The sequence below is a fragment of the Saccharomonospora sp. NPDC046836 genome (assembly GCF_040645195.1).
Lineage (GTDB): Bacteria > Actinomycetota > Actinomycetes > Mycobacteriales > Pseudonocardiaceae > Prauserella_A.
Genome location: NZ_JBEYXW010000021.1, coordinates 1 through 111,181, shown reverse-complemented (window position 1 = coordinate 111,181; position 111,181 = coordinate 1). Strand labels below are relative to the sequence as shown.

Sequence of the window (111,181 nt, the reverse complement as noted above, 5' to 3'; positions counted from 1 at the left end):
TGCGGGATGTTGCGCCTTGCCGTCGTCTCAGCGCGCTCGGCCGCGACCCGGATCGCTTCGTCGCCGCTTTCGGACATCGGACTCAGCGCTGGTCGGAGTACAGCCGGTAGACCATGTAGCCGCCGAACCAGGTCGTGGCAACGATGGCGAGGACCAGCAACGTCGTAAACAGAATCTCCACGCCGGAAGGATAGCCCCCGCCTGGCTGGTAGACGGGGCGCAGGGGGGAACGCCGTGAGCACGGTCACCGCGCCGAGTGGTTACGCGAAAAAGGCCCCCAAGGCCACCTTTTGCGAATACAGCGGCGCGCAGCGTCTCCGTCTGGGTGGTGGTGGGAGACGGGTGGGCGCGTTCAACGCAAGCAAGGTGGCCTTGGGGGCCAATTCGAACGGGGGGTCAGGCGACGGCGATGGTCACCTGGTGCAGACCTGGGCCCTCCGCGCTGACGGAGGCCTGGCCGTTGCCGCTGCGGTGCAGGGCACGCACGGTCCAGGTGCCCGGCGCCGCGTAGAACCGGAAGTCACCGTCCGGCGACGCCTGCACCTCGCCGGTGAACTCGCCGTCGGCGTTGAGCAGCCGCACGTAGGCGCCGCCCAGCGGGCCCTCGCCGCCCGTCACCTTGCCGGCCACCACGACCTGGCCGCCGGTGTCGGCGTCCGCCGCGATCGCGGTCTGCGCGGGGGCGCCACATCCGTCCGTCATCACTTGGCTCCCGTCTCAATCGGCACGCCTACCAGCGAGCCGTACTCCGTCCACGAACCGTCGTAGTTCTTCACGTCCTCGAGGCCGATCAGCTCGCGCAGTGCGAACCAGGTGTGGCTCGACCGCTCGCCGATACGGCAGTAGGCGATGGTCGGCTTCGAGGTGTCCAGACCGGCTTCGTTGTACAGCTCGGCCAGCTCGTCGGCGGACTTGAAGGTGCCGTCCTCGTTGGCCGCCTTGGACCACGGGACGTTCACCGCGCTCGGGATGTGCCCGGCACGCTGCGCGGACTCCTGCGGCAGGTGCGCCGGAGCCAGCAGCTTGCCGGAGAACTCGTCCGGCGAACGCACGTCGATCAGGTTCTTGGTGTCGATGGCCGCCACGACCTCGTCGCGGAAGGCGCGCACACTGAGGTCCTGCTCCTTGGCGGTGTAGCCGGTGTGCTCGCGCTTGGGCTCCTCGGTGGTCAGCTCGCGGCCGTCGAGCTCCCACTTCTTGCGGCCACCGTCGATCAGCTTGACCTTGTCGTGGCCGTAGAGCTTGAAGTACCAGTACGCGTACGCGGCGAACCAGTTGTTGTTGCCGCCGTAGAGGATCACCAGGTCGTCGTTGCCGACGCCCTTCGCGGAGAGCAGGGCCTCGAAGCCGGCCTTGTCGACGAAGTCACGGCGGACCGGGTCCTGCAGCTCGTTCTTCCAGTCGATCTTCACGGCGCCGCGGATGTGCCCGCCGTCGTACGCTGTCGTGTCCTCGTCGACCTCGGCGAACACCACGCCCGGCGTGTCCAGGTTGTCCTCTGCCCACTGTGTGGTGACCAGGACGTCTTCACGGCTCATTGAGCGGCACTCACTTTCTTGTACTCGTGGTTGGACGAAGAGGGTTGTCCTCAGGACGCTTGCTCGGCCTGCGGGCGCAACCGCTTGATGAGCAGGTACATCTCGCAGCCGAGGCAGAAGTTGAACGCTGCGTTCAAAAACGCCGCGAACAGTGCGAACGCCGTCGCGACGACGCCGATCGCGGTCGCGCCTGCGGCGTAGCCGATCGTGCCGATCAGCGCGAAGCCGAACCCGACAGCCTGGGCGAAGCGCAGCGGCGCCGCGTCCTCCCGCTCGCTGGTCGGCTTCAGTCGCGGCGCGACCAGGAGGCGGAACAGCACCGAGTAGGGAGCAGGCCGTAGCCCGATGAAGGCCCCGATGGCGAACACCACTGTCTGTGTCGCCAGCAGTGGCCACCAGCCGGTGAGCAGCACGACTGCGAGCACGATGGTCGTCACGATCGCTGCGAAGCGAGGGCCACGGGGATCCACCGCGGGGCCTGCGGACATGTCACCTCCTGGAACTGGCTGGAACGTCGGGCCACACTGCTCGGCACGACGAACACAGGCTGCTGCGCACGCGGCACAGGTCAACCGCGCGGCGCTGGGTCAGGAGGTGAATTGGCAGCCTGTCCACGCAGCCAGGCTACTCAACCTCCCTGACTGTGGGAACCACGTTCAGCAGGTGGGACGAGGTGGGGTTCGAGGACCGAGAGCAGGTCAGCGGCCTTGGGGACGCCGCTGACGCGCAGCAGCTCCTGCCCCGATGGGGTGAAGGCGACGGTCGTGGGTGTGCGCAGCACGCCGAGCGCCTGCGCCACGTGTGGCCGATCCGTCACGTCGAGGTCGACGTGCCGCAGCCCGGCCGTGGTCTCGGCGAGGTGGCTCAGCACCGCCCTGGCTTGCCGGCACGGTGTGCAGAACGTCGTGGAGATCTGCACCAGCGTCACGGCGGGGGCGCCGTCCAGCGCGGCGGCCACCGGCTCGGGCAGCGTCCGCGACCCGGCCACGGCCGGTTCGGTCGCCCTGATCCGCCCGTTCCGCCGGTGGAGCAGCGCGCCGGCGACCAGCCCGGCCACCAGCGTGCCCACGAGCACCCACAGACCTGTCACCGCGCCGTCCTCACGTCATGTCGTCTCGCCGGCCGACTACTCGGCGGACACCCCTGCGAAGTTCACGTTGCTCGCCTCGCCCTTGATGGTGATTGACCCCGGATCGACCCTGATCGCCGTCGGCGTCACGGTGAAGGGCAGGTTGCCCGCATTGATGTCCGCTTCGAAGTTCGGCAGCAGCGCCTGCTGCACCTGCTGGGGAACAACGGTGGTCTCCTGATCATTCCCGAACTGCAGGCGGCGTGGCGTGATGCGGATCGTGGTGCCGTCGAGCTGGATCATGGCGAACGCGAAGATCTGGACCTCCTGCCCCGCGATCTGCACACGGCCGGACAGCCGCACGCCAGCCGTGGAGTCCTCCTTCTCCTCCTGGGGCTTGCCGTCGGCGCCGTCGCCGTGCCGCACGTAGGCCTCCGACGAAGGGTCGATCCGCAGGTCCTGGATGTTGTTCAGCGGGCTGACCTTGGCGATGTCGCTGGCTTTGAGCGTGACCTGCCCTTCGAGGCGGCCGATGGTGATGTTGTCGACGTTCCCGGCGGTGAGGTCCGACAGCGGAGCGGTGACGTCGTGCAGCTCGGCGTTCACGGCGACGTCGGAGAGCGCGTCGCCAACCGGAACGCCCTGTGCCGAGACGCTGATGTGGCCGTAGTCGCCGCCCAGCGCCTGCGTGCTGAAGGGGAAGCCGTGGATGGTCACAGCCGGGTCCTCAGTGAGGCCCAGCTGCTCGCGAGCCTTCTGTGACACGGTGTGCTCGGCGAAGGCGGCAGCGGCGAAATCGGCGCCGACCAGCAGGCCGAGCAGGACGAGGAGTACGACCACGAGTCGCCGGGCCCGGCGGCCTTTTGATCTTTCGGGCGGCCGGGCTTGCTGCGTCACAGCACTCACATTCCATCCGATCTGTTTATGTTTAGTCTTTGTTACAGGCGTGTTCCGGTGCCTTTTCCTCACAGTCCGACCTCGTGTGATGCCGATTTCACGGCTAGGACACCGGCGTGTTCGCTCGCTATTCTGCTCGAAAGGCTGCCCGAGTTCTTTTCGAGGCGATCCCGAGACGTGAGGCGGTGGCGATGAGCCTGGACTTGCTGGTACTCACTGCGGAATCCGAAGCCACCTCGGTGCTGCCCGCACTCGATCTGTTGCCGCACACCGTACGCGTGCGTGCCCCGGAGGTCACCGCTCTGCTGGACGCGGGTCACCGGGACGTCATCCTGCTCGACGCGCGGACCGACCTGGCCTCCGCGAAGAGCCTGTGCCGCCTGCTCAAGGGCGCTGGTGACGAGGAAGCCGCGACGCCGGTGATCGCGGTGGTCGGTGAGGGCGGCCTGGTGGCCGTGAGCGCGGAATGGCGGACCGACGACATCCTGTTGCCGACGGCGGGCCCTGCCGAGGTCGATGCGCGGCTGCGGCTGGTCACGACCAAGGACGGCGGCACCACCCAGGTCGATGCCGAGCTGCGGGTCGGTGACCTGGTGATCGACGAGGCCACCTACACGGCGCGTCTGCGCAGGCGCACTCTCGAACTGACCTACAAGGAGTTCGAGCTGCTGAAATACCTCGCACAGCATGCCGGGCGGGTGTTCACCCGTGCGCAGCTGCTGCAGGAGGTGTGGGGTTATGACTTCTTCGGCGGCACCCGCACGGTGGATGTGCACGTCCGGCGGCTGCGCGCGAAGCTCGGCCCCGAGCACGAGCAGATGATCGGGACCGTGCGCAACGTCGGCTACAAGTTCGAGCGGCCGGCCAAGGGCAATGGCCCGGTCAAGGCAGGCATGCCGGTCGTGGCCGAGTCCTTCGAGCCGACGGAGCTGTCCACCCGGTGACGTAGGTTGGTCCCATGCTGGCATGGGACGACGACCTCGACAGCGCGCGCGGCACCGCGGTGCGTGGGCTGTTGCTCGCGGCGCGGAAGGCCGACGGCAGGCCGGAGATCGAAGCCGATGGGCCACTGCCCGCGGAGTTCGCCGGTGGCCGGTACCTACTGGCCTACGACGGCACGGAGCTGACCGGCCTCGCGCATCTGGCCGGTGACGCCTTCGGCAGGCAGGTCGCGGAGCTGATCGTCCACCCCGATGTGCGGGGCAAGGGCCACGGTGCGGCGCTGATCGCGGAGCTGACCAAGGCAGTGCCGGCCGACCTGCGGGTTTGGGCACACGGTGACCATCCGGCTGCCGCCCGGCTTGCCGAGCGCTTCGGCTTCACCCGTGCCAGGGAGCTGTTGGTCATGCATGTCGCGGTGGCGCGCGCGGACTGGCCGGAGCCGACGCCGCCGGAGGGGGTCACGCTGCGGACGTTCGTGCCCGGCCGGGACGAGCAGGCCGTCATCGACGTCAACGCGCGGGCCTTCGACTGGCACCCCGAGCAGAGTGCTTTCAGCGTCGCGCAGCTGCGGGAGGCCGAGACGCAGGACTGGTTCGACGCGGACGGCTTCTTCCTCGCCGAGAACGCGGCAGGGCAGGTCGTCGGCTTCCACTGGACGAAAGTGCACCCGGCGAACCCGGAGCGCTTCGGTGGGCGACCTGAGGAAGACACAGCGGCGCGAAGCGCCTCCGTGGCGGGTGGCGGTGGGCGACGGGTGGGCGAGGTCTATGTCGTGGGGGTGGACCCCGCCGCACAGGGCGGCGGGCTCGGCCGCACGCTGACCCTGGCCGGCCTTCGGTACCTGCGTGAGCGTGGCCTTGGCCAGGTGATCCTGTACGTCGAAGGGGACAACGCCCCGGCCATCGCGGTGTACCGCAGGCTCGGGTTCGACATCCATGAGGTCGACGTCCAGTACGCGCTGAACCCGTGAACGGTGCCCAATAGACCCCCAAGGCCACCAAGGTTTGCGTTGAACGCAACCAAGGTGGCCTTGGGGGACGATCTGTGAGACGTCAGCCGAAGCGGCCGGAGATGTAGTCCTCGGTGGCCTTCTTGCTCGGCGTGGAGAAGATCTTGGTGGTCTCGTCGATCTCCACCAGCTCACCTGGCTGGCCGATGCCACGCAGGTTGAAGAACCCGGTGACGTCGCTGACCCGAGCCGCCTGCTGCATGTTGTGGGTCACGATGACGATCGTGTAGTTGGCCTTCAGCTCCAGCATGAGGTCCTCGATCGCCTGCGTGGAGATCGGGTCGAGCGCGGAGCACGGCTCGTCCATGAGCAGCACGTCCGGCTGCACGGCGATGGCCCTGGCGATGCAGAGCCGCTGCTGCTGCCCGCCGGAAAGGCCGGAACCGGGCTTGCCGAGCCGGTCCTTGACCTCCTCCCACAGGTTGGCTGCCCGCAGCGACCGCTCCACGACCTGGTCCATCTCGGCCTTGCGCATGCGCTTGTTGTTCAGCTTGAGGCCGGCCGCCACGTTGTCGTAGATCGACATCGTGGGGAACGGGTTCGGCCGCTGGAACACCATGCCGATCTGCCTGCGGACGTTGACCGGGTCGACGCCGGGCCCGTACAGGTCGTCGTCGTCCATGAAGATCTCGCCCTCGACGCGGGCGTTGGGCACCAGCTCGTGCATCCGGTTGAGCGTGCGCAGGAACGTCGACTTGCCGCAGCCGGATGGACCGATGAGCGCGGTGACCGACCGGGGCTGGATCGTCATGGACACGCCCTGGACGGCGAGGAACTTGTCGTAGTAGATGTCGAGATCCTTGACCTCGATGCGCTTAGCCACAGTGTCTTCCTATCCAGGTGTCCCGCTCACCCGCGGGTCTTCGGTGCGAACAGTCGGGAGATGAGCCGTGCGACGAGGTTGAGCAGCATCACGATGATGATGAGCACCAGTGCCGCGGCCCATGCGCGGTCCAGGGCCGGCTGCGGCGGGAAGCCCGGATTCACGTACTGGTAGTACGAGAATACCGACAGCGTCGCCATGCGGCCGTCGAACGGATTGAAGTTGTCCCCTGAGGTGATCCCGACCGCGATGAGCAGTGGTGCGGTCTCGCCCATGACGCGGGCGATCGCCAGTGTCACGCCGGTGGCGATGCCGGCGAGCGCCGTGGGCAGCACGACCTTGAGGATGGTCCGCCACTTCGGCACGGCCAGCGCGTAGGCGGCCTCGCGCAGCTCGTTGGGCACGAGCTTGAGCATCTCCTCGGTCGAGCGCACCACCACCGGGATCATCAGCACGCTCAAGGCGATCGAGCCCATGATGCCCATTCGCACGCCGGGCCCGAAGAACAGCGCGAACAGCGCGAAGGCGAACAGACCGGCCACGATCGAGGGGATACCGGTCATCACGTCGACGAAGAACGTGATGGCCCTTGCGAGCTTGCCGCGACCGTACTCGACCAGGTAGATGGCGGTGAGCATGCCGACAGGCACCGAGATCAGCGCGGCGAAGCCGGTGATGATCAGCGTGCCGATGATGGCGTGGTAGACACCGCCGCCCTCGCCCGTGACCCCGCGCATGGAGTTGGTGAAGAACTCGGCGTCGAAGCGGACGAGACCCTTGGACAGCACTGTCACCATGACCGAGATCAGCGGCAGCAGTGCGAGCAGGAAGGCGCACGTGACCACGGCGGTGACCAACCGGTCGGTGGCCTTGCGCGAGCCCTCCACCACGCGGGACCACACGTAGATCACGGCTGTGTAGGTCAGGGCGCCGAGAACGGCGCAGGCGGCGGGGTTCCAGCCGGAGAGCCACAGCCCCAGCGCCGCCAGGACCACAACCGTCAGCGTGAGCGGCGCCGCGCCTCGCGGCAGCTGACCCGCCGTCAGCGACGGGCCCGAGATCGGTTCGTAGAGGTCCGGCTGCGGGCTGTGCGAAGTCGTCGGTGGCATCAGTTGGCTCCCGAGAATTCTTTGCGCCGGTTGATCACCGCACGGGCTGCCATGTTGACCAGCAGGGTGACGGCGAACAGCACGAGACCGGATGCGATGAGGGTGTTGACGGCGATCCCGGTCGACTCGGGGAACTGCAGTGCGATGTTCGCGGCGATCGTCGAGGGGTTGGCGCTGGCGATGAGGTTGAACGTGATGCCACCGGACACCGAGAGCACGATCGCGACGGCCATCGTCTCGCCGAGCGCGCGACCGAGCCCCAGCATCGACGCGCCGATGATGCTCGACCTGCCGAACGGCAGCGCCGCCATCCGGATCATCTCCCAGCGGGTCGCGCCGAGTGCCAGCGAGGCCTCCTCGTGCAGGCGCGGTGTCTGCCGGAACGCCTCGCGCACGACCGCGGTGATGATCGGCAGGATCATCACCGCGAGCACGATGACGGCCACCAGCATCGTGCGCCCTGTCGCCGAAGCGGGGCCGGCGAAGAACGGGATGAAGCCGAGGTTGTCCGCCAGCCACCTGGTCGGTTCGACGGTGAGCGGTGCCAGCTGGTTGAGACCCCAGAGTCCGTAGATGATGCTGGGCACGGCGGCGAGCAGGTCGATGAGGTAACCGAGCGCCTGCGCGACCCTGCGCGGCGCGTAGTAGTTGACGAACAGTGCGATCGCCACGGCCAGCGGCGTGGCGATCAGTAGCGCGAACACCGCCGAGATCAGGGTGCCGAAGAGCAGCGGCCAGATGTAGACGATCACGCCCCTGCCGCCGGGGACGTCCTCGGCGGGGGCGATGAGCGACGGCCACGCCTCCACGAGCAGGAACGCGGCGACTCCGGCCAGTACGGCGAGGATGAGCACGCCGGCTCCGGTGGCCGCGCCGGAGAAGATGCGGTCCCCAGGCCGTTGCGGCACTCGCTGGGTGCGCGGGCTCTGTGTGCGGGGGGGCACTTGAAATCCCTTCTAACGCGTATGTCCGGGTGGCCGCCTCAGGAGGGCGACCACCCGGACGCTAGAGCCGGATTCCGGCGCTCAGCGGGCCGCGGAGATGGCGTTGACCGCGGGCTGGATCTGCTGGCGCAGGGCGTCCGAGATCGGAGCCGATCCGGCGGCCTGGGCGGCGGCCTGCTGGCCTTCAGTGCTGATGATGTAGTTGAAGTAGGCCTTCACGAGGTTGGCCTTGTTGGCGTCCTGGTAGGTGGTGCAGGCGATGCCGTAGGACACCAGCACGATCGGGTAGGTGCCCTCCGCCGTCGTGTCGCGGGCGAGGTCGTAGGCGAAGGTGTACTGGCCACGCTCCTCGTGACGCTGCGAGACGTCGAGCACGGCCGCGGCCGCCTCGGGCGAGTAGGCGACGTACTTGTCACCGACGCCGACCTTGACGGTGCTCAGCTGGCGGGCCTGGCTGGCGTCGGCGTAGCCGATGGTGCCGTTGCCGTTGGTCACTGCCTGCACGACGCCGGAGGTGCCCTGCGCGGCCTCGCCGCCCGGCACCGCCCAGTCACCGCTGACCTCGTGCGGCCAGTCCGCGGCCGCCGTTGCCTTGAGGTACTCGACGAAGTTCTCGGTCGTGCCGGACTCGTCGGAGCGGTTCACCGGGGTGATCGGGGTGTTCGGCAGCTGGACGCCGGGGTTGTCCGCGGCGATCGCCGGGTCGTTCCACGTCTTGATCTGCTGGTTGAAGATCTTGGCGATCGTGGCCGGCTTGAGGTTCAGCTCGTTCACGCCGTCGAGCTTGAAGATGACCGCGATCGGCGAGACATAGACCGGGACCTCGACGAGATCGCCGCAACGCTGCTTGACCTTGGCGAGCTCTTCCTCGTCGAGGTAGGCGTCGGTGCCGCCGAAGTCCGAGCCACCGTTGATGAACTGCTCACGACCGCCACCCGAGCCGATGGGGTCGTAGTTCACCGTCGCGCCGGCGTTCTTGGCGATGAAGCCGTTCTGCCAAGCCTGCTGCGCGGCCTGCTGCGAGCTGGCGCCTGCGCCCGAGATGGTCCCGGAGAGGCCCTGGCCCTCCCCGCCGCTGGGCTGACCACTGTTGCCCGACTCGTTGGCCGAACCGCAGGCCACCAGACCGAAGGTGAGCGCGGCTGCCGCTGGGAGGGCGAGAGCGCGGCCCAGGGTGGTACGCTTCACAGTTAACCTCTTCCGAATGTCCGCGGTCGGCAGAAGCCGCCGCTGGGGGATGCTCACGTTTTCGGACGCTATGGGCGAGACATGACACCGCAGGGCAGCCCCGGTGAACGAAACATGAACGAAACCCAACGAAAAAACGACGTCACAGCGACATAACAGAGACGTAACTCTCCGTTGTCCGGGGGAGTGAGCGTTGCCGTACGGAACATGTCCCTGCGGTGATCGGAAGGTGTCGCGGCCGTTGGATCAGATGTCGCTGTTGTTGTAGCCCGGCATGCGCCCGGTGACGACGAACACGATGCGCCGTGCGACGGACACCGCGTGGTCGGCGTAGCGCTCGTAGAACCGGCCCAGCAGCGTGACGTCCACGGCCGCGGCCATGCCGTGCGGCCATTCCTTGTCCATGATCACACTGAAAAGGCTGCGGTGGATGTCGTCGACCTCGTCGTCGTCGGCCTCGATGCTGCGAGCGGCCTCGACGTCCTTGGTGCGGATGACCTCCTCGGCCTGGCGCGCCAGCCGGACGTCGACCTCGCCCATCCTGGCGAAGGCGGCTCGCACCGGCTCGGGCAGCACCGGGTCGGGGTGCCTGCGGCGGGCGGCCTTCGCGACGTGCAGGGCGAGATCACCCATGCGTTCCAGGCTCTCGGCCGCGTGCAGGGCGGCGACCACGATCCGCAGATCCGTCGCCACGGGTGCCTGCAGGGCGAGCAGTGCGTAGGCCTTCTCCTCGCAGTCGGCGCGTGCGTCGTCGATGTTGGCGTCGTTGCTGATCACCTGCTCGGCCAGCTTGAGATCCGAGTTCAGCAGTGCCTGGGTCGCCTGCTCCATGGCCTCGGCGACCTGACCGCACATGCTGGCCAGATGATCGGCAAGATTGTCCAGTTCGACATGGTAAGCCTCGCGCATGGCGCCGACTCTACGGTGCCGCACGCACACCTACCGAATTGCCCGATGAACCCCGGGTGAACCCCGGCTTACATATCGCTACGCGGGGGCGACGCGCTCGGGGTCGTCCGCGGCCTGCTGGGTGCCGGGGTCCGCGTGTTCCTCCGCGGATTCCTCGCCAGGCAGCGGTGCGTTGTCGATGAGGGCACGGAAGAGCTCCTCGGTGTCCTGCTCCAGCAGCACCTCGTTGCCGCGGTCGTTCGCGTCGCCGACCGTGGGGACGGTCATGAAGTTGACGTTGCCCGCGCTGAGCCCCTGCATGGACTGTGCCAATGTCAGCAGCTGGTCGACCCCGATGTTCTCGCCGAAGGTCGACTCGGCGAAGGCATTGACGAAGCCGCTGAGCTTGCCGACGTCGAGCAGCACGTCCTGGGACAGTGTCTTGTGCAGCAGTGCCGACAGAAACTGCTGCTGGCGCTGCATGCGCCCGTAGTCGGAGAACGTCGGGTCGCCGTACACCTTGCGGGCGCGCACGAAGTTCAGGGCCTGGTCACCGCGCAGCATGACGTCGCCGGTCTCGGCGACGATCATGCCGAGCTCCTGGTCGCGCATGGGCTCGTCGATGCGAACGGTGACCCCGTCCACCGCATCCACCATGCCTTTGAAGCCCTGGAAGTCGATGCCGACGAAGTGGTTGATCTTCATGCCGGTGAGTTCCTGGATCACCTTCGTGACGCAGCGTGGCCCACCGACGTTGAACGCGGAGTTCAGCTTGATCTGCTCGGCTGGCTCGACGTTCTCGCCGTACTCACCGGTCGCGGAGTCCCAGCGGGCGCATTCGGGGCGGGTGATCTCCAGGTCACGTGGGAAGGACACGACGACGGCGCGCTGCCGGTCCTTCGGGATGTGGGCGAGCATCACGGTGTCCGAGCGCGCGCCGGGGATCCCGTTTGGGTCCCCGACGTTGTCCTCAAGCTCGGCGCCCTCGCGGGTGTCGGAGCCGACGATGAGGAAGTTCTCGTCGCCGAGCTGCGCCGGTGCGTTGCGGATGGCGTCGGAGTTCTCGTCGAGCGCGGCGATCTCGGTGAACTGCGAGTTGAACCAGGTCTTGGCGCCCCATGCGATGCCGGTCGCGAGGAAGACGAGTACGGCGAGCGTGACCGCGGTGACGCGTGCGGCGAGCAGCGTGCGCTGGCTGCGGCGCACCTTCTTCTCTTGCAGCCGGGTCTGCGGGGCGGCCTTGTTCGCCTCGTCCGCTTCGTCGTCCTCGGCCGGGATGGCCGAGCCGCGCACGCCCACGACCGAGGTCGCGGCCGTGACGGCACGGTGCAGTTTGGTGCGCGTCTGCTCGAAGCGGGCCGCGAGCCGGTCGCGGCGTTGCCGCCGCTGCTGTTCCTCGGCCTCCAGCTCGTCGTGCGCGGCCCCGAAACGGGCGAGCGAATCGTCGATCTTGCGGCGGTACTTGGTGGCGTCGTCGACCGGTTCCAGCTGGTCGGTCATGGTCAGCCGGTCTTCCAGCGACCGCTCGGGTGGCTGCCGCAGTGGCCTGCGCGGACGCGGTGGTGCGGGCGGCCGTTTCGGGGCAGGCGGTGGCGTGCGCTCCGCCGGTACCTCGCCACTCAGGACCGATGCGACGTGCCTGGTGGGCGCGTCCACGGGCGGTGTGTCCGACCGGGGAGCGGCAGACCGCCGTGGCCCTGGCCTGCGTGCCTCGGGCCGGGGCGGCGTTTCGGGATGGGGCGGGGCTTCGGGTCGGGGTGTCTCGGGTCGGGGCGGAGCTTCGGGTCGAGGGGTTTCGCCGCGGGCGGGGGGTGGCGGTGGTGGTTGCCGCCTGGGCGGGGGTGCCGGTGGGCGCCGCTGTTGTGCCTGTCTGGGCGCCGGTGCGGCGGCCATCGGTTCCCGCCGTGGCCTCGGTGGCGGGGGCGCCGGCTTGGCGGGTGCCGGTGGCGCCGGCGCCGCGCCGTCGTCCCGAGGTGGGGCGCCTCTGCGCCGGACGGGCGGTGCCGCGGGTGGGGGTTCGACGGGCGGGGCGGGCCGCGGGGGAACAGCCCGCTCGGCGGTGCTGAACTGGGGATACTGGCCGGTGTGCTTGGCGACGACCTCGGAGACGCTTATCCCGCCCTGCGTGTCGAGTGAGCGACGGCGCTTGCGCTCCGCGGTCCTGCGGTTCAGCTGGGCACGTGCTCGCCACTCGTCGGCCTGTGAGGTGGAAACGGGAGCGTCGCGGTCGTCGGACACGCACTCTCCCTTCACGCTCGGCCTTTACCCGGACTTGCTCACGGATCTGTTTCTTGATCGTCCGCTGAGCAGTGTTCGTTATCGTACGGATATCCGCCGTTCGTGACGACACCAAGCCGTGACTTTTTTACGCAGAGTTGCCTTTGCTGCAGGTCAAGGTCACGGCCGAGGGAAGGCCCCCAGTGCCGTCACGGGCATGGCCCAGCCGCGTGCGCACGGAGAGTGGGAAGCAGGCGTAGGTCACCATTGTCCCGGAAGGCCACTATGTTGCGGCCGGCGCGCTTGGCCGCGTAGAGCAGGGAGTCGGCCTCGTCGAGTTGTTCACGCGGGTCAGCGGGGTGCTGCGGGTGCGGTGCGACCCCGACGCTGACCGTCACCGACAGCCCCGCCTGCACCCGTTCCCACGGGTATTCGGCGACCTTCGCGCGAGCACGTTCCGCAATCGAGACCGCCGTGCCCGCCGGGGCGTCCGGAATCACGAGCACGAATTCCTCACCGCCGTAACGTGCGCAGAACGCGCCCGGCGGAAGGCTTTGCTGCAAAAGGCCGACAACGCGTTGCAGCACCTGGTCGCCGACCTGATGACCGAAACGGTCGTTGATGTCCTTGAAGAGATCGAGGTCCACCAGCGCGACCGATGGCGATGGCAGGTCGGCGAGGCGGCGGTCGAGGTAGCGCCGGTTGTAGGTCGCCGTGAGCGAGTCGGTCAGGCTCTCCCGCCTCGCCTGGGCGCGCTCCCGGCGCAGCTGCTCCACTTCGAGACGGAACTGCTCGGGAATGTGGGGCCGGGTGCAGGCCGTAGCCGAACGGGCCAGTTCCAGTGCTGCCCGCAGATGCTCGTAGGCCCTGCGCCAGTCTCCCTGCGTCGCGAACTTGCCGGCGATGGACTCGTGGGCAGCGAGCAGCCCGCTGGGGTCGTGGGCCTGCTTCTGCGGGTGCGCCCCGTTCCCTGCCTCCACGTTTCCTCTCCTCGCCTGGACCCGCCCTGCATCGGTCGTTATCAGCAGAGGAGGGCCGGGAGCAGCCGTGGCTACGGCCACACAGTGAATATCGCTCGACCGGACTATGAGCGTGACTGTTCGGTTACGGAAAGGTCGCGGTCGAGGTGGAAGGTCTGGACGAAGGTGTCCAAAAGTGCGGGGTCGCCGGTGAGCCGGACGGCGCCGCTGGTCACGGCCTCCGCGGCGGTGAGCTCCCGTGTCAGCAGCCCCTTGATGGCCGGTCCGGTCTCGATGACGAGATCCGCTTCCGGCAGCTCGCCAGTGGTGGCGTCGAGCTTGCCGTCGTGGACGTGAGCCCCGGCGACGACGTCGCCAACGCGCAGCTCGTAGCGCAACTCGGCGCCGTCGGCGGCCCCGGCGTGGAAGGTCGAGCGCAGCGCCATCACGAGCGCATCAGGGGTGACGATGTCGTCCGGTCCCGGTTCGCCCATCGTCCGTGCGCCCCACCGGCCGAGTGCGAGCACGATGTCCTCGAGGTCTCTGCCGTACTCGGTCAGCTGGTACACGACTGAGCCGTCTGGGCGAGGTAGCACGCGGCGCTCGACCACGCCCTCGGTCTCCAGCTCCTTGAGTCGGGCCGACAGGACGTTGGTCGGAATGCGTGGCAGGCCGCGCCGGAGATCGGTGAAGCGTTTCGGCGACACGAACAGGTCCCGGATGATCAGCAGTGCCCACCGCTCGCCGATGAGGTCGGCTGCATGCGCGAGCCCGCAGAACTGCCCGTAGTGTCGCTTGCCCACGTTCGGAGATTCTAATGCGGACTTCGCTTGCTTTTAGCAATCGGGCAGGGTGGGCTGCATGACTGAAGCGCTCGAGCAGCACCGCGTCGAGCTGACGGGCTACTGCTACCGGATGCTGGGCTCGGGTTTCGAGGCCGAGGACGCCGTGCAGGAGGTGCTGGTCCGCGCGTGGCGGCAGTTCGATCGGTTCGACGCGGCCAGAGCGACACTGCGGACCTGGCTCTACTCGATCGCCACCAACGTCTGCCTCGACATGCTGCGCAGCACCCAGCGCCGCGCGACCGCGATGGACCTCGCGCCGCCCGCGCGCCCCGGTTCGCCACTGGGCGCACCACTGCCCGAGCACACCTGGGTCCAGCCGGTGCCGGACAGCCGGGTGCTGCCGGACGGCGGGGACCCAGCGGAACTGGCGGTGCTCCGCGAGAGCATCCGGCTGGCCTTCGTCGCGGCGCTGCAACACTTGCCACCGAAACAACGAGCCGTGCTGATCCTGCGGGACGTCCTGCGCTGGAAGGCGGACGAGGTCACCCAGTTGCTCGGCGGCACCACCGCCGCGGTCAACAGTGCACTGCAGCGGGCCAGAACGACCATGGCTGACCGTCGGGTAGACGCGGGTGGTCGGTTCGACCCGCTCGACGAGGGACAGCGGAGCCTGCTCGACCGCTACGTGACGGCATTCGAACGGCATGACGTCGACACGCTCATCGCGCTACTGCACGAGGACGCGACGATGTCCATGCCGCCGTTCGCCTGGTGGCTGCGCGGCCGTGCCGACATCGGCACGGTGCTGCGTGTCCCGGGGCAGCCGTGTGAGGGCGACCGCGTGCTGTTGACGGCCGCGAACGGCTGCCCCGCACTGGCCCAGTACCGCGATGGGGCCGCGTTCGCGCTGGTCGTTCTCGACCTGGCGGGCGAGCGCATTGCCCGCAGCACGACCTACCTCGAGGCGGCGCGCCTGTTCCCGTTTTTCGGTCTGCCGATGAGTTTTGCCGAGCCGCTCCGTACCAACCAGTGACACGCACCAACACTGGCAAGGATGGAGTGACATGGCTGGTTACGTCGAAGTCGATGGCGTGCGGACCTGGTACGACGAGTTCGGCGACGGTGCGCCGCTCGTCCTGCTGCACGGTGGGCTCAGCGAAGCCAGGGTGTTCACCGGCAACCTCGACACGCTGGCCAAGGAGTTCCGCGTCTACACGCCGGAACGGCGCGGACACGGTCACACCCCGGACGTCCCTGGGCCACTCACGGTTTCGGTGATGGCCGAGGACACGATCGCGTTCCTGGAGCAGGTGGTCGGTGGGCCCGCTCGGTTGGCCGGCTACAGCGCGGGTGCGGCGGTGGCGCTCGCGGTCGCGCTGCGGCGACCGGATCTCGTCGAGCGGCTCGTGCTCATCAGCGGCGCCTTCCACGCCGAGGGAATGCTTTTCACACCCACCGCGGGCGGCACGCTGCCGCCGGAGGTCGTGCAGGCCTATGCGGAGGTGTCGCCGGACGGCGTCGAGCACCTGCCCGTGGTGGTCGACCGGGTGGTGGAGGGATTCGCCGCGGAGCCTGGACACGACTACGCCGCTCTGGCCGGCGTCGGCTGCCGGACGCTGGTGCTGGCCGGCGACGACGACCTGGTGACACCCGAGCACACGCTGGCGTTGTATCGCGGCATCCCGGACGCCGAACTCGCCGTGCTGCCCGGCACGTCGCACCTGCTGTTGCTGGAGAAGCCGCAGCTGTGCGCGGCGATCGTCGGTGAGTTCCTCACCGGCGATGCGATACCGACGATGATGCCGATCCGGCGTGGCGGGCCGTCAGCCGCCTGAGTGCATCACGTCCGCACCCTCCGGCACGCACGGGTCGTCGGGGTCGTCGAGCCAGCCGTGCGGCAGGGTCACCTTGCCGGGCGAGCCCTGGCGGCCCCGCGGCCCGAGCGCGTCGTCCGGGAAGGGGGCGTCGTGATCCAACCGGGCGATGAGGTCGTCCAGTTCGGACAGTGACGACACCATCGCGAACGCGCGGCGCAGCTCCGAGCCGACAGGGAAGCCCATGAAGTACCACGCCATGTGCTTGCGCAGGTCCCGCATGGCCTTGCTGGCGCCGTCGTGCTCGATGAGCAGTTCGGCATGCCTGCGCAACACGCGGGCCACCTCGCCCAGTGCCGGGCCGTGCGGAACCGGGTGCCCCTGGAAGGCGGCTTCGAGCTCGCCGAACAGCCACGGCCTGCCGAGGCAGCCGCGGCCGACCACGACGCCGTCGCAACCGGTCTCGGCGACCATGCGCAGCGCGTCGTCCGCGCTGAAGATGTCGCCGTTGCCGAGTACCGGGATGGTCGTCACGGCTTCCTTGAGGCGGGCGATGTGCGACCAGTCGGCCTGCCCGGAGTAGCGCTGGGCGGCGGTGCGGGCGTGCAGGGAGACCGCGGCAGCGCCTTCGGCCTCGGCGATCCGGCCCGCGTCGAGGTAGGTGTGGTGCTCGTCGTCGATGCCGACGCGGAACTTGACCGTGACCGGCACCCCGGCGGGCGCGGCGGCCTCGACGGAGGCTCGCACGATGTTGCCGAACAGCGTCCGCTTGTACGGCAGTGCCGCGCCGCCGCCCTTGCGGGTCACCTTGGCGACGGGGCAGCCGAAGTTCATGTCGACGTGGTCGGCGAGGTTCTCGCCGACGATGATCTCGACCGCTTTGCGCATGGTTTCCGGGTCGACGCCGTAGAGCTGCATTGACCGCGGTTTCTCGTCGGCGCCGAAGGTCATCATGTGCATGGTGCCGGGGTGGCGTTCGACGACGGCGCGGGCAGTGATCATCTCGCAGACGTAGATGCCGGCGCCGTACTCCTGGCAGAGCTGGCGGAAGGCGACATTGGTGATGCCGGCCATCGGGGCGAGCACGACGGGCGGATCGACCTCGTAGGGGCCGATCTTCAGCGTTGGCTTGCTCAGTGTGGCGGTCACGCACTCCATTGTCTGGCATCGAGCGAGACGACGGTTCGGCCGGTCTCCGCTGCATGGGCCGCGATGATCAGATCGTGGGCGCTGCGCCGCGTGCCGGTCCGGCGGGCGTGGGCGATGAGTTGTGCGTGGTAGGTGGCCGTCCTCGTGCCGTAGTCCAACACATCGATGTCCGCCAGGAGCAGGTCCAGCCTGCGCGATCGTGCAGCCGCTCGCTCTTGGGTGTCCGCCAGTTCGATACCCACCCGGAACTCTGCAACGGTCACGGCCGCCACGGCGAGGTCGTCATCATCAAAGATGGTCCTGTCGATCTTGCCGCGCTCGTAGGCGATCAGCACTCCTGTGTCGAGGATCAGGCTTCGGCCCATGGGTCCCTCATGTCATCGGAAATCAGTGACAGCGCGTCGGCAATATCCGACTCGTAGTCCTCATCGAACGGCGGCACGTCGGTGTTCTCCAAGGCGAGCCGCAGGTCCCGGCCCGTTCGTTTCGGCGCGGGCGCAATGGTCGCGACGGTGCGTCCGTGTCGCATGATGGTGATGGTCTCACCGTGTTCGGCGCGGTCGAGCACGGCGGAGAAGTTCCGCGAAGCCTCGGCGGCGGTCATGGTGGTCATAGATTCAGAATATCTGAATCACGATAAAAGTGCTGCTGCCCTTGCCGTCGCAGCTTCAGGGGTGTTGGCTGTGTTGGCTACGGGCGGCCGAAGTGCATGTCGACGCGGTCGGCGAGGTTCTCGCTGACGGTGTGGGGTTGTGGGCATTGCCCACTTACCCACAATCTCGTACTTCGCAGTCACATGCGGCATATGTGGCGCTCGCCGAACAACTCGGCGGCATATTGATCACCTGTGACGCGAAGCTGGCAGCAGCTTCGGGTGCACGGTGCACGTTCGATCTGATTGCCTGACTTGCGCCGGGAAACGGCTGTCAGGGTGACTTTGCCAGTTGGCTGACGCGCTGGAACGACACGCCGAGCACGTCGCCCGCCTCGCGCTCCGAAAGTCCCAGTGCAAGCAGCTCTTGTACCGCCGCACGATTTTCGGCCGCCGCCTCTGCCTGCTTGCGCTGGGCTTCCTCGCGGAGGGCTTCGGCGCGAGCCTGGTGATCCTTCACCGAATGCGGCAGCTGCAGCGTGACGCGCAGGTCGTACTCGTCGCTGCAAAGGCCGTCCATGATCTCGATGAGGTCGCTCGCCATTGCTGCGACGTCCTTGTAGCGGAGAGCTTGGGTGGACCGGTCGATCTCGCGGACTCGGACGAGCCAGAACCTTCCGTCCCGAGTGACGTCAGCGTGGTACGTCTTCACTTCTTCCTTGATGACTTCACGTCTCTTCACAGGGTGTGTCTAGGTCGGGCTAGAGGCAACTGTCAATTGCGGGCTAGACGGTTGCTTCGATGGGGTGAGGCGACACGCTCAGCTGCTGCCGTTCGCGGTGACCTGGCCGCACGCTGTCGCAGCGTCGATGGAGGCCGTGACGCTCGACTCGGTGAGCGGGTCGGCGACCTGGATCGTGCCGCCGCTCACCGCGAAGTGCACGGACTCGCCGCCGAGCCTATCGGTCCGGCGGCGAGAACGGGACAGTTCAGAACGCGACGTCGATACAGGCAAGGCGCGAGCCGGCGGCACCGGCTTCGCCGGGTGCGGTGGACGTGTGGTGTTCGTGGAGTACAACGGACGCCGGGCGCCGTTCGGCGAATGACCAATCCACATGCGACAGTGTGAAAGCGCTACCCGCCGGGCTGGTCGTGAAGTCGAGCCAGATCTCGTTGTCCGGGTTGGCATATGCGGGATCGGTGGACGGGCTCACCGGGTCCGGCGTGTACTGGAAATGCGGGCCTGCGTCCGCGCCGGTGGCGCCGCACGGTTTGGTGTGGACGTGTGCGCCGTAGTGCCGGTTCGGGAGCAGGCCCGCGACGGCGAGCTTCGTCATGGTGCCCACCCGCTGGTTCGACAGCGCGAAGACCGTGGCCCTGGCTCCGGTCGGCACCAGTTCCGGGTCGTAGGTGGTGGCGGTCCGGCCCGAGCCGTACTCGCCGAACGTGCCGTGCGCGAACGTGAACGGGCGGTGTGACTCGGCGGCCTGGCTCGTACCGGCGAGTGCGGTGGCAGCGGTGGCAGCGGTGGCGACGACCGTGGTGAGCAGGGCGGCGACATGTCGGGTTTTCATGCCCCCTCCTTAACCAGCGGTGGTGGCGGTCCGCAACCGGATCACACCGAAGAGTGATCTCAGGATGCGACATGCTCGGCTCGCGGCTGAATACGGCTCGTAACCTGAACCGGTGACAACAGCAGAGGGCGTGGCGGATCGGACGTGGCTGGTCGCGATCGCGGCCGCGTTGTGGGGAACGGACGGGCTGCTCCGGCTGCCGCTGGTGGAGGACCTGTCCGCCGGCACCATCGTGTTCTGGGAGCACCTGCTCGTTGTGATCGTGTTGCTGCCACTGTTGCCCGGGGCGCTCCGCGCGCTGCGCCGGTGCGGCCCGCGCGAGTGGCTTGCGGTCATCGTGATCGGCGGTGGTGCGTCGGCGCTGGCCACCGCTCTGTTCACGGCCGCCTTCCAGCTCGGTGATCCGGTCACGCCGCTGGTGCTGCAGAAGCTGCAGCCGCTGTTCGCGGTGCTCGCAGCCTGGGTGTTGCTAGGCGAGCGCGTACGCGGCGGCTACCTGCTCTTCGCCGTGCCCGCGTTGCTCGGTGCATGGTTGCTGGCGTTTCGCGATCCCCTGCACATCGAGGTCACGGCTGCGCGGGCCGCGCTGCTCGCCGTGGGTGCCGCCGCGCTCTGGGCCGCGGGCACCGTGCTGGGCCGGTTCGTCTCCGCCGAACTGAGCTGGCGCGAGGTGACGACGCTGCGGTTCTCGGTCGGACTTCCGGCTGCCGCGATTATCGTTGCTCTGCAGGGGAACACCTTTGCGGTGAGTCCGGAGAACACACTGGGCCTGGCGTTGCTGGCATTCGTGCCGGGGCTACTGGCGCTGAGCCTGTACTACGTGGGGCTGCGCGCGACCCCCGCCGCCCGCGCCACGCTCGCCGAGCTCGCCTTCCCCGCAACCGCCGCGGTGATTGGAGTGTCCTTTCTCGACACCACGCTGGCGCCGACGCAGTGGATCGGCCTCGCCGTGGTGATCGCGGCGGTGACCGCACTCGGCTGGCACGAGCGGGCCCGCCGCACACCGGTCGTCAGCAGCCCGGAACACCTGGAGGCCACGGGTTGAGCGAGCCCGATCGGGAAACCCGCCGCGAGCAGCTCGCCCGCAACGTCACCGAGCTGCTGGCCGAGCTGCGCATTGCGCAGGCTGGGGTACAGATCCTCTTCGGTTTCCTGCTCGCGGTGGCGTTCACCGAGTCCTTCCGCAGCGCCAGCGGTTTCGAGAAGGCGCTCTACCTCGTCACCGTGCTGTTCACCGCGGCGGCCTCCGCGCTCCTCACCGCCCCGGCCGTCTGGCATCGGGTGGTGTTCCGCATGGGCAGGCGCCCGGACATCCTGCGGGTGGGTAACCGCGTGGTCATCGCGGGCCTGGTGTGCCTTTCGATCGCGGTGACGCTCACCGTCGCGCTGATCGTGAAGGTCGTCTACGGGTCGGTATTGATGGTTGTGTTCGCCGTACTGGTCGGCGGGCTGTTCGCTGTGTTGTGGTTTGTCATCCCGCGCCGCCTTTGACGCGTGTTCGCACGGTGAGCCACCTGCGCAGCAGCTGTGTGCTGACCAGCGTGATCAGGAGGATGGCCAGTGTCAGTGGTTGCCGCAGCGTGTCCGTGCCGGCAGGCAGCGCGACCGCCGAGCCGGCGGCCCGCTGGGCGTTGAGCAGTGCCGTGTTCTGGCCGTCCGCTCCGAGGATGCCGAACCGGGGTACCCCGTCGACGTCGTACTGGAAGGCGATGCCATCCGGTGGCAGCCCCAGCTCGGGAACACCGATGGCCGGGTCGCCACCGAGTGAGTAGCCCGGCGGCAGCGGCGCGCTCGCGGGCGGGACGGTGCCCACCTCGCCGGGTGTCCCGGGGGCGGTGCTGGGCGCGCCGGGTGCGGCATCGTCCACTCCGGACGGCGGCTGTGCCGGACGTGGCGCGGGCGCGCTGGGCTGTGCGGGGGCAGGCGTCTCGCGGGGTCCAGCTGCTTGGACTGTCCTATTTGGAGGCTGCGGAGGTGTGCGGCTGCAAGGTGGGCACGATCCGGTCGCGGGTGTTCCGTGCGAGGGAGGACCTCGTCGCGGCACTGCGCACTCCGGTACCCGTCGGCCGTCGCGCTTAGCGGCCGGCGCGGGCAGCCGTCGACCCGCGCACGATCAGCTCCGGCTGGAACAGGTACTCGGCAGCCGGGAGATCGGCGCCGGCGATCTCGTCGAGCAGCGTCCGCACGGCAGCCGTGGCCATTGCCGACACCTGCTGGTGGATGGTGGTCAGTGGCGGATCGGTGAACGCGATGAGTGGCGAGTCGTCGTAGCCGACCACCGAGAAGTCGCGCGGTACGGACAGCCCGTGCTTGCGCGCGACCCTGATGGCGCCGAGCGCCATCAGGTCGCTACCGCACACCGCGGCGGTGCAGCCCTGCTCCAGCAGCAACCATGCCGCCGAATGCCCGCCCTCCACCGAGAACAGCGAGTGCACGATCAGTTTGCCGACGTCGTCGGCGCTGCCGAGCACCGGTGCCATGAGCTTGCGGAACTCCGCGGCCTTGCGCTGCGCGGGCACGAACCGCTGGGGCCCGACCGCGAGGCCGATGCGCTCGTGGCCGAGCTCGCGCAGGTGTGTGATCGCCAGTTGGACCGCCACGCTGTCGTCGTCGGAGAAGAACGGTGCCGCGACACCGGGCGCGTAGCCGTTGATGAACACGACCGGCAGCCTGCTGTCGATCAGCCGGGTGTAGCGGTCGTGTCGAGCGGTGGTGTCGGCGTGCGAGCCGGAGACGAACACGATCCCGGCGACGCCGCGCTCGGTGAGTGTCTCGATGAACTCGTCCTCACTCGCCCCGCCCGGTGTCTGTGTGCACAGCACCGAGGTGTACCCGCGCATTGCCAGCGTCTGATCGATGACCTGCGCGAACGCCGGGAAGATCGGGTTGTCCAGCTCCGGGATGATCAAGCCGATCAGCCCGGCACTGCGCTGCCGCGAACGCGCGGGTCGCTCGTAGCCCAGCTGGTCCATCGCGGCCAGCACGGCCTGCCGCGTGGCCGCAGCGACGCCCGGCTTGCCGTTCAGCACACGACTCACGGTCGCCTCACTGACCTTGGCCAGCTCCGCGATGTCGGCGAGCCGCACGGCATCGAACGCTTTATCGGGCATGTGTGTCGTCTCCGGTCCACCACGCGGCGCTGTTCGGCGGCAGTGTGACGGTCTGCTCGCTCTGCTCCAGCTCGGACTCCTCCGTACTCGTCAACAGTAACCGGCCGGGCCGCGACAGCCGGACTGGTGCGGAGCCGAAGTTCACGGTGCAGGTGAATCCCGGCTCGCGGCGAAACGCGAGCACGTCCGCGTCGCTGTCGAGCCAGGTCAGCTCCCCGTCGGGTAGCCCGCGCCGCAACCGCAGTGCCGCGGTGTACAGCGAGAGGGTCGAGCCGGGATCGTCCCGCTGCGCCTTGACCGTCAACGCCGCCCACTCCGTCGGCTGTGGCAGCCACGCCGACGACGGCCCGAAGCCGAACGGCGGCGTGGTGCCCGACCACGGGATCGGCACCCGGCAGCCGTCCCGCCCCCGCTCGGCGCGCCCGGAACGTTCCCACTTCGGGTCGGCGAGCACCTCCTCGGGCAGGTCCGTTACCTCCGGCAGGCCCAGTTCCTCACCCTGGTAGACGTAGACCGAGCCGGGGAGCGCCATAGTGAGCAGCGCGGCGGCGCGGGCTCGGCGCAACCCGGTCCGCCCGCCGCCGAAACGGGTCACGTGCCGTTCGATGTCGTGATTGGACAGTACCCAGGTGCTGGCCGCACCAACGCCGGCGACCGCGGCGAGCGAGTCGTCGATGACCGTGCGGAACTCCGTTGCCGACCACTTCGCTTGGGTGTAGTGGAAGTTGAAGGCCTGGTGCAGCTCGTCGGGTCGCAGATAGCGCGCGAGCCGGTCGGCGTCAGGCACCCAGGCCTCGGCGACTCCGATCCGCTCTCCGGGGTAGGAGTCCAGGATTTTGCGCCAGCGCCGATAGATCTCGTGCACGCCGTCCTGGTCGAAGAACGGCATCGCGGTGGTGGTGAGCAGGCCGCTCTGCCCGGTGCACCGGGCATCGGGCAGGCCGTCGGCCTTGACGAGCCCGTGCGCGACGTCGATGCGGATGCCGTCGACACCCCGGCCGAGCCAGAACCGCAGGATGTTCTCGAACTCGGCATGCACGTCCAGGTGCTCCCAGTTGAGGTCCGGCTGGGCGGCGTCGAACAGGTGCAGGTACCACTGGCCGTCGGGCAGCTGCGTCCAGGCGGGTCCGCCGAACATCGACTCCCAGTCGTTGGGCGGCCCGCCGTTGACACCGTCCCGGAAGTGGTAGCGGGCGCGGGCGGGTGAGCCGGGTTCCGCGGCCAGCGCCTCGGCGAACCACGGGTGCTGCGACGACGTGTGGTTGGGCACGAGGTCCACGATCACCCGAAGCCCGAGCCAGTGTGCGTCGGCGATCAGCCCCTCGGCGTCGGCGAGCCGGCCGAACAGCGGATCGACCATGCGATAGTCGGCGACGTCGTACCCGCCGTCGGCCATCGGCGAGGCGTAGAACGGCGTCAGCCACACCGCGTCCATACCGAGTTCGGCGATATGGCTCAGCCTTCTGCGAACCCCGGGCAGATCGCCGACGCCGTCGCCGTCGGAGTCGGCGAAGCTGCGCACGTAGATCTGGTAGATCGCGGCGTTGCGCCACCACTGCTGCCCCATGGAGATCCCTTCTGCAGAGTTGCTTCAGCTCTTGACGCCACCGGCCGTCAGGCCGGCGATCAGGTGCCGTTGGACGAGGAAGAAGACGACCGCGGCCGGCAGCATCACCAGCACCGAACTCGCGGTGAGCAGGCCCCACTCGGCCTTGAAGTCGCTGACGAACGTGGCCAACCCGACGGGCAGGGTGTAGTGGTCCTCGCTCTGCATGAACACCCCGGCGAAGGCGACCTCACCCCAGGCCGTGATGAACGAGTAGAACACGGTCACCGAGATGCCCGGCCTTGCCAGCGGAACGATCAACCGCCAGAAGGTGCCGAACGGGCTGAGGCCATCGATGCGCCCGGCCTCGTCGATCGACACCGGGATCGTGTCGAAGTAACCCTTGAGCATCCAGGCGCAGTACGGCACCGCGATCGTGCATTGCGCGAGGACGAGCCCGGCGTAGGAGTTCAGCAGGCCCAAACCGGAAAGCACGTTGTACAGCGGCACGATCAGCACCGCGGCCGGGAACATCTGGGTGATGAGGAACGTCCACATCAGCGGTCGTTGCCCTGGAAACCGCATCCGGGAAGCGGCGTAGCCCGCGGTGGCCGCGATCAGCACACCGAGCACGGTGGTGCAGGTCGCGACGATGAGCGAGTTGGCGAACCAGGTGAGGAACTGCGTGTCCCCGAGCACCTGCCCGTAGTTGCCGAGGCCAAGCGTGCCGAGCTCAGTCGGGCGTGCCCAGGTGTCCCTGTCGGTCTTCAGTGAAGTGAGTGCCACCCACGCGACCGGGAACACCGCGATCACGCTCGCAGCGATCAGCACCGTGTGCAGGCCGGTCGAGGCAAGCCTGCTGCGTGTCCCGCGTGCGCTCATCCCAGTACCTCGCTCGACTGCCGTTGCAACCAGCGGCGGTAGAAGAAGGCGAACATGACGAGCATCGATGCGATGAGCGCGCCGTAGGTCGCCGCGCCCGCGTAGTCGCGGATTCCCTGGAACGCCAGCTCGTAGGCCTCGGTGACGAGGATGTTCGTCGCCCCGCCCGGCCCGCCCCCGGTGAGCAGGGCGATCACCGGGAACTGGTTGAACGTCCAGATCGTGCCCAGCAGGATCACGGTGCCCGACACGGGACGCAGGCCTGGCAACGTGACGGCCCAAAACCGTTGCCAGGCTGTGGCACCGTCCACTTCGGCCGCTTCGTACAGTTCCTTCGGCACGGTCTGCAGGCCGCCGAGCAGGGCGACCATCATGAACGGCACACCGAGCCAGACGTTGACCATGATCACCGAGACCTTCGCGGCGAGCGGCTGGCCGAGCCAGTCCACACCGGCGATGCCGACCGCGTTCAGCACGGCGTTGAGCACACCGCCCTCGTCGTTGAGGATGAGCCGCCAGCCGAACGCGGCGACGAACGGGGGCACCGCCCACGGCAGGATGAGCAGCAGCCGGTACAGCGTGCGCATACGTAGCGCCCGGTTGAGCAGCAGGGCCAGTCCGAGGCCGATCGAATAGTGCAGCACGACGCAGATGACCGTCCACTGCACTGTCCACAGCAGACGTGGATAGAACGCGCCGTCGGCGCCGGAGAGTACATCGAGGTAGTTCCGGAACCCGACGAAGTCATACGTCGCCGGGATCTCGTTGACACCTATAGTGCGTCCGCTGGTGAACTCGGTGGCGTCGGTGAGTGACAGGTACACACCGTGCGCCAGTGGGTAGAGCACAAGGACCGACAGCACGAGCACGACCGGTGCCACCATCGCCCAGGCGTACCAGTACTTGCTGAGCAGGTCACGCATCCGCCGGCGGGGCGGCACCGGTGGCGGTGCCACGCCGGAGGGTGGCCGCAGCGTGGTGGTGGTCATGACTCGAACCCGGGAACGAAGCGCCTTGCCTTCTGCTGCGCATCGCGCAGACCGTCCGCAATGGATGCCTGGCCGCCGAGGATTCGTTCGTAGAAGGGCGTGACGAGGTTGTGCAGGTCCCCGGCGCCGGGCGCGCAGGGCCGGGGCAGCGCGGACGAGAGCGGTTCCCGGAAGGCTGCGATCACGGCGTTGCGCGCGACGTCGGGCCTGTCGTACGCGGACTTCCGGGTTGGCATGGTGTTGTTCTGTGTGGCCGCATACGCCTGGCTTTCCGTCGAGTTCATGAACTCGACGAACAGATACGAGGCGGCGAGGTTCGGCGAGCCGGCATAGACGACCAGGTTGTGCCCGCCGACCGGGCCGCCATGGCCCTCAGGGCCGGCGGGAACCGTTGCCACACCGAGGTTTCCGGGGTCGGCGAATGCGCGCCCGCTGAGCACATCCGGCACCGACCACGGGCCGTTGAGCATGATGCTGACCGTTCCGTTCTTGAAGCCGTTCAGCATGTTCGTATACTTGTTGGCGCTCGTGTCGGTGGCCCCGGTGCCGTCGGCCGTGAGCTGCTGCACCGTCTCGATCGCGGCGCTCACCTGTGGGCTGTCGATCGTGATCCGCTCGCTGTCCACGTCCACGAAATCGGCGCCTTCGCCGTAGATGAACGGCAACAGGAAGTAGGCGTCGGCATTGAGGAACACACCCGTGGTTCCCGGAACGGCCTGTTCGAGCTTCCGCGCGGCGGTCTCGAGATCTGCCCACGTCCTTGGTGGCTCGGTGATGCCCGCCTTGGCGAAGTGGTCCTTGTTGTAGAGGAGGGCGAGGGTGTCGGTGACCTCGGGAACGCCGTAGGTCCTGCCGTCGTAGACGTTGCTCTGCAAGGCCACCGGCAGGTAGTCGTCGGCGCCGGTCAGCGCAGGTGTGCCGTCGAGCGGTTGCAGGTAGCCGAGCGCGGCGAGGGTACTGGTCCAGCCCACTTCGGCGCGCATGACGTCGGGGGCGCCGTCACCGGCCTGCCCTGCGGTCCTGAACTTGTCGTCGGCACCGTCGAAGGGCACGTTGACGTAGTTGACGTCGATGTTCGGGTACTTCTGCTCGAAGCGGTCGACCAGTTCCCGGAACGCGGGCGCCTCGCTGGTCGCATCAGCGGTGTCCCACCAGGTGATGGTGCCGGAGACGGACTGCGGATTCGCCGCCGCCTTGCGGGCGGCGTCGCTCTGGTCACCGGCACTGTTGCCGCCGCAGGCGGCAACAGTGAGTGCGGTGAGGGCGGCCAGCGCCGCCAGCCTGCGTGAAGCTCTCATAGCTCTCCTCGTCGAGACCGGGTGCCGGAAGGTTAGCGAGGAGATGACACCGTTTGCAAGTTCTTGCAGAAACTTTCAGTCAGCTTTCAGGAGGTTATGCTCGGCGAACCAGTCGGCCACGGCGTCGGCCAGCTCGTCCACGCCGCGGCCGGTCACGTCGAGTTCCAGCAGAGGCAGCCGGCTGCGCCGCGCCGCGGCCCTGAGCTCGTCCTGCTCGTGCAGAAAGATGCCGAGGTCGTCGTACTGCGCGGGGTTGCCGGAGACACGCAGCCGTTGCTCGCGGGCGCGCGGGAAGGAATCCGCTTGTCGGCAGCACAACACGACCGCGAAACCCAGCGGGTGCAGTCGCTCCTCCAGCCAGTCGAAATCGAACCGGTGTCCGGAACGTGCCTGCTGGACCTGTGTGGACAGATGGAAGCGGTCGACGATCCAGGAGTAGTACCGGTGCAGCTCGAACAGTCGCACCCAGGTTCGGTACGCCTCCAGCACCGTCGGCTCGTACTCCGGCGGAAAGCTGATCAGGCTCGGCCCCCACGCCTCGTTCGTCAGCCCGCTCCACTCCGCCGACACCAGCGGCGAGTGGTACCGGTACTTACGCGGGCCGACGAACCGAGCGTGCTCGTTGAGGGCGAAGGCGAGGTCGGTCTTCTTGGTCAGCCGGGTGCCTTCGAAGATCACTTTGGGGCACAACGGCCGCAGCGCGGCGTTTGTGGACACCGCGCGATCATGGCAGCTAGCGCAATGCCGGCGTGCTCTCCGGTGGTGTGCGGTGTTCAGTGGCCTGCTCGTAGGCGTAGCCCATGCTCAGCAGCGCAGGCTCGGCGAACGGCTCGCCCAGCAGCTCCACGCCGACCGGAAGGCCGTCGGCGGTGAACCCGGCGGGAACGCTCAGCGCAGGGAAGCCGCTGTACCCCGCGAGCCTGCAGTTCAGATAGGACTGGGTCGTACCGATCACGGCTGGCGGTTCGCTGATCGTCGGGTAGACCAGTGCGTCGAGGTCGTGCTCTGCCATCAGCTCGGTGAGCTTCGCCTGCAGAATGTCGCGCTGGCGCAGCTTCTCGGTGTAGCTGGGGTTGGGCAGGGTGGGGCTGTCGACCCAGTTCCGCAACGTCGTGAGCACGCTCGGCGTGACCTGTCCCGACGTCGCGATGTCGGCGAGGGTGATCTCGCGGTACGGCGGCTCCAGCCGGGCGAGGTCGCGTGGCTTGCCGCGAGCCGCGTCGAGGTAGGCGTTGAGGTCACGCTCGAACTCGTCACGCACCCGGTTCGCTGCCGCGGCTGCGGCCATGATCTCCGGCTGCGGGCCGAGCTCGACGGACTCCGCGCCCAGCGCGGCCATGTCGTCGATGGCCGCGCGCACGAGTTCGTTCGTGTCCTGTGCGGCGTCTGTGGTTCCAAAGTAGTCGGTGAACACGCCGACTTTCTTGCCCTGCAAGGAATTATTCGTCATACCTGTGAGGTAACTGCGTGGGATGTTGCCCTTAGCTGCTGCGGTGACCGGGTCTTTGGGGTCGTAGCCGACGGTCGCGTCGAGGATCAGCGCGACATCACGTACCGAACCGGCAAGCGGGCCCGCGGTGTCCTGGGTGCTGGCGAGTGGGGCGACACCGTCCCGGCTGGACAGTCCCAGCGTCGGCCGCAACCCGACGAGATTGTTGTGCGCCGCGGGAATCCGGATCGACCCGCACGTGTCGCTGCCCATGCCCGCCGGCGCGAACGACGCGGCCACCGCGGCGCCGGTGCCACCACTCGACCCACCCGGAATTCGTTGCTGGTCATAGGGATTGCGGGTCTGCCCGCCGAGCGAGCTGATCGTGGTGATGTTCATGGCGAACTCATGCAGGTTCGTCTTGGCGAGAATGATCGCGCCCGCGTCGCGCAGCTTGCGGATCTGCGTCGCGTCGTCGCGCGGATACAGGTCGCGCAGGGCCACCGAGCCGCTGGTGGTTGGCATGCCCACCGTGTCGAAGTTGTCCTTCACGACGATGGGAATGCCGTGCAGCGGGCCGCGGGTGCGGCCGGACCTGCGCTCGGCGTCCAGCCGGGCGGCCTCGGCGCGGGCGTGCCGGTTGACCGTGATCACGGCATTGACGCCGGGCTGATCACCGTAGGCGTCCTCGTAGGCCTCGATCCGCTGCAGGTAGGAGTCGACCAGTTGCACCGAGGTGACCTTGCGCTGCGTGAGCAAGGTGTGCGCCTCGGCGACGCCGAGCCCGACCACGTCGACGGCGGTCGGTGCCGGACGCGCGGCGTGCGCCGGGGCGGTGAGCAGGGCGGCTGGCAAGGCCGCCGCAACGAGCAGCAGACCCAGGCGTCGACGTACCGACATTGGTGACCCCTTTCGTTTGGGCAACGAAAGGCTACGTTTGGTCTGTAACACCCGTATTTCCCTAGGTCAACTTCTGAGGTGGGGTCAGGCGACGGCGGCGGCGTTGTAGACGGATTGGATGGTCGAGCCGAAGTACGGGCCGTACATCGTGTTCGGATCGAACGTGTACTTGAAGCTGTTGACGGAGTTCAGCCTGCCGCCGTTGAGCCAGCCACCCCCGGAGGAGCCGCCGGTCATGTCGCACGTGATGCCCTGCGTGGTCGAACCGCCGATCGTGTCCGCCCGCGCGGTACTGGTGCAGGAGTACAGCGACTGACCATTGAACGGCGGCGCCGCCGGGTAACCGTAGGAGGTGTAGGTCAGCCCGCGCGCCAGGTTGAAGGCGATCGGGTAGGAGCCGACCACATCGGTGAGGCTCTGCCCGCTGGCGTTCTCGTTCATGACGGCGAACCCGACGTCGTAGTTGAAGTCGCCCGAGTTGGCCCACGCCGAGGAGGTGTAAAGCCGCTCGGCGGTCCAGGTGCCGTACGGCCGGGAACCGTTGTTGTACGCGGGAACGAACGCGAAGTTGGTCGCGAACGCGCCGGGCCCCTCGTTGAGGCAGTGTCCTGCCGTGGTCACCACGTCGCGGTTGGAGCTGGTCGTCGCCGTGCCGGAGCAGACGTAGTTCTGCCCGCCGAGCGTGAAGAACACCTTGCCCAGCTGCGGTCGCGGGTTCTCGGGGATCGCGCTGGCTCGCGCTTTCGGCGTGAGGAGGGTCTTCAGCTCCGTTGTGATCTCGGCCAGGAGCGCCTCGGCAGGCAGTGCCGAGGCCATCCGTGCCGGTGTCCAGTACTCCTCGATCCGATCTTGCTCGCTCGCCGTGGTCGCGGCACGCTGGCTGACCGCGACGCTGGTGGTATCCGCTGTGGGCGTCGCGACGGCGGGGCCGGCCAGTGCCACCGATCCGCCGACCAAGGCCAGACCCGCGATCAGGAACCGAATGAGAGGTCTCTTCATGGCGATCTCTCCTGATGGTGTGAAAATCACCGAGCAGGGTTGACGGTGATAGCGGCGAACGCTAAGTGGTCGCCGATCTCTCAGGGAGACTTGAAGTTTCCTCGCCAGTCGGTTATGGATTCACCGAATATTGGTCTAGATCACCCGCGAGGCGTACGACTATCGGCGGGGGCGAAGTCCCCACCCGGGACCCAAGCAGGTGGTTGAGACCAATAACGTGATCGCCGCGCTCCTCGCGGTCAGTCGGCTGAGGGCTCCTCGTCAGCGAGGTACGGGTGCAGGGCCGGCGAATCGGTCAGGTGCGGGTGTGGCCGGAACCAATCCATGACGTCGGTGTCCGGGTCCGCCGAGGCGTAGAGCGCCTCGTGGTCGCGGTTTTCGAAAGCGCGCTCGTCGAAGAGGCCGAACATGGCGGCCACCCTGTCCTCGTCGAGTACCTCGGCCAGGTCCAGCTCGATCTCCGCGCGCGACTTCGCGATGTGCAACGCCAGTGCTTCGGCCGTCGACAGCGGCGCCGTCCAGCCGGTCTGGGTGAGCCGGTGCCCGAGAATCACGGCGGCGACGAGGAACTGCTTGGCGAACAGTGCGGTGTAGCCATCGGCGTACTGCTGCGGCAGCTCGTCGAGCACCCACAGCGCGTCGACCTCGTCGGCGGTGGTGTCCTCGTCCTCCAGCAGCTGGATGTCACCGAACAGCTCGTCGGTGAGCATCTCGATGCCGTGCATGAGTGCACCGGCGACGTAGCCGGCGTCGTCGATGCTGATGTCGCCACCTTCGACGTACCCGAAGGCGTCCAGGTCGAAGGCGCGCAGATAGCCGGCCGCTTCGAGGAGCCGCGCCTGCCGCTCCGCGAGCTCGTGTTCGGTGAGCAGCGGGCCGCCCGCCTCGATGCCCGGCTCCTCGGTGGCCGCCAGCGCGCTCTCCAGCTGGTCGTCGGTCGCGGTCACCGCGCAGTGCTTGACTTGCCAGCCGGCGAGGAGCTCGGTCTCCTCCAGCAGTTGTTCCAGCACGGCGTGCGTGGCGTCCTCGGCGAACACCAGTGCGGGGGCGTCCAGTAGCCAGCTCACGTTCGCGCCGCCGAGGTGGGCGTGCACCGAATGCTCGACCGGGGTGATCTCGACACCATCCGGACCCTCGATGCTCGAGAGCCGGTTCAGCCGGGTGTCCAGTAGCGCCACCACTCCCGCCTGCTGGAGCGGGTCCAGGTCCGCGGTGTCGGCGGGTGCGGTGAGTTCGGCCGTGAGTTGGTACTCCACGATGCGCAGTGTGACACGCGGTGATCGCGGTTGTGGTGCCAGGCCGAGTTTCACCGCCGCGCCGTCGTCACATAGCGAAACCGGCATGGGTCACTCGGGTAGTGGTGTCGTGTGTGCAGCGCTGCTCCCTACCGTGAGTTGCCGAAGGGTGGTGATCCGCGATGAGTGGATGCGGTTGCTGTGGTTCCTGTTCCGGCCCGGCCTGTGGTTGCTGCGGGAAGTGCTGAACCAGAGGTGAACTGACGCACGCCGCCGCGAACCACGACGGGTCGCGGCGGCCGCGTCCGTTCGGCGCGGATACGGTCAGCTCCCATGACGACCGTGCGTTCCGTGGTGTTGTTCGTGCTCGCCGCCCTCACCGAGATCGGCGGTGCATGGCTGGTCTGGCAGGGTGTGCGCGAGCATCGCGGACTGCTCTGGGTGGCCGCGGGCGTGATCTCGCTCGGTATTTACGGCTTCGTGGCGACGTTTCAGCCGGACGCCAATTTCGGCAGGGTCCTGGCCGCCTACGGCGGGATTTTCGTGGCGGGCTCGCTGGCGTGGGGCATGGTCGTGGACAAGTTCCAGCCCGACCGGTGGGACTACGCCGGCGCCGCGCTGTGCCTCGTCGGTGTCGCCGTGATCATGTACGCGCCGCGTTCGTAACCGGCGCCTATCCGGTCACCTGGAAGTCGCCGCGGATGCCCTCGCCTGCCATACCCGGCTTGCATGCGGTCTGGTAGGTCCCTGCAGCCGGCACCTGGACCGTGAGCTGACGGGTAAGGCCCGGCGCGATGTTCTCGACCTCGCCGATGGTCCGGTCGCCCGCGGCGTAGAAGTAGAACTCGGTCACCTGGGTGCCCTTGTTGTTCACCTCGAAGGTCACCGTGCCGGTCTTAGCGGTCGTCGTCGAGACCGAGCACGCGCTGTCGGTCGCCTCGACGGGGATCGCACCGCCACCGGTGGCCGCCTCGTTGCCACACGCGGCGAGGGTGAGCAGGACGACGCTCCCGGCGAGGGCGGCGAGGGACTTGTTGATCACGAACTCTCCTTGACGGCCTCGGCGGGCTTGGACTCCTCGGGCCGACGGACCGGCCGGAGGAACAGGGGCAGCACGACCGCGACATACGCAGCCCAGGCCACCGCTTGCAGGACGGTCGTCTGCTGCGAGTAGTTGAAGATGCCCTTGAGCAGCGTGCCGTACCAACTGCCCTCGGGGATCGCCGCCGAGGTGTCGAAGGCGAGTACGCGCAGCCCCGGCAGGAATCCGGCTTCCTGCAAGTCGTGCAGACCGTAGGCGAGCACGCCTGCGGCGACGAAGACCAGCAGAACGCCGGTGATGGTGAAGAACCGGCCGAGATCGAACCGGACGGCGCCACGGTAGAGCAGGTAGGCCAGCGCGATGGCGACGACGATGCCGAGGCCGAAACCGAGCAGTGGCTCCGCGGTTCCGCCCTGCGCCGTCTCCACCGCGGCGTAGAAGAACACCGCGGTCTCCAGTCCTTCGCGGCCCACCGCGAGGAAGGCGAGCAGGAGCACGGCAAGCGGGCCCACCTTGAGCGCATCGGAGAGCTTGCCGCGCAGTTCGGCGGCGATGGTCCGCGATGCCTTGCGCATCCAGAAGATCATCCCGGTGACGAAGCCGACCGCGACGATCGACAGTGTGCCGCCGAGTAGTTCCTGTTGCTCGAACGACAGTTGCGCGGTGCTGTACGTGAGAATCGCGCCCACCGTGACGGACAACACGGCGGCGACGGACACGCCGAGCCACACCCAGCGCAACGCGTGCCTGCGGTCCGTTCGGACCAGGAACGCGACCAGGATGCTGACCACCAAGGCCGCTTCGAGCCCTTCGCGAAGCCCGATCAGTGTGCTGGAGAAAAGCATGTCGAGCCTCCTCGCCGAACGGATCTCTCGACGTAGGTTTTAGGTAAGCCTCACCTGAAAGTCCAGCGGTCAAAAGATCATCTGACCTGCGCAGATGGGCAAACAGGACGAGTCGCCGGGCAAGGCGAGCCTTACCGCAGCTCACGCCTTTGGTAACGAATTGGTGACGAAAATCCGACTTATGCTCGTCGATGACGAGGCGAACTCGCTGTGTAGCGATTTGCCAACTGTGCCAACAGTTCGTGATCGTCCACGGCAGACGAAAGTATCTTTGCCATGCCACGTTCGTGGGTTAATCTCCGCGGGCCGCTATTCGCGGATCATCCTTACCTTTCGTTCAGGCTATGGGGGTTCAGTGCGTCCTCGGTGGGTCACCGCTGTCGTTATCGCCTTACCGCTGGGGTTGATCCCAGTGGTGTCCAACGCCGCTCCGCCAGCGGGGAAACCGGCCTCGGTGAAGCCGGTCATCGAGAAGGTCCGGCTCGCCGATGCGCCCGGCGTCGCGCGGACTGCGGGTGTGCGCGAGATCCAGGCCGACAAGCCGTTCGCCGTGGCTGCGCTGCGGTGGTCCGGCCCCGCGCCGGACCTGATCGAGGTGCAGGCGCAGCAGGTCGACGGCAGCTGGAGCGACTGGACCGAGCTGGAGCCGCTCGACGGGCTCGACAAGGGCAAGAAAGGCCAGAGCAACGGCAGCGAGCCGGTGTGGGTCGGCGACTCGACGGCCCTGCGGGTACGGGCCGAGCGCGGTGGGTCGCCCGCGCCGGCGACGGAACTGTCCGCCGTACTGATCGACCCCGGTCACAGCACCGGTGACGACATCGCGCCGCGCGCCGCCGCTGGATCGGCGATGCCGACCGTCATCAGTCGCGCGGGCTGGGCCGCCGACGAGTCGATCCGCACCGAGTGTTACGCCAGGCAGGGCATCGGCGCCGAGTACAGCCCCACCGTCAAGGCGGCGACGCTGCACCACACCGCATCCAGCAACGACTACACCGCGGCGGACTCGGCCCGGCTGATGCGTGGCTTCTACGCCTACCACGCGCAGGATCTGGACTGGTGCGACATCGGCTACAACGTGCTCGTCGACAAGTTCGGTCAGATCTTCGAGGGACGTTTCGGCGGGCTCGACCGCCCCGTGTGGGGCGCGCATGCCGGCGGCTTCAACAAGTTCACCGTCGGCGTCTCGATGATCGGCACCTACACCGACGTCGCACCCAGCGCTGAGCAGCTGGAGTCCGTGTCGAAGTTCGTGGCGTGGAAGTTCTCCCGTGGCTATCGCGATCCCAATGGCACCGTCACGCTCACCGCGGGCGCCGGCAGCGGGAAGTACACCGAGGGCACCGATGTCACGCTGCCGACGATCTACGGCCACCGCGACGTCGGCACCACCGTGTGCCCCGGTGATCTCGGCTACGCGCAGTTGGCGCTCATCCGCCAGCGCGTCGCCGAGCTGATGGGCGACTGGACGGCCAGCCCGATTTACCAGTACTGGACGACCTCCGGCGCCGATGCCGGAGCGCTGCAGGGCGTCTACCGGCTCGAGCAGGAAGCGGCCGCGGGCGGTCTGCGCACCACGTTCGCCACGGATGCCAAGTCCGTGTACTGGTCCGCCGGTACGGGAGCGCACTCCGTCGAGGGCTCCATCCGCAACACCTGGGCGCGGTTCGGCAGCGAGGCGGGGCACCTCGGTTACCCGAAGACGGACGAGCTGCGCACGCCGGACAGCCGCGGCCGCTACAACCACTTCACGGGCGGCTCCGTGTACTGGACGTCCACGACCGGCGCCCACGAGATCCGCGGTTCGATCAAGACCAAGTGGGGCCAGTTGGGCTGGGAGCGCAGCCCGCTCGGCTACCCGACGTCCGATGAGGGCACGACGCCCGACCGCGTCGGCCGCTACAACCACTTCGAGCGCGGTTCGGTCTACTGGACCTCGTCCACCGGCGCGCACGCCGTGTACGGCTCCATCAAGTCGAAGTGGGCGAAGCTCGGCTGGGAGCGCGGCACGCTCCGGTACCCGTCGACCGACGAACTCGGTACGCCGGACCGCCGCGGCCGCTACAACCACTTCACCGGCGGTTCGGTGTACTGGACGCCGACGACCGGCGCGAACGCGATCTTTGGCGCCATCAAGTCGAAGTGGGGTTCGCTGGGCTGGGAGCGGTCCAGGCTGGGTTACCCGACCAGTGACGAGTTCGCGATCCCGGGTGGCCGCCGCAGCAACTTCGAGCACGGCTACATCACCTGGAACGCCTCGACCAAAGCGGTCACCGTCCGCTACTACTGAGGATCGACACCGCCGTCCAGCGGGCGCAACGCCCGCTGGACGGCGGTGTCAGCTCAGCCAGCTGCGCGCCGACGATGTGCTCGATGACGCTACGGCGGCGACAGGGATACCCAGCCCACCAACCTGAGCCGGCAGCTCGGCTAGGCGATGCGGGCGAGTCGGCCCAGCAGCAGGCAGCGGTGCCCGCTCACCCCGACCCAGATCGCGACGCTGACGGTGGTGAGGAAAACGCCGATGGCCAGAGGTGTGTCGTACAGCCCCTCGTCCGGCCAGTCGTTCACCAGGTTCAGCAGGATGCTTCCGCCGCCGATGGAGACCAGCGTGCACAGCGCGAGGAAGCCGATGCCCCTGGTCACGCGGTCCGGATCGACGCCGCGCCGGGCGCCGAGGCTCAGCCGGGCGCGGGCCAGGAGGCTGCCGGCGGCGGCAGTCAGCGACAGCACGTCGATCAGGTCGGCCAGCAGCGTCGTGGCCGTGGTGGCCTGCGCGTGGGCTGTTGCCGGATCGCCCGCCCATATCTGGTCCCACAGCAGCATGAGCATGGGAAACGCGATCGCCATCCGCGCGGCGGCGAAGCGGCCATAGCGGGCGGCGAGCTCGGCCTGTAGCTCCGCGGCGACGTGGCGCGGGTCGCCGAAGTCCGCGACCGCCCTGAACTGGGCCTCGGCGAGTGGGAGCCCTGCGTCGCGGTAACCCTCGACCGCATCCGCGAGCCCGTCGTGAACCTCGCGCACCATCTCGGCGCGCGCCCGGCGTGGACCGCGCAAGGACCGCTGGAGCGTCCTGATCGTCGCCGTTACCGGGTCGGCCGTCATGTCGTACCTCCCAGCACGCTGCCCACAATCCCGCTGAACCGGATCCACTCCGAGCGGCGCCGCACCAGCTCCTGGCGACCGGCCCGGCTGAGCGTGTAGGTACGCCGTTTGCGGCCGCCGACCGTGCTCCACGAACCGTCGATCCAGTGTGCGCGTTCGAGCCTGCGCAGTGCGGGGTAGACCGTGCCGGTCGGCATGTCCAATGTGCCGCCACTGCGCCGGTGCAACGCCTCGATGATCCCGTAGCCGTGCAACGGCTCGTCTTCGAGTACAGCGAGCAGCATGCCGTCCAGATGCCCGCGGATCGCATCGGGGTTCACAGGTAGGAAGTCTACGCATATTTTCAGGGTTTTCTCCGGGACGTCCCGGATTTATAAGTAGGCTGTCTACCTATAAGGTCGAGCCGTGAACGCAACCACTGAGCCGGCGAGCACCCATCCGGTGCGCACGCTCCTGCTGCTGAGGGCCACGGTCGTCCTCGGCACGATCTGTGTGCTCGCGCAGCCGGTGCTCGCCGGTGGCTACCTGTCGGGCACCTTCGACTTCCTCGGCTACCACGAGTCGAACGCGCACATCATCAGCGGGCTGTTGGTGCTCCAGGCAGCCGCCGGAGTCGCGTACCTGGTGGCGGGGCGCGGATCGGCAATCCCGCTGGTCTTCACCGTCGTGCAGTTCGCCGCGGTGGGGCTGCAGACCGGTATGGGCTACAGCAGGCAGCTCGCCGTGCACATCCCGCTGGGAGTCTTCATCGTGCTCATGTCATTGCACCTGTGCGTCTGGGTCTTCCGGCCGGTGGCGCGACTGTCGCGAATGGACCGCAAGGCCCAGAGGAAACAGGAGACGGCGCATGAGCCTGTCGCGTAGGGGATTTCTGAGCCTGGTCGGCGCCGGTGCGGTCGCGGTTGGCCTCGCCGGTTGCGGTGACGCGGGTGCCGGTCAGACCGCGGACCTGTTACGCAGCAGCATCCCGCTGCCACCGCGGTTCCGCGTGCCACTACCGATCCCGGCGGTGAAGAAGCCCACGCGGTCCGACGGGCAGGCCGACTACTACGACATCGTCCAACGGCAGGCCGTCCTGGAGATCGTGCCGGGGTACCGCACCCCGATCTTCGGTTACGACGGCACGTTCCCCGGCCCGACCATCCGCTCCCGATCGGGCCGCACGGCCGTCGTGACACACCGCAACGAGCTGCCCGTGCCGACCGTGGTGCACCTGCATGGCGGCCACACTCCGCCGGAGCACGACGGCTACCCCGTCGACCTGGTGTACCCCGTCGGCGGGCAGGCCGGCGGGCATGGCCAGCACGGTCAGCACGCCGCGATGACCGGTGACACCCGGCAGGGCAGTCGCGAGTACGTGTACCCGCTGGCCCAGCCTGCCGCCACGCTCTGGTACCACGACCACCGGATGGATTTCACCGCGCCGCAGGTGTGGCGCGGGCTCGCCGGTTTCCACCTCATCGATGACGAGGTGAGCGATGGTCTTCCGCTGCCGCACGGGGAACGGGACATCCCGCTGATGATCTGTGACCGCGCGTTCAACGAGGACGGCTCGCTCCTGTACCCGGCGCTCGATCCGAGTCTGCAGACCACGCCCGGCGTACAGGACGACTACATGGAAGGCGTCATGGGCGACGTCATTCTGGTGAACGGTGCGCCATGGCCGACGCTGGAGGTCGACGCGGCGCGGTACCGCTTCCGCATCCTCAACGCGTCCAATGCGCGGCGTTACGGGCTCGTGCTGGACGCGGCGCCCGATGGCGGCGGCTTCGTGCAGATCGGCTCCGATGCGGGCCTGCTCGCCGCGCCGGTGACGCAGGACCGGCTCGACGCCGCACCGGGGGAACGGTTCGAGGTGGTGGTCGACTTCGCGCGCTACCCGGTAGGTACCGAGGTGGTGTTACGCAACCAACTGGGCGCCGGATCGACCGCGGAGGTCATGCGTTTCGTGGTCGCTCGCAAGGCGTCCGACGACAGCACCGTTCCGCGCACGCTGGCCGAGATCGAACCGCTGCCACACACCACGGCACGAGTGCACCGGGAGTGGCGCTTCAGCCGGGGAATCGTCAACGGTCACCGGGGCTGGACGATCAACGGCAGGGCCTTCGATCCCGGCCGGATGGACGCGCGCCCGAAGCTCGGCGAGGTCGAGATCTGGCGCCTGTTCACGGATCTGCACCACCCCGTGCACATCCACCTGTCGCCGTTTCAGGTCATCGGTCGCAGTGGCGGCGGTCCCGGTCGCCTCGACGCGGGCTGGAAGGACACAGTGGACGTTCGGCCGGCGGAGTTCGTTGACGTGGCGGTGCGTTTCGACGGCTACGCCGGAAAGTATCTACTGCACTGCCACAACCTCGAGCACGAGGACATGGCCATGATGGCGGCCTTCGAGGCCGTATGACCGGAGATGGGTGCCCGTCCGCGCACGGGGCGCGGACGGGCACTGGGCAGGGATCAGGCAGGGATCAGCGCAGGCCGACCGCGGTGGTCACCTCGCGCAGGTCGAGGAACTTGTAGTTCGATCCCTCCCTGCCGTCGACCTGCGGGTCGTCGTAGCCGTCGTGGACGACCAGCAGACCGTTCGGGTAGCGGTCGCCGAGCGGTTCGTTCAACACGGCCGCACCGTCGCAGTCCTCGGCGCCGTCGATCACCGATCCCGGTGCGACCCGGAAACCGCCCTTGTACTTGTTGTCGTGACGGCCGTACACGGCGAAGGTGTTGTCGCCCTGGCTGGAAACCAGCAGATAGCCCTGACCGTTGCGCTGGTACATGATGGTCAGTCCCTCGACGTCGGCGGTGAGGACCTTGCCGCCGTAGCCGGGGTCGGCGCCGAAGGTGCATTCCCCGGTTTCGGGGTCCTGGGTGTAGGCAACGCCGAAGTCGTGCACCTTGTCGATCAGCTTGGGGCGGCCGGTGAAGTCGGTCTTCAGCCGCCAGACGCCGACGTCCTCCTGCCCGACGTAGAGCACGCCCGCGGCCGGGTCGGCGACCATGCCCTCGGCCTGGGGCTCCTCACCCGGGTCCTCGCACGGGGTCCAGGTGGTGCCGCCCGGCAACGGAAACTCGGACGGCAGTTGCAGCGTGCGCACCTTGGCGTAGCCCACGTTGCCCGACCTGGTCGGTGTGAGCTCGAGCAGCGCGAGCGTGGCACGGCCAGCCTGGGTCGCGGCGGCGAAGATGCGGCCCGACGCCCGGTCCCGCCACGCCGCGAGGCCGTACGCGGTGGTTTCCGCATTGACCTCGGCCTGGTTCGCGGAGAAAATCCGCGGCGCAGCCGCCGGATCGGTGACCTCCTTGAGCGGGCCGCTGGCCCGGTTGGGGTCGATCCGGTAGATACGCAGCGTGTCGAACCCGCGGTCGCTGACGACGGCGTAGTCGCCGACGATGTCCACGTTGTTGATCCGGCCCGGTGCGTCGTCGGGGCCCGGCGCGGGCGCGGCGGGGATGGATTGGACCTCGCGGGCATCGAGGTCGTACACCCTGAGGCCGCCTTCCTTGGCGGTGGCGACGACGAGGCTGCGGTCGGGATTCCTGGGGTTGCGCCAGATGGCCGGATCGTCCGCACTCGCGTTGCCACCGGCTTCGTCGTCGAAAACGGCTGGGGTCTCCGCCTTCGCGTACACGTCGACGAGGTCCTTGTGGGCAGCCTGCGCGGGCAGGGCCGCCAGTGCGGTGACGGTGAGCGCGGCCAGAGCCGCGCCGACCGTCGTACCGTGTGATTTACGCATGCGCCGCCTTCCTGGAGGAAATGGGAACAAATCCGCAAGATGTCGGTTTCAGGTGAATTCGCGACGGCAGCGGAGTTTCGCCAACCAGGTGAGCGGGTGAACAGATTCCGGCGGTCAACTGTCCAATGACGACAATCTCGCCCGTGTCATTCGTCGAACAGCTCAGCGTTCTCGCGTGCCCACTGTCGGAACGTCCTGGCAGGACGGCCGGTAACCGCTTCAACGGTGTCGCGCACGTCAGGGCGGACCGCCCCCCACACCGAGAGGAAGTAGTCCACGACCATGGCGGGTGCGTACTGCTGCAACTCATCCCGGGCGCGCTCGACGGTGAGTTCGTCGAAGGTGAGGTCGCGACCGATCTCGGTGCCGATCTGCTGCACCTGCTCCGGCAACGTCAGCGCCTCCGGTCCCGTGAGTTCGTAGGTCCTGCCGTGATGACCGTCCTCGATGAGGGCGGTGCGGGCCACCGAGGCGATATCGGCAGGGTGGATGACCGGTACGGCTTTGGTTGCGAGCGGCGCTCGAATGGTGCCCTGGTGGAACATGGGCAGCCAGCCCAGCGACAGCATGGTCGAGGCGAATCCCTGCGGGCGCAGGATGGTCCATGCGAGCGAGCTCGCCTGGACGGCCTGCTCGATCCGGCGGAACTCCGCACTCACCGGGGAGTCCGGCAGTTCGCTTGCGGACAGCGACGACAGCAACACCACACGCCGCACGCCGGCCTGCTCTGCCTGTCGCAGCACGGGGCCCTCATTGGCGGGATGGCTCGTCGCGAGGAACAGCGCCTCGACACCCGCGAAGGCCTTGTCCAGCACCGTGGGGTCGGTGATGTCACCGCCGACGACATCGATCCCCGCGGGGAGCCGGTCCCGGTCCGCGTCGAGTGTCGAAGCGCGGACCGGTAGCCCGGCGCTGTGCAGTTGCTCCACCAGGGGAAGGCCGACGTTGCCCGCGGCCATGGTCACCAGGATCATGCCTGCTCTCCTTCGGGAGACGCGACGAACCAGTGGGTGAAGGTGTCCTTCGCATGCCACACGCCGTCTCGCAGTTCGATGGTGAACGATCCGCGTCCCCGCAGTCCGGTGAGCTCGCCGGTCCCCGACCCGGGCACGACCGTCCAGTACCCCTCGCCTGCGCCCGGCCGGTCCCCGAACCCGTAACAGGTCAGGACGAACGAACCCGACCGGTCTCCCACGGAGCCGACGAACCGTTCCACGCCAGTGACCAGCTGCGTTCCGTCCGGCCGCACGACACGAACGTGATCGGCATAGCCCATGCCGTCGAGCCCACCGGTGAAGCGCTCGGTCATCAGCGTCGCGAACGTCGCCGGCGCGCCGTCGACGTGGGGGCCGATGTCCGTCTTCTGGATCTCGACGACCTCGACACTGCTCGTGTCGGTCACCGCGCCAGCAGGCGGCTCCTCGGCGAACCCGCTCGCCAGCGGGGCCAACCCGCCCCAGGTGAAATTCATGATCTCGTCCTTCCTTCTCAAACCAAACTGTTCAGTTTGATGAATGGGTAAACCACTATCTGTCCCGAGTCCTCGTCGGGACGGCTAGGTGATCGCGCGCAGGAACATGTCCACGAGTTCGTCGATCTGCTCCGCGCTGGGTGGATTCACTGTCCCGCCCGCGGCGACGATTCCGTCGGGTAGGACGTAGGTCAGCACGCCTCCGACGAACAAGCGGGTCGCCACCTGGACGTCATCGACCTGGATCACCCCTACGCGTCGCGCCTGCTCCAGCTGGTCGGCGACAACCGAGCGGACGCCGCCGGTGATCGTCTTGGCCCACAGCCGGCCGATTGCGGGCACCTTCGGCGAGTCGGCGATGATGACCCGCGTCAAGGCGAGGTAGTCGGTGCGGCAGACGGCTTCGAGGACATTCGATGCCAGGTCCGCGAGAGCTGCCCGCAACTCCGGCAGGGAGTCGACCGGACGGCTGCCCGCCAGTGCGGCCTGGTCGCGGTTCAGCTCCGTCAGCAGCGAGGTCAGTACGTCGACCATGAGCTGCTCCTTGTCGCGGTAGTACACATAGAGCGTCTGCTTCGACACCCCGGCCGCTTTCGCGATCGCGTCGGTCGTCGCGCCCGCGAAGCCCTCCCGGAGGAAGACGCGAGTGGCCCCCTGCTGGATCTGTGCGCGCTTGGCGCTGCTCCGTGCCGATTCCTGCCGCTGCATCACACCTCCTTCGGAACCAAACTGTACAGTTTGATTGCGGGTGGATTCAAGGGCCCCCGTGTGAACCGGACTGACACCGGATCATCCCCCGCGCCGAGATGTCACCATGCCTTCGCCGTGCGGCCAGCGGTGGGACGTGCATACGACACCTTCTGTATCAAATCTGACTTTTCGCTCGAACTTTCACTTTCGGAAGGTGACGAACCATGTCCCGCCTCACCGGCCGTGCGCGCTTCATCGCGACGGTGTCCACAGCGGCTGCCGTGATCGCCGGCCTGACTGCCGCCAGCGCGCTGGCTTTCGCCCAGAGCGAGCCCGAGTCGCAGACAGGTGCGATCCAGCCTGCCGCGGCACAATCCAAAAAGGACTGCTACCCGGCCTCGCACCCGCTCGGCTTCCCGCAGCCGGCCACCGGCGACCTCGACGCCGACGGGTTCTTCGCCGAGATCGAGATCCCCCAGGACAGCTTCACCAAGTACGAGACGGACGCCGAGACCGGCCAGATCGTGGTCGACCGGTTTCAGTCGATGCCGGTGGTCTACCCGGGCAACTACGGCTCCATCCCGCAGTCCAAGGGTGGTGACGGCGACCCCCTCGACGTACTGGTCCTGACCCGCGAGCCGCTGTACCCGGCTGTGCAGATCCAGGTCAAGGCCATCGGCGTGCTCAACATGATCGACGGCGGCGAACCCGACGACAAGATCATCGCGGTGCCGGTCGACGACGTCGATCCCGACTACACCGAGGCCAATGACATCGCCGACCTTCCCCAGATCGAGCGGCAGCGCATCGAGCAGTTCTTCGCGGTCTACAAGAACCTGCCCGAGGGCCGCAAGAAGGTCGAGCTGGCCGGCTTCAGCGATGCCGCGGCCGCCCGCGACGAGGTCAAGCAGGCAGTCTCCGAGTACCGCAAGTCCTGCCGCTGAGCAGGTGTGAGCCAGCCGCCGGCAAGGACGCCGGTGGCTGGCCACTGTGGACCGTTTCTCAGCTCGCGATCATGGTGAGCCCGTCGGCGGCGTAGGCCTGGCTGGCGATCTCGCCGCGGAGGAACGTCGCGAGGGTGCGCGCCTCGGGCCGGTGTGCCGCGTCGGCGCCGAGAGCGATCGTGAAGTCCGTGTACTGCTGTACCTCGTCCGGCAGCGGCGCGACGACGTCGACGCCCTTGACGAAACTGAGCTCGCTCAGCTGCTGCACGGCCAGGTCGGCACGCCCGTCGACGACCGCCTCGGCGGTGAAACCCTTCGGCAGCACCGTCGCGCGGGAGTTGACCAAATCGGCGATACCGAGCTGATCGAGCAGCTCCACGAAGTAGATGCCGCTCGCCCCCGCGCGGGAGTAGGCCACCGACCGCGCCCCGGAGAGGGTCGCGACCAGAGCCTCGGTGGTCGAGATGTCCGGCCGCGGCGCCCCTTCGGCGACCGCCACCCCGATCGCGGAGCGAACGAACGGCTCCTGAGTCTCCTCCGCCACGGCGCCGGTCGCGAGGATCGGGGCGAGCGCACCGGTGACCGCTACCAGCACGTCCGGCCGTTCGCCTGCCTCTATCCGCTCCCGCAGCACGGTCGTCGGGTCGAAGATCTCCTCGACCGCGATCTCCGGATGGCTGCCGCGGAAGCTCGGTAGGACGGTGTCCTCCAGTGCCTTTCGGACGACCAGGGCGCAGTACAGGCGGACGGGTGCGTTGGTCATGACGTCCCTTCGGCAAGTGGGGTGAGGGTCCGGTGGACGCCCGCCCGTGCGCTGATGGCGGCCAGGTGCTCGAGGAGGCTGTCGGTGAGTGGGATGCCGGCGCGGGTGCGCTCGGCGCGGGCGTGTTCCTCGGGCTGGCCCGGCACGAGGACGTCGGGTTGATCCTCCTGCACCACCCGCAGGATCGCTTCCACGTTGCCTGCGGTGAGCCCGCCTGGGTTGACGCGTTCGGCGTCGATGGCCAGGAAGAAGTGACCGAGGTTGTCGGTGTCGCCGCGTTCCCGCGGCAGCGCACCGTTCGACAGGGCGGCGCTGAGTATCTGGACCATCAGTGCCAGTCCGAAACCCTTGTGCCCACCCAGTTCTGTGCCCGGTCCGCCGAGTGGTGCGAGCATCGCGCGCCCTTCCTGGAGCAGCGCGTACCCCTTCGTGGCGTTGGTGACGTCAACCCCCGCCTCGTCGACCAGCCAGCCGACAGGGAGATCGAGCCCCTTCAGCGCATAGGCCTTGACCTTGTTCATCGCGACCACGGTGGTCGACATGTCGACGACGAGCGGTGCGCCGTGCCGGCGGGGCGCCGCGAACGCGAGCGGGTTCGTGCCGAGCACCGGCCGGTTGCCGCCGGTCGCCTGCGCCGTCGGGGTGCGGGTGGAGGTTGTGGCGAAGCCGATCATGCCCTGCTCAGCCGCCAGCCTGACGTAGTACCCGACCGCCCCGTAGTGGTTGGAGCTCCCGACGAATGCGGCGCCGATCCCGCCGTTGCGGGCCTTGGCGATCGCCAGCTCCATTGCGTGGACCGCGGCCGGATGGCCGAGGCCGGAGCCGGCGTCGATCGCGGCGAATGCGTCAGTCTCTCGCAGCACCCGCGGGGTGGCGGCGAGGCCGAGCCTGCCCTCGGTGTGCAGGCGCTCGTACATCATCAGCATCGACACCCCGTGGGAGTCGATACCCGAGAGGTCGGTGTCGATCATGACGTCGGCGGTCGTCGTCGCGGGGCCGCTTGGCATCCCCCATGCGGTCAGGATCGCGTGAACCTGCTCGTGCAGGTCGTACGCGGAGAAGCGCTGCATGGTGGTCACGATGCCGCCTCAAGCTCGTCGGCGATGCGGCGGCCGATCTCCAGTGCGGCGGTCGCTGCGGGGGAGGGCGCATTGAGCACGTGGATCTGGCGGATCCCACGCTCGTAGTAGAAGTCGTCGACCAGCGAGCCGTCGCGGTGCAGTGCCTGGGCGCGGACCCCCGCGTGGGTGGGGACGAGGCTGTCGTCGGACAGCGCGGGGACCAGCTCGCGCAGGCTCGCGAGGAACCGGCGCCGGGACAGCGAGCGGAGTACCTCGTCGACCCCGGTGCGCCAGTACTTCCGGCCGAGTCGCCACAAGCCGGGCCAGCGCAGGCTGTCGACGATGTCGGCGGTGTTGACCGCCCCCCAGCGGTAGCCCTCGCGGGCCAGTGCGAGCACGGCGTTCGGTCCGGCGTGGACACCGCCGCCGATCATCCGGGTGAGGTGAACCCCGAGAAACGGCAGCGTCGGATCGGGTACCGGGTAGATCAGCCCCTGGACCAGGTGTTGCTGTGCGGGGGCGAGCTCGAAGTACTCACCGCGGAACGGGATGATCCGGACCGCGGGTTCCAGCCCGGCCAGTCGAGCGAGCCGATCGGAGTGCAGGCCCGCGCAGTTCACGAACTGGTCGGCCCGGATCTCCTCGGCGCGGGTGGTGACCGTGACCGCGCCGAACGACGAGTGGATCCCGATGATCTCGGAGCCGAGGCGCACCTCGCCCTCGTGCTTCTCGATCAGGTTGACGAGCGCCGCGCAGACGCCCCGGTAGTCGACGATGCCGGTGCTCTCGACCCGCAACGCGGCCACACACGAGACGTTCGGCTCGTACTCGCGCGCCTCGGCGGGGGAGACCAGGGTGACCGGGACCCCGTTCGCCCGGCCGCGCTCCAGTAGCCGCAGCAATGCCGGAACCTGCCGCTGGTTGGTCGCGACGACCAGCTTGCCGCAGATGTCGACCTCGACGCCGTGGGCTTGCGCGAAGTCCCGCATGGACTGGGCACCTGCCGTGCCGAGCGTGGCCTTCAGGCTGCCTGGCGTGTAGTAGAGCCCGGAGTGGATCACGCCGGAGTTGTTCCCGGTCTGGTGCTCGGCGACCGTTCCCTCCTTCTCGAGGACCGTGACCCGATGGCCGCGACGGCCGAGCTCCAACGCCGTCGAGAGGCCGACGATTCCCGCCCCGGCGACGACGACATGGCTGTTCATAAACGCCTTCCTCCCTGAAGGGTGCGCCTCGGTGAAGGAACAATACTATAGTATTTCCAGCGACGCGACGTCACGCAGAAGGAGAAGCACGTGATCGGAACCATCGCCGACGACTTCACGGGGGCCACGGACGTCGCCGTCGCACTGCGCAGGGCCGGTCTGCGGACGCTCATCTTCTTCGACCCACCGGCGGACACCGCCGGCCTGCCTGCGCACGACGCGATCGTAATCGCACTGAAAAGCCGCACAACGCAACCAGGGGAAGCCGTGCGGGACTCCCGGCTGGCCTTCGAAGCGTTGCGCGCCAATGGAGTCCGCCAGGTCTACTACAAGTTCTGCTCCACTTTCGACTCGACGCCACGCGGGAACATCGGGCCGGTACTCGACATGCTGGCCGACGAGACCGGAGCCGACACGGTGGTGCTCACCCCCAGTTCTCCCGAGCACGGCAGGACTCAGTACCTCGGGCACCTGTTCGTTGACGGCGAACTGCTCGCGGAGTCCCCGATGCGCCACCACCCGCTGACCCCGATGACCGACTCGAACCTGCTCCGCCTGCTCGCGGACCAGACCAAGCGACGGGTGGGCCTCGTGCCGCTGCGCACCGTGCACGACGGCGTCGATGCGGTCAGTGCGGCCATCGAGCAGGCGCGGCGGGGCGGTGTGCGGTACCTGATCGTCGACGCAGTGGCCTCGGCCGACCTCGAGACTGTCGGGCGGGCACTGCGTGATGCACCCCTGGTCGCCGGCGCCGCCGGGCTCGCGGGAGGTCTTGCCGCCGCGGCGGCAGCGGGGCGCAGTGCGCCTGCCGACACCGGCGACCCGTTCGCCTCCACTCGCGCCGCGGTGCTCGCGGGCAGCTGTTCCGCAATGACCCTCCAGCAGATCGATCACCTCCGCATGCTCGGCAGACCGGCCCATCGGCTCGATGCTCTCGCGGAGCCCGATCCCGCTCGCCTCGCCGCCAAGGCCCTTGCCTGGTACGACTCGCTGCCGGGCGAGGAAGCCCCGCTGATCTACTCGTCCGTCGAGCCGGCGCGGCTGGCGCAGATACAGGCCCGGCTCGGCGTCGAGCGTTCGGCCGCCGTCTTCGAGACGGCTACCGGCCTGATCGCCCGCGGCCTGGTGGCGCGGGGTGTCCGGCGCATCGTGAGTGCCGGCGGGGAGACCTCCGGCGAGGTGGTGAGCGCCCTCGGGGTCCGCGGCGGGCTGATCGGGCCCGAGGTGGCGGTCGGGGTCCCCTGGATCTACTCGACGAACGAGCCGCGTGTCGCACTGCTGCTGAAATCGGGGAACTTCGGTGGGCCGGAGCTGCTCGCGACGGCGTCCGCTGGTTCCGCGGCCGAGGCCGCCTGATGGGCCGCGGCGCTGCGGGGGAGGCGGCTCGCGAGGAGGTCGTGCGCGTGGCGCGGTCGATGTTCGACCGTGGTCTGACCCACGGCAGCACCGGGAACGTGTCGCTGCGGCTCGGCGAGGAGATCCTGGTGACGCCGACCGGGTGCAGTCTCGGCACCGTCGCGCCGGAGGACCTCTCGTCCATCGATCTCACCGGTAAGCACGTCGCCGGTCCGCGCCCGTCGAAGGAGGCCTTCCTGCACGCGGCGGTCCTGCGCGCCCGGCCGGCGGCCGAGGCTGTCGTCCACACGCACTCGACGCACGCTGCCGCCGTCTCGTGCCTGGCCGACCGCGATCCGCAGGACTGCCTCCCACCGTTGACCGCCTACTACGGCATGCGGGTGGGATGTCTTCCGCTGCTGCCCTACCACGCGCCCGGCGACGCCGGGCTGGAGCCGTTGGCCGAGCGCACCGCGCGGACCCACCATGCGATGCTGCTCGCCAACCACGGTCCCGTCGTCGCGGGCGCCTCGCTGGCCGCGGCACTCGACGCCGTCGAGGAGCTCGAGGAGACCGCGAAGCTTTTCTTCCTGCTTCGCGGCAGCGCCGTGCGCCCGCTCACCGCGACAGAGTTCGCCGCGTTACGAAAGCCGAGAAACAGCAGGTGAACGCGCTATTGACTTGCCAGGACAATACAATAGTATAGTTTTCCACTTGGGCTCAGGCCCCGAATGGCGAGACCGGACCGCTGCTCCCGCCGCCGGATCTTCGCCCGTTCTGTCCTCGACGATGAGCAGAGGTACCCGCATGAAAATCTCCGACTCGGACGCCCCGGCCGCTCCCGACGGCCACGGCAACACCGCCACCGAGAAGGTCACGCCCCAGGAACTGCGCCGCGTGGCCTGGGGGACATCGCTCGGCAGCACGCTGGAGTACTTCGATTTCTCGCTCTACACGCTGGCGTCGTCGCTGATCTTCGCGGAGCTCTTCTTCTCCGACGTCGACCCGACACTGGGGCGGATTCTGAGCTTCGCGACCCTGTTCATGGGCTACGCTGCGCGCCCGCTCGGCGGCATCGTGTTCGCCTCGTACGGCGACCGCATCGGCCGCAAGAACATCCTGATGCTCACCATCGCCATCATGGGCGCGTCGAGCTTCCTGATCGGCGTGCTGCCCACCTACGCGACGATCGGCTTCTGGGCACCGGTGCTGCTCGTCCTGCTGCGCATCGTCCAGGGCCTCGGTGCCGGCGCCGAGGCCGCGGGGGCCAGCACCCTCATGACCGAGTTCGCTCCCCTCGGTAAGCGGGGCTTCTACTCGTCGCTGCAGTTCTCGGGCCTCGTCGGCGGGACCGCATTGGCGTCCGCCGTCTTCATGGGCATGTCGGCGATCGGTGAGGACGTCCTGCTCGACTGGCTGTGGCGGGTGCCGTTCCTGGTCAGCGCGGTGCTCGTCGGCGTCGCGCTGTGGCTGCGCGCGAACGTGAAGGACTCGCCGGAGTTCCTCAAGATGAAGGCGCAGGAGACCACCATCAAGGCGCCGTTGCGGTCGGCGCTGAAGTCCAGCCGCAAGGCGCTGCTGATCGGCAACGGCCTGCGGATCGCCGAGAGCGCCGGTTCGTCGATCTACAAGAGCCTCGGCGCAAGCTACGTGGCCAGCGTTGCCCTTTCCGGGCGAGACGATGCGACATTCGTGGTGACGCTGTCGATCCTCTGTGCCTCCGGTCTCGGCATGATCGTGGTACCGCTGTTCGGCTGGCTGGGAGACCGCTACGGCCGCCGCACGATGTTCCGGATCAGCTCGGCATTCCAGATCCTCGCGGCCGTGCCGATCTGGTACACGCTGGCCAACGGCAACGACGTCGGCATCATCATCGCGATGTCGATCGCGCTGGGCGTCGGCGTCTGGTCGGGCCTCGGCCTCCAGGGCGCGACGATCCCTGAGCTGTTCGGGGTGCAGCGCCGCTACACCGGCGTGGTGCTCTCGCGTGAGCTGCCGTCGGTGTTCGCCGGTGGCCTCGCCCCGACGATCGGCGCGATGCTGCTCGCCGCCTACACCGACAGTTGGGTCCCGCTTGCCGTACTGACTATCGCTTACACCGCGTGCACGTTCCTGGCCAGCCTGTTCATGCCAGAGACCCGGAACCGCGATCTGTCGCTGCGTGAGGATGCCGTCTAACTCGCCGCTCGCTCGCCCCGGACGATGCCTCGCGCCTCGGCCGGGGCAGCCGCCGCACGTGCTGGAATGGGCGGAACGCTTCCTACACTATAGGCCAGGGGACTCGAGGAGGACGGGCATGTCAAGGAAGCGATCCACTCGCCAGCCGCTTGCCGACCGCATGTACGAGACGCTGTTCGCGCAGCTCATGGACGGTTCACGGGACGCAGGCGAGCCACTCAACATCGGTGCACTCTCCCGCGAGCTCGACGTCAGCCAGACCCCGCTACGCGAAGCGCTGGCCCGCCTCGAATACACCGGTCTGGTCCACCGTGACCCGCTGCGCGGCTACCGCGTCGCTCCGCTGTTCACGCAGGACGAGCTCATCAAGCTCATGGACGCCAGGCTGGTACTGGAGCCGGCGCTGACGCTGGAGGCGGGCAAGCGGACAACGCCCGAGTTCCTGGCTGCCCTGCTCGCCTCGATCGAGGAGCTCAGCGAGGCGTCGAAGTCCGCCGACACCAGCAACTTCCGCGGCTACTGGTCTGCGGACGAGGAGTTCCACACGCTCATCGCGGAGCAGGCCGACAACCCGTTCCTCGCAACGGCCTACCGTTCCCTCGGCGGCCAGGTGCAGCGATTCCGGTTGTTCGCCGAGCTCGGCTCGTCCGACGCCGAGTTCGCGGCGAAGGAGCACCGCACCATCTACGAGGCGCTCGCGGCGGGTAACCCTCAGCTGGCGGCGGAACGGATGCGCGACCACGTGTCCGGCGCGAAAGGACGGTCGCTGACCGACCGGCAGGCCGTCGACGACAAACAGGACAGTGTGCCGTGAGGGTTGGCTACGCGTTCGCGAAACTATAGTATTTCCAGCAACGCTCGGGATGGTGCCGAGCACCGACCCGTCCGGGACGACCATGTCGACCACACCGCCGAGGCTCCGCCTCGACGCCAACCTCAAGTGGCTGTTCACCGAGGTGCCGTTCGAGGCGCGCTTCGAGGCCGCGGCGGCAGCGGGGTTCACCGCGGTCGAGTTCCCCTCGCCATACGGCCACCGCCCAGAGGAGCTGGCGAAGCTCCTCGCCGACGCGGGTCTGCGGTCCGTACTGATCAACACGCCGGCCGGTGACCCCGGTGGCTCCGACGCGTACGGCATCGCCTGCCACCCCGGGCGCGGCGCCGACTTCCGCGCCCAGGTCGAGCAGGCCCTCCGGTATGCCACGAAGCTCGGCACCGGGGTGATCCACGTGATGGGCGGCCTGCGCCCACCGGGCGTCGGCTCTGCGGAGGCCCTCGGTACCTACGTCACCAATCTCGCCTGGGCCGCCGAGTACGCCGCCGACACGAACGTCACGCTGCTGATCGAGGTGCTCAACCAGCGCGACGCCCCCGGCTTCGTCCTCGAATGCCTCGAAACCGCGGCCGCCGTGGTCAGCGCCATCGGCAGCGAACGGCTGCGGCTGTTGTTCGACCTGTACCACTGCCAGGTGTCGCAGGGGGACGTGACCACCCGGCTGCACGAGTTGATGCCGATCATCGGGCATGTCCAGATCGCCGATCCGCCGACGCGTACGGAGCCAGGAACCGGGGAGCTCGGCTGGGACCACCTCTTCGGCCGCCTCCGCGCCGAGGGCTACACCGGGTGGGTCGGCTGTGAGTACGCCCCGACGACCGACACCATGTCCAGCCTCCGCTGGCGCCACACGTTCGGCCGGCATCTCGCCGGCTGACCACAACCGACCCCGAGGACCCATGTCGAAGAAGCCACTCATTGCCCTCGTCCACGCCACCCCCGCCTCGATGGCGCCTGCCAAGGCAGCGCTCACCGAGGAGCTCCCCGACGCGACGGTCTGGAACCTGCTCGACGACCGGCTACTCGCCGATGCCGATGCCGCCGGTGGGCTCACCCCGGACCTGCGGGCCCGGATGGAGCGGCTGATCGACCATGCCCTCACCGAGGGCGCCGACGGGGTCCTGCTGACGTGCTCGATGTACGGACCGGTGGCGCACGCGATGACCAGCGAGCGCCCGATCCTCGCCTCGGACGACGCCGCGTTCCGCGATGTGGCCGAGCAGGAGGTCGGCACGGTGCTCGTCGTCGCGTCGTTCGCCGCCGCGCTGCACGACGCGGAGGCCCGGCTCACGGAGTTCCTCCGCGAACGCGGCTCCGGGTCGACGGTTCGCGGAGCCGTCGCCGAAGCCGCCTTCGCGGCAGCGCTGCGTGGTGACACCGAGCAGCTGCTCGCGGCCCTCCTCGACGCGGTCCGACCACACGCGGACTCGGTCGATGCGGTGCTCCTGGCGCAGTACTCGCTCACCCCCGCCGCCGAGAGCCTCGCGAAGGCCACGGGTCTCCCCGTGTTCTCCGGTCCGCAGAGCGCCGCGACGACCCTGCGGAGACTCCTGACGGCGGGCTAGCAGTCAGGCTGCGGCGACGATCGGTTTCCAGTCGCTGATCTCGTGGTAGCGGCGGAGTTCGGCGAGGCCGGCGACGCTACCCAGCCACGCTGCGAACGGCGGGTTGGCGGTGTCGAACCCGCTGGAGAACAGGGTGAGGTGGGTCTTGCCGTCGCTGCCTTCCAGTTCCCACGTGCCGGTTCCGGCCGGGCCCCAGTCGACGCTCACCCGCTCGTTCGGCACCAGGTCGACGATCGTGGCTGGATGCGGGTTGTTGTCGATGCCGCCCAAGGCGTAGCGGCCGCCAACGTGGGGTTCGATCTCGATGGGGTAGCCGAACCACGCCGACACCTTCTCGGACGTGAGGAGCGAGTCGTACACCTCCTCCACCGGGGCGTTGATGCTGACGGTTGCCCGGAACTCGGGGCTGGTGAAGTCCGGCCGCGCGGTGATGTCCCTGCCTTCGAGGTAGTCGACGAGGTTGGCCAGTGCCAGCGCCCAGAACGTCTGCAGTACGCCACGGATGCTGGCGCCGGTGAGCATGTCGTTGAAGTCGAAGTGGCTCTGGGTCAGCGTGATCACGGTCTCGGCGGAGTCCGTGCCGACGGCGAGTTCGGTCGAGGTCTCCTCACCGTCGAGTAGCCACGTGAAGCGCAGCGTGGTGCCGTCGGCGCTGACCAGTTTCTGGTGGGGTGCCTCCCCTTCCGGGATGGAGGTCCCCCAGAACTCGTACCGGGTGGGCAGTTCGACGACAGCCTTCTCGGCGAGCCAGGAGGTGAGGTGCTCGGCGGTGGTGAGTGCGGCGTACGCCTGCTCGGGGGTGGCGGTGGTACGGACCCTGATGACGAGTGGCTCGGTCATGACTCTTCCTCTCTGATGGGATAGCAGGTGACGGCGAGTTTGAACGGTTCCCCCGCGCTGCCGCCGTAGCGCGTGAAGAGGTCTTGGAGCGTCTCCTGCAGTTCCGTGAGGAACGCGGGACGCTGTTCGGGGCTGAGGTAGATCTGGCCGGTGACGCCCAGGGACGGCACATCGTCCTCTGTGGTGTCGATGGCTGCGATGTCCCGCTGGATCTCTTCGGCGATGTCGAGCAGACGCCCCAGCGACAGTGCGTCGGTCGGTCTGCCCCCGACCTGCCCGACCAGTTGCGGCGAGAGCCAATATGACCGGGCGGCCGCCTGGTAGATGCCCTCGTAGACGTTGCGCACCTTGCGTTCCGCGATCTGGCGGACGAGGTCGTGTTCCAGTAGGCGCTTGACGTGGTAGTTCACCCGCTGCGGCGTCTGGTTGAGCCGGTTGGCCACCTCGGTGCAGGTACTCGGCACGGCGAGCGCACGCAGGATCTCGATCCGTTGCGGCTTGAGCAACGCCTCGGCCTGCTCCAGGCGATCCAGGTACAACACGTCTCGCATGGATCGATCTTTACATAAAAATCTATTTTTGCCAAGCGCCGCCGGGGCACCGTCGGTGAACCACGCCGATACCTTCAGGACCGTGAAGTTGATCGACATCTTCACCGACCGCTACGAGCCCATCGGCACCGAGGACAAGCAGACCGCGCACGCCAAAGGCCTGTGGCACCGCACCTTCTCCGCGCTGGCGATCCACCCGGCTACCAAACGCGTCATCCTGCAGAAGAAGACCCCCGGCAGGTACAGCTTCGACCGCCCGGACTACGCCGACATCACGGTCGGTGCCCACTACCAGGCCGGCGAGGCCGTCCCCGACGGCATCCGCGAGGTCCATGAGGAACACACTCGATCAGCTCTACCTTCGACTGTTCCTCGTTGCCCGTCGCTTCTGCGCCGGCGAACGCACACACCTGTTCTGGTAACACCGGTCCACAGGTGCATGTCCTGATCTGTCCGGTGCTTGGCCACGCTGACCCTCGTTTGCCCTTTCCGGCAGCCCGCTGGCTGGACCGCTGCCCGCACGAGTTCTGCGAAGGCGTAGTGCGCGCCGTCAGTCCGCGGACTGACGCAGATGCGCGCTGATCGGGACGATGAGCGGTGTGCCCGCGACGGGGTCCGACAAGACCTTCGCGTCGAGGTCGAACACCTCCGACATCAGCTGCTCGGAGAGCACCTCCGCGGGCGGACCCTGCGCGACGATCCGTCCATCGCGCATGGCGACGAGCGTGTCGGCGTAGCGGGCCGCGAGGTTCAGGTCGTGCAGCACCATCACGACCGTCGTGCCGCGCTCGGTGTGCAGCCGGTGCACCAGATCCAGCACATCCACCTGATGTGCCAGGTCGAGATAGGTGATCGGCTCGTCGAGCAGCAACAGCGCGGTGTCCTGCGCGAGCGTCATCGAGATCCAGGCCCGCTGTCGCTGGCCGCCGGAGAGCTCGTCGACCACCCTGGCGGCGTGTTCGTCCATTCCGGTCATGGCCAGCGCACGGGACACCGCTTCTTCGTCGGCGGCCGACCACTGCCGGTACCAGCGCTGATGTGGGTGGCGGCCGCGGGAGACCAGATCGGCCACCGTCAGCCCCTCCGGCGCGCTCGGCGCCTGCGGCAGCAGCCCGACGACCCGGGCGACCTCCAGCGTGGGGAGCTTGTCGATCCGTTTGCCGTCGAGCAGCACGGCGCCCGCGCGTGGGGCGAGGAGCCGGCCCAGCGCGCGCAGCAGCGTCGACTTGCCGCAGCCGTTCGGGCCGATGATCACCGTGATGGAACCCTCGACGATGTCGAGATCCAGATCGTCGACCACGGTTCGCTCGCCATAACCGAGCCGGAGCCCTTCGGCCCGCAACCGCGTCTGGCTCATGCGCGTGCACCCCTTCGACCACGGACGAACAGGAAGATCAGGTAAGGGGCGCCGAGCACGGCGGTCAGCACGCCGACGGGCAGGTCCGGAGCCACCAGGCGAACGGTGAGGTCCGCGCTCACGGTGAGCAGCGCACCGAGCACCATCGAGCCGACCAGGGGTGGCTGCGCAGTGCGGGCGAGCCGCAGCGCGATCTGCGGGCTCGCCAGCGCGACGAACGTGATCGGACCCGCCGCTGCGGTGGCGACGGCGGCGAGTGCGGCGGCGAGCAACAGCAGCGTGCCACGCGCCGTGCTCACCCGGATGCCGAGGCCGCGCGCGGTGTCGTCACCGAACTGCAGCCCGCCCAGGGTATGCGCGCAGACCAGAGTCGCCGGCACGAGCACGGCCAGCGCAAGTGCGGTCGGCCCGATCGCCGCCCAGCCGACACCGGCCAGATTGCCCACCAGCCAGGTCGTCGCGCGCGTGGCGTCGTCCACGTCGCCGACCGTGAGCAGCCAGTAGACGAGGTTGTAGCCCACCGCCGACAGCCCGATGCCGACGAGCACCATGCGGTAGCCGTCGATGCCGCGCCGCCACGACAGCGCGTACAGCAACAGACCGGTGACGATCCCACTGGTCAGGCCGGCCAGCGGCACGCCGAGTTCGGCCACCAGCCCGCTGGTCTGTCCACCGGTTCCGCCGAGCACGATGAGGGCGACCGCACCCACCCCGGCGCCCCAGGTGATACCGAGGATGTCCGGGCTGGCCAGCGGATTGCGGGCGATGGTCTGGAAGATCGCCCCGGCGAGACCGAACGCGGCGCCGACCAGTACTCCGGCAAGCGTGCGGGGTAGCCGCAGGTCGAAGATGATGCCGTTCTCCCTGCGGTCGCCGCCGCCGAGCAGCGTGCGCAGCACGTCGAGCAGGCCGATGTTCGAGCTGCCGTGCGCGATGTTCAATGCGGCGACGAGCACCAGCAGCAGCGCGCCGATGGCCGGTACAACGATGGTTCGCGGCCGGAACGTCCACGCCGCCGGTCCCACCAGCAGCACCCGGCGGCCGGGCACCGGCGGGATGTCGCGAACCGGTCTCATATCCGTGCCAGGCCCTTCCGGCGCACCAGGTAGATGAACATGGGGGCGCCCACGAACGCGAGCATGATCCCGACTTCGAGGCTGTCGCCGGTGAGGACCCGGCCGAGCACATCGGCGGCCAGCAACAACACCGCGCCGAGCAGGCCGGCACATGGCACCAGCCACCGGTAGTCCGGACCGGTGATCACCCTGGCGACGTGCGGCACGATGAGCCCGATGAACGCGATCGGGCCGCATGCCGACACCGAGGCACCGACGAGCAGGGTGATCGCCAGGATGCCGAGGATGCGCGTGCGCCGGATGTTGCGCCCCAGCGCGGTGGCGACGTCCGTGCCCAGCGCGAGCGTGTTGAGGCCTGGTGTGTTGGTCAGCGCGAGCAGCAACCCGAGCACGAGAAACGGCGCTATCTGGCCTGCCGCCGCGAGGTCGCGCCCGGCGATGGAACCGACATGCCAGAACCGGTACGTCTCCATGCCCTGCCGGTTGGCGAGCACGATCGCCGAGATGAGGCCGTAGAGCAGGGCGCTCACCGCGGCGCCTGCCAGCGCCAGTGTCACCGGTGTCGTGCCGCGGCCGCCCACCGCGCCCAGCAGGAAGACCACCACCGCTGCGAGCAGTGCGCCCGCGAAGCCGAACCAGATGAACCCGTGGACGCCCTGCACGCCGAACACCACGACGGCGAGCACGATCGCGAAGGCCGCGCCCTGGTTGACACCGAGGAGACCGGGATCCGCAATGGGGTTGCGGGTATGCCCCTGCATGAGCGCGCCCCCCACGCCGAGCGCGATCCCGGCGAGGATGCCGAGCACCGTGCGCGGTCCGCGCAGGGACCGGACGATGATGTCGTGCTCGGTTCCGGTGGGCTGGACCAGCGCCTGCCACACGGCTTCGAGCGGAACCGGGTTGGCGCCGAGTGCGAGGCTGAGCGCGCTCATCGCGGCCAGGAGCACCAGCAGCACGCACAGGGCGAGGACGCGTCGCCTGCGCACGCTCGCGAGCCTCGTGCGCATCTACCCGCTCCTGTCGTGACGTACCCGATCATCTAGGGTCCCAGTGGCCGTTAGGGTAGCCTAACCGACTGAAAGGTGACCGATGATGGGTCTGTCCTCTTCGTGGCGCGCGGCCGTTGCCGCAGGCGTCGCCGTGTGCTTCGCGCTGACCGCCTGTTCGCCGAGCAACGAGGAACCGGCGGAAACGGGCGCTGGGTCCGGCACGCAGAGTGGGTTCCCCCGCGCCATTGCGCACGCGATGGGCGAGACGACCATCGAGAGTCCACCCCAGACCGTCGCGGCACTCGACTCCAGCTATGTCGACGCCGCGCTGGCGCTGGAGACCGAGGTCGTCGCGTACACCAAGTACCCGTCCTACGACGCGCTGCCCGACTACCTCGGCGGGGACGCCCAGTACGGCGAGGACGCGCGGATCATCGGCGCACTCGCCAGCCCGGACATCGAGCAGCTCTACGACATCGCGCCGGACCTCATTGTCTCAGCCAAGATCCGGCACGAGAACATCTACACCGAACTGTCCAATGTGGCCCCGACGGTGTTCAGTGAGACAACCGGAGCCACGTGGAAGGACAACATCCGGCTGCTGGGAGAAGCGCTCGGCAAGGAGGCTCTCGCCGAGCAGAAGATCGGGACCTACGAGGAGCGCGCGAGGAAGATCGGCGAGGCCATCGAGGAAAAGCTCGGTCGTACCCCGACGTACTCGCTGGTGCGCTTCATCGAGGGTGAGGCGACCGTGCGGCTCTACAGTGCCGAGTCGTTCCCTGGCATCGTGCTGGCCGACGTCGGGCTCGCGCGGCCGGAAGGTCAGCCGAACGCGCAGGGCAAGATCGCGACCGATCTGAGCCAGGAGAACATCGGCGAGCTCGATGCCGACCACATCTACGTCTCCACCTACGCCGACGACACGCAGGATGCCGCCGACCCGCGTGCGCAGTTCCAGTCCAACCCGCTGTGGGGAAGGCTGACCGGCCAGATCGCGAACGTCAACGACGACACCTGGTACACCTCGGTGAGCCTGCAGGGTGCCCACGCGATGCTCGACGACATCGCCGACGAGTTCGGGGTGGACCCGGCCCGCGACTGACCGGGGTCATTGCCGTGGCTCTGCCGGAGGTGGACCGATGACACCGCAGTGGTACCGCTCGGGCACCTTCCGCGGTGGCTTCGCTCGCAGCCTGCCAGGGACGGCCACGAATGCGGTCAGAGCACCGGCGAGGAGCAGACCTGCGCAGATCAGCATCGCGTTGCGGTAGGTGGGGGCGAGGGCGGTCGGGTCGGTGAGGCTGCCGGAGCCGATTCCCGCCGCGAGCGGCAGCACGGCCACGGCGAGCAGGCCGGCTGTGCGTGCGACGGCGTTGTTGGTGCCGCTGGCGATGCCGGCGAACCGCTCGTCAAGTGCGTCGAGTGCCGTCGCGGTCAGTGGTGTGACCGTCAGCGAGAGCCCGAGGCCGAAAAGCACCACCCCGGGGAGCACGTCACGCACGTACTCGACATCGGCGCTGATGCGCGAGAGCAGCACCAACGCGCACGCGCACACGATCGGCCCCAACGTCATGGGAATGCGCGGACCGATGCGCTGCGTGAGCGCGCCGGAGCGGGCGGAGAGCAGGAGCATCAGTACGGTGACCGGCAGCAGGGCGGACCCGGCCTGGATCGGGGTGAATCCGGCGACCACCTGGAGGTAGAGCACGACGAGGAAGAACACCCCGCCGAGCGCCGCATAGACGGCGAAGGTCACCAGGTTCGCGGCGGTGAAGGCGCGTGAGGAGAACACGCTCATCGGCAGCATCGGATGCTCCGAGCGGCGTTCTGTGAGCACGAACGTGACAATGCCGGCGATGCCGATGGCGAATGCGCCGAGCACGACGGGTGAGGACACGCCGAGTGCCGGCCAGGCGGTGAAGCCGTAGCTCAGCCCGGCGAGGCCGAGTGCGCCGGTGACGGCGCCGAGCACGTCGATGTGCTGGGCCGCCTGGGGGTCACGGGACTCTGGAACATGTCGCACAGCGGCCAGCACGACGATGGCGGCGAGCGGAATGTTGATGAAGAAGACGAGCCGCCAGGTTGCGACCTGGACGAGCCAGCCGCCGAGGAAGGGCCCGATCGCGCCGGCAATGCCCCCGAGCCCGGACCAGGCGCCGATTGCCTTCGTGCGGTCGTCTGGCCGAAACGACGCCTCCAGGATGGCGAGTGCCCCGGGTGTGAGCAATGCACCCCCGACGCCCTGAAGCACACGCGCGCCGATCAGGATCGGGGCCGTGGGCGCGAGCCCGCACAGCAACGACGCGACGGCGAACCAGACTACGCCGAACAGGAAGATCCGCCGCCTGCCGAAACGGTCGCCGAGCGAGCCACCGAGCAGGATCAGCGAGGCGAGGCTGAGCGTGTAGCCGTTGATCGTCCACTGTAGATCTTCGGTGGTGGCGCCGAAGCTGCGGCCGATGCTGGGCAGTGCGATATTGACCACCGTCGAGTCGATGAACGTGAGACCCGAACCCAGGACCATGGCCAGCAACACCCAGCGCCCGCGGGCTTCGCCGTAGCGCACCTGGACTGCGGGCGCGGTCACGGCGCGCGGTCCCGCCTGCCGGCGTTGTCGCCGGAACGCGTCAACTCCACGGGATCCCTCCTGCTGTGGTGTCCATCCATGCTCGCCCGGTCCGTGCTGGTGCGCAACGACTCGCCGACGTCGGCGACTCACCCAGCTGGGTGGTAACACGCCCACACGGTATGGGGTCTCCAGGTGCGAATGGCACAACATGTAGTGTCTCCCGTGCTGGTGGTTCGTTTTGGTCGGTTGCGGCTGGGACGAGGCAAGAGGGAACCCGGTGTGAGTCCGGGACTGCCCCGCAGCGGTGAGTGGGAACGACCGCCGTCAAGAAGCACTGGGCACGGAGTGTCTGGGAAGCGACGGCCAGTAGGTCCACCGTGTCACGGTGGGTGCCCGCGAGTCCGAAGACCTGCCACCGGCCCGCACGCCATCCCGGCGTGCGGACGCCCGGTGCTCGTGCGCCGGGTCCGGTGCGAGCTCGCGAGGAGAGAGCTTTGACGCTCAGTGTGACTATGTCTGCTGCCCGGACGGATTGGGTCCGCGTCGAGCACGTCGTGGCGGAAGCCGTCGGCGGGATCGACGACGTGTCGGCGGAGCCGGTGCTGGCGGAGGCCAAGCGCAACGTCTACGAGGGCATTGGTGCCGACGAGTTGGCCACGGCACTGATCATGGCCGCGCGCACACTGGTCGAGCGGGAGCCGAACTACTCGTTCGTCACCGCCCGGCTGCTGCTGGACAAGCTGCGCGGTGAGGCGCTGAGCTACCTGGCGGGCGCGGCGCGGCAGGCGGGCCACGACGAGCTGGACTACCCCGGTCACTTCCGCGACTACCTCGCCCGCGCGATCGAGCTGGGGCTGGTGGATCCCGAGCTGGCGACGTTCGACCTTGACCGGGTGAGCGCGGCGATCCGCCCGGAGCGCGATTTCGACTTCGGTTTCCTTGGCCTGCAGACCCTGTACGACCGGTATCTTCTCCGGGGGTTCCAGGGGGCCGCCCCCCTGGGTGGACAGAGCTTGCACCACGACGGGACGCGGTTCGAGCTGCCGCAGGCGTTCTTCATGCGGGTTGCGTTGGGCCTGGCGATCCGGGAGGACGACCGCGAGGCCCGCGCGGTCGAGTTCTACGAGCTGCTCTCGTCGCATCAGTTCATGGCCTCGACGCCGACGTTGTTCAACTCGGGCACGACGCGGCCGCAGCTTTCGTCGTGCTTTCTGACCACTGTGGACGATGATCTGGAGTCGATCTTCCAGGCGTACAAGAACAACGCGCTACTGGCGAAGTACTCGGGCGGTCTCGGCAACGACTGGACCCCGGTGCGCGGTCTCGGCGCGCACATCAAGGGCACCAACGGGCAGTCGCAAGGCGTGGTGCCCTTCCTCAAGATCGCCAACGACACAGCGGTCGCGGTCAACCAGGGTGGCAAGCGCAAGGGCGCGGCGTGTGCGTATCTGGAGACCTGGCACATCGACGTCGAGGAGTTCCTGGACCTGCGTAAGAACACCGGTGACGACCGGCGCCGCACGCACGACATGAACACCGCGAACTGGGTACCGGACGAGTTTCTGCGCCGCGTCGAGGCCGACGCCGAGTGGACGCTGTTCTCCCCCGACGAGACCCCGGACCTGCACGATCTCTACGGCAACGCCTTCGCGGAGGCCTACCGCGCCTACGAAACAGCCGCCGACCGGGGCGAGATCAAGGTGTTCCGGCGGGTGCGGGCGGTCGAGCTGTGGCGGCGGATGCTGACGATGCTGTTCGAGACCGGGCATCCGTGGATCACCTTCAAGGACCCGTGCAACCTGCGCTCGCCGCAACAGCACACGGGGGTGGTGCACTCGTCCAACCTGTGCACGGAGATCACCCTCAACACCAGCCGGGACGAGGTCGCGGTGTGCAACCTCGGTTCGGTCAACCTGGCCAAGCACGTGACACGCGGGGGTTTGGACGTCGAGCGGCTTCAGCGCACCGTGACCACGGCCGTGCGGATGCTCGACAACGTCATCGACATCAACTTCTACACGATTCCCGAGGCGCGCCGCTCCAACCTGCGGCACCGCCCTGTTGGCCTTGGCCTGATGGGCTTCCAGGACGCGTTGTTCGAGCTGGGCCTGCCGGTCGCGTCGGAGGCTGCGGTCGAGTTCGCCGATCGCAGCATGGAACACCTGTCGTATTACGCCATTTCGGCTTCGGTCGACCTTGCCGCTGAGCGTGGACAGTACGCGTCCTTCGAGGGATCGCTGTGGAGCCAGGGAATCCTGCCGATCGACTCACTGCGCCTGCTCGCCGACGCACGCCGCGGCGACGCGCTCGACGTGGACACGACGTCTACTGTGGACTGGGAAACACTGCGGGACCGGGTGCGCACCATCGGGATGCGTAACTCCAACGTGATGGCGATCGCGCCCACGGCGACGATCTCCAACATCTGCGGCGTCGCCCAGTCGATCGAGCCCCAGTTTCAGAACCTGTTCGTCAAGTCGAACATGTCGGGCGACTTCACCGTGGTCAACCCACACCTGGTGCGCGACCTGAAGGCACGCGGGCTGTGGGACGAGGTGATGGTGTCGGACCTGAAGTACTTCGACGGCAGCCTCGGCGACATCGACCGCGTGCCCGCCGATCTGAAGCAGCTGTACGCAACGGCGTTCGAGATCGCGCCCCGCTGGTTGGTGGATGCGGCGTCGCGGCGGCAGAAGTGGATCGACCAGGCCCAGTCGCTCAACCTCTACATCGACGCGCCCAGCGGCCGCAAACTCGATGAGCTGTACCGCTACGCCTGGCACAAGGGCCTGAAGACCACCTACTACCTGCGGGCACGTGCCGCGACGAGCGTCGAGAAGAGCACCCTGCGCGGCACCGACGGCAAGCTCAACGCCGTTGCCACCGACGCGGCGGCCTGCCGCATCGACGCCCCCGACTGCGAGGCCTGCCAGTGACGACGAGTGAAGTGACCACCCTGATCGACAGTGACGGCGGCCGGGTCGACGTCGACGACAAGGCAATGATCAACGCACGCGCCGACGTCAACCAGCTGCTGCCGCTGAAGTACCACTGGGCGTGGGAGAAGTACCTCGCGGCGTGCAGCAACCACTGGATGCCCACCGAAGTCGCGATGCAGGCCGACATCGCGCTGTGGAAGTCCCGGGACGGCCTGACCGAGGACGAGCGACTCATGCTCAAGCGCAACCTCGGGTTCTTCGCGACCGCGGAATCCTTGGTGGCCAACAACATCGTGCTCGCCGTGTACCGCCAGATCACCAACCCCGAATGCCGGCAGTACCTGCTGCGCCAGGCGTTCGAGGAAGCCGTGCACACCCACACCTTCCAGTACATCTGCGAAAGCCTCGGCCTCAACGAGGGCGAGCTGTTCAACATGTACCGCGAGGTCCCGTCCATCACCGAGAAGGACGCGTGGGCGCTGAAGTACACCCAGAACCTGGAGAACCCGGACTTCGCCACCGGCACCACGGAAACCGACCAGAACTTCCTGCGGGACCTCGTGGCGTTCTACGTGGTGTTCGAGGGGATGTGGTTCTACACCGGGTTCGCGCAGATCCTCTCGCTCGGGCGGCGCAACAAGATGGTGGGTATCGCCGAGCAGTACCAGTACATCCTGCGCGACGAGTCGATCCACCTGAACTTCGGCATCGACTGCATCAACCAGATCAAGATCGAGAACCCGCATTTGTGGACGCCGGAGTTCCAGGCCGAGGTGCGCGGCATGCTCACCGAGGCCTGCGAACTGGAGGTCGCCTACGCGCGTGACACGATGCCGCGCGGGATGCTCGGCCTCTCGGCGCAGCTGTGCGAGCAGTACATGCGCTTCATCACCGACCGCCGCGCCCGGCAGATCGGGCTCGCGCCGATCTTCGGCGAGTCGGAGAACCCGTTCCCGTGGATGTCGGAGGCCATGGATCTGAAGAAGGAGAAGAACTTCTTCGAAACCAGGGTCACGGAGTACCAGACCGGTGGTTCCCTTTCCTGGTGATGAATGTGTCATCCCCGGAGGGGAGCCGCATCCCGCGGCGAACCATCCTGCGCGAGGTGGCTTTCGTGCGGCTGTGGTCGGCCACCACCGCCTCCGGGCTGGCGACCTGGGCGCTGCCGTTCGTACTGGGGCTCGCGGTGTTCGACCGCGTGCTCAGTCCGGGGGAGCTGGGGCTGGTGCTGGCGGCGCGGACGGTGGGCTTCCTCGCCGCGGTCCCGGTCGGCGGGGTCCTCGCTGACAGGTACCCCCGCCGGAGGGTGGTCCTCTGGTCCGGGCTGGCCGCCGCCGTCGCCACGCCGGTGATCGCGCTCGGCCTGGACTGGTCCGTGCCATTGATGGTCAGCGCGGCGGCCGTGGCCGGGGCAGGGCAGGGTGCGTGCCGGCCCGCGTTCCAGGCGCTGACCGCCGAGGTCGTCGACGAGCCACGGCGCCGGCAAGCCAATGCCGCGATCACATTGGCCGTGCGGGTGACCACGCTTGTCGCGCCCGCGGTGACCGCGCTGCTGGCCACGGTCTTCGACACCCGCGCGCTGCTGCTCGGTATCGGCTTGTTCTGGCTCATCGCCGCGCTGCTTCCCCCAGCCGGGACAGCAACGGGGGCTGGCGAACAGGCCCGCGTCGCCTTTTTCGCCGAGTTCGCCGACGGGGTTCGTGAGGCGCGCCGGCACCCCTGGTTCCTGGCCGGGTTGGGTGCGCTCACCGCGGTGATCGCGACCGGCTACTCCGCGACGGGCGTCGTGCTGCCCATGGTCAGCAGGGACCGCTACAGCAGCGAGGCCGTTCTGGCCGGTGCGACCACCGCCTACGTTGTCGGTGCGCTCGCCGGGGCGCTGATCGTCGCGCGGTGGCGGCCTCGGGCCCAGGGGTGGGCGGCGTTGACCGGGCTGGCGTGCTATGGCTTCGCTCCGCTGAGCCTCCTGCTGCCCGTGCATCCCGCCGTGGTGCTGGCCGCCTATGTGATTGCGGGGGTCGGGATCGAGCTGTTCAACGTGCCGTGGTTCACCGCCACCCAGCGTGAGGTCGAGCCCGGCAAACTCGGCCGGGTGTCCTCTTTGGACTTCCTGCTGTCGTACGGTCTCGCCCCGCTCGGCCTGGCGTTGATCGCCCCCGCCATCGACGCGTTCGGCACCACGACCGTCCTCGGTGCCTGTGCCCTCGTCTGTTTCCTCGGCCCCGCCGCGGCGGCGATGGTCCCCAGCGCCCGAACGTTCACCCGGTGGCCAAGAACATGACGCCCATGCCGAAGCTCATCGCGGCGTGGCTGGCGTGGTCGACGGCCGCCGGGCGGAGACCAGGGGAACCGCGACCAAGGTCGAGTGCCCGTGCGAGCCAGGGCAGGCTCAGTATGACGAAGACGAGCCCGAGGGCGAGGTGGCCGGCTGTCAACGCGACGGGGGCGGCCAGCTCATCGGTTAGGGCCGTTGTGCTGGTGCCGCTTGCCAGTGCGTGATGATGGCCGCCTCCCGGTCCGGGCGCTGGGGAGTCCATCAGGCTCGGCATCGTGGCCACCATCCACGCCATGCCGGCCATCATGGTGGCGTGGTGTGCCTCGGCCAGCCTGGGCATCGAGTGGTCGCCGGGTCGAAACACGGTGCGCGCGAAGAACCACCCACACGCCGCGACGAAGACCACGACCTGCGGTGTCGTCGGGAGTGTCATGCCCCAAGGCCAGATCATCGCCACCATTGCAGCACCCATGAGTGCGTGCCACATCGCGTCCACCCGGAATGTCAGGCGAACCGACGGCAGGACCAGGACGCGCGCACACCACAGGGTCGTGGCGAAGAACAGTGCGCTCAAGATCCAGCGCAGCAGAGACGACTCGATCACGACGCGATCTCCCGCCGGTTTCGTGTTCGCCAACCCAGGAACGCATCCCACGCGAGGAAGACCACCAACGACGCACCGAGGAGCGGCACGAAGTAGGCGATGAACACCGCGGCGACGAGCAGAGGCGCGAGAATCCTTCCGGGTACACGGCGCCAGGTGCCGCGGTCGGGGGGTCTGCCGAACCACGCAGTCGTGTCCCGGCGCGGACGGCGCAGCCACCACATTCGGTAGCCCCAGAAGATCATGCCGAGAAGCCCCGTGCCGAGCACGACCAGGATCACCTGGTTGACCCAGCCGAACAGCAGACCCATGTGTGCGTCGATCCCCCATCGGGCCAGCTTCGCCATGAGCGGGAAGTCCTCGAAGCGGAGTGTCTCGACCACCTCGGCGGTCGCGGGGTCGATCGCCACCGAATCCTGCTGAGTGGGCCATGTTCTACCCACCTGTTTGACGACGTAGGCATCGCCCGCGCTCGCCGGTGGGACGACTTCGATTTCCCCCGCGAGGCCGTTGGCGCGCGCCGTGTCGACGACGCGGTCGATCCCGGCATCCACCGCGGATGAGTCCGGTGTGGACAGCTGAGTGGTCACGGCGGGTGTCCCCCACGCCAGCGCGGAGCGCAGGGCACCGATGTTGTCGCCTGCGTACTGCGACCAGGTCAGTCCTGTCGCGGACAGGAACACCAGTCCCAGGCTGATCCAGAGACCGGTCGAGCCGTGCCAGGACAACACTCTGCGCCGTCCCGTGGCGCCGGGTTCGGGTCGAAGGAGAGTACGGCGGCGTCTGCCGATCCACAGTGCCAGGCCGCCCAGCGCGACGACCCACAGCCAGCTCGCGGCCAGTTCGCTGTACAGCCGTCCGGCATCGCCGAGATGCAGCCCTCGATGCAGGTTGTCGACCCAGGCCCGGATCGGCAGCGCCTGCCCGCTGCCGTAGGTTTCCAGGACACCCGTCACCTCGGCGGTATGCGGGTTGACGAAGGCCGTCCGCCGGTAACTGGGGGCGAGGTCCGGTGCCTCGAAGATGACCTGCGTCGCGTCGGTTCCCGTCGTGGCGGGGCGCACGGCGAGCACGGTGTCCCCCGGCCGCTCGGCCATGCCCGCGCGCACCTGCTCGGCCAGCGGCAACGATCCCGGTTGGTCGGCGACCCGGATCACGTCGTCGTACACCACCGCATCGAGCTGCGGGGTGAACACGTACAGCAGACCCGTCAGCGCGGCCACGACGAGGAACGGTGCGATGAACACGCCCGCGTAGAAATGCAGTCTCAGCAGCAACGGCCGTAACACAGCCCAGGCCGAGGGCTGCCCGGTCGCGCGCTCAACGCGCGTGTTGTCGTCGACTCTCATGCATCCGCTCTCATGTGGACAGAGGAATCCCGTTGGAAGGTCAGGCCGCCGGTGAAGCGGAACGACTCCGGTCCTGGTCATGCCCCGTGGCACGACGAGCAATCCCGGCTCCCGGCGTGAACAGCCGGGCGAGATTGCCGTACACCGGTGCTTGGTCCTCGAGCTCCGGTTCGGGGGCCGCATGCGACGGCGCCGGGCCCGCGGTGGCGCGGTTCTGCCGATGCACGACGAAAAGCAGGCAGAGCCCGGCGAGCATGATGCCGTGCGAGAGGACGCGTCCCGCTGTGACGGCGCCGCCGAAAAGGTCCGAAGCGGATACTGCCCCGAGCACGAGGGTGAATCCTGTCAATGCAGGCAGAAGTCCACCCGAGGAGGCGGGACGCAGCGCCGCCCACAACAGACCGATCCCGACCGCGAGGTTCCACGCGGCACTCTCGTTGCCGAGATGTACGGCACCGACTCCAGCATGACCGGCGTGGGTGGCACTCGTGCCGAGTAGCTGCCCGAAACCGAGCCCGGCCTGGGCGAGCGCCACAATTGCCAGCGCCACTCGCGCACCCCAGCGTTCGCGCCGTGGCAGCACGGCGGCAGCGACGATCCGATCGCTCAGATCCGGCACAGGCGGTGCCGCGGCGAGGCGCATCGCGCGGTGCAACCGGGCGGTTTGTTCCCACCTCAGGCGACACGACGAGCAGGAAGCCAGGTGCCGATCCACACTCGTCGAGTCGAGGTGTTCGTCTTCGTTGTCAAGGCGCGCCGACAGGGCTTCCCAACAGCTGGAGCAGTCCACGTTCTATGAGTCGGATGGAGGGGCTGCCGAGTTCCTCGGCGTTTTCGGCTACTGTGCCGGAACGTGAAACCTCGTGGACGTCGTGACCAGGACGAGCTCACCGAGCTGGCCCTCGCCGCCGCACGCGGTGACCACAGCGCGTTCGAGGCCTGGGTGCGAGCCACCCAGGCCGACGTCTGGCGCTTCCTGGTGCACCTCAACGGTATGAACACAGCCGACGATCTGACCCAGGAGACCTACCTGCGCGCGGTGAGCGCACTACCGCGTTTCGCAGGCCGTTCCTCGTCCCGTACCTGGCTGCTCACGATTGCTCGCCGCGTCGTCATCGACAACATCCGCCGCGAATCGGCTCGGCCTCGAACGTCCGGTCAGGACTGGGAGACCATCGCCGAGCAGGCCTCGGCGGGCGAACGTGGTTTCGAAGGCGCCGTCGACATCCAGCTGCTGCTCGACCAACTGGACACCGAACGCCGGGAAGCGCTGATCCTGACCCAGATCCTGGGCTACAGCTACGCCGAAGCGGCCGAGATCTGCGCGTGCCCGGTGGGCACCATCCGCTCGCGCGTGGCGCGAGCCCGCGAAGAACTGCTTGCGACACTGCGACAACAAGGCAACGCGAGCTGACCGCCACGCACCTGTCGGCACCACCACACAGGTAGTCGCGCGCAGCGCCGCGAAAGTTCCGCGGGCCCCTCGGCAACGTCGGTGTCGATGCCCAAGTACAGTCGCTGCTGCTCCTCGCCATGCCCCTGTCGGCCACCACCTTTCGACATCGGCTGACGAGGACGAGGTGACGATGACAACATCTACCGCCGCACCCGAACACCGCGAAACCACCCGCACGGTCGAACTGACGGTGACGGGCATGACCTGTGCCGCGTGCTCGGCCCGGGTACAGCGCGGCTTGAACAAGCTGCCCGGGGTGACGGCTTCGGTCAACTACGCGACCGAGCGGGCCACGGTCCAGGTCAGGGGCGACACCGACGCGACGATGCTGGTGGAGCGCGTCACCCAGCTCGGCTACACCGCGCGGGTCAGGGACGCCGTCGGCGTCGAGAGCGCTGACGAGCGGGTTCGCGATCTACGCCGCAGGCTCGCGGTCGCCGCTCTGCTGGCCATTCCGCTGGGCAACCTGTCCATCAGCCTCGCGTTGGTGCCCGCTTGGCGGTTCCCCGGCTGGGAGCTGTTGTGTGTGGCGCTCGCCGTGCCGGTGGTGTTCTGGTCGGCCCTCCCGTTCCACCGAGCCGCGTGGCGGGGCCTGCGGCATGGTTCGGCGAGTATGGACACGCTGGTGTCGCTCGGCGTGCTCGCGTCGTTCCTCTGGTCGGTGTGGGCGATGATCGCCGGCGGGCAGGAGCCCGGCTACTGGGTGGGGTTCGGTCCGACAGCCCCTGGCGCGGACGCGATCTACCTGGACGTCGCCGCGGGCGTCACGACGTTCCTGCTGGCGGGACGGTACTTCGAAAGCCGGTCGCGGCGAAGCGCGAACGAACTGCTGCACGCACTGGATGGACTGGCCGCCAAGGACGCTCGCGTGCTGCGCGACGGTCACGAGCACATGATCCCGATCGGCGAGCTGGTGGTCGACGACCTCATCGTGGTCAAGCCCGGCGAAGCGGTTCCCACCGACGGAGTCGTCGAGCAGGGCCGGTCGAGCGTGGACGTCAGCGCACTCACCGGCGAGCCGGTGCCAGCCGATGTGACGGTGGGTGACCGCCTGATCGGCGCCAGCCTCAACCAGACCGGCCGGCTCCTGGTTCGCGCGACCCAGATCGGCACACACACCCAGCTAGCGCAGATGACCGCACTCGCAGAGCGAGCGCAGGCTCGCAAGGCCGCGGTGCAACGGCTCGTGGATCGAGTCTGCTCGGTGTTCGTCCCCGTCGTGGTCGGCCTGTCCATCGCAACACTGGCGGTGTGGCTGCTGCTCGGCCAGGATGCGCGGTCCGCGTTCCAGGCCGCTGTGGCGGTCCTCATCATCGCCTGCCCCTGCGCGCTCGGGCTGGCGACACCGACCGCGCTCATGGTCGGCGTCGGCCGGAGCGCCCAGCTCGGCATTCTGATCAAAGGGCCGGAGGCACTGGAGGCCAGCCGCGCCATCGACACCGTTGTCCTGGACAAGACCGGCACGCTGACCACCGGCTCCATGGCTGTGGTGGCAACCCGTCCAGCCGTCGGCGTACTGCCGCAGGAGCTGCTGCGACTCGCCGGTGCCGTCGAATCGGGCTCCGAGCATCCCATCGCCGCCGCAATCGCAGCGGCCGCACAGGCCGAGCTCCCCGAGTTGCCCGCGGTCGGCGAGTTCGCGGCGCTGCCCGGCCTCGGTGCGGAAGGGATCGTCGACGACGTGCACGTGGTCGTCGGCAACAGCAGGCTCCTCGCCGAACGAGGCATGGCCATCCCCGCCGACATCGCCGAACGAACCCGCGCCGCGGAAAGCCGCGGTGAGACAGCCGTCCTCGTGGCCGCCGGTGACCAAGTCGTAGGCGCGCTCGTCGTACGAGATCAAGTCAAGCCCTCGGCGCGGGCTGCCGTGGACGTGCTGCGCGAGATGGGCTTGCGGACGGTGTTGCTGACCGGCGACAACGAATCCGCCGCACGTGCCGTCGCCGACGACATCGGCATCGACGAGGTCCTCGCCGGCGTGCTGCCCGCGGACAAGGCCCGCACCATCGACCGGTTGCGCGAGCAGGGCGCCAGGGTCGCCATGGTCGGCGACGGGATCAACGACGGTCCCGCACTGGCCAGCGCTGACCTGGGCATGGCCATGGCGCGGGGCAGCGACATCGCCGTCCGCTCGGCCGACATGATCCTCGTGCGCGATGACCTTCGTGTGATCCCGGACGCCATCCGACTGGCCAACCGCACTCTCGCCACTATCCGGGGCAACCTGGTGTGGGCCTTCGGCTACAACGTGGCCGCCATCCCGCTGGCCGCCTGCGGGGTACTGAACCCCCTCATCGCCGGCGCCGCCATGTCGCTGTCCTCGGTGCTGGTCGTGGCCAACAGCCTCCGCCTGCGCACCTTCGAACCCGTGCACAAGGCCTAGTTCAGCTTCTCAGCGGTGAGCGCGCAGACCCGTGCACACGATTTCGATCATCCGGCTGCGTGCCGCGGCGTCGGTGGCGCCGCGTTCGCGGGCCAGGCAGCCGGTCATGAGGGCTTTCACGTCGACCACATCGACGTCGTCGCGCACCGCTCCCGCGCGTTGTGCTGCGGTGAGCAGGTCACGCATTCCGCCCATGACGTCGTATCCGGTGCGTTCGGCGGAGGCTGCGACATCGTAGCCTCCGCCGCCCAGGGCGTCGGCAAGCCCGTGGTCCGTGGCGCCCGCATCCGCCATGTACTTGAAGAACTCGAAGAATGCCGTGCTGGGTTCCTCTGCTTCGGCCAGCGAGCGTGCTCGGTCGACGAGCTGCTCGAGGCGATGCAGGATGATCGCGTCGTAGAGCGACTCCTTCGTGGGGAAGTGGCGGCTGACCGTGCCGGTGCCGACGCCGGCGCGGCGGGCGATCTCGTGGACCGGCACTGACAGTCCCTCGGTCGCGAAGGCCTCGATCGCCGCCGTCAGAATCCGGTCGCGATTGCGTTTGGCGTCGGCACGCACGAAGTCTCCCTCGATCCTCGACAACCGGGATGGCCATCCCGTATCGTCGCCATCAAGCGGGACCGATGTCCCGGTTACGGACCATACTGGAGGACCCGAGAAATGCGTGATGTCAAGCTGCCCGGCACCGACCTGATGGTCTCGGCTCTCGGCCTGGGCTGCATGAACCTCACCGACGGCTACGGTCCCGTTGACCGCGACCAGGCGACCGCCGTGCTGCGCAGTGCCTTCGACATCGGGGTGCGGTTCTGGGACACCGCCGACGCATACGGTCACGGCGCCAACGAGCTGCTGCTGGGCGAGTTCCTGACCACCGTGCCACGCGACGAGGTCGTCATCGCCACCAAGTTCGGCGGGGTCTTCGACCCCGAGACGAAGCAGCCGACCGGCGTGCGAGGCGACGTCGAGTACGTCCGCGAAGCCTGTGAGGCGAGCCTGCGCCGTCTCGGCACCGACCACATCGACGTCTACTACCAGCACCTGCCTGACGTGAACGTGCCGATCGAGGAAACCGTCGGCGCGATGGCCGAGCTGGTCGCCGCGGGCAAGATCCGCTACATCGGTCTGTCCAATTTGGGCACCGCTCAGCTGCGCGCCGCACAGCAGGTGCACCCCATCGCGGCGGTCCAGAACGAGTGGAACCTGTTCTACCGCAACGTCGAGAGCGCGGTCGTCCCCACGTGCGCGGAACTGGGCATCGCATTCGTCCCCTACGCTCCGCTCGGGCGCGGGGTCCTGACCGGTAGCCATGCCACCGCAGCCGAGCTGGCCGCTGAGGACGAGCGCCGGATGTTCCCACGCTTCGCGGCCGGGAACGTACAGCACAACGCGGCCTTGCTCGCTCCCGTTCACCGGCTGGCAGAGGCCCGCGGGGCGACTCCTGCCCAGATCGCGCTCGCCTGGCTCTTCCAGCGATCCGAGGTTCACGACCTGACCGTGGTCCCCATCCCGGGTACCAAGCAGCGGGCCCGCCTCGAGGAGAACGCCGCCGCGATCGACATCCAGCTCACGAACGACGAACTCGCCACCCTGGAGAACATCGCCGACCAGGTCGCCGGCGACCGGTTGCCGGAACTCCCCGCGGAGTTGCGCCACCTGATGCCCGAGATCGCCTAAGAGGTTGCGCGGATAGGGGCTGTCGCCCTATCCGCGCAACCTCTAAGCGTGACTGAGCCTCTGCTCCAGCGCGTTCCGGCCGGCAGCGAAGCTGCGCAGCGCCGCGCCTGCAGAACGGGCACTGGTGCAGCTGCGCGGTGCACATCGCGAGGTATTCGCGTTCCGCCGGGGTCCAGTACGACGGCCCGCGCATCGCGTCGGCGGTGAGCTCCAGCAGCGGACAGCTGAGAAAGCCAGGCCGGTACAGCAGCATCTTCACGATGTCCGGACTGTCCACGCGAGACATCGAGGACGTAGGCGCCGCCGAGGTGCTCGTGGGTTTCGACGTACGGGCCGTCGGTGATCAGCGTCCGGCCGTCCCGCACGCTGACGGTCGTGGCGGTGTGCTCGCCCTGCAGGGGATGCCCTGAGACGAACACCCCGCGGCGGCGACACTCGTCGGCGAACAAGAGGATGACGAACAGACCGACCGTATCTCGACACCCCGATGGTCGAATCCGCGATTCTTCAGCGAAGGGTCTGTGTGCCGATGACGGACAGCAGGTTCAGTTTGTCGTGGCTCTCGCTGCCAGGAATGGCGGTGTAGACGAGCAGCGAGTGGGCCTGGTCGGGGTCGACCAGCCTCTGGCACGTCAGCTCCAGGGCTCCGACTTCGGGGTGAACGAAGTGCTTGACCTTGTGCGGGCGTATCCCGATTTCGTGGTCCTCCCACACCCGTCGGAACTCCTCGCTGCGGGCGAGGAGCAGGTCAGCGAGGTGCGCGGCTCGGGAGCCGGGCCCGCGGAGGGTGGCCATCTCGCGCAGCCCCGAGGCGTACATCCTGGTGAGGAACGGATGTTCTTCGGGCGCGTAGAGCTGCCGGACGGCTGGGTCGGCGAACCACCGGTAGCCACTGCTGCGGGCGGGCCCGGTGTACCGGGTCGTGTCGCCGGTGAGCGCGACGCCCATCGGGGTCTGCCGCAGGGTCTCGCCGAGCTCGGTGATGATCTCCGCGGGAGTGTCGCTCAGGCGATCGAGAATGCGCAGCAGGCCGGGGCTGATGTGCTCGCTGACTCCGCCGCGGATGGGCGGGTTGTGTCCCGAGAGGCGGAACAGATGGTCTCGCTCGTCGAGCGAGAGGTGCAGCCCCTGGGCGATCGAGGCGAGCATCTGGCTCGACGGCTGCGGACCGCGTTCCCGCTCGAGCCGGGAGTAGTAGTCGGTCGACATGTGACACAGCGCCGCGACTTCCTCACGCCGTAGCCCGTTCGTCCTGCGACGGGGGCCGCGCGGGAGGCCGACGTCCTCTGGTTGCAGCGCCTCCCGACGACTTCGGAGAAACTCCGCCAGCCCAGCGCGATCGATCATGGCATTCCCTCTTCTCGCGGTGTTGCTTCGTTTCTACCGTCCTCGCGCGACGGCAACCACGGACCGCTGATCCCACTCTCCGGTCGAATGAGGAGGGGCCTACGCATCCATGGATCGGCAGTCCCTGGAACGTCCCCGTACCGCCCGGGACCGTGGATCCGAGACGACAAAACAAGGAGCAGAGCAATGTCACGTCGATCGATCGATATCACTATTCCGAATCTGTCCGGCAAACGCGTGCTCATCACCGGTGCCAGCGACGGAATGGGGCTGGGAATGGCCGTGCGGCTCGCCGCGGCCGGCGCGGACGTGCTCATGCCCGTCCGCAACCCCCGCAAGGGCGAGAACGCGCTCGCGCGGATCCGCCAAAGCGTCGCGAACGCGAAGGTCTCGCTGCGCAGCCTCGATCTGTCATCGCTGCAGTCGGTCAAGGCCCTCGGAGACGTTCTCCGCGAGGAGGGTCAGCCCATCCACATCCTCATCAACAACGCCGGAGTGATGACCCCGCCGAGCCGGCAGACCACGGCGGAGGGCTTCGAACTGCAGTTCGGCACGAACCACCTCGGCCACTTCGCCCTCGTCGGCCACATCCTCCCGCTGCTGCGCGCCGGCCGCGCCCGCGTGACCTCGCAGGTCAGCGTCGCCGCGAACGGCGGCGCCATCAACTGGGACGACCTGAACTGGGAACGCAAGTACGACGGCATGCGCGCCTACCGGCAGTCCAAGATCGCGTTCGGGCTCTTCGGTCTCGAACTGGACCGACGTAGCAAGGCCCACGGATGGGGCATCACCAGCAACCTTTCCCATCCCGGAGTGGCCCCCACCAGCCTCCTCGCCACCCGCCCGGAGATCGGCCGCGACGAAGACGCCCGCAACATCCGCCTGATCCGTGCGCTCTCGGCCCGGGGCATTATCTTCGGCACCGTCGAGACCGCGATGTTGCCCGCGCTCATGGCCGCGACCGACCTCGACGCCAAAGCCGGCGCCTTCTACGGACCCAGGGGCCTCGGTGGCCTCGGTGGCCCGCCCGCCGAACAGCGGCTGTACTCCCGCCTGCGCAGCACGGACGACGCCGAACGCATCTGGCAGATCTCGGAGCGGCTCACCAAGACCACCGTTGCGATCACCTGACCAACAGTGGCCTATTCGCCTCGGGGACCGACCGTTCGAATGACCAGCACTGGAGACGTCATGAGCTCTGCCCCACGTCATAGCCGCAAAGTCGCGGAGCCCGCGGCGGGTGGCCGTCGGCGGTGGTGTCGCCAACGCCGTCGGGCCCAACACCATGTTCCTGGCCACCTTGGGTGCGCTGTCGTGCCGGGGAGCTGTCGTTCGAGAGGTCCGTATTTCGGACCGCAAGTGACGCAAGTGTGTGCGTCCACGTGGCGGGGCGTGCTCGAGTTCGTTCAGTCGGCCGCGGCGCGCAGTGCACGCAGCGCGGTGTCGGTGACTCTGTCGAGGTAGTCCTGTTCGACCGGTGCCTGGCGCACCACCATCCGCCAGTAGATCAACGCGGCCACGAGGTCCTGGGCCATCTCCAGGTCGGTGTCGGCGGGCAGTTCACCGCGAGCCATGGCGCGTTCCAGCTTCGGACGGGTCAGCGCTCGTCGGGGTTCGCCGATGGTGGTCGCGATGGCCTTGGCGAGTTCGGACGTGCGGGTGGCCTCGGCCACTAGGTCGGGGATGATCCGGGAGAACGGCGGTTCGGTCAGCCACGAGGCGACGGCGGAGACCATGGCGCGGAGGTCCCCGCGCAGCGTGCCGGTGTCCGCCACGTCCGCCATCGGTACGCTGACCTCGGCAAGCACCGCCAGCACCATCTCCTGCTTGGTGCGCCACCGCCGGTACAGGGCGCTCTTGCCCGCGCCGGCGCGCTTGGCCACTCCTTCCATGGACAGCCGCGCGTAGCCTCGCTCGACCAGTTCGGCCAGTACGGCGTCGGTGATGGCGGCAGTGATGCCGGCTTGCAGCACGGCCGCCCCGGACGGCACACGACGGTTCATGTGATCCAGTCTAACGGATGGACGGAACGGTACCGTCCGTCGTATGTTGGGCGGGACGATACCGTTCCGTCCATCCTGAGGGAGTCGCAGATGACACCGCGCGAACTGCTCGACAAGGCCCTGGGCCTGCTGCTGGCCAAGGACATGTCCGGATTCGCCGACCTGTGGGCCATCGATGGGACCATGGAGTTCCCGTTCGCCCCACCCGGATGGCCTACCCGGCTGGACAGCCGCGAGGCGGTGCGCGAGTACCTGCGCGGCTACACCGATGTCTACGACATCAAGGATGTCTGTGAGCAGACCGTGCACGAGACCGCCGATCCCGAGGTGATCATCGCTGAGATCGAGGTGGACGGCGTGCTGGTGCGCACCGGCCAGCCCTACCAGCGCCGCTACATCAGTGTGATCACCGTGCGGAACGGGCACATCGTCGGCTACCGCGACTACTGGTCGCCGCTGGGCATGACCGCCGACACCGACTTCACCGAGCACGGCGATGCGTGAGGTCCTGGTCATCGGGGCCACCGGCACCACGGGGTCGCGGGTCGCCGCCGGTCTGACTGAGCGTGGCGTGCCGGTCCGGCTGGCCACCCGCACCCCCCGCGCTCCCGGCCATATCCGCTTCGAGTGGGCCGACACCAACACGCATCGGTTGGCGCTGAAGGGGGTCGACGCGGTCTACCTGATCGCACCGATCGGGGTGGCCGACCCGGTCCCCGTGGTCGAGCCACTGCTGCACGAGGCGGTCGAGTCGGGCGTGCGCCGGGTCGTACTGCTCAGCTCCTCCGCCGTCACCGACCAGACTCCTGGCCTGGGCGCACTGCCCCGTCTGGTACGCACGGCGAGTCCTGAATGGACCGTGCTGCGGCCGAGCTGGTTCATGAACAACTTCACCGGTGATCATCCGGTGGCGCAGGGCGTGCGAGCAGGCGAGATCGTCACCGCGACCGGGTCAGGCCGGGTCGGCTTCGTCGACGCCGAGGACATCGCCGCGGTCGCGGTGCGCGCGCTGACCGACGAGCGACCGCACAACACCGACCACCTGATCACCGGCCCGCAGGCGCTCAACTACACGGAGGCGGCCGCGATCATCACCGACGTCACCGGCCAGCCCGTAATACACCGCGCGGTCGACGTGCCAGAGCTGCTGGAGCGGCTGTCGGCCTATCCACCCGAGTTCGCCGCGATCCTCGCCGCGCTGGACGCCGACATCGCCGCCGGGGCGGAAGACCGGGTCACCGACACGGTAGCCCGGGTAACCGGCCGTCCGGCTCGGGAATTCCGCACCTTCATCAGAAAAGAACTGCGATGAGGCAGCTGTTGGTCCCGACGACCGGCACTTGTCGATGCTGCTGACCGCCGGTCAGCGTGGCGACAGTCCGGAGTTCATCCTGGTACTGGGCGGTATTCGTGTGCCGGGCCCAGCTTCGGATCGCGCGTGTGCGTTCGCGGTCGGTGGGGGGCACGGGGGTGGTGCTTTGTGGTGCGGTCGAGCATGCTCTTCGACCTCCGGTGCGGCGCCCCGCCTCAATGTAGGGGGATTGCACCGGCAGAGGTGGGTTGGGGCGAGTCGGCGGCGCATCCAGCTGGGGCGAGCATTCAGGCGGTCCAGCCGCCGTCGACGGTGAGGGTGCTTCCCGTCGTGTAGCTCGCCGCATCCGAGGCCAGGTAGACCGCGGCGCCGCCCAGTTCGGGCGGACTCGCGACGCGATCCTGCGGGATGTTCGCATGGATGCGTTCGCGCCATTTGCTGGTGACCAGGCCATCGGACAGGCCGGTGTGGAAGTAGCCGGGGGCGAGGACGTTGACCCGGACGCCGCGGGCCCGCCCATTCGACCGCCAGCACGCGGCTGAGCGCCTCCACTCCGCCCTTGCTGGCCGCGTACGCCGCGATCCGGTCGAATCCGGTGCGGGCGTGCACGGACGACACCGTGATGACCGAGCCGGAACCCTGCTCAAGCATGCGTCGCCCGGCCGCGCGGGCGCAGAAGTAGGTTCCGGTCAGGTTGACGTCCAGGACGTGGGCCCAGTCGGTGTCGGTGCTGTCCTCGCTGCGCCGGAACGACGGGCTGATCCCGGCGGCGGTCACGGCGACGTCGAGGTGGCCGAACCGGTCGGCTATCGAGGAGACGCAGCGCTCGGCGAACCCGGGCTCGGCTACCGAGCCGGGCAGGACTATCGGTGGCACCCCGGGCGGATAGGGATATCAGCTCCCGTGCCTGCGCCACGATCTCGTGAGACATCCACCGGTCGGCCAGGCCGTTGAGCGTCAGCAGGTCGGACGCGAAGGTGTCCGCGCCGAGCACGTCGATGACCCGCGAATCCGCGCCCCGGCCCTGTTTGTGTCCCGGCGGGGTGAACGCCAGGCTGCCCTGCTCCCGGTAGGCGCCGATCGCTTCCAGCGCGGGCGCGCGTGAATGGTCCTTGCGCATCATCGGTTCGACCTCCTGGCTCGGCTATGTACAGTCTCGGGGCCCGGTGGAGCGTTCACGCAACGCAACGAAGTCGGGCCAGTGTCGAGGCTGGTCGGTCTAGGAATCGGAGCAGCCTTTCGCTGGCTGGACGCACCCTCGGGCGATCTCGGTACCGGGCAAGTCGTGTGGTGGTCGTGGGCCGGAGCGAGGAGTAGATCCGGAACGTCACGGTGCAACGGCTGGGGTGGCCACTGGGTGATGAATTGCAGGTCGCGCTCGCATGATCGGCGTGATTCGGGGGAAGCCAGGAGCGGATGGAGCAACGACACAGCGGAGGTGACGTAGGTGAATAGAACGGACAGCAAGGACGTGGTGGAGGTGCTGCTCGACCAGCACACCCAGATCAAGGGCCTGTTCCGGGAACTCTCCGAGGCGCAGGGCGGGCGAAAGGAGGACCTGTTCGACGACCTCGTTCGCCTGCTGGCGGTTCACGAGACCGCAGAGGAGATCGTCGTGCATCCCACGGCTCGCCAGAAGATCGACAACGGCGACGATGTCGTGGAGGCCCGGCTCCACGAGGAGAGCGAGGCCAAACAAGCACTCGCCGAGTTGCACGATCTCGGGGTGGATCATCGGGATTTCGATACAAAGCTGGCGGAGCTGGCCAGGGACGTGACCGGTCACGCCAACAGGGAAGAGCAGGAGGAGTTTGCGCAACTGCGCGCGAAGCTTCCGGAGGACCGGCTGCGGCAGATGGCGGGTGCCGTCCGAGTCGCCGAGGCGATCGCGCCGACGAGGCCGCACCCGGCGGCGGGGGAATCGGCAGTGGCGAATATCCTGGCCGGCCCGCCCATCGCGGTGTTCGACCGGGTCCGCGACGCGGTGCGGGACTGGACCCGGTCGAACAGTTGATCCTGACCGCGGTTCGCGGGCGTGATAGCGCCGTTCGGTTCCATATGCCGGGCGGCTGGGGATGCTGGCGGAGGGCGTCGGTGGGAGCCGACGGCCTCAAGCTGCTTCGGCGGGATCTCCGTCGAGCCGGTCGAGCAGGCGTTGCGAGTGCAGGTTCGCGACGGGGGCGACGAGATCGGAATGTCGCAGGAGTACGGCCGTGCGCCGATTGTGACCGTCCGGATCGGTCAGTCGAGGCAAGTCACACGCCAGGCTGGCCAGGTGTTCGGAACGGGCCGCTGCGGCGGCGAGGCGTGTGTCGTCGGCGGTGACGCCGAACTCAACAGGCAACGGGCCCGGTGTCAAGGAGCATTGCTCGCGTTGCAGATATCGGTCACGCACGACCTGCGTATTGTGCTCGCCGTCGTATGCCGCGCGGACAAGATCGAACGCATGCTCACCGCCGGTATGGCCGACCACGTCGGCGAGCTGATTACTGTACTGACTGAGCGGGCCCCGGCCCCCTGGCGCGGTTGCCTCACTGGACACTTTGGACAACACTGGGTCCATTTGCTCGCCAAGGGTGTGGCACCGAAACGGAACTAACTGCCTAGAATGCCGCGTTGCCACAGTGCAGTGATCTTGAACAGCTGCCCCTCGTAACGCTTCCTGTCCCGAGACCATTTTTCAGGTGTCGTCGTCACTCTCAATGACCCGTCTGTTGCGCGCCTGGGGCATCTGGCCGGTTCCGAACGCCCGCCAGCTGCCTACTTACCCAGACCTGATTGCCCTCAGGTGCACCGACGGGCGTTTCATATTCACCTGATCGTGGTACTTCGAGTCGAGACCCATCGGGTCAAGGCAACTGAGTGTTGATCGAAGGAGATCGATCGTGAAGAGCGGGGCACAAGTGGCCGCTGCCATCGCAGCCGGCTATCTCTTGGGGCGTACACGCAAGATGCGGCTGGCTCTGATGATTGCCGCGGCGGGCGCCACCCGAAAGTTGAACGGAGGGCCCCGCGAGCTGCTACAGCAGGGGGTCAAGCGGCTTGCGTCGTCGCCAGAGCTGACCAAGATCACTGACAGCATTCGCGGCGAGTTGCTCGACGCGGCACGCGCGGCGGCGATCACTGCCGCAAGCAGCCGGGTCGATTCGCTGAACGCGCGGCTCCAGGACCGGGTCGGCGCCCCGGTCGAGGGCGTACGCACAGCGACGAAACCACAGCAGGCCGAGGAGTCCGCGGAGGACTACCTCGAGCCGGAGGCTGAGCACGCGCCGGAAGCTGAGCACGCGCCGGAAGCTGAGCACGAGCCGGAAGCTGAGCACGAGCCGGAGGCTGAGCACGAGCCGGAGGCTGAGACCGAGATTGAGCACGAGGCTGCGGAGGAACCGGAAGAATCCGACGAACCGGAGCCCCCACAGCGGCGCCGGGCCGCGACCAGCCGTACCGCCACCAGCCGTACACAGGGCCGCATGCCCGCCCGCGGTGCCAGCGGCCGCGCACCAGTACACCGCACCCGGAGGTGAGCGAAGTGGCCACGAAACCGGCGGAACGACTGACGAAGCAGGCCACGGAGGCGTTATCTCCGTCCGAACTACTCAAGCAGGCGCTGCAGCAGCTGGCCACCACGCTGGCGCAACGTGCCGCGTCGTCGGTGACCGACCGGGTCAGTGCCACCGCACAGCGACTCGCCGACTACGCCGAAAGCGGCGGCAGCGGTGGTTTGAAGGCGGCATTGACCGGCGCCAAGGAAGTTGCCGAGGGAAAGGCGCCGATGTCCGCCGCACTGACAGCCGGTTTGTCAAAGCTGCGGGACAAGGTCAAGAACGCGGTCGGGGGGCTCGGTGGCGGTGAGGACAAGTTGAAGCTGACCAACATCGTCGAAAGCATCGACGTCGGCGTGTCCATCGACCTGGCCTACGACCAATGGACGCGGTTTACCGAGTTTCCGAGTTTCATGAAGAAGGTCGAGAACGTCGACCAGGTCGCCGAAGAAAAGCTGGAGTGGGAGGCCAAGATCCTGTGGTCGCACCGCAGCTGGGAATCGACCATCCAGGAGCAGATTCCGGATGAGCGGATCGTGTGGCGTTCCACAGGAGACAAGGGTTATGTAGATGGTGCGGTGACGTTCCACGAACTGGCGCCGCAGCTGACCCGGATTATTCTTGTCCTCGAATATCACCCCAAGGGTTTCTTCGAATACACCGGCAACCTCTGGCGGGCGCAGGGGCGCCGCGCGCGGCTGGAACTGAAGCATTTCCAGCGCCACCTCATGGTGCACGCCGTCCTGCATCCGGACGAAATCGAGGGTTGGCGGGGCGAGATCCGCGACGGTGAGGTCGTCGACGGCAGCGAAGCCGCGGAACCCGAGGCCGAGAAAACCGAAGAACCCCAAGAGGCCGAGGCCGAACCGGAGGAGCCGTCCGCCAGGCGGGCACACCGCAGGGAACCGGTGACGGCTGCGTCGGGACGAGCGGACAGCAGTTAGGGAAGACACCTGTGACCACAGCTATGCAGCCGACAGGCAACGGAGGCGGCATCGACCGTCCGTCCTCGTCCAGCCTCGCCGACGTCATCGACACCATTCTCGATAAGGGGCTGGTGATCGACGCCTACGTACGGGTGTCGCTTGTGGGTATCGAGCTGGTGACGATCGATGCACGCATCGTCGTTGCCAGTGTGGACACCTACCTCCGGTTCGCCGATGCGGTGAACCGGCTCGACCTGGCCGAGACGGGTGGGCAGAAGGGCCTCCCCGAACTCATCGAGGACATCAATGAGGGCGGTGCCAGGTCGCGCACCAAGGGAGTACTCGAAGCTGCGGGCGAAACCCTCAAGGACGTCCTCAGCGACGAGAAGCGGCAGCCGGCCGCGCGCCGAGACCGGAAGGAGCGAGACTGACATGACCGCGCAGCCGGACACCGAACGGCAGACCGCCTGCTATGTCTACGGGATTGTGCCAGCCGATGTGGAAAGCGACTCCGGAGCCCGCGGGATCGGGGATCCGCCACGGCCGATCAGTGTGGTGCGGCACGGCGACATCGCTGCACTGGTGAGCCAGATCGACGTGGACACACCGCTTGGCAGGCCTGAGGACCTCGCGGCGCATGCGAGGATCCTGGACGCTACCGCCGTCGAGGCACCTGTGCTGCCGCTGCGTTTCGGTGCCGTGGTGAGCGATGAGCGCGCCGTTGCCGAGGAACTGCTGGCCCAACACCAGGACGACTTCGTCGCCGCGCTGGGCGCGCTCGAGGGACGAGCGGAGTATGTCCTCAAAGGACGTTACGAGGAGCAGGCGATCCTGCGCGAGGTACTAGCGGAGAACGAGGACGCCGTGCACCTGCGGGAGGCGATCAGGGACAAGCCCGCCGACGCCACTCGTAACGAACGCATCGCGCTGGGTGAGCTGATCACCAATGTGATCGCGGCCAAGCGCGAGGCGGACATCCGCATGGCGGTGGGGGCACTCCGCGAGCTCGACGTCACGGTCGCGGTCCGCGAACCGACCCACGAGCGGGATGCCGTGCACCTGGCCTGCCTGACCGACGTCGCGAAGCAGCCCGAACTGGAACGGGCGGCGGGAGCGCTCGCCGAGAGGTGGAAGGGACGGGTGGAGGTGCGACTGCTTGGTCCGCTTGCGCCCTATGACTTTGTGACCACACAACAACCGCAGGGGTGAGGATATGGGCCTGTTCTCCATCGTCACCGGCCTGCCGCTGGCGCCCGTACGCGGTGTGCTGGCCCTGGGCAGGGTGATCCAACGCCAGGTTGAGACCGAGCTGCACGACCCGTCATCGGTCCGCCGTGACCTCGAAGCCGCCGAGAAGGCCAGAGCGGCCGGCGAGATCGACGCAGAGCAAGAGCAACACGTGCAGCAGGAGGCTCTCGAGCGGCTGGTTCGGCCCGGTCAGGACACCGTACGGGAGAAGGAGTGATCGTCGTGGCCCGCGAGCAGGACGCGCCAAGGCGTACGTACCACGAGGAACCAGATGAGTTGCCCGCCCCTGGGGCCGCCCAGGCGGCACTCGAGCACATTGCTGCGCTGACCGACAAGACAACGGTCGGCGCCACATCAGTGGAACCGACCGACGACGGATGGCGAGTCGAGGTCGAGGTCGTCGAAGAGCGCCGGATACCGTCCACATCGGACATGCTTGCGCTGTACGAGGTCGACCTGGATCTGACCGGCGACTTGCTGGCGTACCGCAGGACCCGGCGCTACGCGCGGGGCCGGGCCGACAGTTGGAATGGAGCTTCGGTGCGATGACAGAGGTCTCCCCGTCCACATCCGCGGCACTCCAGCCGGCCCAGGGCGGTCCGCACCAGCCCGCCAACCTCGGTGACATCCTCGAACGGGTGCTCGACAAGGGACTGGTCATCGCGGGCGACATCCAGGTGAACCTGCTCGACATCGAGCTGCTCACCATCAAGCTGCGCCTCGTCGTGGCGTCGCTGGAGACCGCCAAGGAGGTCGGCATCGACTGGTGGGAGCACGATCCGTGGCTCACCGGCGACCATCGCCGGCACGAACTCGAGCAGGAGAACCGCGAACTCCGGCAACGACTGGCACAACTGGAGGGCGACCGCCCGCAGCCCAGGACCATCGACGCCTCCGCCGAACCCGCCGAGGAGGAACCGAGCCCCAGACACCAGGGACGCCCTAATGGCTGAGTACCCTGGCCGCTGGCTCTACGTGGTGACCCGCCGACTCGCCTCTGGCGCGCTGACTGACTTGCGGGGTGTCGCGGACGAACCAGTGTGCACCGTCGAAGCCGCCGGATTGCTCGCGGTGGTAGGTGCGGTGAACCTGGCCGAATATGGTGAGCAGGCGCTCGCGCGCCACCTGGAGGACCTCGACTGGCTGGCCGCGGCGGCACGCGCCCACGACACGGTGGTCGCTGTGGTGTCGCGGGCCGCATCCGCGGCGGTGCCCTTGCGATTGGCCACCGTGTGCGTCGGGAACGAGCGGGTGCGCGAGCTGCTGACCGAACGGCACGCGGCCTTCTCCGCGGCGCTGGCGCTGCTGGCCGGGCGGACCGAATGGGGCGTGAAGGCCTACGCCGATCCGGACTCGCTGACCAGTCAGCGCCGACCGGCCAGTGGTGGCACCGGCACCGCGTACCTACAGCGGCGACGTAGCCAGCTCGCGTCCCGGGAGCAGGCCGCGCGGCTGGCTGCCGAGCGCGCCGAGCAGTTGCACGGCACGCTTGCGGCGCTAGCCGTCGCCGCCCGGCTGCATCGGCCACAGGACCCGAAGCTCTCCGGCCGGCGCGATTGGATGGTCCTCAACGGCGCCTACCTGGTGGACGACGCACGAACCGGCGAGTTCGCCACCGTCGTCGACCAACTGCGCACCGAACTTCCCGGCGTGCAACTGGAGCTCACCGGGCCGTGGCCGTCGTACTCGTTCGCCGGACTGGAAGAAGGCACACCGTGAACGAGGTTCAGGTGGCACCGGAGCGGCGCGTCGCGCTGGTCGACCTGCTGGACCGGGTACTGGCCGGTGGAGTGGTGATCTCCGGGGAGATCACGCTGTCGATCGCCGACGTACCGATGGTGCACGTGTCATTACGCGCACTCGTCACCTCAGTCAGCACTCTCGAACGGGGAGCCACCGGTGCATGAGAACGACCACAGAAACGTGCTGTCCGAGCATCTCGACGCCGATCCGGACAACGTCGAGAAGGGCCTGGTAAGCCTCGTCCTGACGATCGTGGAGCTACTGCGTCAGCTGATGGAGCGGCAGGCACTACGCCGTGTCGACGCCGGCAACCTCAGCGATGAGCAAGTAGAACGCATCGGGCTGACGCTCATGCGACTCGAGGAACGGATGAGCGAGCTGCGCGAGTACTTCGGGCTGAATCCCGAGGACCTCAACATCGACCTCGGGCCGCTGGGGCCACTCCTCGCACCGGAGTAGCTGGTGTCCCGGATGTGCGCCGGGTCGTCGGGGTGGGCTGCTCCTGGTGACCGTCGCCGGGGCGGCGCTCCACGGCGGCGCGACGCAGCAGGGGTCGACTCGCTGTGCGTTCTACCTGGCGGCCGGACTATGCACGAGGTTGGGGGTATGCGCCGTCTCCCGGGACAAATCGGCTCACAAGCGTGTTCCCGAACGCAAAGACGACCCCCGGTTCAGAGAAACCGCAGGTAGAAGGCCTGCACCTGAATCCTCTTGGTGGGCCGCCCAGGGCTCGAACCCGGAACCTACTGATTAAAAGCCTGCGGGTTCAATCGCGGTGATCTTGAAACAGGTTGTGATTGCAGGGCTTCTACCTGCTGCTTCTTGGCTTTCAACATCATGTTTGCGGTTGCGGGCGGCCGTTCTGGGCTCCGTTATGTCTCCGTTCTTCCTGCTGTGCTCAAGCGGGCCCGTGACACGTTCGATGGTTGGCGTTACCGTCTGACAACACGGGACGAAAGCGGGCGCGTGGAGGTTGGTCGGTGGACACGAATGTCTTGCCGCTGTGGGCCGACATCGCCCGCGACCAGCCCGACGAGCGGTGGAAACAGACGCTCGCGGTGCCCGCCCAGCAATGGTTGGAGCACCGCACGTCGACCGTGATCGTCTGACCTGCCGTCGACGCCCAAGAACGAGAGCCAGGACTTGCCCAGCTTGGGCGCCCCGGCGAGCAGATTGAGGTCATGGCTTGTCGCTCCGTTCGGAGGCTGGTTCGTGGTTTTGGTGCCGTGCGATCGTGATCTCTGTGACGAGAGCCGAGTTGTCGAAACGTGAGGGCCGGATTCTGTATCTGGCATGCCTGACGACAGTGCACGCCGGAGTGACGTTGGTCCTCGCCTTTAAGTGGTCGTTCGATTGGCTGTTTGTTACTTTGCTCAGCTGGGACAGCGGTAATAGCGGTGATCGACTGGGTTGTGTGGGCGCGGCGGCGCAGGCGCCGTCTCCAGTCGGCCTCTGAGCATGGCTTGCCTTCCTCGGGTTAGACACCGCGCGGTGCGGCGGGTTGGCCCCGGTCTGCAGGCCGGAGGTGATGGTCTTGTCCGCTTCGCGTGTGGTGAAGGTACGTACCCCGATGTGGCGTCCGCCCGCGGCGCGCGGCGCGGGCCCGGTATGACGGGGATCAGGCATGATCACCCAATGTCTGCCGTCGAAGAGGTGCGCGAGGGGCTGGGCACTGTGCTCGGCAAGCTCGCGGGAGCGACGGGACATCTCAACACGGCGCTTCTTGCCTGGGATGAGGCCTGCGCTGGCCTCGCGGTGCTGCAAGGAACCAACGATGTCGAGGCGCAACAGGTCCTGGCCGCCCACGGCATCGGCGGTGATCAGCTCGTTCAAACGCAGGAGATGCTGGGCCGTTGTGCTGAGCAGATCACGAGCTACGGCAGCAGCATCGGAGCGACCCCAGCAGGCACGGCTGGCGCCGCCCCCCGAAGCGCGCCCTCACAGCCGAACGCCCAGGCGCGTTCGGCCGCGCCTCGGCCCCCACGTCCAGGGAAGACGCACGGACGGTGGATCGACAGCGCCGGCAACGCCGTGGTGCTGGAGAGCGGAAAGGATGGCGAGTACTACGAGGTGACCCGCGCCCGGGGCGTGGCACTGGGGCTCACGAAAGGCATCCCCAACGCTGTGCCAGCGATCGCCCGCCATGTCGAAACACAGTTCGTCTCGCGCATGATCGATCAGGGCATCGAGCACGCTGCGATCGAGATCAACAGGCCGATATGCGGAACTACCCCGAAGGATCAACAGTGGATGGAGACGTGCCAACAGGCAGCTACCACGGTTCCTGCCGCCAGGGTGGACACTGACCGTCAAGGACGGGTCGAGCCCGACAGACAGGACCTACGTCGGGCGAGAGGTGGAGGAATGAGCATCACCGCGGGCTGGGCCGTGATCCACGAGGACGGCACCTACGAGAGCATGAACACAACCCTGGAGACGCCGGACGACGTTGCGGCGTTCGTTGCCAAGGTCGCCGCCGCAGACCCATACGCCGACTCCATCCGCTTGGTCCACAACGACCGGCCGCTCTTTGATCCGGCACAAGGCTTCACCGATCACGACGTCTTCGCTGCGGTGGTAGACGGCTTCGGCTACTTCAGCCACCAGGATCGGTCCTACGGCAAGGGGTTCTCGGTCGGCGACCCGGACTCGCCCGGATGCGAGTTTGACGATGAAGACTTCCCCGCAGGGTCGGGATTGTCGCTGGAGGAGTTCACCGCAGCACTCGTAGAGTTCCTGCGCACTTGCGAACGACCGAGGAACGTCCAGTGGACGGGTTGGTAACCGATCGTTATCACAGAGGATTGGCCTGAATGAGTCAAGTCATCGTGGTCAATACCGCTATGGTCCGCTAGTCGGTTGGGCTGATGATCCGTTCATGGACCGGCGGCCATCCCGGTCGAACTAACGAGTCGCCGATCCCAGCAAAACGTCTGCAGCCGTCAGTGCCAGACACGATCACGTTCACACCCCTGGCCTGCGCTCCCGGCTGGAGGACGTGTCGCCCCGCTGATCCAATTCAAGGTCCGGCAAGTAGAACAAGCGCACTAACTCGAGATCCACCCCGATCGGTCGTGGACGCGAACCGTTGCCGAGCTGGTCCATACGCACCCCGCCGAGACTCTGCCGGATCGTGCGGACCTCAACTGCTCGCATGTTCAGGAACAGTCCGTCGTCGGGCCCCGCTCGCAGAAGCCGCTCGGCCAAGCGGGTGGCCCCGGGCCTGCCTCAAGCGGTCGCGAAGCATCGTGAGCCAGATCGAGTGCTCGATGTTGTCGTCGTAGTTGGTGAATGTCTGCCCCGTGTTGAACGGAGGGTCGATGTATACCAACTTCACCTTGCCTAGGTAGCGCTCGGCGTACTCGGGGACCTTGTGGAGGACATCCAGAGCATGCATAGCGTCGCCCGTGATGAGGAGGTTCTCGGTTGTGGGCTCGGGTAGCCCATCAGGCCGACCTTCAGGGGCCGGCGCTTCGATGCGCTCAACCTCATGCAGGAGACGAACCTCAGAGACGCGGTAGTCGGCTCGATCGACGAACGTGTAATCGTACTTGCCATCCCCTGTGGACAGGAGCGCTTTGTCCTTGTTCGTCCATGTGAGTTCGAGCCCTCCGCTGTACCCCGCCGCCATGCAACACCCCGTCTGTTACGTCCTTTAGCCTGCTGGCACCAATCTTGTCCGACCAGCCGAGCGCCTGTCTGGGAGACAGCCCGACCGATCGAGATCAGCCGAAGTATTCTTACGCTGTCCCCCTGCCGCAGCGGCCATCTGTACCAGCCAGGGGCGGACGGCTGCTCGGCGAGCGACTTCTCGATCCCGCCACGTCGGCCGGGCCAGGTCACGCTCGGCGTCCCGCAGGGTTCGCGCCAAGGTCTCCGGCTTCGGGACGTTGAACAGGCGTCGAGCCTGCGGCTGGGGTCGTAACCGTTCGAGACGTGGGTCTCGGTGTCGCTGGCCTCGAACACGAACGGCAACCGGCCGTGACAGGTCAACGCCTTCAGCCGCACCTCGGGCGGCAGCCCTTCGGCGTACATGACGGACTGCGATTCCACCCCGGACAGCGTCGTGCCCACCCGCTTCGCCTCGATGACCCCGACGACCCGTTGGTCGACGTAGAGCAGGTAGTCAACGCGTCCGTACCCCTTGGCCATGATCATCTCGCGGACGGCGATGCCCTGACCAGCGAACAAGTTGAGATGGTTTCGATCCTTGACTAGCCATCTGGCGTCCGCCAACTGCTGATCAAGCAGCAGCCGCGCCCGCTGTTCGGCTGCCAGCCTGGGATCGTTCGTCACCTCACCGTCTCCCCCCGGTACCGTTGTTGACCATCAAAGGCATCTTCCACCATGGGTACGACAACACAAAGCACCCGGCAGCCGACCCGACGGTGAGCAAGGCGCTGAGCCCGGGCCTGGATCATGTCCTCGACCGTGGCCTGGGCACCGGTGGTGTCCAAGATGTTCCCGATCTGTTTGGCGTGATCTTCGGCAAGGTCGCTGTCGCCGACCAGGGCACGCAGCGCGGTGAGTTGGGCGGGAGTGGCACGCTCACGGGCCAGGGCCAGGGCCAGGGCCAGGGCCAGGGCCAGGGCCAGGGGTGGCCTTGCCTTCACGAAGATCGTCCAGGTTGGCTTGCCGGTGGCGGCCGGGTCGCCGAAGACACCCGGAAGGTCATCGCGGAGCTGAAACGCTTCCCCGACAGGCAGGGCATAGGCGCTCAGCACTTCACGGACATCGGCGTCGCCTCCTGCGATGGCGGCGCCGATGTGCAGTGGCCGTTCGACGGCGTACTTCGGTGGCGGCCAGGTCGAGATACTGGCCGTACATGACCTCCGGCGCATGGCGTCGATCAGCGGCAGCAATTCGGACAGCTGGTGCGGGGAGAGGCCAGCGGTGTGGACGAGTTCGTCGGACCAGGTCAGCGCGAGGTCACCGAGACGGATGGCGGCCCCTTGCCCGAAGCGTCGCGCTGCTTCAGAGGTGTTCGCCGGGTGGCGCCCTGCCAAGGAGCGGTGGATGGTGGAGCGGCCACGGCGGGTGGGGCTGTCATCCATGACATCGTCGTGGATCAACGCGAAGGCGTGAAACATCTCCAGCGCGGCAACAGCGCCCGCGGCGGGGCGTGTTCGGTAGCCGCGTGCCAGCCGGCGAGACACAGCAGCGGCGAAGGCGCTTGCCCCCGGCGGTGAGGAAACCAGCTAGCGCGTCAACGGCGTCACCGGGCAGTTTGTGGGCGCGCGCATCTGCTGACTTGCTGTCGAGGGAACTCCAACAGGACGGCATCCACGCGGTGTCGTACAGCAGCCGGATCGAGGGGCTGGACAGCGGTTGCGGTCATGGGTGTTCCTCCACTTTGCCGGGCGTGGATCTCCCGGCCGTCCGATTCCGGCGACCCGCTGCTTTGCAGCATGTTGCGGGAGACAGTGAAACGCTGGGAGCCGGCGGGGAGGCAGCCGACGGTTACGGCGCCACTCGTCCTGGCACCGGGGATTACGCCGCATCTGTGGCTGTTACGAGATGGCGTCTACCCATTCGGGGTGGTCGATGAACGGGTTCCTGTTGTGCTGGAACTGCTCGTAGATGACGGTGTTGCGGTTCTTCTCGAATTCGTCCGGTGGGTCGGCGGCGTGCCACTCGAGCAGTACCGAGAGCCGTCCCATGTAGGGGCTGAGCCGTTGTCGACCTGGTCGTTGGGTTCGAGGTCGGCGAAGCCATCGTTGCCTTCATAGCGCACCGCCATGTAGAGGATCATGCGTGCGACATCGCCTTTGACCTCGTCGCGGGGTTCGAAAGAACCGGAATCGGTGTAGTTGCCGGGTGCGCCGTCGACTTCGCTGCCGCCGTTGTCGAAGTCTTTGTTGTTGCGGATGCTGTTGACCCGGACATCCGTGGGGCGCAGGTGGTGCAGATCGGTTCCGGGGCCGATCGAGGTCCCGAAGTCGCCGTGGGATTTGGCCCACACATGTTCGCGGTTCCAGTCCCCGGCGTTGCCGCCGTGCTGCTCCTTGGCGCGGGACTGTCCACTGTAGAACAGGATGACGTTGTCCGGGTTGGCTGGATCCTCGTCGGTGGCTTGCGAGCCGGCGGTAGCGCGAGTCGACTTTCACTGGCTCGACTACGTTGACGCACACAGGCGGGTTGGTGAGGCTGCCTCCGTCTCGCGTGAGGACCTGACCCCGTCGGTGGCCCGCGCCGCCGGTGTGGGGCCCTGACGTGATGATCCCCGAACGTCGCTCGGGCCGCGGTTGCGACGGAACATCGGAACCACAATTTGGCGAGGAAGCATGACAACCGGCGCGTACCGGTGGCTCACAACGGCGCCTTGCGAAGGGTTGATCCGCAGCCTGCCCATCACGCATCCGTGCGACCTGAGCGCCCTCATCGTCGATCTTGCCGAGCAGTGCGGACGGCGGATCAGGTTGCTGCCGGCTGAACTCGGCGAGGAAAATCGCTGCGGCTTGCTGCTGAGCGCGTCCTGGCTGCGACTGCCGCGCACCGCAGGTTGAAGCCGTGCTCGCGGTCGTGGTCCGGTGCGTTTGGCAGGATTGCCGAGCTCTCGATGGTTGGGAAGGCGGGCTGTGAGGGGAGAGCAGGGCGATGGGCAGCACGTCACGAGACCTGGTGGGAGTTGATCTCGGTGGTGCCGTGCTGGGCGAGGTGCTGCGTGCTACTGACAAGTCCTTGCTCGCGATCGGGGAGCGGTGTGGACAACCGGTGGTGATCAAGGTCCTGTGTACCGGCGAAGAGTTTTGGCAGGCTAAGTTCGCTCACGAAATCTCGATCTACCAGGAATTCACTGAGCACTCGCCCCCGGTCCGGGTGCCGGCCGGCTATCCAGCCACGAAGGTGCTGTCGTTGTCCAGCCCCACCCGGGCTATATCCCGACCTGTCAACGGCGGAGCCGATCAGGCCGGTCCGCTCCACCGACTCGTTCGCGTTCGACGTGTGCCAACAGCCGGCGCCTGCGCGCCGGCAATCCCGAGACTGTTGCGGCAGTGGGTACAACCCCAGCCCGCAACCTCGTGCCGCCGGTTCAACGGCAATTTGCGATTCAGCCGGTCGTTCGGTTGTGTGGTCTTTGGTCAAATACCTCGGACAGGATCCGCGTCACCGTTTCGTCGAGGATGGACGAAGAGGGGAAGACCCGCTCGCCGAGGTCTTCCGCTAGGTCTTGGTGCCGGTACTACGGGGTCTATCCCATGATTTTGAAACAGTCCCCACGACCGTCGAAATCGGTGTTGTGGTGCGAGTATGTGCCGAGAAGAGCTCCGCGTGGGGTGGTTGCGGCAAGCTGATAGCGCGGTGGGGTGGAGGTTGGGACCTCCACCCCAACGCGTCAGGGTTTGTTAGCGGCGGTGTGCTGTGGGTAGCGGGTGCTGGCTGCCTGCGGCGAAGGTGTCGTGCCATTTGGTGGAGGGGCCGAAGGCCGTGCCGTTGGAGGTGGCTATGAAGACATCGGCGTTGGTGCCGCGCGTGAACGTCACGGCATCGCTTTTTCCGTCGCCGTTGAAGTCGCCGGTTCCGATCCATTCGGGGCTTGTGCCGAAGCCGCCGTGCCAGACCTGGTAGTCCTCGATGAAGTTCGTTCCGGTGGACAGAGATACGTAGACCCTGCCGGAGCCGCCGACGACGAAGGTGGCGATGTCGTCACGACCGTCGCCGTTGAAGTCGCCAACGGCTGGAGTTTCTCCTGGAGGGGAGAAAAAGTTGTGCCATAGCTGGTTAGGGCCGGCGAAGCGTGTGCCGTCGGACGGCAAGATCCAGACGAGACCGTCAGAGCCGAAGCTGGCGATGTCGTCTTTCCCGTCGCCGTTGAAATCCCCGAGGGCAGGGGTTCGCGTTCCGGAAACGAAGTTTCCGTTCCAGAGTTGTTTGGGGCCGAAGCCGGTCCCGGTGGACAGGGACACGTAGACGTCGGCGTCGCTGCCTCCGGTGCACACCACCATGTCGTCCAGGCCGTCGCCGTTGACGTCTCCGACCAGCACGGTGTTGCCGGTGACGGCGAGGATGTCGTGCCAGCGTTGCCGGGGACCGAACCGCGCGCCGTCGGAGAGGTACACATCGACCGGGCCGTTGCCGACCGTGGCGAGGTCGTCTTTGCCGTCGCCGTTGAAGTCACCGGAGAGGGGAGTCGTTCCACTCACCAGCTGGTTGCTCCACTGAGCGGCGGTCCCGAACTGCGCGGTGTTCGACGTTGCGACTGTGGCGACGGTGCCGTTGACAGCCACGATGTCGTCGATGCCATCGCCGTTGAAGTCGGTGGCGGTACTGGTGGGGCTTTCCGCGTGCGCGGTGAACGATATCCCGATCTGCGTTCCTCCCGCGTCCACGACCGTCACGCGGTAATGCCAGCTCTGGCCCTTGGGCAGCGCCTGGTGAACGAAACGGGCCTCTGAGGTTTCACCGAGCAGATTGGCCGGGATAATAGCGACATTCTCCGTTTGGGCGCCGTACACCCGGTAGCTGAGTGAGGGGTCCTGCTGGACCCAGCTCAGGTTGATGGCGTTCTTGCTGGCAGGTGTGGCGTGCAGGTCGAGTACTTGCGCGACAAGCCAGTCGGTGATGTCGTCAACGCGAGTGGCGATCGCTCCGGATTGATCTGACGTCTCCCCAAGGCATCCGGCCTGGTAGGAGCGGCTGGCAACGGCAACGAGTTTCCCCTCGCTCAGCACAGGCGCACCCGCATCACCCTTGCAGATACTGGCGTTGCCGGTGCTTCCCTGCAGGCTCAACTCGGTGGCGTCGACAGTCCCGATGGTGAAGTCTCCGGTATGCGCCTGATCGGGAACCCACTGGTTCTCGGTACGCCCATAGCCGGACACCTGCACGGCCTGCCCGACCGTGGGGGCCACAGTCTCCGGACTGGGTGTCAGGATGCCGTAGACCGGCCTGTCGAGATGCGCCAGGACGAGGTCCCGGTCGTTGTGTGGCGCAATCCGGTCGATCTGCCGAGTCTGCCCACCGATCGTGGCGGTGGTCGCCGTGTGGGGCGGGCCTGGGTCGGGCGTTTCCGGCTGACCGGGCGTGGCGGCGAAGCACGTTCCCGACGTGGCCAACCACTCTGGTGTGATCAACGCACCGGAACAGGAGGCTTCGGAGCCGACCTTGATCTTGGCCAGGAATGGTTGGGCCGTGGTATCGGTGGCCGATCCGCCGGAGATGGCGTGTGCGGGAGCGGCGAACATCGTGGCCGCAAGCGCGGTCACGGTCACGGGCACCGCGACCGATCTCAGGCGTGCTCGGGACAGCCGGGTCATGAAACTCCTTGTCGCTGAGAAAGGGGCGGTCATGAAGCGTGCAGTTCGATCAGGGTTGCCGGATCGCTACCCTGGGATTCGCCGACCGGGGTGTGTTGGCCGGGAGCCAGGTCGACGGCTTCGGTCTGTCCATCGACGGTGATCCGTGCTGCCACGTTGTGGCCGTCGCCCCGGAGCAGGTAGACGCGCGGGATTTCCATCGTGAGCCAGCCACGTTCGCCGGTCACCGCGTAACAGGAGGTGCCGACCGTGACGCTTTCTACCTTGATGACGTCGGCGCCGGTGTCACAATCTGTCAGCATGATATGCCCATCGCCCTTGATGAGGCGAATTCCTCGTTCGGAGAAGATCTGTTCCCCGCCGGGATAGTGGAATTCTTCCACGATCGGCGGCGGTGTTTCTTGGTTCGCTGCTTGCGTCGAATCGGTCTTGCTGGCTAGTGCATTTGCTGCGCCAGTCGACAGCATAGCTATGCCCACTGCAAATAGAATTCCGACGATTCGTAATCGTTTTTTCATGGCGCTCCAGAATGCAATTTTCGTTGGGGAAACGGTGGGAACGCTAGCTCACTTAAAAGGTCTACACCAGCGCCGGAAGGATGTGACCTACACCACCACTTTTGCCCCGTCAGGCCGATTGTATTCGCCATGACGAGTCGGAAAGTATCAGTAGCTGATTCACTGGTGGGATGAAAATTACTGGCGGGAGACGGTGAAGTGACAAAAACAATTTACCTGCGTCGAAGACGGCGCGGTGCCGTTCGCGCGGGGCTGGTGTTCGGGGCAATTCTCAGCGTGCTGATGAGCGGCTTCGGCGCCGCACCGGTGGCGTGGGCGCAGGATCAGGCGGTGACTCCGCAGGACCGGGCCGCGGTGATGCAGATGTGGCTCGCAGGCGGGGAAGCCATGCGCGAGGCCGCGGGCACAGCGCTGGCGGGCACGGACGCCGAGTTACGCGAGTTCCTGGACAGCGGGGCCGAGCAGGCCCGGCATCAGGATCTCCGAGACCAGGTCATATGGATGATGGACAACGGTGGCCCGGCCATGCAGATCGCGGCCAACGAGGTGCTTGAGCTCGATACGACCGAAGCGCTGGAAGCGTTCCTACAGGAGGGTTTCCGTCCCGACTACCACACCGATCTGCGGTTCCAGACCGCGCAGGTGAAGGCGGTAGGCGGGGAGTTGGTACAACAGGCAGCCGAAGCGGCGCTGGACGCCGACACCGAAGAGGCGCTGGAGGCGTTCCTCCAAGGGGGGTGGGAGCAGCCGCACCGCATCGATCTGCGACTCCAGGTGGCGCGCGCCAAGGCCAGTGGGGGCCCCTATGTGCAGCAGGCGGCCGAGGAAGCACTCGACGCCGACACTGTCGAAGCCTCCATGCTGTTCCTGAATCACGATTGGGAGGTTGCTCAGGCCCGCGACGAGGAGACGGCCACAGTCACCGAACTGGTCGAGCGCGCCGAAAAAGCTGGCCAGCAGGCACACGAGCACACCGTGGCCGCCGAACAGGCCACACAGCGTGCGGTGAGAGCGGCGGAGCAGGCCAAGATTGCCGCGCAGCGCGCGCGTCAAGAGACCGCGGCAGCGCAGGGCGATGCCGCGCGGGCCTCTGCGGCGGCCGGGGAGGCCGCGAGCACCGCTCGGCAGGCCGCGGCAGCGGCACGGACGGCAATCAGCGCGGCGAATGCGGCCGATGAGGCGGCGCGGGTGGCCGCCAACGCAGCCTCCCAGGCGGCCTCCGCCGCGAGCATGGCGGGCCAGGCAGCCTCGCGCGCGTACTCGGCTGCCTCGGCGGCGGCCATGAACGCTAACCAGGCGCAGGCCGCGCGGAACGCCGCTGTGGCTGCCCGCGACGCGGCAGCGGGTGCGACCCGGGCGGCGGACGCGGCCCGCCACGCTGGCGACGCGGCGCGGCAGGCAGCCGCCGCAGGCCAGTCGGCCGCGAGCGCCGCAGTCAACGCGGCCGCGGCGGGCACCGCCGCAACCGAAGCCAGTCAGTACGCAGGGGTCGCTGACGCCCAAGCACAGCGTGCCGCCGCAGCCGGCGCCGAGGCGCGGACGCAGGCTGACCGGGCACAACGCGCAGCGAACACAGCTACCAGTCTGGCTAACCGTTCAGCCGCCGCAGCCGACAGATCCGCCGAAGCAGCCACCGGAGCCGCCGGGCACGCCAACAACGCGGCAGCCGCGGCCGAGGACGCCGCCGACCACGCCGGCGATGCAGACGACGCAGCTGCTGAAGCCACCAACCACGCCAACTCGGCCATCGAGACTGCGGAAGCCTCAGTAGCCGCCGCCGAACAAGCACAGCAGGTCGTGGCATTGGCCCGCGAGGTCGAAGCAGAACGTGTCGAGCAGGACAAGCAGGAACTGATCGACGTCGCCCAAGAGGCCCACGATGCGTGGGAGACCAACCAGGACCGTGAGGAGTGGGACGCTGCCGAAGACGCGCGAGTCGACGAAGAGACCCGCCAGTTACTCGAGGAAGCCACGGCACCAGATGCCGATGCCGAGACCGTACTGGCCAACGGTCGACAGGCGGCGGTCAACATCCTGACAACCGGAGCAACGTGGAGCAGCCAGGCAGCCCAACATGCGCTGACGGGCACAGACGCCGATATCCGCGAGTGGCTCAACGCTGGTCGGCAGGCCGCCGCTGCGCAGGACGACCGAGCAACCGTGGCCAGCATCGCAGAACTCGGCGAACCCGTGGAACTCAGATTGGCGGCCGAAGCGGCGCTAGATGGCACCGACCAGCAGGTGCGCGAGTTTCTCGCCAACCAAGACTATAATGACCGGGTCACTTACGAGCGACTGCAAGTCGCGAAGATCAAGGCTGCCGCGATAGGCCCAGCCGTGAACGAGGCAGCCGAAGCCGCGCTGAACGGTACGCCGGAAGACGTACGCCAGTTCCTGAATGAGGGCCAGCACGAGGCCCGAGACATCGACGTGCGGGTCGTGACGGGACAGATCAAGTCGACGGGCGGACCGCGCACCCAAGCCGCAGCCGAAGCTGCGTTGCAAGGGCCGCCAATATGGACCGAGCGGTTCGTGCTGACCGAACACCACCTTTTCGTGCAGCGTGACGAGCAAGCTGCGACCCACGCGGCCGAAATGGACCGGCTCGTCGCTCGTGGTTTCCAAGCAGCCGCGGATGCCGTACGAGATGCGAACACGGCTGCGGAGTCGGCGGCACGCGCGCGCGGCGCGGCGCAGGAGGCCGCTGGGTATGCCCAGCAAGCGCAGAACTCGGCGGCGCAAGCCGCGAACTACGCGCAGCAGGCCGAAGCCTCGGCCAACCGGGCTCAGGCATCAGCACAGCAGGCACAGCAGGCGATGACCACAGCGAAGAACGCTGCAGCAGCAGCCAAGCAAAGCGCGCACCAGGCAGACGTGTTCTCCGTTCAGGCTTACCGCTCCGCCGCTGACGCTCGCGAATACGCAAATTACGCCTACAGCGCTGCCAACCAGGCGCGGGCCGACGCCTACGCCGCCGGACTCGACGCCTCAGCAGCAGCCACCGCAGCCGCGCAGGCCCATCAGGCTGAAATCGCCCTCCGTCAACAAGAATACGAAAACCGGCGACACAACCGGCCAGTCGTCACCGACTCAGACATTCAAGACGTAGCAAACAAAACAATAAATCTGAATGACTCAGACCGAGTGTACTTCGGTGAACTTTACTCCAGTTGCACCGGAGCCTACTTGCGCCACGGAGGAGAAGCCAAGAACTACATCTGCGATAGAATAATCGACCAGGCAAAGCGCATACCACCGCCGCAGGTTCCGCATTATCTGTGCACCAAGGAAGCGAGCGACGCTGTCTTATGGAGCGGTGGAATTTTTACCTTGCTTGGCCTTGGGGCATCTTTCTTAAGTGGAGGGACAGCGGCGGGCGTGCTTGTTACTACCGGTAATACCGGCGGTGTTTACATGTTCTACACTGGGCTAGTTGCCAGATATGCGTGCTAGCTGCCATGCTAGAGTGAGACCGTTCAACAGTGGATGACACGACGGCCAAGGTGTTCAAGTGTTGGCCTGCGGAAATACCGCAGGCCAACACTTCCTGCGCTTTAAGTATTTCGTCATGGAACGGCAATGCTGGATAGACTGTGAGTATCAACTGGAAAAGATGGTGTGATGTGGAAACTCGCAAGCCGCGGAGAACGATGGCGCAGAACCTTTTATCTGCTTTCGGCGCTGCTGGGTTATTGATAGGGGTCGGCTTCAGCTTTGCTGAGGGTGAGCTTAGCTTGGTTTGGTTTATTCTATTCATTCCCTCGATGGCCGCTCTTTATCTAGCTAGACATATGCGCCTGAAGCAGCTTGGTGAATAACATTCCAAAGAAAATTCACGCCGAAGTTGAACTTGGTATCACGAATTGCGGTGTAGCGGAAACGTAACTGGTCAGGTTGTTTGTAGGGCTTGTTTGTCTCCGTGGGATAATCTCGCGTGCAGACCGAGCATGGGCGTCCGTCGTATGAGGAGCTTGCCGCTCTGGTCGTCGAGTAAGCGCTAGTGATCACGGAGCTTCGGGAGCGGGTCGCTGCGCTGGAAGGCGAGAACGCCGAGTTGAAGCGCCGGTTGAACATGGATTCAACGAACTCCTCCTAGCCGCCGTCGTCAGACTCTCCGTTCACCAACGCCACGGCACAGATGCGGATGCGCAGACCGTGCTTGCCAACGGTCGGCAGGCGGCGGTCAACATCCTGGCGACCGGAGGAATGTGGAGCAGCCACGCAGCCCTTGATCAGGCGGCTGGCCACGCGGCTACCCCAGCATGTGTGGCAGCGCCTGTCGGCCGGTGCCGGGGCGAAAGGACACCGCTTCTACGACTGGGCCCTCATCGACATCGACCACGACGCCAAGGTGCCCGGGCATCGATGGCTACTGATCCGACGCAACCGCCGCACCAAAGAGTTGGCGTTTTACCGCTGCTACAGGCCACGGCGGTGCGATCGTCAACGTGTCGTCGGCGGCGTCGCGGCTGGGCTCGGCCGGCGAGTACGTCGACTACGCGGCGACCAAGGGCGCGCTCGACACGCTGACCATCGGGCTGTCCCTTGAGGTTGCGGGCGAGGGTATCCGGGTCAACGCGGTGCGGCCCGGCTTCATCAAGACCGGCATCCACGCCCGCGGAGGCGATCCCGAGCGTCTGACCCGGCTGGCCCCCGCGATCCCGCTCGGACGCCCGGGCGAGCCCGAGGAGGTGGCCGAGGCGGTCCTGTGGCTGCTCTCGGACAAGGCGTCGTACGTGGGGCGCCTTCATCGACATCGCAGGAGGGCGCTGAGTGAGCGGGGGGAACGCGGCGACCGACATCCGACACACCGACGGCTTCCGGGTCGCCCCGGGGCCTGTCCCGCGGGCCGCGCTGGTCGACCCAGCCGAAGGTGAGGATCTGGCGGCCGAGAAGTCGGCGACTGAGCCCGAACCCGGGCCCTTCGGGCAGGCATGATGCACCTCGGCGGCCGCACTCGTCCGGCGATATCGACGCCGGTGGAGTGCTGACAGAACTCAGCGGTGTCCTGGCCCGCGAGGGCTACCCCGCCTACGAGCACCTGACCCTGCCGCGGCATGCCTGGTGCGGCCGCGCCGCTGCGATCACTCTCCGCGCCGGCGGCCGGCGGACAGCAAGGTCATCAGACGGGACCGGCTCGGCGGAGTCATCCACGAATACCGGCAGGGTCGCATAGGGCGGCCGAGTTTCGGGCACCCACACGTGCTCACTGCCCGGCCCCGGGCCGACACCGACCCGGCTCAGGGGAGATGTCGGCTCACCATCGGCGTTGCGGCGTCTCCAATTGGGCTCGCCAGATACGTTTCGGCATCCCGCACCCCTGAATGTCTTAACAGGAAAGATGCTGTGAACTGGCCTTTTGGTGGGCCGCCCGGGGCTCGAACCCGGAACCTACTGATTAAAAGTCAGCAGCTCTACCCATTGAGCTAACGGCCCGTGCTTCGCAGTGTAGCGGGAGGGTGTCGAGTGTCCGGCAGCGTGGTTCGGTGCCCTGCCCGCGGAGTCGATCATCGAGCTTGGTGATAGACCGACGGCCCCTCTAGTTGGTATCGATGATTCCCTAGTCAGCACGTCGGCGGGGGGCTGAAGCTCCTGCGAGGGGGCGGCGATCAGGGCGGATGGCTCACCTGGAGGTAGGTCCGACTGATCCTGGCGGTAAGCAGCTAACGCGCAGCGGCATCGGCCGCGAGGTCCGCAGGCTTAAGCAGGGCGGTCGCGCGGTCAACGGCTTGGCTATGCCGGGTTATCAAGCCTTCGTGGAATCACCTGCCTGGTTCGTGGTTGATCATGTTGTCGGGTGTGGTTGGTGTCGCTGCCACATTGCTTACGGTTGCTGATCTGGGTGCAAGTGGGTGGTGTCGTTGTGGCTGAGCAGGGTCCAGCGCCATCCGGCGTCGGGCTGGGTCCAGGTGAGGGGTTGTTGTTCCCAGCGGGTGATGCTGGCGTAGTGCACGGCGAATGCGGTGGTTGCGCGGGTTTTGGCCCCGAGATCGAGGAAGAAGTGGGCGGCGGCGGTGACGGTTTCGCCGTGGCCGAGGATCAGCACGGTGCCGCCGGGGTGTTGGGCGAGAAGGCTGGCCAACGCGGTCGTGGTGCGTTTGAGGTAGGCGGTCCAGGTTTCGGCGCCAGGGGCGATGGGACGGTCGGGATGGTGGGCGGGGATGCGGCCGAAGGCGGTGACGATGTCGGCCCAGGGGTGACCGTCGGCGTCGCCGTAGTCGGGTTCTCGTAGATCGTCCACGATGTTGACGGGAAGATCCAGCTTGTTGGCGACGATGTCGGCGGTTTCCCGGGCTCGGCGGAGTGGCGTGGTGTAGGCCGCGGTGATTGGTGTCTGGGCGTGGTCGGCGCGCAGGCGTGTGGCCAGCTTGTGGGCTTGATGACGGCCGTGGTCGGTGAGGCCGATGCAGCCGCGGAGGCCGCCAATGATGCCTTGGGTGTTGCAGTGGGCCTGGCCGTGCCGGGCGAGGATCAATCTGGTTGGGGTCATGTGATGTTGCGCCTGTGCTGGTCGAGAACCTGTTGATAGACGGTGAGACAGCGGGCGGCGTGGGCCTGCGCGGTGAATCGGCCGGCGCGGGCGGCGGCCCGCTGGGCAAGGGCCGTGGTGGCCGGGTGACCGCTGGCGACGGTGTCCAATGCGTCCGCCAGGGCTTGCGGGTCGCCGGCGGGCACGATGTGGCCGGCGTCGCCGACTAGTTCGGCCATGTTCGCGATGTTGGTGGCGATCATGGGCACGCCGTGAGCGAGATAGTCGGCGATGGCGCCGCTGCCCTGGAAGCTGGGATGCGGCCGGTACGGGAACACGCCCGCGACGCTGGCGCACACAAGGGCGGCGCGGTCGGTGGCGCCGAGATAGCCGGGCACGACAACCAGCTCGCTGTGCCCCACCTGTGCTGGGCTGGTGCTGAACGCGCGCAGGTCGATGCCAGCCTGGGCGGGGTCGTTCCAGAAGTCTCCAGCGAGCACGATCCGCGCGGGAGCGCGCATCCGGGTGAGCGCGGCGTGCAGCAGGGCAGCGTCTTTCCACGGTGCCGCGTACCCGTAGAGGCTGATCACGGGCCGTCCGGGCGGTGTCTCTAGCGCTGCGGCCAGCGTCGGTCGGGCTACGGGGGGCGTGTCCGGAGGGATGGTGGTGGGCAGCCACGCCACCCCGGCCGGGACGCCGGCGGCCCCGGTTACCCCGTCACGCGCGTACTGTCCGAAGTAGACGTTTCCGTTGGCTTGGTTGATTGCTTGCTGCACACGGTTATCCCATTGTGGTGCTGGCACGTGATCACGAAACAGGGTGACGGCGAGGGTGTGCAGGTGATGCACAATCGGCGGCCGGGCGCGGCCAGCGCGGGCCCACAGGGCGGGCACGAGTTGGTCGATCTCGAGGTTGTCGAAGTGCCATGACACCAGGTCGCAGGTATCGAGGTCGATGTCGTTGGCGAGGGTACTTGCGGCGGCTACCACCTGGTCCACGGTCCAGAATCGCTGGTGGTCTTGGTCGTAGGGGATCAATGCCTGCCGTGTTTTCGAGCGTCGCGCGGTAGACGGCCAGGGTGGTGGCTGCCCAGGATCGCGTCGACTCCCGCACGAACCTCGTCCACCCGGTCGAAATCCTCATCGTTGGACAACAACAGCCGCGTATCGCTCCTGTCATCGATGAATCCATCCAACGACGCGGCGACCGACAACAGAACATAAGGGCGAGCGTTCATGTCGCTGAGTTTCCTCCTTCGACGATCAGCTGCCGGACCAGCATCACGAACTCGTCGGCATCCCTGCACGTTCCCAGCGCCGTGAACACCGGCTCCGGCATCCACGACCGTAACCGCCGCTGATCGCGAGCAACCTCGTAGAAGCGGCGCGCCGTGCCACCCGAGCGCGGGAACGGGATGACCTTCACCCCCATATAAGCCCCCAGATCAGCCTCATCCGCGGTACCGGGTCCACCACCCACCACGAGCGCATACGACGCTCCACGCACCACGTTCTGCCGTCCGAACAGGCTCGGGGTCATGGTGAAATCAGGCGGCCGGAAATGATCGGCGATATAGGTCATGACCTCGATGCCGACACCGACCGGGCCATGGTTCACTCGCCAGCCCTCCACCATCACCAGTCGAGCCAGCGCGGGCACCACCGCATCCAACACCCCGCCGTCGGTCTCCCCAGTGCGACTCCCGCAAATCGCCACGCACAAGGCCGCGGCACCAGAAGACGACGATCCACCCGCACCGGCGGCAGCCTCAGGGCCGGACCCGGCGCCATCTCGCGCCGACCCAGCCTCGTGTCGATGATCAACCAGTTCCGACAGCTGCGTGAGTGTCAGCCCCAACGCGCCGGCTAGACGTCGGCGAAGCCACGGCGCGACCGCCGCGCCGCCCTCCCATCGGCCAACCGTCTTACGGTCCACCTTGAGCTCAGCCGCCAAGGACTCCTGGGTGAAGCCCGCTCGCTCCCGGGCGGCCACAAGCCCTTCCCGGCGTCTGCCCATGTCCACCACCAACCCTTGCGTGGCACCACGTACCTGACCGAAAACAGCAGGTTACCGGCCACAGTGTCCCATCCCTGCCCCGCCCCGAACACGACAAGCGGTCCAGACTGATGCGACACAGCACCGCACGTCACTCGTCCGCGCGCTGTGCCCAGCAGGCCCCCCGGCCGGGTCTGCTTGCAGATGTCTATGACCTTGGGCACATCTGCATGTTGAGGAACTGGTCGACCCACCCACCTCCAGGTCGCAGTTGGTCTAGATCGAATTTATGGCCATCACAACCGAGTACATCAGCTCAGCCAGGGACCGACTGCCGTGAGCCGTCATGGCCGGGCTGTCGCAGTTGAACCGTGCGTTGACCAAGATCCCCTCACGGGCCGAGAAGCGCGACATGAGGGAGCTGCGCGAGACGTTCGTCGACTCCGGCGTCGCTGACCTGCTCGACAAGGTGGACCACCAGGTCCTCTACGGTCGGCGCGGAACGGGAAAGACATAGGCCGTGTCCTACCTGGTCGCGGAGGTTAATGCCCGCGGAGACGTCGCGCTGAACATCGACCTGCGCACAGTCGGCTCACCCGACGGGTTGCTGGATTCGACGGCCGCTCCGCTGTCCCATCGGGCATTTCGGTTGTTGGTCGGCATGCTCGGCCCCCTTGACGGCCTTCTCGACGCGGTGCTCTCCGACGAGGAGCTGGTCAGCGATGACTCTCCGAGCGCCACCAACTCATTTGTCACCCTGAATGGCTAAGCGCGGATCTGCAGACGAGCTGACAGCTGCTCAGCTCGCTAGGGGTTTCCGGGCTTACGCCCACTGGCACGACAACGACGCCCTGTCGACCCAAGGCGACCGCCAGTGCCCTGGATCGACAGGTGTTACTTCTCGGCCGCGCCGGGTTCCCCGCTGATGGACTCCTGATAGATGTCCGAGTAGGTCCGCGAGTCCTTGACCAAGTCGTCACAGAAGGCAGCGACATCGTTGCCGATGAGTTCCAGGACTCCCTTGCCAGCCGCGACGCCCTCCTCGAAGAAATCGACAATCCCTGAGAGCAGATGCCCGTCAGTCAATTCGATCGGTCCAACCTTGAAGAGGTACTTCTGCATCTCCTTGTAGACGATCTGGTAGTCCGGCGGGAGTGCCTTGACTCGCGCCATGTGCGCCCGCCATTGCTTCTTGCCCTCGATGATGTCCTGAATGCCCACGTCAGCCTCCCAAGCGGCCCAGTTTCCTTGCGACGTTGCTGTTCAACTGCTCGCGCCACCGGTCGCGATAGCTCCGAGTCCCTTCTCCGCCGGCCAGCGCCGCACAGAATCCCTTGATGTCGTCACCCAGCACCTCGTGAATGCCCTGCCCGTCGGCCGCTGTCTCTTCGAGGAGTCCCAGAGCAATGTCGAAGATCGGCATCAGGTTGCGACCTGTGAAGTCCGAATAGCCGAAAAGCTGACCCTTGATCTGCTCCCACGCCGCCCGGTAGTCGACTGGCAATGCCTCGGCCCGGGCTTCGAACGCCTTCCATTCCCTGGTGAGATCGCTGCCTGTGATGGTCTCCCAGAAGTTCATCTCCCGCCCTCCTTGAGCCTGTCGATTCGCGATGAGAGGTACTCCCATTTCGCCCAGAACGTCGCGAGTTCTTCGCGCCCCGCATCGTTGAGCGCATAGAACTTGCGCGGCGGACCCTGCTCGGATGGTCGTTTCGTCACCTGGACGAGCCCGTTCTTCTCTAGGCGCAGCAAGATGGTGTAGACCGTCCCCTCGATGACGTCGGCGAAGCCGAGTACCCGGAACCCCCAGCGCTGAGCAGCACCCGTCAGAACGCCGGATGAAGATGACTTACACGGCCACCGGGTCGCGATCGTGCTGCTGTCGAACACAGGCCGGACCAGCCACCTGGACTGCAAGACCATTCAGCAAGTTCTGATTCCGGTGGTTACCAGTACTCTCCGATCCAGTGGAGCCCACCCGCCGGAGTCTAGACACGTGAAACTCGGGTCAGTCTGAGTGCGCTCGCGCCGCGTAGTGGGCCGTGAGCCGACAAGCCGCGCCCGCGCATGAATAGGGCGGCCAATGCGCTCACCGTCAGACACCGTCGCCAACGCGGACGAGGCTCGTGTCGAAGTGCCCTGGGTTGCGTTTGCGCGCATCTGTCATGAAAGTCGCGAGCTTGAGGTGGCCATCGGTGGTCATCCGCGGGCACCTCCATCGTGGACGCAATCGTGCCGTGGACGAGCGAAGAAGTATGGCCGAAGTCTAGGTCACGGTCGGCGTCTTCTGACAACGGTTGTGTACAGACGGTTTGTCATGTGTGCACTATCGCTCCAGAGCTTACAAAGATGAAGTCCGGCCGGGCTGCCCGCGGCGAGTCAACTGTGCACGTGCTATGTTGGCAGGTACGTATGATTAAGTGTCCAGTGTTGCGAAAGTGATGCATCAGCCGCTCAGTTCAGCGAATTGTTCCGCATATGTCGGTCATAACTCTCGCTCGTTACCGTGCATTGCGGTGAGCCGGTGCCTGCACGGCACCGGAGTGCCGGAATCAACTGCCCAGTCAGCCGTAGGGAGAGCACCCGATGCCCGATCGAGCACCCGAACGCAAGCTCTGGAGAACTGTCAAACGGGTCATCCGCGAGTGGACGCTGGTCCCTTTGCTGGCGTTGTTTGACGCGCTCCCCGGCTTGGCTCAATTTTGTGCGTACTTGATCGGTGGTGTATTTGATCGACGGCGACGCCGAGGTCGTCGGGCAAGGCGTCGGCGGCGGTGACGGTGCTCGCGCCGGCCTGGATCTGGATGGTGCGGTAGCGGCGGGCGGTGCGCACCGGGTCTGCGAGGTTGGTGACGTAACCCTTCAATCCGGCCAGGGCGCGGGTTCTGGTTTCCAGCTCACGGTTCACGGTCTTGGTGGCACCGGCGAGCTGGATGAACCGGTTACGCTTGACCGGCACTTTGCCGGCCACAGCTTCCTCGGCCTTGGCGACTTGCTCGTCGGTCCCGCGCAGCGTGCGGCGGGCCAGGGCTGGGTGAAGATCTGAACGACAACCCCGCGGGCCTCGATGTCGCGCTGGTTGGCCTTGGAGATCATCCCAGCGCCGGCTACCACGGTCCCCTGAACGCGCCCGCCCATCAACGGGAAACCCGTCACGTCGGTATCCACCTACCGTCCTAAAAAATGATGGTTTTGACGTCGAGCATGACGGTGGATTTGCTGCCGCCATCGCAGTGTCGATATTTCCCGGCGCCTAGATATCCACAGGGTGCTGGTGCTGCGATTGAGGACTTCCCTTGGGCTGTATCGACTGCGGCCGAGGTGGAACTGGATGTGATAAGTGTGCCGCCGAACGTTAGTGCTGCTGCAGCCGTGGCAGTTAATGCTGCGCCAGTGAATCTTGCGATGTTAAACATTTTTCCTTGCTCCTTTGGGAGATGAGGATTTGCGCTCTCGCTTCGCGAGACAATCGGCATATCCACGATCGAAAGTCTCTGCATTATTTATGCGGAGTGCGTGCGTGTTGATCAAACCATGATGAACGAATTTTCCTCGGCGAGGAAGTGTGGCGGCGAGGACTATCGTGTCCTCATTCTGTGTTGATTATGTGACAGCGCTGTCCAAGCAAATGGAGGCGCAGATCTTGCTGGTAGCTTGTATGTGATGCCCGGGTGTGGACGTGACATTGGGATGCGCGGGTCTCGGTCACGACGGGCGTGGTCGGATGAGGCCAGGGCGGCATCCGTCGGCGCGCGCTCCTCGGCGAGGACCCTGTTCGGCGGGGCGGCGATCTGCCGATGTCCGACCGCGGCGGCATTGATTGCGCTGCGCATGGCCGGGAACCGCGCTCGCGTTCGCCGGTTAGCTTCACCGGCCAGCATCCGCGCGGCGGTGTCGCGCTCGCTGCAAAGCAACTTGCCGATCAGCCGGGGACCGGCGTTTCCAGCGCAGCCACGTACGTCTCCAGTTCGTCCGGTGCAGGCACGTGGTCACGCCGATCACATGCGGTGCCGCTTGTCCCACCGACAATTGGCTGCCTCGCCGTCCTCGCCACATCGAATGCGCCCGCCATGATCAGGTTTGGCGACCCCGCCAGCGCGTCAACGGCGCCATCCGTTGGCATGCGAACCGACATGGCTGGACACACCGACACGACACGAATGGACGACGGCTCGGCCCAAGGCCACTGAACTACCGATAACTCGCGAAACGGCCAGCCACCCCAGGGGTGGTCCAGCGGTCTCCGCGCTCCTGCCCCTGTGGGTGGTAGAGCGCAGGGCTCATTTCATGAGCCGCCAGGCGCGGTCGGTGCGCCGAGTACGGGCCTGGGCGACCTCCCGCGCCTGCGCCAGGCTCGCCACGATGTTCGCTACGTTGCTCGGCTCCACCTGCACGGTGCGGTAGGCCAGCCATGTGCTCTCGGTGCCGTGGTGGATGCTCCAAGCCGTAGACAGGCCGTATCGATGGTTGACAGCACGAGCCAACCACCTTGATCCCGCTACCGAGGTTGCTAGGTGATGAAGCACGTGTTTATGGAGCTAGCGGCTGGACTCGCGAGAAGGGATGCCACAGACGGGTACCTTCTCTAACGGAGTGTAGCAACGACGGCATACGGGGAGCGGTGTGATCCATTCGGTGGTGTTCGATGTCGGGGAAACGTTGCTCGACGACTCACGTGAATTCGCTGCCTGGGCGGATTGGGTCGGCGTGCCGAGGCACACGTTCTCGGCGATTCTCGGCGCCGTCACCGCAGCAGGTCGCGATAACGCCGAGACTTTTCGGGTGTTGCGGCCTGGGTTCGACCTGGCAGCCGAACGTCAGCGCCGTGACGAAGCCGGGGTCGGCGAGCAGATTGAGGATGCTGATCTCTACTCCGATGTTCGGCCCGGGGCTTGCCGCTCTGAAGGACGCCGGGTTGTGGGTAGGTATCGCGGGAAACCAGACAGTTAAGGCGGCGGGCTTGCTGCGAGGCCTTGAGCTACCTGTCGATGCGGTCGCGACGTCGGGCGAGTGGGGCATTGCGAAACCTGACCCGGGCTTCTTCGACAGGGTGGCCGAGTTCGCTCCGGGGACCCGGAATGGAATCGTCTACGTCGGCGATCATCGAGATAACGACATCGTCCCTGCGCGGGCGGCTGGGCTGAAGCCCGTGTTGATCCGCCGAGGGCTGTGGGGCCACTTGTGGGCCGATGACCCGCAGGTCAGACGGAACGCTGAATGGATCATCGATTCGTTACTGGAGCTACCCGAGTTGGTGCGGCGGCCTCGGTGACCAAGCCGGAAGGTGGAGTGGTTCAGCGAGGTGTCGGAACGGTGGTAGCACGCATCTTGGCCACCAGGGTTTCGCTCGCAGTATCGCCGCTCATGATGACCATCTGCTCGACGATCGATCGAACCTTGGGGTGGGCACGGACATGTTCAGGGGCGATAAGCCGTGCGGTGTGCAGAGCTTCGAGTGTTCGATCGGGCTGGTCGGCATGATGGTATGCACGGGCGAGGTCGATGTAGAAATGCGACCGTCGTTCCGCTGGAAGGCTCGTCGGTGGCTGCCAGCCGGCAGCAGAACGCAGTGCTGAGCCAATGTCTCCGAGTTCCGCTGCGAGCGACAGGCGATGAATTCGTACTGATGCTGTTCCGAAAGCGGTGCCGAGGTGCACACCTTCGTTGACCCGCCGAGCGACCTGCTGGGCCTCTCCGATGTGATCCCACGCATCGATCGCCTGGCCTGCTCGGCCAGCCATCACGGCTGCGCGCATGTGGAGGGCGCCATATGTTGCCGCGGCTGTCGCTGAGGCTGTGAGGTTGACACAGGGTTCGTTTATGTGATGACCAATCCTGCGATGCCGAAAATGGTCAAGATCGGTTGCACGAGCGCCCTGCCGGAGGATCGCGCGGCAGAGCTGTCGAGCAAGACCGGGGTGCCGTTGCCCTTTGAGGTCTCGTTCCGGGCTCTCACTATGCGATGGAACGCGGTGGAGAAACTCGTGCACCAACGCCTGGGCGGCGAACGGGTCAATCCGAGGCGCGAGTTCTCGCCCGTTGGCGTAGCAGCCCGCTGAGGGTGGTCAAGGCCAGTCGCCAGCGAGACGGACAGGCCGATCGGATGCAGTGCCCGTACTCGTCTCCCTGTCCGCCGACACCGGCGGTTCGCGAGCCCCTCTGGGACCCATCGATGTTCGCCGCGATTTCCAACTCCGGTCCTTATGGTGTGAGGAGTCGGACGCCGTGGGGAATGGTGCCGCCGAGGTCACCGCTGTGCGGTGTCACCAGGACCTCGGGTTCGGTGTGTGCGAGCGAGGTGAGCAGGGCGAGCGCGCCGTCCGCGCCGAGGTAGGTCCGGCCGTGTATCGGTCCTGCCGCTACCACCGCCGGGGGTTGTGGCTGTCCTAGTGACCAGGGCCGCAGTCGGGCGAGCACGGGCAGGTCGTGGGTGGTTGCGATGCTTGCGGTGGTCAGCGCGTATGCGAACGCTCCTTCTGCGAGTTCGGTGACGTCGCTGTCCAGCGCCCGTGTCAGCGTGAGGAGTTCTGGGTGGGTGTTGCCGCTGACTCCGCATACCAGAGCGAGATCGAGGTCTCCGGCCTGTAGTGCGCGCATGGCCAGGCGCAGCGCGGTGAGTGTCGAGTCGGTGCCATCGTCGATGACCATGTTCGCGCCGCGTAGGTCGAAGCGTTTGGATACTCGTGCCGCGACGCAGTTGGGCAGTATGCCGGTCACGGCGTCCTCGGTCACCCCGGGGACCAGGGCCAGCACTGTTTCCCTGTACTGGTCGTAGACCGGGAGGAGCCGGTCGCGTTCGGTGTCCGGGGCGTCGGCAAGGGCGCGCCGCACTGCGCGGAGGTGGACGCGTTGTGGGTAGGTCATCGCGACCTCCGGTGGCCCGAACAACCCCACGTGCACGCCGGTGTTTTCGTTGAGCCCGCGCCATGGCGTGTCGTGGACGTCGGCCAGGGCGCTGACGGCCTGCAGGAGCATCGGCTGGCAGCGTCCCACCCGGCGCAGCACTGACGGCGGGACGCCGAGTGCGGCGGGCGGTGGTGGGTACGGATCACCGAAGGTGGCGGGGATGTCCAGTCGGCCGCTGCGCAGATCGGCTGTCATGCGGTGGCGGTCCGGTGTACCTGGCAGGTGCGTGCCCCAGCCGACCAGCACCACATCGTCAACGGGATCGTCACCGGGAGGGTGGGGTGGGGTGGCGGTGGGCCGGTCGGTGATGACGACGTGGCCGTTTCCGCCGCCGAAGCCGAAGCAGGACACGCCCACCACCTTTGGCCCAGTCTCGGGGAACGGGACGTCCTCGGCGGCGACGAGCAGACCGCCGGCCTCGGCCGGGTAGGTCGAGGGCACCCGGTCGAACAGTCGCTGCGCCGGGATCATGGCGTTCCGGATGCCCAGGACTGCGGTGATGATCCCCAGCGCGCCGGACGGATAGGACGGATGACCGGTGACCGACTTGTAGGAGGTGACATGGCAGGCGGCGGTGCGGTCGGTGACGCTGTCGAGTGCGGAGTACTCCACCGCATCCCCGGCGGGAATGCCGATGGCGTGGGAGACGAGCCAGCGGGTACTGCCTGGCGCCACACTGCCTTTCCGCCTGGCACGCAGGACAGCCTCGCGCTGGCCCCGCGCGTCCGGGGTGAACAGCGCTTTGCCCCGGCCGTCGGACGAGGTGCCGACACCGGTGAGCACGGCGAGCACCTCGTCGCCGTCGGCCTGTGCCCGTTCCAGCCGCTTCAGGGCGAGCACCGCCGCGCCGTCGGAGAACAGTGTCCCCGTCCCTCCGTGGTCGAACGGCCGCACCTCGCCGGAGGTCGACATGACACCCAGCCGGGACATCGTGACGCACTCGGTGGGCGTCACGGAGGACACACCGCCGCAGAAGGCCACGTCGGCGTCACCGAGGAGCAGGCTACGGACCCCGGCGTCGACAGCGAACATCGCGGCCGAGCAGGCGCTGTCAACGACCACGAGTTCGCTGGTGTCGGGCAGGATGTTCCAGGCCGCGTCCCGGACGACGATGTGTGGCAGGAAGCGTTGCGGATGCGGTCCGGCGTGCGGGTAGCGGCGGAGCAGGATCTCGCGCACCCGTCGCGGACCGTCAGGGTCGCCGCCGAAG

118 protein-coding genes, 1 tRNA gene, 10 pseudogenes and 1 riboswitch (1 of these 130 cut by a window edge) are annotated in these 111,181 nt (G+C 67.4%); of the genes and pseudogenes, 52 read left to right on the top strand and 77 right to left on the bottom strand.

Going from position 1 to position 111,181, the window contains the following annotated elements; all coding sequences use genetic code 11:
- The 6 genes from ABZ863_RS23095 to ABZ863_RS23070 form a co-directional block, all read right to left on the bottom strand.
- Positions 1–77, bottom strand: the 5' portion of a protein-coding gene (locus ABZ863_RS23095; protein ID WP_358539090.1) for an FABP family protein. It extends 541 nt beyond the left edge of the window; only the first 77 of its 618 coding nucleotides appear in the window; its start codon is at positions 75–77; the stop codon falls past the left edge of the window.
- 319 nt (positions 78–396) lie between these two features.
- Positions 397–702, bottom strand: a complete 306-nt coding sequence (locus ABZ863_RS23090; RefSeq protein ID WP_358539088.1) for a DUF1416 domain-containing protein — start codon at positions 700–702, stop codon at positions 397–399.
- Positions 702–1,538: a sulfurtransferase gene (locus ABZ863_RS23085; RefSeq protein WP_358539085.1), complete on the bottom strand. Its 837-nt coding sequence runs from the start codon at positions 1,536–1,538 to the stop codon at positions 702–704. Before ABZ863_RS23085 ends, ABZ863_RS23090 begins: the two co-directional genes overlap by 1 nt.
- A 50-nt stretch (positions 1,539–1,588) precedes the next feature.
- The gene (locus tag ABZ863_RS23080) at positions 1,589–2,026 is read right to left on the bottom strand and encodes a DUF4395 domain-containing protein (RefSeq protein ID WP_358539082.1); all 438 of its coding nucleotides are present in this window, start codon (positions 2,024–2,026) and stop codon (positions 1,589–1,591) included.
- A 140-nt stretch (positions 2,027–2,166) separates the two neighbouring features.
- Complete coding sequence (locus tag ABZ863_RS23075) at positions 2,167–2,628, bottom strand: thioredoxin family protein (protein WP_358539079.1); 462 nt, start codon at positions 2,626–2,628, stop codon at positions 2,167–2,169.
- A gap of 36 nt (positions 2,629–2,664) precedes the next feature.
- Positions 2,665–3,504, bottom strand: a complete 840-nt coding sequence (locus tag ABZ863_RS23070; RefSeq protein WP_358539076.1) for a DUF2993 domain-containing protein — start codon at positions 3,502–3,504, stop codon at positions 2,665–2,667.
- A gap of 191 nt (positions 3,505–3,695) precedes the next feature.
- Here ABZ863_RS23070 and ABZ863_RS23065 point away from each other — a divergent pair, with 191 nt between their 5' ends.
- Both ABZ863_RS23065 and mshD read left to right on the top strand, forming a co-directional pair.
- Entirely contained in the window at positions 3,696–4,448 is a 753-nt protein-coding gene (locus ABZ863_RS23065; RefSeq protein WP_358539073.1) for a response regulator transcription factor, read from the top strand.
- Between the two features lie 14 nt (positions 4,449–4,462).
- The gene (gene mshD / locus ABZ863_RS23060; protein ID WP_358539070.1) at positions 4,463–5,416 is read left to right on the top strand and encodes a mycothiol synthase; all 954 of its coding nucleotides are present in this window, start codon (positions 4,463–4,465) and stop codon (positions 5,414–5,416) included.
- 82 nt (positions 5,417–5,498) lie between these two features.
- Here the strand turns inward: mshD and pstB are convergent, their stop codons facing one another.
- From pstB to ABZ863_RS23020, 8 genes are all read right to left on the bottom strand, one after another.
- Entirely contained in the window at positions 5,499–6,278 is a 780-nt protein-coding gene (gene pstB / locus ABZ863_RS23055; protein ID WP_358539067.1) for a phosphate ABC transporter ATP-binding protein PstB, read from the bottom strand.
- Positions 6,279–6,304: 26 nt separating this feature from the next.
- Complete coding sequence (gene pstA / locus ABZ863_RS23050; RefSeq protein WP_358539064.1) at positions 6,305–7,387, bottom strand: phosphate ABC transporter permease PstA; 1,083 nt, start codon at positions 7,385–7,387, stop codon at positions 6,305–6,307.
- Positions 7,387–8,331: a phosphate ABC transporter permease subunit PstC gene (pstC, locus tag ABZ863_RS23045; protein ID WP_358539061.1), complete on the bottom strand. Its 945-nt coding sequence runs from the start codon at positions 8,329–8,331 to the stop codon at positions 7,387–7,389. The genes pstA and pstC overlap by 1 nt, the downstream gene beginning before the upstream one ends.
- 81 nt (positions 8,332–8,412) lie before the next feature.
- Positions 8,413–9,519: a phosphate ABC transporter substrate-binding protein PstS gene (pstS, locus tag ABZ863_RS23040; RefSeq protein ID WP_358539058.1), complete on the bottom strand. Its 1,107-nt coding sequence runs from the start codon at positions 9,517–9,519 to the stop codon at positions 8,413–8,415.
- A gap of 246 nt (positions 9,520–9,765) precedes the next feature.
- Complete coding sequence (gene phoU, locus ABZ863_RS23035; protein ID WP_358539055.1) at positions 9,766–10,428, bottom strand: phosphate signaling complex protein PhoU; 663 nt, start codon at positions 10,426–10,428, stop codon at positions 9,766–9,768.
- Positions 10,429–10,506: 78 nt separating this feature from the next.
- On the bottom strand, positions 10,507–12,063 hold the full coding sequence (locus ABZ863_RS23030; RefSeq protein WP_358539052.1) for an LCP family protein: 1,557 nt from the start codon (positions 12,061–12,063) through the stop codon (positions 10,507–10,509).
- 770 nt (positions 12,064–12,833) lie between these two features.
- On the bottom strand, positions 12,834–13,604 hold the full coding sequence (locus ABZ863_RS23025; RefSeq protein WP_358539049.1) for a GGDEF domain-containing protein: 771 nt from the start codon (positions 13,602–13,604) through the stop codon (positions 12,834–12,836).
- A 104-nt stretch (positions 13,605–13,708) separates the two neighbouring features.
- Positions 13,709–14,386, bottom strand: coding sequence for a helix-turn-helix domain-containing protein (locus tag ABZ863_RS23020; protein WP_358539046.1), 678 nt, complete (start codon positions 14,384–14,386; stop codon positions 13,709–13,711).
- Between the two features lie 58 nt (positions 14,387–14,444).
- Here ABZ863_RS23020 and ABZ863_RS23015 point away from each other — a divergent pair, with 58 nt between their 5' ends.
- On the top strand, positions 14,445–15,401 hold the full coding sequence (locus ABZ863_RS23015; protein ID WP_358539043.1) for a sigma-70 family RNA polymerase sigma factor: 957 nt from the start codon (positions 14,445–14,447) through the stop codon (positions 15,399–15,401).
- Between the two features lie 31 nt (positions 15,402–15,432).
- Positions 15,433–16,203 carry an alpha/beta hydrolase gene (locus ABZ863_RS23010; RefSeq protein ID WP_358539040.1) on the top strand — a complete coding sequence of 257 codons (771 nt, stop codon included), beginning with the start codon at positions 15,433–15,435 and terminating at the stop codon, positions 16,201–16,203.
- Here the strand turns inward: ABZ863_RS23010 and dusB are convergent.
- The 3 genes from dusB to ABZ863_RS22995 are packed head-to-tail and all read right to left on the bottom strand — an operon-like array spanning position 16,192 to position 17,944.
- Positions 16,192–17,340, bottom strand: coding sequence for a tRNA dihydrouridine synthase DusB (gene dusB / locus ABZ863_RS23005; protein WP_358539037.1), 1,149 nt, complete (start codon positions 17,338–17,340; stop codon positions 16,192–16,194). The two genes, ABZ863_RS23010 and dusB, sit on opposite strands and share 12 nt — an antisense overlap.
- Positions 17,328–17,696: a PIN domain-containing protein gene (locus ABZ863_RS23000; protein ID WP_358539035.1), complete on the bottom strand. Its 369-nt coding sequence runs from the start codon at positions 17,694–17,696 to the stop codon at positions 17,328–17,330. The genes dusB and ABZ863_RS23000 overlap by 13 nt, the downstream gene beginning before the upstream one ends.
- The gene (locus ABZ863_RS22995; protein ID WP_358539032.1) at positions 17,681–17,944 is read right to left on the bottom strand and encodes a type II toxin-antitoxin system prevent-host-death family antitoxin; all 264 of its coding nucleotides are present in this window, start codon (positions 17,942–17,944) and stop codon (positions 17,681–17,683) included. Before ABZ863_RS22995 ends, ABZ863_RS23000 begins: the two co-directional genes overlap by 16 nt.
- A 29-nt stretch (positions 17,945–17,973) precedes the next feature.
- On the opposite strand from ABZ863_RS22995, the gene ABZ863_RS22990 reads away from it, so the two are divergent.
- The gene (locus ABZ863_RS22990; RefSeq protein ID WP_358539029.1) at positions 17,974–18,237 is read left to right on the top strand and encodes a hypothetical protein; all 264 of its coding nucleotides are present in this window, start codon (positions 17,974–17,976) and stop codon (positions 18,235–18,237) included.
- Between the two features lie 20 nt (positions 18,238–18,257).
- On the opposite strand, the gene ABZ863_RS22985 is transcribed toward ABZ863_RS22990, so the two are convergent.
- The 3 genes from ABZ863_RS22985 to ABZ863_RS22975 all read right to left on the bottom strand — a co-directional run bounded on the left by ABZ863_RS22985 (position 18,258) and on the right by ABZ863_RS22975 (position 19,497).
- Complete coding sequence (locus tag ABZ863_RS22985; protein ID WP_358539026.1) at positions 18,258–18,665, bottom strand: hypothetical protein; 408 nt, start codon at positions 18,663–18,665, stop codon at positions 18,258–18,260.
- Positions 18,666–18,743: 78 nt separating this feature from the next.
- Positions 18,744–18,866 carry a hypothetical protein gene (locus ABZ863_RS22980; protein ID WP_358539024.1) on the bottom strand — a complete coding sequence of 41 codons (123 nt, stop codon included), beginning with the start codon at positions 18,864–18,866 and terminating at the stop codon, positions 18,744–18,746.
- A gap of 46 nt (positions 18,867–18,912) precedes the next feature.
- Positions 18,913–19,497 carry a superoxide dismutase gene (locus tag ABZ863_RS22975; RefSeq protein ID WP_358539022.1) on the bottom strand — a complete coding sequence of 195 codons (585 nt, stop codon included), beginning with the start codon at positions 19,495–19,497 and terminating at the stop codon, positions 18,913–18,915.
- 112 nt (positions 19,498–19,609) lie between these two features.
- Here ABZ863_RS22975 and ABZ863_RS22970 point away from each other — a divergent pair, with 112 nt between their 5' ends.
- The gene (locus ABZ863_RS22970; protein WP_358539020.1) at positions 19,610–20,542 is read left to right on the top strand and encodes an EamA family transporter; all 933 of its coding nucleotides are present in this window, start codon (positions 19,610–19,612) and stop codon (positions 20,540–20,542) included.
- Entirely contained in the window at positions 20,539–20,988 is a 450-nt protein-coding gene (locus tag ABZ863_RS22965) for a DUF6328 family protein (RefSeq protein ID WP_358539017.1), read from the top strand. Before ABZ863_RS22970 ends, ABZ863_RS22965 begins: the two co-directional genes overlap by 4 nt.
- Here the strand turns inward: ABZ863_RS22965 and ABZ863_RS22960 are convergent.
- Complete coding sequence (locus tag ABZ863_RS22960) at positions 20,969–21,310, bottom strand: hypothetical protein (RefSeq protein WP_358539014.1); 342 nt, start codon at positions 21,308–21,310, stop codon at positions 20,969–20,971. The genes ABZ863_RS22965 and ABZ863_RS22960 overlap by 20 nt on opposite strands.
- 125 nt (positions 21,311–21,435) lie before the next feature.
- Between ABZ863_RS22960 and ABZ863_RS22955 the strand changes: the two are divergent.
- Positions 21,436–21,576, top strand: a pseudogene (locus ABZ863_RS22955) (sigma factor-like helix-turn-helix DNA-binding protein); the annotation flags it as partial.
- Here the strand turns inward: ABZ863_RS22955 and ABZ863_RS22950 are convergent.
- The 9 genes from ABZ863_RS22950 to ABZ863_RS22910 form a co-directional block, all read right to left on the bottom strand.
- A complete protein-coding gene (locus ABZ863_RS22950; RefSeq protein ID WP_358539012.1) occupies positions 21,573–22,607 on the bottom strand; it encodes a LacI family DNA-binding transcriptional regulator in 1,035 nt (344 codons plus the stop codon). The pseudogene ABZ863_RS22955 and the gene ABZ863_RS22950 overlap by 4 nt on opposite strands.
- A complete protein-coding gene (locus ABZ863_RS22945; RefSeq protein ID WP_358539010.1) occupies positions 22,597–24,174 on the bottom strand; it encodes an alpha-amylase family glycosyl hydrolase in 1,578 nt (525 codons plus the stop codon). Before ABZ863_RS22945 ends, ABZ863_RS22950 begins: the two co-directional genes overlap by 11 nt.
- 24 nt (positions 24,175–24,198) lie before the next feature.
- The gene (locus ABZ863_RS22940; protein ID WP_358539008.1) at positions 24,199–25,035 is read right to left on the bottom strand and encodes a carbohydrate ABC transporter permease; all 837 of its coding nucleotides are present in this window, start codon (positions 25,033–25,035) and stop codon (positions 24,199–24,201) included.
- Positions 25,032–26,024, bottom strand: coding sequence for a sugar ABC transporter permease (locus tag ABZ863_RS22935; RefSeq protein WP_358539006.1), 993 nt, complete (start codon positions 26,022–26,024; stop codon positions 25,032–25,034). Before ABZ863_RS22935 ends, ABZ863_RS22940 begins: the two co-directional genes overlap by 4 nt.
- Positions 26,021–27,322 (bottom strand): extracellular solute-binding protein, encoded by a 1,302-nt coding sequence (locus ABZ863_RS22930; RefSeq protein ID WP_358539003.1) that lies wholly within the window; start codon positions 27,320–27,322, stop codon positions 26,021–26,023. Before ABZ863_RS22930 ends, ABZ863_RS22935 begins: the two co-directional genes overlap by 4 nt.
- Positions 27,323–27,397: 75 nt before the next feature.
- Complete coding sequence (locus tag ABZ863_RS22925) at positions 27,398–28,039, bottom strand: hypothetical protein (protein ID WP_358539001.1); 642 nt, start codon at positions 28,037–28,039, stop codon at positions 27,398–27,400.
- Between the two features lie 16 nt (positions 28,040–28,055).
- Positions 28,056–29,651, bottom strand: a complete 1,596-nt coding sequence (locus ABZ863_RS22920; protein WP_358538999.1) for an amidase family protein — start codon at positions 29,649–29,651, stop codon at positions 28,056–28,058.
- An 84-nt stretch (positions 29,652–29,735) separates the two neighbouring features.
- Entirely contained in the window at positions 29,736–30,650 is a 915-nt protein-coding gene (locus tag ABZ863_RS22915; RefSeq protein ID WP_358538997.1) for a hypothetical protein, read from the bottom strand.
- Positions 30,651–30,889: 239 nt separating this feature from the next.
- A complete protein-coding gene (locus ABZ863_RS22910) occupies positions 30,890–31,906 on the bottom strand; it encodes a hypothetical protein (RefSeq protein ID WP_358538995.1) in 1,017 nt (338 codons plus the stop codon).
- A gap of 312 nt (positions 31,907–32,218) precedes the next feature.
- Between ABZ863_RS22910 and ABZ863_RS22905 the strand changes: the two genes are divergently transcribed.
- Entirely contained in the window at positions 32,219–32,551 is a 333-nt protein-coding gene (locus ABZ863_RS22905) for a YnfA family protein (protein WP_358538992.1), read from the top strand.
- Positions 32,552–32,561: 10 nt separating this feature from the next.
- On the opposite strand, the pseudogene ABZ863_RS22900 reads toward ABZ863_RS22905, so the two are convergent.
- Both ABZ863_RS22900 and efeU read right to left on the bottom strand, forming a co-directional pair.
- Positions 32,562–32,885, bottom strand: a pseudogene (locus ABZ863_RS22900) (cupredoxin domain-containing protein); the annotation flags it as partial.
- Between the two features lie 38 nt (positions 32,886–32,923).
- A complete protein-coding gene (efeU, locus tag ABZ863_RS22895; RefSeq protein ID WP_358538989.1) occupies positions 32,924–33,772 on the bottom strand; it encodes an iron uptake transporter permease EfeU in 849 nt (282 codons plus the stop codon).
- Positions 33,773–34,226: 454 nt separating this feature from the next.
- Here efeU and ABZ863_RS22890 point away from each other — a divergent pair, with 454 nt between their 5' ends.
- Positions 34,227–36,059 (top strand): N-acetylmuramoyl-L-alanine amidase, encoded by a 1,833-nt coding sequence (locus ABZ863_RS22890; RefSeq protein ID WP_358538986.1) that lies wholly within the window; start codon positions 34,227–34,229, stop codon positions 36,057–36,059.
- A gap of 140 nt (positions 36,060–36,199) precedes the next feature.
- Here ABZ863_RS22890 and ABZ863_RS22885 read toward each other — a convergent pair whose 3' ends face one another.
- Positions 36,200–36,874: a permease prefix domain 1-containing protein gene (locus ABZ863_RS22885; RefSeq protein WP_358538983.1), complete on the bottom strand. Its 675-nt coding sequence runs from the start codon at positions 36,872–36,874 to the stop codon at positions 36,200–36,202.
- Positions 36,871–37,194: a helix-turn-helix transcriptional regulator gene (locus ABZ863_RS22880; protein WP_358538981.1), complete on the bottom strand. Its 324-nt coding sequence runs from the start codon at positions 37,192–37,194 to the stop codon at positions 36,871–36,873. The genes ABZ863_RS22885 and ABZ863_RS22880 overlap by 4 nt, the downstream gene beginning before the upstream one ends.
- An 85-nt stretch (positions 37,195–37,279) precedes the next feature.
- Between ABZ863_RS22880 and ABZ863_RS22875 the strand changes: the two genes are divergently transcribed.
- A complete protein-coding gene (locus tag ABZ863_RS22875; RefSeq protein ID WP_358538978.1) occupies positions 37,280–37,738 on the top strand; it encodes a hypothetical protein in 459 nt (152 codons plus the stop codon).
- The gene (locus ABZ863_RS22870) at positions 37,722–39,275 is read left to right on the top strand and encodes a multicopper oxidase domain-containing protein (protein ID WP_358538976.1); all 1,554 of its coding nucleotides are present in this window, start codon (positions 37,722–37,724) and stop codon (positions 39,273–39,275) included. Before ABZ863_RS22875 ends, ABZ863_RS22870 begins: the two co-directional genes overlap by 17 nt.
- A 64-nt stretch (positions 39,276–39,339) precedes the next feature.
- Here the strand turns inward: ABZ863_RS22870 and ABZ863_RS22865 are convergent, their stop codons facing one another.
- From ABZ863_RS22865 to ABZ863_RS22850, 4 genes are all read right to left on the bottom strand, one after another.
- Entirely contained in the window at positions 39,340–40,602 is a 1,263-nt protein-coding gene (locus ABZ863_RS22865) for a phytase (RefSeq protein ID WP_358538973.1), read from the bottom strand.
- Between the two features lie 146 nt (positions 40,603–40,748).
- Complete coding sequence (locus tag ABZ863_RS22860; RefSeq protein WP_358538970.1) at positions 40,749–41,576, bottom strand: NAD(P)H-binding protein; 828 nt, start codon at positions 41,574–41,576, stop codon at positions 40,749–40,751.
- A complete protein-coding gene (locus ABZ863_RS22855) occupies positions 41,573–42,073 on the bottom strand; it encodes a DUF3224 domain-containing protein (protein WP_358538968.1) in 501 nt (166 codons plus the stop codon). The genes ABZ863_RS22860 and ABZ863_RS22855 overlap by 4 nt, the downstream gene beginning before the upstream one ends.
- A gap of 84 nt (positions 42,074–42,157) precedes the next feature.
- A complete protein-coding gene (locus ABZ863_RS22850) occupies positions 42,158–42,781 on the bottom strand; it encodes a TetR/AcrR family transcriptional regulator (RefSeq protein WP_358538966.1) in 624 nt (207 codons plus the stop codon).
- Positions 42,782–42,987: 206 nt separating this feature from the next.
- On the opposite strand from ABZ863_RS22850, the gene ABZ863_RS22845 reads away from it, so the two are divergent.
- Positions 42,988–43,707, top strand: coding sequence for an inorganic diphosphatase (locus ABZ863_RS22845; RefSeq protein WP_358538963.1), 720 nt, complete (start codon positions 42,988–42,990; stop codon positions 43,705–43,707).
- Between the two features lie 58 nt (positions 43,708–43,765).
- Here ABZ863_RS22845 and ABZ863_RS22840 read toward each other — a convergent pair whose 3' ends face one another.
- Genes ABZ863_RS22840 through lhgO form a run of 3 tightly spaced genes read right to left on the bottom strand, consistent with a single transcriptional unit; the run spans position 43,766 to position 46,733 of the window.
- Positions 43,766–44,470, bottom strand: coding sequence for a substrate-binding domain-containing protein (locus ABZ863_RS22840; protein ID WP_358538960.1), 705 nt, complete (start codon positions 44,468–44,470; stop codon positions 43,766–43,768).
- The gene (locus ABZ863_RS22835) at positions 44,467–45,540 is read right to left on the bottom strand and encodes an Ldh family oxidoreductase (RefSeq protein WP_358539108.1); all 1,074 of its coding nucleotides are present in this window, start codon (positions 45,538–45,540) and stop codon (positions 44,467–44,469) included. Before ABZ863_RS22835 ends, ABZ863_RS22840 begins: the two co-directional genes overlap by 4 nt.
- A gap of 5 nt (positions 45,541–45,545) precedes the next feature.
- The gene (lhgO, locus tag ABZ863_RS22830) at positions 45,546–46,733 is read right to left on the bottom strand and encodes an L-2-hydroxyglutarate oxidase (protein WP_358538958.1); all 1,188 of its coding nucleotides are present in this window, start codon (positions 46,731–46,733) and stop codon (positions 45,546–45,548) included.
- A gap of 90 nt (positions 46,734–46,823) precedes the next feature.
- On the opposite strand from lhgO, the gene otnK reads away from it, so the two are divergent.
- From otnK to ABZ863_RS22800, 6 genes are all read left to right on the top strand, one after another.
- Positions 46,824–48,089: a 3-oxo-tetronate kinase gene (gene otnK / locus ABZ863_RS22825; protein WP_358538955.1), complete on the top strand. Its 1,266-nt coding sequence runs from the start codon at positions 46,824–46,826 to the stop codon at positions 48,087–48,089.
- Entirely contained in the window at positions 48,089–48,736 is a 648-nt protein-coding gene (otnC, locus tag ABZ863_RS22820; RefSeq protein WP_358538952.1) for a 3-oxo-tetronate 4-phosphate decarboxylase, read from the top strand. Before otnK ends, otnC begins: the two co-directional genes overlap by 1 nt.
- 139 nt (positions 48,737–48,875) lie before the next feature.
- A complete protein-coding gene (locus ABZ863_RS22815) occupies positions 48,876–50,246 on the top strand; it encodes an MFS transporter (protein WP_358538949.1) in 1,371 nt (456 codons plus the stop codon).
- Positions 50,247–50,364: 118 nt separating this feature from the next.
- A complete protein-coding gene (locus ABZ863_RS22810) occupies positions 50,365–51,060 on the top strand; it encodes a GntR family transcriptional regulator (protein ID WP_358538947.1) in 696 nt (231 codons plus the stop codon).
- A 52-nt stretch (positions 51,061–51,112) separates the two neighbouring features.
- Positions 51,113–51,955, top strand: a complete 843-nt coding sequence (locus tag ABZ863_RS22805; RefSeq protein WP_358538944.1) for a TIM barrel protein — start codon at positions 51,113–51,115, stop codon at positions 51,953–51,955.
- A 22-nt stretch (positions 51,956–51,977) separates the two neighbouring features.
- Entirely contained in the window at positions 51,978–52,643 is a 666-nt protein-coding gene (locus ABZ863_RS22800) for a hypothetical protein (RefSeq protein ID WP_358538941.1), read from the top strand.
- A 3-nt stretch (positions 52,644–52,646) separates the two neighbouring features.
- Here ABZ863_RS22800 and ABZ863_RS22795 read toward each other — a convergent pair whose 3' ends face one another.
- Together ABZ863_RS22795 and ABZ863_RS22790 are read right to left on the bottom strand one after the other, a co-directional pair.
- Positions 52,647–53,483 carry an SRPBCC family protein gene (locus ABZ863_RS22795; RefSeq protein ID WP_358538938.1) on the bottom strand — a complete coding sequence of 279 codons (837 nt, stop codon included), beginning with the start codon at positions 53,481–53,483 and terminating at the stop codon, positions 52,647–52,649.
- On the bottom strand, positions 53,480–54,034 hold the full coding sequence (locus ABZ863_RS22790) for a helix-turn-helix domain-containing protein (RefSeq protein ID WP_358538936.1): 555 nt from the start codon (positions 54,032–54,034) through the stop codon (positions 53,480–53,482). The genes ABZ863_RS22795 and ABZ863_RS22790 overlap by 4 nt, the downstream gene beginning before the upstream one ends.
- Positions 54,035–54,116: 82 nt before the next feature.
- Here ABZ863_RS22790 and ABZ863_RS22785 point away from each other — a divergent pair, with 82 nt between their 5' ends.
- A complete protein-coding gene (locus ABZ863_RS22785; protein ID WP_358538933.1) occupies positions 54,117–54,482 on the top strand; it encodes a hypothetical protein in 366 nt (121 codons plus the stop codon).
- Between the two features lie 102 nt (positions 54,483–54,584).
- Here ABZ863_RS22785 and ABZ863_RS22780 read toward each other — a convergent pair whose 3' ends face one another.
- Genes ABZ863_RS22780 through ABZ863_RS22770 form a run of 3 tightly spaced genes read right to left on the bottom strand, consistent with a single transcriptional unit; the run spans position 54,585 to position 57,477 of the window.
- Entirely contained in the window at positions 54,585–55,391 is an 807-nt protein-coding gene (locus ABZ863_RS22780) for an ABC transporter ATP-binding protein (RefSeq protein WP_358538931.1), read from the bottom strand.
- Complete coding sequence (locus tag ABZ863_RS22775) at positions 55,388–56,467, bottom strand: iron chelate uptake ABC transporter family permease subunit (protein WP_358538928.1); 1,080 nt, start codon at positions 56,465–56,467, stop codon at positions 55,388–55,390. The genes ABZ863_RS22780 and ABZ863_RS22775 overlap by 4 nt, the downstream gene beginning before the upstream one ends.
- On the bottom strand, positions 56,464–57,477 hold the full coding sequence (locus ABZ863_RS22770; RefSeq protein WP_358538925.1) for an iron chelate uptake ABC transporter family permease subunit: 1,014 nt from the start codon (positions 57,475–57,477) through the stop codon (positions 56,464–56,466). The genes ABZ863_RS22775 and ABZ863_RS22770 overlap by 4 nt, the downstream gene beginning before the upstream one ends.
- A gap of 82 nt (positions 57,478–57,559) precedes the next feature.
- Between ABZ863_RS22770 and ABZ863_RS22765 the strand changes: the two genes are divergently transcribed.
- Complete coding sequence (locus ABZ863_RS22765; RefSeq protein WP_358538923.1) at positions 57,560–58,561, top strand: iron-siderophore ABC transporter substrate-binding protein; 1,002 nt, start codon at positions 57,560–57,562, stop codon at positions 58,559–58,561.
- 6 nt (positions 58,562–58,567) lie between these two features.
- Here the strand turns inward: ABZ863_RS22765 and ABZ863_RS22760 are convergent, their stop codons facing one another.
- Positions 58,568–60,046 carry an MFS transporter gene (locus ABZ863_RS22760; protein WP_358538920.1) on the bottom strand — a complete coding sequence of 493 codons (1,479 nt, stop codon included), beginning with the start codon at positions 60,044–60,046 and terminating at the stop codon, positions 58,568–58,570.
- A 194-nt stretch (positions 60,047–60,240) separates the two neighbouring features.
- Positions 60,241–60,460: riboswitch (cobalamin riboswitch) on the top strand.
- Between the two features lie 62 nt (positions 60,461–60,522).
- On the opposite strand from ABZ863_RS22760, the gene ABZ863_RS22755 reads away from it, so the two are divergent.
- Genes ABZ863_RS22755 through ABZ863_RS22745 form a run of 3 tightly spaced genes read left to right on the top strand, consistent with a single transcriptional unit; the run spans position 60,523 to position 65,248 of the window.
- Positions 60,523–62,964, top strand: coding sequence for a ribonucleoside-diphosphate reductase subunit alpha (locus tag ABZ863_RS22755; RefSeq protein WP_358538917.1), 2,442 nt, complete (start codon positions 60,523–60,525; stop codon positions 62,962–62,964).
- 11 nt (positions 62,965–62,975) lie between these two features.
- Complete coding sequence (locus ABZ863_RS22750) at positions 62,976–64,016, top strand: ribonucleotide-diphosphate reductase subunit beta (protein ID WP_358538914.1); 1,041 nt, start codon at positions 62,976–62,978, stop codon at positions 64,014–64,016.
- On the top strand, positions 64,016–65,248 hold the full coding sequence (locus tag ABZ863_RS22745) for an MFS transporter (RefSeq protein ID WP_358539106.1): 1,233 nt from the start codon (positions 64,016–64,018) through the stop codon (positions 65,246–65,248). The genes ABZ863_RS22750 and ABZ863_RS22745 overlap by 1 nt, the downstream gene beginning before the upstream one ends.
- Here the strand turns inward: ABZ863_RS22745 and ABZ863_RS22740 are convergent.
- The 4 genes and pseudogenes from ABZ863_RS22740 to ABZ863_RS22725 all read right to left on the bottom strand — a co-directional run.
- Complete coding sequence (locus ABZ863_RS22740) at positions 65,226–65,846, bottom strand: DUF5134 domain-containing protein (RefSeq protein WP_358538912.1); 621 nt, start codon at positions 65,844–65,846, stop codon at positions 65,226–65,228. The genes ABZ863_RS22745 and ABZ863_RS22740 overlap by 23 nt on opposite strands.
- Positions 65,843–67,195, bottom strand: coding sequence for a PepSY-associated TM helix domain-containing protein (locus ABZ863_RS22735; RefSeq protein ID WP_358538911.1), 1,353 nt, complete (start codon positions 67,193–67,195; stop codon positions 65,843–65,845). Before ABZ863_RS22735 ends, ABZ863_RS22740 begins: the two co-directional genes overlap by 4 nt.
- A gap of 40 nt (positions 67,196–67,235) precedes the next feature.
- Positions 67,236–67,838: a hypothetical protein gene (locus ABZ863_RS22730; protein WP_358539113.1), complete on the bottom strand. Its 603-nt coding sequence runs from the start codon at positions 67,836–67,838 to the stop codon at positions 67,236–67,238.
- 48 nt (positions 67,839–67,886) lie between these two features.
- Positions 67,887–67,985, bottom strand: a pseudogene (locus ABZ863_RS22725) (zf-HC2 domain-containing protein); the annotation flags it as partial.
- A gap of 63 nt (positions 67,986–68,048) precedes the next feature.
- Here ABZ863_RS22725 and ABZ863_RS22720 point away from each other — a divergent pair.
- Together ABZ863_RS22720 and ABZ863_RS22715 are read left to right on the top strand one after the other, a co-directional pair.
- Entirely contained in the window at positions 68,049–68,609 is a 561-nt protein-coding gene (locus ABZ863_RS22720; protein WP_358538909.1) for a sigma-70 family RNA polymerase sigma factor, read from the top strand.
- A gap of 172 nt (positions 68,610–68,781) precedes the next feature.
- Complete coding sequence (locus ABZ863_RS22715; RefSeq protein WP_358538907.1) at positions 68,782–71,034, top strand: heavy metal translocating P-type ATPase; 2,253 nt, start codon at positions 68,782–68,784, stop codon at positions 71,032–71,034.
- A gap of 9 nt (positions 71,035–71,043) precedes the next feature.
- Here the strand turns inward: ABZ863_RS22715 and ABZ863_RS22710 are convergent, their stop codons facing one another.
- Positions 71,044–71,592, bottom strand: a complete 549-nt coding sequence (locus ABZ863_RS22710) for a helix-turn-helix domain-containing protein (protein ID WP_358538904.1) — start codon at positions 71,590–71,592, stop codon at positions 71,044–71,046.
- Between the two features lie 102 nt (positions 71,593–71,694).
- Between ABZ863_RS22710 and ABZ863_RS22705 the strand changes: the two genes are divergently transcribed.
- On the top strand, positions 71,695–72,708 hold the full coding sequence (locus tag ABZ863_RS22705; protein WP_358538902.1) for an aldo/keto reductase: 1,014 nt from the start codon (positions 71,695–71,697) through the stop codon (positions 72,706–72,708).
- 284 nt (positions 72,709–72,992) lie between these two features.
- Here the strand turns inward: ABZ863_RS22705 and ABZ863_RS22700 are convergent.
- A pseudogene (locus ABZ863_RS22700) lies at positions 72,993–73,154 on the bottom strand (YciI family protein); the annotation flags it as partial.
- 61 nt (positions 73,155–73,215) lie between these two features.
- Positions 73,216–74,055: a helix-turn-helix transcriptional regulator gene (locus ABZ863_RS22695; RefSeq protein ID WP_358538899.1), complete on the bottom strand. Its 840-nt coding sequence runs from the start codon at positions 74,053–74,055 to the stop codon at positions 73,216–73,218.
- Between the two features lie 186 nt (positions 74,056–74,241).
- Here ABZ863_RS22695 and ABZ863_RS22690 point away from each other — a divergent pair, with 186 nt between their 5' ends.
- Positions 74,242–75,186 carry an SDR family oxidoreductase gene (locus ABZ863_RS22690; protein ID WP_358538897.1) on the top strand — a complete coding sequence of 315 codons (945 nt, stop codon included), beginning with the start codon at positions 74,242–74,244 and terminating at the stop codon, positions 75,184–75,186.
- 275 nt (positions 75,187–75,461) lie between these two features.
- Here ABZ863_RS22690 and ABZ863_RS22685 read toward each other — a convergent pair whose 3' ends face one another.
- The gene (locus ABZ863_RS22685) at positions 75,462–76,058 is read right to left on the bottom strand and encodes a TetR/AcrR family transcriptional regulator (protein ID WP_358538895.1); all 597 of its coding nucleotides are present in this window, start codon (positions 76,056–76,058) and stop codon (positions 75,462–75,464) included.
- 90 nt (positions 76,059–76,148) lie between these two features.
- Between ABZ863_RS22685 and ABZ863_RS22680 the strand changes: the two genes are divergently transcribed.
- Together ABZ863_RS22680 and ABZ863_RS22675 are read left to right on the top strand one after the other, a co-directional pair.
- Positions 76,149–76,562 carry a nuclear transport factor 2 family protein gene (locus ABZ863_RS22680; protein WP_358538893.1) on the top strand — a complete coding sequence of 138 codons (414 nt, stop codon included), beginning with the start codon at positions 76,149–76,151 and terminating at the stop codon, positions 76,560–76,562.
- Complete coding sequence (locus ABZ863_RS22675; RefSeq protein ID WP_358538891.1) at positions 76,555–77,370, top strand: NAD(P)H-binding protein; 816 nt, start codon at positions 76,555–76,557, stop codon at positions 77,368–77,370. The genes ABZ863_RS22680 and ABZ863_RS22675 overlap by 8 nt, the downstream gene beginning before the upstream one ends.
- 287 nt (positions 77,371–77,657) lie before the next feature.
- On the opposite strand, the gene ABZ863_RS22670 is transcribed toward ABZ863_RS22675, so the two are convergent.
- Both ABZ863_RS22670 and ABZ863_RS22665 read right to left on the bottom strand, forming a co-directional pair.
- The gene (locus tag ABZ863_RS22670) at positions 77,658–78,017 is read right to left on the bottom strand and encodes an SDR family oxidoreductase (RefSeq protein WP_358538888.1); all 360 of its coding nucleotides are present in this window, start codon (positions 78,015–78,017) and stop codon (positions 77,658–77,660) included.
- A pseudogene (locus ABZ863_RS22665) lies at positions 77,944–78,246 on the bottom strand (SDR family oxidoreductase); the annotation flags it as partial. The gene ABZ863_RS22670 and the pseudogene ABZ863_RS22665, both read right to left, overlap by 74 nt.
- A gap of 571 nt (positions 78,247–78,817) precedes the next feature.
- Here ABZ863_RS22665 and ABZ863_RS22660 point away from each other — a divergent pair.
- Positions 78,818–79,384, top strand: a complete 567-nt coding sequence (locus ABZ863_RS22660) for a hemerythrin domain-containing protein (protein WP_358538885.1) — start codon at positions 78,818–78,820, stop codon at positions 79,382–79,384.
- A 96-nt stretch (positions 79,385–79,480) separates the two neighbouring features.
- Here ABZ863_RS22660 and ABZ863_RS22655 read toward each other — a convergent pair whose 3' ends face one another.
- Positions 79,481–79,912 carry a hypothetical protein gene (locus tag ABZ863_RS22655; protein ID WP_358538883.1) on the bottom strand — a complete coding sequence of 144 codons (432 nt, stop codon included), beginning with the start codon at positions 79,910–79,912 and terminating at the stop codon, positions 79,481–79,483.
- A gap of 343 nt (positions 79,913–80,255) precedes the next feature.
- Between ABZ863_RS22655 and ABZ863_RS22650 the strand changes: the two genes are divergently transcribed.
- From ABZ863_RS22650 to ABZ863_RS22595, 12 genes are all read left to right on the top strand, one after another.
- On the top strand, positions 80,256–80,891 hold the full coding sequence (locus tag ABZ863_RS22650; RefSeq protein ID WP_358538881.1) for a hypothetical protein: 636 nt from the start codon (positions 80,256–80,258) through the stop codon (positions 80,889–80,891).
- A 5-nt stretch (positions 80,892–80,896) separates the two neighbouring features.
- A complete protein-coding gene (locus tag ABZ863_RS22645; protein WP_358538878.1) occupies positions 80,897–81,853 on the top strand; it encodes an SRPBCC family protein in 957 nt (318 codons plus the stop codon).
- An 11-nt stretch (positions 81,854–81,864) separates the two neighbouring features.
- On the top strand, positions 81,865–82,266 hold the full coding sequence (gene gvpJ, locus ABZ863_RS22640) for a gas vesicle protein GvpJ (RefSeq protein WP_358538876.1): 402 nt from the start codon (positions 81,865–81,867) through the stop codon (positions 82,264–82,266).
- A gap of 1 nt (position 82,267) precedes the next feature.
- Positions 82,268–83,044 (top strand): GvpL/GvpF family gas vesicle protein, encoded by a 777-nt coding sequence (locus tag ABZ863_RS22635; RefSeq protein ID WP_358538873.1) that lies wholly within the window; start codon positions 82,268–82,270, stop codon positions 83,042–83,044.
- Positions 83,045–83,048: 4 nt separating this feature from the next.
- The gene (locus tag ABZ863_RS22630) at positions 83,049–83,300 is read left to right on the top strand and encodes a gas vesicle protein GvpG (RefSeq protein WP_358538870.1); all 252 of its coding nucleotides are present in this window, start codon (positions 83,049–83,051) and stop codon (positions 83,298–83,300) included.
- Positions 83,301–83,305: 5 nt separating this feature from the next.
- Complete coding sequence (gene gvpO, locus ABZ863_RS22625; RefSeq protein ID WP_358538868.1) at positions 83,306–83,632, top strand: gas vesicle protein GvpO; 327 nt, start codon at positions 83,306–83,308, stop codon at positions 83,630–83,632.
- Positions 83,629–84,036: a gas vesicle protein gene (locus tag ABZ863_RS22620; protein WP_358538867.1), complete on the top strand. Its 408-nt coding sequence runs from the start codon at positions 83,629–83,631 to the stop codon at positions 84,034–84,036. Before gvpO ends, ABZ863_RS22620 begins: the two co-directional genes overlap by 4 nt.
- Positions 84,029–84,802, top strand: a complete 774-nt coding sequence (locus ABZ863_RS22615) for a GvpL/GvpF family gas vesicle protein (protein WP_358538866.1) — start codon at positions 84,029–84,031, stop codon at positions 84,800–84,802. The genes ABZ863_RS22620 and ABZ863_RS22615 overlap by 8 nt, the downstream gene beginning before the upstream one ends.
- Positions 84,799–84,990, top strand: coding sequence for a gas vesicle protein (locus ABZ863_RS22610; protein WP_358538864.1), 192 nt, complete (start codon positions 84,799–84,801; stop codon positions 84,988–84,990). The genes ABZ863_RS22615 and ABZ863_RS22610 overlap by 4 nt, the downstream gene beginning before the upstream one ends.
- Positions 84,983–85,285, top strand: a complete 303-nt coding sequence (locus ABZ863_RS22605; protein WP_358538863.1) for a gas vesicle protein K — start codon at positions 84,983–84,985, stop codon at positions 85,283–85,285. The genes ABZ863_RS22610 and ABZ863_RS22605 overlap by 8 nt, the downstream gene beginning before the upstream one ends.
- A 521-nt stretch (positions 85,286–85,806) precedes the next feature.
- Positions 85,807–85,935: a hypothetical protein gene (locus ABZ863_RS22600; protein WP_358538861.1), complete on the top strand. Its 129-nt coding sequence runs from the start codon at positions 85,807–85,809 to the stop codon at positions 85,933–85,935.
- Between the two features lie 526 nt (positions 85,936–86,461).
- On the top strand, positions 86,462–87,610 hold the full coding sequence (locus ABZ863_RS22595) for an Imm1 family immunity protein (protein ID WP_358538859.1): 1,149 nt from the start codon (positions 86,462–86,464) through the stop codon (positions 87,608–87,610).
- 358 nt (positions 87,611–87,968) lie between these two features.
- On the opposite strand, the gene ABZ863_RS22590 is transcribed toward ABZ863_RS22595, so the two are convergent.
- The 3 genes and pseudogenes from ABZ863_RS22590 to ABZ863_RS22580 all read right to left on the bottom strand — a co-directional run.
- Complete coding sequence (locus tag ABZ863_RS22590; RefSeq protein WP_358538857.1) at positions 87,969–88,457, bottom strand: hypothetical protein; 489 nt, start codon at positions 88,455–88,457, stop codon at positions 87,969–87,971.
- A 661-nt stretch (positions 88,458–89,118) separates the two neighbouring features.
- Positions 89,119–89,982, bottom strand: coding sequence for a polyprenyl synthetase family protein (locus ABZ863_RS22585; RefSeq protein WP_358538854.1), 864 nt, complete (start codon positions 89,980–89,982; stop codon positions 89,119–89,121).
- Between the two features lie 354 nt (positions 89,983–90,336).
- Positions 90,337–90,902, bottom strand: a pseudogene (locus tag ABZ863_RS22580) (endonuclease); the annotation flags it as partial.
- 208 nt (positions 90,903–91,110) lie between these two features.
- Here ABZ863_RS22580 and ABZ863_RS22575 point away from each other — a divergent pair.
- Positions 91,111–91,332 (top strand): hypothetical protein, encoded by a 222-nt coding sequence (locus ABZ863_RS22575; protein WP_358538852.1) that lies wholly within the window; start codon positions 91,111–91,113, stop codon positions 91,330–91,332.
- A 103-nt stretch (positions 91,333–91,435) separates the two neighbouring features.
- Here the strand turns inward: ABZ863_RS22575 and ABZ863_RS22570 are convergent, their stop codons facing one another.
- From ABZ863_RS22570 to ABZ863_RS22560, 3 genes are all read right to left on the bottom strand, one after another.
- Positions 91,436–91,597, bottom strand: a complete 162-nt coding sequence (locus ABZ863_RS22570; protein WP_358538849.1) for a hypothetical protein — start codon at positions 91,595–91,597, stop codon at positions 91,436–91,438.
- A 575-nt stretch (positions 91,598–92,172) separates the two neighbouring features.
- Positions 92,173–94,038 carry an FG-GAP-like repeat-containing protein gene (locus tag ABZ863_RS22565; RefSeq protein ID WP_358538847.1) on the bottom strand — a complete coding sequence of 622 codons (1,866 nt, stop codon included), beginning with the start codon at positions 94,036–94,038 and terminating at the stop codon, positions 92,173–92,175.
- A 74-nt stretch (positions 94,039–94,112) separates the two neighbouring features.
- Positions 94,113–94,601: a hypothetical protein gene (locus tag ABZ863_RS22560; protein ID WP_358538845.1), complete on the bottom strand. Its 489-nt coding sequence runs from the start codon at positions 94,599–94,601 to the stop codon at positions 94,113–94,115.
- Positions 94,602–94,799: 198 nt separating this feature from the next.
- Here ABZ863_RS22560 and ABZ863_RS22555 point away from each other — a divergent pair, with 198 nt between their 5' ends.
- The 4 genes and pseudogenes from ABZ863_RS22555 (at position 94,800) to ABZ863_RS22540 (ending at position 99,539) form a co-directional block, all read left to right on the top strand.
- Positions 94,800–98,054 carry an ALF repeat-containing protein gene (locus ABZ863_RS22555; RefSeq protein WP_358538843.1) on the top strand — a complete coding sequence of 1,085 codons (3,255 nt, stop codon included), beginning with the start codon at positions 94,800–94,802 and terminating at the stop codon, positions 98,052–98,054.
- A gap of 787 nt (positions 98,055–98,841) precedes the next feature.
- Positions 98,842–99,030, top strand: a pseudogene (locus ABZ863_RS22550) (IS701 family transposase); the annotation flags it as partial.
- 1 nt (position 99,031) lies between these two features.
- Positions 99,032–99,374: pseudogene (locus ABZ863_RS22545) on the top strand (SDR family oxidoreductase); the annotation flags it as partial.
- Positions 99,375–99,539 (top strand): hypothetical protein, encoded by a 165-nt coding sequence (locus tag ABZ863_RS22540; protein ID WP_358538840.1) that lies wholly within the window; start codon positions 99,375–99,377, stop codon positions 99,537–99,539. It begins immediately after the preceding pseudogene.
- A gap of 422 nt (positions 99,540–99,961) precedes the next feature.
- Here ABZ863_RS22540 and ABZ863_RS22535 read toward each other — a convergent pair.
- The 5 genes from ABZ863_RS22535 to ABZ863_RS22515 form a co-directional block, all read right to left on the bottom strand.
- Positions 99,962–100,037, bottom strand: a tRNA-Lys gene (locus ABZ863_RS22535).
- A 388-nt stretch (positions 100,038–100,425) separates the two neighbouring features.
- A complete protein-coding gene (locus tag ABZ863_RS22530) occupies positions 100,426–101,091 on the bottom strand; it encodes a histidine phosphatase family protein (protein WP_358538837.1) in 666 nt (221 codons plus the stop codon).
- Complete coding sequence (locus ABZ863_RS22525; RefSeq protein WP_358538835.1) at positions 101,088–102,059, bottom strand: glycosyltransferase; 972 nt, start codon at positions 102,057–102,059, stop codon at positions 101,088–101,090. The genes ABZ863_RS22530 and ABZ863_RS22525 overlap by 4 nt, the downstream gene beginning before the upstream one ends.
- 44 nt (positions 102,060–102,103) lie before the next feature.
- Positions 102,104–102,307: a dihydrofolate reductase family protein gene (locus ABZ863_RS22520; protein ID WP_358538833.1), complete on the bottom strand. Its 204-nt coding sequence runs from the start codon at positions 102,305–102,307 to the stop codon at positions 102,104–102,106.
- Positions 102,304–102,732, bottom strand: a complete 429-nt coding sequence (locus tag ABZ863_RS22515) for a hypothetical protein (RefSeq protein ID WP_358538830.1) — start codon at positions 102,730–102,732, stop codon at positions 102,304–102,306. The genes ABZ863_RS22520 and ABZ863_RS22515 overlap by 4 nt, the downstream gene beginning before the upstream one ends.
- A 679-nt stretch (positions 102,733–103,411) precedes the next feature.
- On the opposite strand from ABZ863_RS22515, the gene ABZ863_RS22510 reads away from it, so the two are divergent.
- Both ABZ863_RS22510 and ABZ863_RS22505 read left to right on the top strand, forming a co-directional pair.
- On the top strand, positions 103,412–103,582 hold the full coding sequence (locus tag ABZ863_RS22510) for a hypothetical protein (protein ID WP_358538827.1): 171 nt from the start codon (positions 103,412–103,414) through the stop codon (positions 103,580–103,582).
- Between the two features lie 3 nt (positions 103,583–103,585).
- Positions 103,586–103,834, top strand: coding sequence for a hypothetical protein (locus tag ABZ863_RS22505; protein WP_358538825.1), 249 nt, complete (start codon positions 103,586–103,588; stop codon positions 103,832–103,834).
- A 125-nt stretch (positions 103,835–103,959) separates the two neighbouring features.
- On the opposite strand, the gene ABZ863_RS22500 is transcribed toward ABZ863_RS22505, so the two are convergent.
- From ABZ863_RS22500 to ABZ863_RS22475, 6 genes and pseudogenes are all read right to left on the bottom strand, one after another.
- Positions 103,960–104,286: a DUF1048 domain-containing protein gene (locus ABZ863_RS22500; protein WP_358538824.1), complete on the bottom strand. Its 327-nt coding sequence runs from the start codon at positions 104,284–104,286 to the stop codon at positions 103,960–103,962.
- Between the two features lies 1 nt (position 104,287).
- Positions 104,288–104,644: a DUF1048 domain-containing protein gene (locus tag ABZ863_RS22495; protein WP_358538822.1), complete on the bottom strand. Its 357-nt coding sequence runs from the start codon at positions 104,642–104,644 to the stop codon at positions 104,288–104,290.
- Positions 104,641–104,988, bottom strand: coding sequence for a PadR family transcriptional regulator (locus tag ABZ863_RS22490; protein WP_358538820.1), 348 nt, complete (start codon positions 104,986–104,988; stop codon positions 104,641–104,643). The genes ABZ863_RS22495 and ABZ863_RS22490 overlap by 4 nt, the downstream gene beginning before the upstream one ends.
- 823 nt (positions 104,989–105,811) lie before the next feature.
- Positions 105,812–106,090, bottom strand: a pseudogene (locus tag ABZ863_RS22485) (IS1634 family transposase); the annotation flags it as partial.
- A gap of 151 nt (positions 106,091–106,241) precedes the next feature.
- On the bottom strand, positions 106,242–106,547 hold the full coding sequence (locus ABZ863_RS22480; protein WP_358539110.1) for a hypothetical protein: 306 nt from the start codon (positions 106,545–106,547) through the stop codon (positions 106,242–106,244).
- 798 nt (positions 106,548–107,345) lie between these two features.
- Complete coding sequence (locus ABZ863_RS22475) at positions 107,346–107,549, bottom strand: hypothetical protein (protein WP_358538818.1); 204 nt, start codon at positions 107,547–107,549, stop codon at positions 107,346–107,348.
- Positions 107,550–107,688: 139 nt separating this feature from the next.
- Between ABZ863_RS22475 and ABZ863_RS22470 the strand changes: the two are divergent.
- Positions 107,689–108,337: pseudogene (locus ABZ863_RS22470) on the top strand (HAD family hydrolase).
- 22 nt (positions 108,338–108,359) lie between these two features.
- Here the strand turns inward: ABZ863_RS22470 and ABZ863_RS22465 are convergent.
- Positions 108,360–108,821, bottom strand: a complete 462-nt coding sequence (locus tag ABZ863_RS22465) for a hypothetical protein (RefSeq protein ID WP_358538816.1) — start codon at positions 108,819–108,821, stop codon at positions 108,360–108,362.
- Between the two features lie 66 nt (positions 108,822–108,887).
- Here ABZ863_RS22465 and ABZ863_RS22460 point away from each other — a divergent pair, with 66 nt between their 5' ends.
- Positions 108,888–109,124 (top strand): GIY-YIG nuclease family protein, encoded by a 237-nt coding sequence (locus ABZ863_RS22460; RefSeq protein WP_358538814.1) that lies wholly within the window; start codon positions 108,888–108,890, stop codon positions 109,122–109,124.
- Between the two features lie 142 nt (positions 109,125–109,266).
- Here the strand turns inward: ABZ863_RS22460 and ABZ863_RS22455 are convergent.
- On the bottom strand, positions 109,267–111,181 hold a 1,915-nt coding region (locus ABZ863_RS22455; RefSeq protein ID WP_358538812.1), incomplete at its 5' end, for a beta-ketoacyl synthase N-terminal-like domain-containing protein.

Bases quoted from the DNA above. Each gene is read 5' to 3' on its own strand.
- ABZ863_RS22865 (WP_358538973.1), bottom strand. From the start codon at position 40,602: ATGCGTAAATCACACGGTACGACGGTCGGCGCGGCTCTGGCCGCGCTC.
- ABZ863_RS22690 (WP_358538897.1), top strand. From the start codon at position 74,242: ATGTCACGTCGATCGATCGATATCACTATTCCGAATCTGTCCGGCAAA.
- ABZ863_RS22810 (WP_358538947.1), top strand. From the start codon at position 50,365: ATGTCAAGGAAGCGATCCACTCGCCAGCCGCTTGCCGACCGCATGTAC.
- ABZ863_RS22635 (WP_358538873.1), top strand. From the start codon at position 82,268: ATGACCGCGCAGCCGGACACCGAACGGCAGACCGCCTGCTATGTCTAC.
- ABZ863_RS22905 (WP_358538992.1), top strand. From the start codon at position 32,219: ATGACGACCGTGCGTTCCGTGGTGTTGTTCGTGCTCGCCGCCCTCACC.
- ABZ863_RS22920 (WP_358538999.1), bottom strand. From the start codon at position 29,651: ATGTCGGTACGTCGACGCCTGGGTCTGCTGCTCGTTGCGGCGGCCTTG.
- ABZ863_RS22870 (WP_358538976.1), top strand. From the start codon at position 37,722: ATGAGCCTGTCGCGTAGGGGATTTCTGAGCCTGGTCGGCGCCGGTGCG.
- ABZ863_RS22575 (WP_358538852.1), top strand. From the start codon at position 91,111: ATGACAACCGGCGCGTACCGGTGGCTCACAACGGCGCCTTGCGAAGGG.
- ABZ863_RS22815 (WP_358538949.1), top strand. From the start codon at position 48,876: ATGAAAATCTCCGACTCGGACGCCCCGGCCGCTCCCGACGGCCACGGC.
- ABZ863_RS22855 (WP_358538968.1), bottom strand. From the start codon at position 42,073: ATGAATTTCACCTGGGGCGGGTTGGCCCCGCTGGCGAGCGGGTTCGCC.
- ABZ863_RS22685 (WP_358538895.1), bottom strand. From the start codon at position 76,058: ATGAACCGTCGTGTGCCGTCCGGGGCGGCCGTGCTGCAAGCCGGCATC.
- ABZ863_RS22845 (WP_358538963.1), top strand. From the start codon at position 42,988: ATGTCCCGCCTCACCGGCCGTGCGCGCTTCATCGCGACGGTGTCCACA.
- ABZ863_RS22860 (WP_358538970.1), bottom strand. From the start codon at position 41,576: ATGATCCTGGTGACCATGGCCGCGGGCAACGTCGGCCTTCCCCTGGTG.
- ABZ863_RS22885 (WP_358538983.1), bottom strand. From the start codon at position 36,874: ATGACGGCCGACCCGGTAACGGCGACGATCAGGACGCTCCAGCGGTCC.
- ABZ863_RS22620 (WP_358538867.1), top strand. From the start codon at position 83,629: ATGACAGAGGTCTCCCCGTCCACATCCGCGGCACTCCAGCCGGCCCAG.
- ABZ863_RS22835 (WP_358539108.1), bottom strand. From the start codon at position 45,540: ATGCAGCGCTTCTCCGCGTACGACCTGCACGAGCAGGTTCACGCGATC.
- ABZ863_RS22735 (WP_358538911.1), bottom strand. From the start codon at position 67,195: ATGAGAGTCGACGACAACACGCGCGTTGAGCGCGCGACCGGGCAGCCC.
- ABZ863_RS22935 (WP_358539006.1), bottom strand. From the start codon at position 26,024: ATGACCACCACCACGCTGCGGCCACCCTCCGGCGTGGCACCGCCACCG.
- ABZ863_RS22800 (WP_358538941.1), top strand. From the start codon at position 51,978: ATGTCGAAGAAGCCACTCATTGCCCTCGTCCACGCCACCCCCGCCTCG.
- ABZ863_RS23000 (WP_358539035.1), bottom strand. From the start codon at position 17,696: ATGGGCCGAAGCCTGATCCTCGACACAGGAGTGCTGATCGCCTACGAG.
- ABZ863_RS22495 (WP_358538822.1), bottom strand. From the start codon at position 104,644: ATGAACTTCTGGGAGACCATCACAGGCAGCGATCTCACCAGGGAATGG.
- ABZ863_RS22950 (WP_358539012.1), bottom strand. From the start codon at position 22,607: ATGCCCGATAAAGCGTTCGATGCCGTGCGGCTCGCCGACATCGCGGAG.
- lhgO (WP_358538958.1), bottom strand. From the start codon at position 46,733: ATGAACAGCCATGTCGTCGTCGCCGGGGCGGGAATCGTCGGCCTCTCG.
- ABZ863_RS22850 (WP_358538966.1), bottom strand. From the start codon at position 42,781: ATGCAGCGGCAGGAATCGGCACGGAGCAGCGCCAAGCGCGCACAGATC.
- ABZ863_RS23065 (WP_358539073.1), top strand. From the start codon at position 3,696: ATGAGCCTGGACTTGCTGGTACTCACTGCGGAATCCGAAGCCACCTCG.
- otnC (WP_358538952.1), top strand. From the start codon at position 48,089: ATGGGCCGCGGCGCTGCGGGGGAGGCGGCTCGCGAGGAGGTCGTGCGC.
- ABZ863_RS22520 (WP_358538833.1), bottom strand. From the start codon at position 102,307: ATGAACGCTCGCCCTTATGTTCTGTTGTCGGTCGCCGCGTCGTTGGAT.
- ABZ863_RS23080 (WP_358539082.1), bottom strand. From the start codon at position 2,026: ATGTCCGCAGGCCCCGCGGTGGATCCCCGTGGCCCTCGCTTCGCAGCG.
- ABZ863_RS22715 (WP_358538907.1), top strand. From the start codon at position 68,782: ATGACAACATCTACCGCCGCACCCGAACACCGCGAAACCACCCGCACG.
- ABZ863_RS22940 (WP_358539008.1), bottom strand. From the start codon at position 25,035: ATGAGCGCACGCGGGACACGCAGCAGGCTTGCCTCGACCGGCCTGCAC.
- ABZ863_RS22615 (WP_358538866.1), top strand. From the start codon at position 84,029: ATGGCTGAGTACCCTGGCCGCTGGCTCTACGTGGTGACCCGCCGACTC.
- ABZ863_RS22675 (WP_358538891.1), top strand. From the start codon at position 76,555: ATGCGTGAGGTCCTGGTCATCGGGGCCACCGGCACCACGGGGTCGCGG.
- ABZ863_RS22590 (WP_358538857.1), bottom strand. From the start codon at position 88,457: ATGGCGGCGGGGTACAGCGGAGGGCTCGAACTCACATGGACGAACAAG.
- ABZ863_RS23010 (WP_358539040.1), top strand. From the start codon at position 15,433: ATGGCTGGTTACGTCGAAGTCGATGGCGTGCGGACCTGGTACGACGAG.
- dusB (WP_358539037.1), bottom strand. From the start codon at position 17,340: ATGGAGTGCGTGACCGCCACACTGAGCAAGCCAACGCTGAAGATCGGC.
- ABZ863_RS23090 (WP_358539088.1), bottom strand. From the start codon at position 702: ATGACGGACGGATGTGGCGCCCCCGCGCAGACCGCGATCGCGGCGGAC.
- ABZ863_RS23085 (WP_358539085.1), bottom strand. From the start codon at position 1,538: ATGAGCCGTGAAGACGTCCTGGTCACCACACAGTGGGCAGAGGACAAC.
- ABZ863_RS22930 (WP_358539003.1), bottom strand. From the start codon at position 27,322: ATGAGAGCTTCACGCAGGCTGGCGGCGCTGGCCGCCCTCACCGCACTC.
- pstA (WP_358539064.1), bottom strand. From the start codon at position 7,387: ATGCCACCGACGACTTCGCACAGCCCGCAGCCGGACCTCTACGAACCG.
- ABZ863_RS22995 (WP_358539032.1), bottom strand. From the start codon at position 17,944: ATGACCACCATGACCGCCGCCGAGGCTTCGCGGAACTTCTCCGCCGTG.
- ABZ863_RS22770 (WP_358538925.1), bottom strand. From the start codon at position 57,477: ATGCGCACGAGGCTCGCGAGCGTGCGCAGGCGACGCGTCCTCGCCCTG.
- ABZ863_RS22745 (WP_358539106.1), top strand. From the start codon at position 64,016: ATGAATGTGTCATCCCCGGAGGGGAGCCGCATCCCGCGGCGAACCATC.
- ABZ863_RS22840 (WP_358538960.1), bottom strand. From the start codon at position 44,470: ATGACCAACGCACCCGTCCGCCTGTACTGCGCCCTGGTCGTCCGAAAG.
- ABZ863_RS23015 (WP_358539043.1), top strand. From the start codon at position 14,445: ATGACTGAAGCGCTCGAGCAGCACCGCGTCGAGCTGACGGGCTACTGC.
- ABZ863_RS22790 (WP_358538936.1), bottom strand. From the start codon at position 54,034: ATGCGAGACGTGTTGTACCTGGATCGCCTGGAGCAGGCCGAGGCGTTG.
- ABZ863_RS22775 (WP_358538928.1), bottom strand. From the start codon at position 56,467: ATGAGACCGGTTCGCGACATCCCGCCGGTGCCCGGCCGCCGGGTGCTG.
- ABZ863_RS22465 (WP_358538816.1), bottom strand. From the start codon at position 108,821: ATGCGCGCAGCCGTGATGGCTGGCCGAGCAGGCCAGGCGATCGATGCG.
- ABZ863_RS22705 (WP_358538902.1), top strand. From the start codon at position 71,695: ATGCGTGATGTCAAGCTGCCCGGCACCGACCTGATGGTCTCGGCTCTC.
- ABZ863_RS22765 (WP_358538923.1), top strand. From the start codon at position 57,560: ATGATGGGTCTGTCCTCTTCGTGGCGCGCGGCCGTTGCCGCAGGCGTC.
- ABZ863_RS22915 (WP_358538997.1), bottom strand. From the start codon at position 30,650: ATGAAGAGACCTCTCATTCGGTTCCTGATCGCGGGTCTGGCCTTGGTC.
- ABZ863_RS22795 (WP_358538938.1), bottom strand. From the start codon at position 53,483: ATGACCGAGCCACTCGTCATCAGGGTCCGTACCACCGCCACCCCCGAG.
- efeU (WP_358538989.1), bottom strand. From the start codon at position 33,772: ATGCTTTTCTCCAGCACACTGATCGGGCTTCGCGAAGGGCTCGAAGCG.
- mshD (WP_358539070.1), top strand. From the start codon at position 4,463: ATGCTGGCATGGGACGACGACCTCGACAGCGCGCGCGGCACCGCGGTG.
- ABZ863_RS22595 (WP_358538859.1), top strand. From the start codon at position 86,462: ATGTCTGCCGTCGAAGAGGTGCGCGAGGGGCTGGGCACTGTGCTCGGC.
- ABZ863_RS22695 (WP_358538899.1), bottom strand. From the start codon at position 74,055: ATGATCGATCGCGCTGGGCTGGCGGAGTTTCTCCGAAGTCGTCGGGAG.
- phoU (WP_358539055.1), bottom strand. From the start codon at position 10,428: ATGCGCGAGGCTTACCATGTCGAACTGGACAATCTTGCCGATCATCTG.
- ABZ863_RS22560 (WP_358538845.1), bottom strand. From the start codon at position 94,601: ATGAAAAAACGATTACGAATCGTCGGAATTCTATTTGCAGTGGGCATA.
- ABZ863_RS22680 (WP_358538893.1), top strand. From the start codon at position 76,149: ATGACACCGCGCGAACTGCTCGACAAGGCCCTGGGCCTGCTGCTGGCC.
- ABZ863_RS22945 (WP_358539010.1), bottom strand. From the start codon at position 24,174: ATGGGGCAGCAGTGGTGGCGCAACGCCGCGATCTACCAGATCTACGTG.
- ABZ863_RS22630 (WP_358538870.1), top strand. From the start codon at position 83,049: ATGGGCCTGTTCTCCATCGTCACCGGCCTGCCGCTGGCGCCCGTACGC.
- ABZ863_RS22730 (WP_358539113.1), bottom strand. From the start codon at position 67,838: ATGCGCCTCGCCGCGGCACCGCCTGTGCCGGATCTGAGCGATCGGATC.
- ABZ863_RS22975 (WP_358539022.1), bottom strand. From the start codon at position 19,497: ATGAAAACCCGACATGTCGCCGCCCTGCTCACCACGGTCGTCGCCACC.
- ABZ863_RS22510 (WP_358538827.1), top strand. From the start codon at position 103,412: ATGGCCGGGCTGTCGCAGTTGAACCGTGCGTTGACCAAGATCCCCTCA.
- ABZ863_RS22490 (WP_358538820.1), bottom strand. From the start codon at position 104,988: ATGGTCTTGCAGTCCAGGTGGCTGGTCCGGCCTGTGTTCGACAGCAGC.
- ABZ863_RS22530 (WP_358538837.1), bottom strand. From the start codon at position 101,091: ATGACCCCAACCAGATTGATCCTCGCCCGGCACGGCCAGGCCCACTGC.
- ABZ863_RS22780 (WP_358538931.1), bottom strand. From the start codon at position 55,391: ATGAGCCAGACGCGGTTGCGGGCCGAAGGGCTCCGGCTCGGTTATGGC.